92 protein-coding genes and 5 pseudogenes (1 of these 97 running past the window's edge) are annotated in these 115,343 nt (G+C 34.4%); 70 read left to right on the top strand and 27 right to left on the bottom strand.

Going from position 1 to position 115,343, the window contains the following annotated elements:
* The 8 genes from Q5Y73_RS13665 to Q5Y73_RS13630 all read left to right on the top strand — a co-directional run.
* A protein-coding gene (locus tag Q5Y73_RS13665) for a sensor histidine kinase (RefSeq protein WP_305992471.1) crosses the window boundary here: on the top strand, positions 1-704 show its 3' end. 1,123 nt of this gene lie to the left of the window's left edge; only the last 704 of its 1,827 coding nucleotides appear in the window; its start codon lies beyond the left edge, outside the window; its stop codon occupies positions 702-704.
* A gap of 68 nt (positions 705-772) precedes the next feature.
* On the top strand, positions 773-2,113 hold the full coding sequence (locus tag Q5Y73_RS13660) for an ABC transporter substrate-binding protein (protein WP_305992470.1): 1,341 nt from the start codon (positions 773-775) through the stop codon (positions 2,111-2,113).
* Between the two features lie 56 nt (positions 2,114-2,169).
* Positions 2,170-3,366 (top strand): response regulator transcription factor, encoded by a 1,197-nt coding sequence (locus Q5Y73_RS13655; protein ID WP_305992469.1) that lies wholly within the window; start codon positions 2,170-2,172, stop codon positions 3,364-3,366.
* Between the two features lie 90 nt (positions 3,367-3,456).
* Entirely contained in the window at positions 3,457-6,678 is a 3,222-nt protein-coding gene (locus tag Q5Y73_RS13650) for a cellobiose phosphorylase (protein WP_305992468.1), read from the top strand.
* A gap of 131 nt (positions 6,679-6,809) precedes the next feature.
* A complete protein-coding gene (locus Q5Y73_RS13645) occupies positions 6,810-9,386 on the top strand; it encodes a carbohydrate binding domain-containing protein (RefSeq protein WP_305992467.1) in 2,577 nt (858 codons plus the stop codon).
* Between the two features lie 418 nt (positions 9,387-9,804).
* Positions 9,805-12,876: a carbohydrate binding domain-containing protein gene (locus tag Q5Y73_RS13640; protein WP_305992466.1), complete on the top strand. Its 3,072-nt coding sequence runs from the start codon at positions 9,805-9,807 to the stop codon at positions 12,874-12,876.
* Positions 12,877-13,220: 344 nt separating this feature from the next.
* Positions 13,221-21,998 carry a carbohydrate binding domain-containing protein gene (locus Q5Y73_RS13635; protein ID WP_305992465.1) on the top strand — a complete coding sequence of 2,926 codons (8,778 nt, stop codon included), beginning with the start codon at positions 13,221-13,223 and terminating at the stop codon, positions 21,996-21,998.
* 201 nt (positions 21,999-22,199) lie between these two features.
* Positions 22,200-23,066 (top strand): NAD-dependent epimerase/dehydratase family protein, encoded by an 867-nt coding sequence (locus Q5Y73_RS13630; RefSeq protein ID WP_305992464.1) that lies wholly within the window; start codon positions 22,200-22,202, stop codon positions 23,064-23,066.
* Positions 23,067-23,272: 206 nt separating this feature from the next.
* Here Q5Y73_RS13630 and Q5Y73_RS13625 read toward each other — a convergent pair whose 3' ends face one another.
* Positions 23,273-24,169: a hypothetical protein gene (locus tag Q5Y73_RS13625; protein WP_305992463.1), complete on the bottom strand. Its 897-nt coding sequence runs from the start codon at positions 24,167-24,169 to the stop codon at positions 23,273-23,275.
* Between the two features lie 20 nt (positions 24,170-24,189).
* Positions 24,190-26,934 carry a GH36-type glycosyl hydrolase domain-containing protein gene (locus Q5Y73_RS13620; protein WP_305992462.1) on the bottom strand — a complete coding sequence of 915 codons (2,745 nt, stop codon included), beginning with the start codon at positions 26,932-26,934 and terminating at the stop codon, positions 24,190-24,192.
* Positions 26,935-27,314: 380 nt separating this feature from the next.
* On the opposite strand from Q5Y73_RS13620, the gene Q5Y73_RS13615 reads away from it, so the two are divergent.
* The 7 genes from Q5Y73_RS13615 to Q5Y73_RS13585 all read left to right on the top strand — a co-directional run bounded on the left by Q5Y73_RS13615 (position 27,315) and on the right by Q5Y73_RS13585 (position 36,515).
* Positions 27,315-28,643 carry an ABC transporter substrate-binding protein gene (locus Q5Y73_RS13615; protein WP_305992461.1) on the top strand — a complete coding sequence of 443 codons (1,329 nt, stop codon included), beginning with the start codon at positions 27,315-27,317 and terminating at the stop codon, positions 28,641-28,643.
* Positions 28,644-28,769: 126 nt separating this feature from the next.
* Entirely contained in the window at positions 28,770-29,702 is a 933-nt protein-coding gene (locus tag Q5Y73_RS13610; protein ID WP_305992460.1) for a carbohydrate ABC transporter permease, read from the top strand.
* A 22-nt stretch (positions 29,703-29,724) separates the two neighbouring features.
* The gene (locus tag Q5Y73_RS13605) at positions 29,725-30,546 is read left to right on the top strand and encodes a carbohydrate ABC transporter permease (protein WP_305992459.1); all 822 of its coding nucleotides are present in this window, start codon (positions 29,725-29,727) and stop codon (positions 30,544-30,546) included.
* A gap of 408 nt (positions 30,547-30,954) precedes the next feature.
* Positions 30,955-31,875, top strand: coding sequence for a carbohydrate ABC transporter permease (locus tag Q5Y73_RS13600; RefSeq protein ID WP_305992458.1), 921 nt, complete (start codon positions 30,955-30,957; stop codon positions 31,873-31,875).
* 22 nt (positions 31,876-31,897) lie between these two features.
* On the top strand, positions 31,898-32,719 hold the full coding sequence (locus tag Q5Y73_RS13595) for a carbohydrate ABC transporter permease (protein ID WP_305992457.1): 822 nt from the start codon (positions 31,898-31,900) through the stop codon (positions 32,717-32,719).
* Positions 32,720-33,194: 475 nt separating this feature from the next.
* On the top strand, positions 33,195-34,517 hold the full coding sequence (locus Q5Y73_RS13590) for an ABC transporter substrate-binding protein (protein ID WP_305992456.1): 1,323 nt from the start codon (positions 33,195-33,197) through the stop codon (positions 34,515-34,517).
* 264 nt (positions 34,518-34,781) lie between these two features.
* Complete coding sequence (locus tag Q5Y73_RS13585) at positions 34,782-36,515, top strand: methyl-accepting chemotaxis protein (protein WP_305992455.1); 1,734 nt, start codon at positions 34,782-34,784, stop codon at positions 36,513-36,515.
* A gap of 83 nt (positions 36,516-36,598) precedes the next feature.
* Here Q5Y73_RS13585 and Q5Y73_RS13580 read toward each other — a convergent pair whose 3' ends face one another.
* On the bottom strand, positions 36,599-37,675 hold the full coding sequence (locus Q5Y73_RS13580; RefSeq protein ID WP_305992454.1) for a M15 family metallopeptidase: 1,077 nt from the start codon (positions 37,673-37,675) through the stop codon (positions 36,599-36,601).
* A 162-nt stretch (positions 37,676-37,837) separates the two neighbouring features.
* On the opposite strand from Q5Y73_RS13580, the gene Q5Y73_RS13575 reads away from it, so the two are divergent.
* The 6 genes from Q5Y73_RS13575 to Q5Y73_RS13550 all read left to right on the top strand — a co-directional run bounded on the left by Q5Y73_RS13575 (position 37,838) and on the right by Q5Y73_RS13550 (position 42,302).
* Entirely contained in the window at positions 37,838-37,993 is a 156-nt protein-coding gene (locus Q5Y73_RS13575; RefSeq protein ID WP_305992453.1) for a hypothetical protein, read from the top strand.
* Positions 37,990-38,484, top strand: a complete 495-nt coding sequence (locus Q5Y73_RS13570) for an MATE family efflux transporter (RefSeq protein WP_305992452.1) — start codon at positions 37,990-37,992, stop codon at positions 38,482-38,484. The genes Q5Y73_RS13575 and Q5Y73_RS13570 overlap by 4 nt, the downstream gene beginning before the upstream one ends.
* The gene (locus tag Q5Y73_RS13565) at positions 38,432-38,926 is read left to right on the top strand and encodes an MATE family efflux transporter (RefSeq protein ID WP_305992451.1); all 495 of its coding nucleotides are present in this window, start codon (positions 38,432-38,434) and stop codon (positions 38,924-38,926) included. The genes Q5Y73_RS13570 and Q5Y73_RS13565 overlap by 53 nt, the downstream gene beginning before the upstream one ends.
* A gap of 111 nt (positions 38,927-39,037) precedes the next feature.
* On the top strand, positions 39,038-39,427 hold the full coding sequence (locus Q5Y73_RS13560) for a rhodanese-like domain-containing protein (RefSeq protein WP_305992450.1): 390 nt from the start codon (positions 39,038-39,040) through the stop codon (positions 39,425-39,427).
* A 121-nt stretch (positions 39,428-39,548) separates the two neighbouring features.
* On the top strand, positions 39,549-40,001 hold the full coding sequence (locus Q5Y73_RS13555) for a VOC family protein (RefSeq protein ID WP_305992449.1): 453 nt from the start codon (positions 39,549-39,551) through the stop codon (positions 39,999-40,001).
* 213 nt (positions 40,002-40,214) lie between these two features.
* Entirely contained in the window at positions 40,215-42,302 is a 2,088-nt protein-coding gene (locus tag Q5Y73_RS13550) for a glycoside hydrolase family 2 protein (protein ID WP_305992448.1), read from the top strand.
* Positions 42,303-42,404: 102 nt separating this feature from the next.
* On the opposite strand, the gene Q5Y73_RS13545 is transcribed toward Q5Y73_RS13550, so the two are convergent.
* Positions 42,405-43,433 (bottom strand): YeiH family protein, encoded by a 1,029-nt coding sequence (locus Q5Y73_RS13545; protein ID WP_305992447.1) that lies wholly within the window; start codon positions 43,431-43,433, stop codon positions 42,405-42,407.
* A gap of 205 nt (positions 43,434-43,638) precedes the next feature.
* Between Q5Y73_RS13545 and Q5Y73_RS13540 the strand changes: the two genes are divergently transcribed.
* Positions 43,639-44,520, top strand: coding sequence for a LysR family transcriptional regulator (locus tag Q5Y73_RS13540; protein WP_305992446.1), 882 nt, complete (start codon positions 43,639-43,641; stop codon positions 44,518-44,520).
* Positions 44,521-44,647: 127 nt separating this feature from the next.
* Here Q5Y73_RS13540 and Q5Y73_RS13535 read toward each other — a convergent pair whose 3' ends face one another.
* The 5 genes from Q5Y73_RS13535 to Q5Y73_RS13515 all read right to left on the bottom strand — a co-directional run bounded on the left by Q5Y73_RS13535 (position 44,648) and on the right by Q5Y73_RS13515 (position 49,627).
* Entirely contained in the window at positions 44,648-45,859 is a 1,212-nt protein-coding gene (locus tag Q5Y73_RS13535) for a stalk domain-containing protein (protein ID WP_305992445.1), read from the bottom strand.
* 127 nt (positions 45,860-45,986) lie between these two features.
* Positions 45,987-47,303, bottom strand: a complete 1,317-nt coding sequence (locus Q5Y73_RS13530; protein WP_305992444.1) for a cytochrome P450 — start codon at positions 47,301-47,303, stop codon at positions 45,987-45,989.
* 279 nt (positions 47,304-47,582) lie between these two features.
* Positions 47,583-47,708 carry a hypothetical protein gene (locus Q5Y73_RS13525; RefSeq protein WP_305992443.1) on the bottom strand — a complete coding sequence of 42 codons (126 nt, stop codon included), beginning with the start codon at positions 47,706-47,708 and terminating at the stop codon, positions 47,583-47,585.
* Between the two features lie 432 nt (positions 47,709-48,140).
* A complete protein-coding gene (locus Q5Y73_RS13520; protein WP_305992442.1) occupies positions 48,141-48,971 on the bottom strand; it encodes a 1,4-dihydroxy-6-naphtoate synthase in 831 nt (276 codons plus the stop codon).
* Positions 48,968-49,627, bottom strand: coding sequence for a futalosine hydrolase (locus tag Q5Y73_RS13515; protein WP_305992441.1), 660 nt, complete (start codon positions 49,625-49,627; stop codon positions 48,968-48,970). Before Q5Y73_RS13515 ends, Q5Y73_RS13520 begins: the two co-directional genes overlap by 4 nt.
* Positions 49,628-49,921: 294 nt before the next feature.
* Between Q5Y73_RS13515 and Q5Y73_RS13510 the strand changes: the two genes are divergently transcribed.
* From Q5Y73_RS13510 to Q5Y73_RS13490, 5 genes are all read left to right on the top strand, one after another.
* Positions 49,922-50,389, top strand: coding sequence for a hypothetical protein (locus tag Q5Y73_RS13510; RefSeq protein WP_305992440.1), 468 nt, complete (start codon positions 49,922-49,924; stop codon positions 50,387-50,389).
* Positions 50,390-50,911: 522 nt separating this feature from the next.
* On the top strand, positions 50,912-52,705 hold the full coding sequence (locus tag Q5Y73_RS13505; RefSeq protein ID WP_371320213.1) for a Xaa-Pro dipeptidyl-peptidase: 1,794 nt from the start codon (positions 50,912-50,914) through the stop codon (positions 52,703-52,705).
* A gap of 233 nt (positions 52,706-52,938) precedes the next feature.
* Positions 52,939-53,391 carry an SRPBCC family protein gene (locus Q5Y73_RS13500; RefSeq protein ID WP_305992438.1) on the top strand — a complete coding sequence of 151 codons (453 nt, stop codon included), beginning with the start codon at positions 52,939-52,941 and terminating at the stop codon, positions 53,389-53,391.
* Between the two features lie 51 nt (positions 53,392-53,442).
* Complete coding sequence (locus tag Q5Y73_RS13495) at positions 53,443-53,763, top strand: hypothetical protein (RefSeq protein WP_305992437.1); 321 nt, start codon at positions 53,443-53,445, stop codon at positions 53,761-53,763.
* 149 nt (positions 53,764-53,912) lie between these two features.
* Entirely contained in the window at positions 53,913-54,182 is a 270-nt protein-coding gene (locus Q5Y73_RS13490) for a hypothetical protein (RefSeq protein WP_305992436.1), read from the top strand.
* A gap of 206 nt (positions 54,183-54,388) precedes the next feature.
* On the opposite strand, the pseudogene Q5Y73_RS13485 reads toward Q5Y73_RS13490, so the two are convergent.
* A pseudogene (locus Q5Y73_RS13485) lies at positions 54,389-54,967 on the bottom strand (SpoVR family protein); the annotation flags it as partial.
* Positions 54,968-55,778: 811 nt separating this feature from the next.
* Here Q5Y73_RS13485 and Q5Y73_RS13480 point away from each other — a divergent pair.
* The 3 genes from Q5Y73_RS13480 (at position 55,779) to Q5Y73_RS13470 (ending at position 63,441) form a co-directional block, all read left to right on the top strand.
* On the top strand, positions 55,779-62,168 hold the full coding sequence (locus tag Q5Y73_RS13480) for an RHS repeat-associated core domain-containing protein (RefSeq protein ID WP_305992435.1): 6,390 nt from the start codon (positions 55,779-55,781) through the stop codon (positions 62,166-62,168).
* Positions 62,168-62,716, top strand: coding sequence for a hypothetical protein (locus Q5Y73_RS13475; protein WP_305992434.1), 549 nt, complete (start codon positions 62,168-62,170; stop codon positions 62,714-62,716). Before Q5Y73_RS13480 ends, Q5Y73_RS13475 begins: the two co-directional genes overlap by 1 nt.
* Positions 62,717-62,958: 242 nt before the next feature.
* A complete protein-coding gene (locus Q5Y73_RS13470) occupies positions 62,959-63,441 on the top strand; it encodes a hypothetical protein (RefSeq protein ID WP_305992433.1) in 483 nt (160 codons plus the stop codon).
* A gap of 358 nt (positions 63,442-63,799) precedes the next feature.
* Here the strand turns inward: Q5Y73_RS13470 and Q5Y73_RS13465 are convergent, their stop codons facing one another.
* From Q5Y73_RS13465 to Q5Y73_RS13455, 3 genes are all read right to left on the bottom strand, one after another.
* Positions 63,800-65,182: a SpoVR family protein gene (locus Q5Y73_RS13465; protein ID WP_305992432.1), complete on the bottom strand. Its 1,383-nt coding sequence runs from the start codon at positions 65,180-65,182 to the stop codon at positions 63,800-63,802.
* Between the two features lie 4 nt (positions 65,183-65,186).
* Complete coding sequence (yhbH, locus tag Q5Y73_RS13460) at positions 65,187-66,329, bottom strand: sporulation protein YhbH (RefSeq protein WP_305992431.1); 1,143 nt, start codon at positions 66,327-66,329, stop codon at positions 65,187-65,189.
* 158 nt (positions 66,330-66,487) lie between these two features.
* Entirely contained in the window at positions 66,488-66,928 is a 441-nt protein-coding gene (locus Q5Y73_RS13455) for a hypothetical protein (protein WP_305992430.1), read from the bottom strand.
* 288 nt (positions 66,929-67,216) lie between these two features.
* Between Q5Y73_RS13455 and Q5Y73_RS13450 the strand changes: the two genes are divergently transcribed.
* The 3 genes from Q5Y73_RS13450 to Q5Y73_RS13440 all read left to right on the top strand — a co-directional run bounded on the left by Q5Y73_RS13450 (position 67,217) and on the right by Q5Y73_RS13440 (position 73,550).
* On the top strand, positions 67,217-68,746 hold the full coding sequence (locus Q5Y73_RS13450) for a putative bifunctional diguanylate cyclase/phosphodiesterase (RefSeq protein WP_305992429.1): 1,530 nt from the start codon (positions 67,217-67,219) through the stop codon (positions 68,744-68,746).
* Positions 68,747-69,218: 472 nt separating this feature from the next.
* Positions 69,219-69,521 carry a YunC family protein gene (locus Q5Y73_RS13445; RefSeq protein ID WP_305992428.1) on the top strand — a complete coding sequence of 101 codons (303 nt, stop codon included), beginning with the start codon at positions 69,219-69,221 and terminating at the stop codon, positions 69,519-69,521.
* 963 nt (positions 69,522-70,484) lie between these two features.
* Complete coding sequence (locus Q5Y73_RS13440) at positions 70,485-73,550, top strand: collagenase (RefSeq protein ID WP_305992427.1); 3,066 nt, start codon at positions 70,485-70,487, stop codon at positions 73,548-73,550.
* 100 nt (positions 73,551-73,650) lie between these two features.
* Here Q5Y73_RS13440 and Q5Y73_RS13435 read toward each other — a convergent pair whose 3' ends face one another.
* Positions 73,651-73,896, bottom strand: a complete 246-nt coding sequence (locus Q5Y73_RS13435; RefSeq protein WP_305992426.1) for a hypothetical protein — start codon at positions 73,894-73,896, stop codon at positions 73,651-73,653.
* A 215-nt stretch (positions 73,897-74,111) separates the two neighbouring features.
* Between Q5Y73_RS13435 and hcp the strand changes: the two genes are divergently transcribed.
* From hcp to sufB, 8 genes are all read left to right on the top strand, one after another.
* Positions 74,112-75,401, top strand: a complete 1,290-nt coding sequence (hcp, locus tag Q5Y73_RS13430) for a hydroxylamine reductase (protein WP_305992425.1) — start codon at positions 74,112-74,114, stop codon at positions 75,399-75,401.
* A gap of 223 nt (positions 75,402-75,624) precedes the next feature.
* A complete protein-coding gene (locus Q5Y73_RS13425; protein WP_305992424.1) occupies positions 75,625-78,489 on the top strand; it encodes a 2-oxoglutarate dehydrogenase E1 component in 2,865 nt (954 codons plus the stop codon).
* Positions 78,467-79,714 (top strand): 2-oxoglutarate dehydrogenase complex dihydrolipoyllysine-residue succinyltransferase, encoded by a 1,248-nt coding sequence (gene odhB, locus Q5Y73_RS13420; protein WP_305992423.1) that lies wholly within the window; start codon positions 78,467-78,469, stop codon positions 79,712-79,714. Before Q5Y73_RS13425 ends, odhB begins: the two co-directional genes overlap by 23 nt.
* Positions 79,715-79,886: 172 nt before the next feature.
* Positions 79,887-80,720, top strand: a complete 834-nt coding sequence (gene sufC / locus Q5Y73_RS13415; protein WP_305992422.1) for a Fe-S cluster assembly ATPase SufC — start codon at positions 79,887-79,889, stop codon at positions 80,718-80,720.
* Between the two features lie 16 nt (positions 80,721-80,736).
* Positions 80,737-82,038, top strand: coding sequence for a Fe-S cluster assembly protein SufD (sufD, locus tag Q5Y73_RS13410; protein WP_305992421.1), 1,302 nt, complete (start codon positions 80,737-80,739; stop codon positions 82,036-82,038).
* Positions 82,035-83,261, top strand: a complete 1,227-nt coding sequence (locus tag Q5Y73_RS13405) for a cysteine desulfurase (protein ID WP_305992420.1) — start codon at positions 82,035-82,037, stop codon at positions 83,259-83,261. Before sufD ends, Q5Y73_RS13405 begins: the two co-directional genes overlap by 4 nt.
* On the top strand, positions 83,248-83,673 hold the full coding sequence (gene sufU / locus Q5Y73_RS13400; protein WP_305992419.1) for a Fe-S cluster assembly sulfur transfer protein SufU: 426 nt from the start codon (positions 83,248-83,250) through the stop codon (positions 83,671-83,673). Before Q5Y73_RS13405 ends, sufU begins: the two co-directional genes overlap by 14 nt.
* Before the next feature lie 68 nt (positions 83,674-83,741).
* A complete protein-coding gene (gene sufB / locus Q5Y73_RS13395; protein WP_305992418.1) occupies positions 83,742-85,139 on the top strand; it encodes a Fe-S cluster assembly protein SufB in 1,398 nt (465 codons plus the stop codon).
* A 61-nt stretch (positions 85,140-85,200) separates the two neighbouring features.
* On the opposite strand, the gene Q5Y73_RS13390 is transcribed toward sufB, so the two are convergent.
* Complete coding sequence (locus Q5Y73_RS13390; protein WP_305992417.1) at positions 85,201-85,716, bottom strand: site-specific integrase; 516 nt, start codon at positions 85,714-85,716, stop codon at positions 85,201-85,203.
* Positions 85,717-86,033: 317 nt separating this feature from the next.
* Here Q5Y73_RS13390 and Q5Y73_RS13385 point away from each other — a divergent pair, with 317 nt between their 5' ends.
* From Q5Y73_RS13385 to Q5Y73_RS13355, 8 genes and pseudogenes are all read left to right on the top strand, one after another.
* Positions 86,034-86,789: a hypothetical protein gene (locus Q5Y73_RS13385; protein WP_305992416.1), complete on the top strand. Its 756-nt coding sequence runs from the start codon at positions 86,034-86,036 to the stop codon at positions 86,787-86,789.
* 179 nt (positions 86,790-86,968) lie between these two features.
* A complete protein-coding gene (locus Q5Y73_RS13380; protein WP_305992415.1) occupies positions 86,969-87,514 on the top strand; it encodes a stalk domain-containing protein in 546 nt (181 codons plus the stop codon).
* The gene (locus tag Q5Y73_RS24870) at positions 87,441-87,647 is read left to right on the top strand and encodes an NPCBM/NEW2 domain-containing protein (RefSeq protein ID WP_371320210.1); all 207 of its coding nucleotides are present in this window, start codon (positions 87,441-87,443) and stop codon (positions 87,645-87,647) included. Before Q5Y73_RS13380 ends, Q5Y73_RS24870 begins: the two co-directional genes overlap by 74 nt.
* A gap of 92 nt (positions 87,648-87,739) precedes the next feature.
* Positions 87,740-87,886: a hypothetical protein gene (locus Q5Y73_RS13375; protein ID WP_305992414.1), complete on the top strand. Its 147-nt coding sequence runs from the start codon at positions 87,740-87,742 to the stop codon at positions 87,884-87,886.
* Positions 87,887-87,979: 93 nt separating this feature from the next.
* Positions 87,980-88,552 (top strand): annotated as a pseudogene (locus Q5Y73_RS13370) (terminase small subunit); the annotation flags it as partial.
* 328 nt (positions 88,553-88,880) lie between these two features.
* A complete protein-coding gene (locus Q5Y73_RS13365) occupies positions 88,881-89,363 on the top strand; it encodes a hypothetical protein (protein WP_305992413.1) in 483 nt (160 codons plus the stop codon).
* 190 nt (positions 89,364-89,553) lie between these two features.
* The gene (locus Q5Y73_RS13360; RefSeq protein WP_305992412.1) at positions 89,554-89,820 is read left to right on the top strand and encodes a hypothetical protein; all 267 of its coding nucleotides are present in this window, start codon (positions 89,554-89,556) and stop codon (positions 89,818-89,820) included.
* On the top strand, positions 89,817-90,866 hold the full coding sequence (locus tag Q5Y73_RS13355; RefSeq protein ID WP_305992411.1) for a terminase large subunit domain-containing protein: 1,050 nt from the start codon (positions 89,817-89,819) through the stop codon (positions 90,864-90,866). Before Q5Y73_RS13360 ends, Q5Y73_RS13355 begins: the two co-directional genes overlap by 4 nt.
* A gap of 373 nt (positions 90,867-91,239) precedes the next feature.
* Here the strand turns inward: Q5Y73_RS13355 and Q5Y73_RS13350 are convergent, their stop codons facing one another.
* The 3 genes from Q5Y73_RS13350 to Q5Y73_RS13340 form a co-directional block, all read right to left on the bottom strand.
* A complete protein-coding gene (locus tag Q5Y73_RS13350) occupies positions 91,240-91,761 on the bottom strand; it encodes a hypothetical protein (protein WP_305992410.1) in 522 nt (173 codons plus the stop codon).
* Between the two features lie 217 nt (positions 91,762-91,978).
* Entirely contained in the window at positions 91,979-92,137 is a 159-nt protein-coding gene (locus Q5Y73_RS13345; protein ID WP_305992409.1) for a hypothetical protein, read from the bottom strand.
* Between the two features lie 94 nt (positions 92,138-92,231).
* Entirely contained in the window at positions 92,232-92,429 is a 198-nt protein-coding gene (locus Q5Y73_RS13340) for a hypothetical protein (RefSeq protein WP_305992408.1), read from the bottom strand.
* A 148-nt stretch (positions 92,430-92,577) separates the two neighbouring features.
* On the opposite strand from Q5Y73_RS13340, the gene Q5Y73_RS13335 reads away from it, so the two are divergent.
* The 6 genes from Q5Y73_RS13335 to Q5Y73_RS13310 all read left to right on the top strand — a co-directional run bounded on the left by Q5Y73_RS13335 (position 92,578) and on the right by Q5Y73_RS13310 (position 96,030).
* Complete coding sequence (locus Q5Y73_RS13335; protein WP_305992407.1) at positions 92,578-92,832, top strand: YolD-like family protein; 255 nt, start codon at positions 92,578-92,580, stop codon at positions 92,830-92,832.
* Between the two features lie 399 nt (positions 92,833-93,231).
* A complete protein-coding gene (locus Q5Y73_RS13330) occupies positions 93,232-93,705 on the top strand; it encodes a hypothetical protein (protein ID WP_305992406.1) in 474 nt (157 codons plus the stop codon).
* 163 nt (positions 93,706-93,868) lie between these two features.
* Complete coding sequence (locus Q5Y73_RS13325) at positions 93,869-94,336, top strand: hypothetical protein (protein WP_305992405.1); 468 nt, start codon at positions 93,869-93,871, stop codon at positions 94,334-94,336.
* A gap of 362 nt (positions 94,337-94,698) precedes the next feature.
* Positions 94,699-95,025, top strand: a complete 327-nt coding sequence (locus Q5Y73_RS13320; RefSeq protein WP_305992404.1) for a hypothetical protein — start codon at positions 94,699-94,701, stop codon at positions 95,023-95,025.
* Positions 94,994-95,146: a hypothetical protein gene (locus tag Q5Y73_RS13315; protein WP_305992403.1), complete on the top strand. Its 153-nt coding sequence runs from the start codon at positions 94,994-94,996 to the stop codon at positions 95,144-95,146. Before Q5Y73_RS13320 ends, Q5Y73_RS13315 begins: the two co-directional genes overlap by 32 nt.
* Before the next feature lie 398 nt (positions 95,147-95,544).
* On the top strand, positions 95,545-96,030 hold the full coding sequence (locus tag Q5Y73_RS13310; RefSeq protein ID WP_305992402.1) for a hypothetical protein: 486 nt from the start codon (positions 95,545-95,547) through the stop codon (positions 96,028-96,030).
* A gap of 645 nt (positions 96,031-96,675) precedes the next feature.
* On the opposite strand, the gene Q5Y73_RS13305 is transcribed toward Q5Y73_RS13310, so the two are convergent.
* Positions 96,676-96,861: an excalibur calcium-binding domain-containing protein gene (locus tag Q5Y73_RS13305; protein ID WP_305992576.1), complete on the bottom strand. Its 186-nt coding sequence runs from the start codon at positions 96,859-96,861 to the stop codon at positions 96,676-96,678.
* Positions 96,850-97,221 (bottom strand): annotated as a pseudogene (locus tag Q5Y73_RS13300) (hypothetical protein); the annotation flags it as partial. The gene Q5Y73_RS13305 and the pseudogene Q5Y73_RS13300, both read right to left, overlap by 12 nt.
* Before the next feature lie 644 nt (positions 97,222-97,865).
* Between Q5Y73_RS13300 and Q5Y73_RS13295 the strand changes: the two are divergent.
* Positions 97,866-98,099 (top strand): LexA family transcriptional regulator, encoded by a 234-nt coding sequence (locus Q5Y73_RS13295; protein ID WP_305992401.1) that lies wholly within the window; start codon positions 97,866-97,868, stop codon positions 98,097-98,099.
* Positions 98,100-98,111: 12 nt separating this feature from the next.
* Here the strand turns inward: Q5Y73_RS13295 and Q5Y73_RS13290 are convergent, their stop codons facing one another.
* A complete protein-coding gene (locus Q5Y73_RS13290; RefSeq protein ID WP_305992400.1) occupies positions 98,112-98,417 on the bottom strand; it encodes a hypothetical protein in 306 nt (101 codons plus the stop codon).
* 184 nt (positions 98,418-98,601) lie between these two features.
* On the opposite strand from Q5Y73_RS13290, the gene Q5Y73_RS13285 reads away from it, so the two are divergent.
* Entirely contained in the window at positions 98,602-98,799 is a 198-nt protein-coding gene (locus tag Q5Y73_RS13285) for a hypothetical protein (protein WP_305992399.1), read from the top strand.
* A gap of 187 nt (positions 98,800-98,986) precedes the next feature.
* Here Q5Y73_RS13285 and Q5Y73_RS13280 read toward each other — a convergent pair whose 3' ends face one another.
* Positions 98,987-99,394 (bottom strand): hypothetical protein, encoded by a 408-nt coding sequence (locus Q5Y73_RS13280; protein ID WP_305992398.1) that lies wholly within the window; start codon positions 99,392-99,394, stop codon positions 98,987-98,989.
* Positions 99,395-99,846: 452 nt separating this feature from the next.
* Here Q5Y73_RS13280 and Q5Y73_RS13275 point away from each other — a divergent pair, with 452 nt between their 5' ends.
* Both Q5Y73_RS13275 and Q5Y73_RS13270 read left to right on the top strand, forming a co-directional pair.
* On the top strand, positions 99,847-101,919 hold the full coding sequence (locus Q5Y73_RS13275) for a pectinesterase family protein (protein ID WP_305992397.1): 2,073 nt from the start codon (positions 99,847-99,849) through the stop codon (positions 101,917-101,919).
* Positions 101,920-102,175: 256 nt separating this feature from the next.
* Positions 102,176-102,721 carry a hypothetical protein gene (locus tag Q5Y73_RS13270; RefSeq protein WP_305992396.1) on the top strand — a complete coding sequence of 182 codons (546 nt, stop codon included), beginning with the start codon at positions 102,176-102,178 and terminating at the stop codon, positions 102,719-102,721.
* 280 nt (positions 102,722-103,001) lie between these two features.
* Here Q5Y73_RS13270 and Q5Y73_RS13265 read toward each other — a convergent pair whose 3' ends face one another.
* Together Q5Y73_RS13265 and Q5Y73_RS13260 are read right to left on the bottom strand one after the other, a co-directional pair.
* The gene (locus Q5Y73_RS13265; RefSeq protein WP_305992395.1) at positions 103,002-104,387 is read right to left on the bottom strand and encodes a C2 domain-containing protein; all 1,386 of its coding nucleotides are present in this window, start codon (positions 104,385-104,387) and stop codon (positions 103,002-103,004) included.
* 136 nt (positions 104,388-104,523) lie between these two features.
* Positions 104,524-104,964, bottom strand: a pseudogene (locus Q5Y73_RS13260) (molybdenum cofactor biosynthesis protein MoaE); the annotation flags it as partial.
* A 277-nt stretch (positions 104,965-105,241) separates the two neighbouring features.
* Here Q5Y73_RS13260 and Q5Y73_RS13255 point away from each other — a divergent pair.
* Positions 105,242-105,703, top strand: a complete 462-nt coding sequence (locus tag Q5Y73_RS13255; RefSeq protein WP_305992394.1) for a molybdopterin-binding protein — start codon at positions 105,242-105,244, stop codon at positions 105,701-105,703.
* A gap of 43 nt (positions 105,704-105,746) precedes the next feature.
* Positions 105,747-107,171, top strand: coding sequence for a bifunctional metallophosphatase/5'-nucleotidase (locus tag Q5Y73_RS13250; RefSeq protein ID WP_305992393.1), 1,425 nt, complete (start codon positions 105,747-105,749; stop codon positions 107,169-107,171).
* Between the two features lie 128 nt (positions 107,172-107,299).
* Here Q5Y73_RS13250 and Q5Y73_RS13245 read toward each other — a convergent pair whose 3' ends face one another.
* Positions 107,300-108,124, bottom strand: a complete 825-nt coding sequence (locus Q5Y73_RS13245) for an MBL fold metallo-hydrolase (protein WP_305992392.1) — start codon at positions 108,122-108,124, stop codon at positions 107,300-107,302.
* A gap of 159 nt (positions 108,125-108,283) precedes the next feature.
* Between Q5Y73_RS13245 and bacA the strand changes: the two genes are divergently transcribed.
* From bacA to Q5Y73_RS13215, 6 genes and pseudogenes are all read left to right on the top strand, one after another.
* Positions 108,284-109,102, top strand: coding sequence for an undecaprenyl-diphosphate phosphatase (gene bacA, locus Q5Y73_RS13240; protein ID WP_305992391.1), 819 nt, complete (start codon positions 108,284-108,286; stop codon positions 109,100-109,102).
* A 118-nt stretch (positions 109,103-109,220) separates the two neighbouring features.
* Complete coding sequence (gene yfkAB, locus Q5Y73_RS13235; RefSeq protein WP_305992390.1) at positions 109,221-110,354, top strand: radical SAM/CxCxxxxC motif protein YfkAB; 1,134 nt, start codon at positions 109,221-109,223, stop codon at positions 110,352-110,354.
* A 15-nt stretch (positions 110,355-110,369) separates the two neighbouring features.
* On the top strand, positions 110,370-111,416 hold the full coding sequence (ytvI, locus tag Q5Y73_RS13230) for a sporulation integral membrane protein YtvI (RefSeq protein ID WP_305992389.1): 1,047 nt from the start codon (positions 110,370-110,372) through the stop codon (positions 111,414-111,416).
* Between the two features lie 137 nt (positions 111,417-111,553).
* On the top strand, positions 111,554-111,769 hold the full coding sequence (locus tag Q5Y73_RS13225) for a spore coat associated protein CotJA (protein WP_305992388.1): 216 nt from the start codon (positions 111,554-111,556) through the stop codon (positions 111,767-111,769).
* Between the two features lie 44 nt (positions 111,770-111,813).
* Positions 111,814-112,095: a spore coat protein CotJB gene (locus tag Q5Y73_RS13220; protein WP_371320209.1), complete on the top strand. Its 282-nt coding sequence runs from the start codon at positions 111,814-111,816 to the stop codon at positions 112,093-112,095.
* Positions 112,096-112,172: 77 nt separating this feature from the next.
* Positions 112,173-112,373: pseudogene (locus Q5Y73_RS13215) on the top strand (manganese catalase family protein); the annotation flags it as partial.
* Positions 112,374-112,399: 26 nt separating this feature from the next.
* Here Q5Y73_RS13215 and Q5Y73_RS13210 read toward each other — a convergent pair.
* Positions 112,400-113,923 (bottom strand): recombinase family protein, encoded by a 1,524-nt coding sequence (locus tag Q5Y73_RS13210; protein WP_305992386.1) that lies wholly within the window; start codon positions 113,921-113,923, stop codon positions 112,400-112,402.
* Between the two features lie 32 nt (positions 113,924-113,955).
* On the bottom strand, positions 113,956-114,318 hold the full coding sequence (locus tag Q5Y73_RS13205; RefSeq protein WP_305992385.1) for a helix-turn-helix domain-containing protein: 363 nt from the start codon (positions 114,316-114,318) through the stop codon (positions 113,956-113,958).
* Between the two features lie 123 nt (positions 114,319-114,441).
* Here Q5Y73_RS13205 and Q5Y73_RS13200 point away from each other — a divergent pair, with 123 nt between their 5' ends.
* From Q5Y73_RS13200 to Q5Y73_RS13190, 3 genes are all read left to right on the top strand, one after another.
* Positions 114,442-114,657, top strand: coding sequence for a helix-turn-helix transcriptional regulator (locus Q5Y73_RS13200; protein WP_305992384.1), 216 nt, complete (start codon positions 114,442-114,444; stop codon positions 114,655-114,657).
* Positions 114,658-114,793: 136 nt separating this feature from the next.
* Positions 114,794-115,021: a hypothetical protein gene (locus Q5Y73_RS13195; RefSeq protein ID WP_305992383.1), complete on the top strand. Its 228-nt coding sequence runs from the start codon at positions 114,794-114,796 to the stop codon at positions 115,019-115,021.
* Positions 115,022-115,094: 73 nt separating this feature from the next.
* Positions 115,095-115,343: Rha family transcriptional regulator (locus Q5Y73_RS13190; protein ID WP_305992382.1), on the top strand; the 249-nt coding region annotated here is incomplete at its 3' end.

Below are 115,343 nucleotides of genomic sequence, written 5' to 3'. Positions count from 1 at the left end.
AGCAAGATTTAAAGCAAACCATAAAAGATTTATCAGATAAACAAATCAGTGAAAAACATGCACAATTAATTGCACTTAAAGCTCAATTTAAGCCTCATTTTTTATACAATACGTTAAACACGATATATTGGGAATTGATTAATGAAGGACAGTATAAGACGGCCAATATGGTGTTAAGTTTAAGCGATCTTCTTCGTTACAGTATTCAACCTGGATCGGAATTAGTTACGATCGATGAGGATTTGAAGCACTTAAATCACTTTTTAGATATTTTAAAAGCGAGATATGGAGAAAAATTGAAAGTGGAAATTAACGTCAATCCTGAATCCGTACTAACCACTTATATTATGAAGCTGTTATTGCAGCCTCTAGTAGAAAATGCTATATCACATGGTTTGGAACCAAAGAGGATGAAGGAATGGATCATTCATATTCAAATTTATAGAGAAGACAATCATATTCATTTTATTGTAGAGGACAATGGTATAGGTATGACTGAGTCGGAAATGGAGAAAATTGAACATGCTGAAATTCATGCTGAAATGAATGATCATAATATTATGCATTCAGGTATCGGTATTTCCAACTTAAGATATCGAATCCAACTAATTTATGGGAAAGATTACGGGATGAAGCTTTCACAAAGTACATTAGGAGGTTTAAAAGTAAACATTAAACTTCCAATCAAAAAAGATAAGAGTTAGATTGCACCAAATCGAAAAAAAACGTTAGTGCTAATTCGTAAACAAGAATTATCATATGGAGGAACGTTATGATTCATTCACTTAGTAAACGTATTATGATTGTGTTTTCCATTTTCTTGATGCTGCAGCTTTCTGCATGTAATGTATGGAATGATTATGATTATGATTTTGGAAACATAGCTACGAACCGTACAAATACTGATTCAGTGGTTGAATTAACCGTATGGTTATGGGACGGAAGTGGATTAGAGGACCTGATAAGAGAATATGATTTACAGCATGATGATGTTAACGTTAACACGATTGTACTGTCTTATGAAGACACACATTATAATTTACAAACTGCGTTTGCAGCTGGATATGGTGCGCCAGATATAAGTCTAGTTGAGGTAAGTTATTTGGAGCGTTTCAAAGAATTTGATAAAGCTTTTTATGATTTAACACTATATGGAGGGCAGACATTAAAGGATCAATACTTGGATTGGAAATGGCAGCAAGCATCCAATCGAGATGGGTTTTTATTCGGTTTGCCTACGGATATAGGACCAGTAGCTATGCTGTACAATAGAAGCTTGTTTAAAAAAGCTGGCTTACCAACCGATCGTAGATTAGTTTCAATGAGAATTAAGACTTGGGATGATTTATTTGAGGTTGGGGAAATATTAAAGGAACATAATATTTACATGATCGATAATATTTACATTTTATATCGGGTGATTTTAGGCCAAGGAGAACAACAGTATTTTGAGGAAGGTACAAATAAATTAATTGTGGATACAAACCCAAATGTAAAAAAAGCGTGGGATTACGCGGTGATTGCAAAGGAGATGGGCTTTTCCAGAGGGGCTCCACAGCTTTATGAACCTCAATGGGGTGAAATCATAAGAGAAAATGAATTTGCGATTACGTTTGCTACTTCTTGGATGTTGTCAATCATTGAAGATGCACTCATCTCAAATAACACCTCATCAGTTAATGTGAGTAAGTTGAGTGAATGGGATGTAACTTATTTACCTGAAGGAGGAGGAAACTGGGGGGGATCATTTTTAACGATGCCAAAAGAAGGAAAACATCCTAGAGAAGCGTATAAATTAATAGAGCACTTAACTTCATTAGAAAGTCAGCTTAGAGTTTTTACGAAGGATAAGATTTTCCCTTCAGCTTCTATGTTGTATGATGATCCTATCATTTTAGAAACAAAATTGCATTATTTTAATAATGCACCTGTAGGTGAGATATTTACGGAATCAGCCGAGAAGCTGGAACCAGTTTATGAAGGCCCGTATCAACATTTTGTAACTGAAATTATAGATGATGCTCTGCTGCAAGTGGATCAGTATAATGCCTCTCCAGAGGACGCCTGGGACAACGCAATGCAGCAAATTAAAAGTGAATTAATTAAAAAATAACTTTTGTTTCAACTACTAAAAAAAATATGATTTCTATTTAAAAAAAGGAGGTAAGCATGAATATATTAATGGTTGATGATGAACCCATTGTAAGAAATGCTATGGCCAATATGATCCGAACGATTGAAGATGATTACGAGGTGCAAACAGCTGAAGATGGGGAAGATGCAATCTCAAAACTAAAGAATACAAAGTTTGATATCGTGATTACAGATATAAGAATGCCTGGAATGGATGGTTTGCAGTTGGCAAAATATATTTATGAATCTAATTCCAAAACATATGTTGTTATGCTGACAGGTCATGCTGATTTTGAGTATGCCCGTACGGCGTTACAATACAAAGTAGTTGATTATTTATTAAAACCAACTTCGGTGGAAAGTGTTAGAGAAATTATAAGCAAGATTGAAATGATGATCAACAATCGAAAATCCAAAAAAGAGATTGGTCGACTAAGAGAAAAGAATCTATTGGAGAAAAGGGTTCAGGACCTTTTTTATGAAATGCCAGTCCCATATTATGATGAATCATTGTTTCCTGAATTCCAATCTATTTATTTGTTTTCTATCACGATGAAGCCTGAAGAATTGAGAAAAAAAACAATACGATTCTCCTTGAAAAATATTATCACGGATGTATTAAGTGAAATGGGTACATCCATTGTTGTTGTTGAGGAAAGCCATATTACAACACTTTTATTTTCACAAAAGGATCAAACCAAAAAGTACGACGCTGTATTAAAAAACATTACCAATGCGATAGAACAAATTTTAAAAAGAAGTTTTGAAATTGGAATTGGTGGGGTTAGCGGTCAATTGAATGATGTTAGTAAACTTTACAAAAAAAGTCTTAAAGAGCTAGGTTTATACAAAGAAGAGGAGCAAGTGAAGAAAGGGAAATCAAATGAGTCTATTCATCGATTGATACGCTCTGTAATTGAATTTGTAGAAAATGACTATGATAAAGAAATCACCTTAACTTCCTTAGCTGAGCAATTGTTTGTTAACCCTAACTATTTGAGCAGTTTGTTTAAGAGCGAAATGGGAGTGACCTTTAGTCATTATGTGACAAAAACTCGAATTAATAAAGCAAAGGACTTATTAAAAGAGACTAATCATAAAATTTATCAAATATGCAAAATGGTTGGATATACAGATCAAGCTCATTTTAGCAAAGTATTTAAAGCTTTTGAAAATATGAGCCCTTATGATTATAGAGAACAAAGTAAGTCACAGCATAAACAATCGCAATAATTGAACTTTATTTTAATTACTACTAATTTGTCATTGATTTTGTTATATTATAGGGAAAGATATAATATATTAACTCATTTGGAGGCTAAGATGAAACCATACTTTTTTGATGAACAAAAACGATTTGTGATCAGAGATTATAACAATCAAAAACCTTTTTCCAGTTTTTTTCCTGGTATTGCTGGAACGATGGGAATTCCAATTTGGGCTTTTTATGTGAACCGAGGACAAGGCATTGCGAGCTTCGGAGTACAAAATAAAGATAGTTCTATCATGGAGTTTTTTCCAGCTAATAAATCTTATCAGCAAATTCCTACAACAGGTTTTCGTACCTTTATTAAATATAATAAAGGCGAGAAAAAAGGATACTATGAACCTTTTACATATCAGAGTGGTGATTTACAGTTAGATGAAAATATGTACATTTCATCTAATCTTCTTGAAATCGATTCCACCAATAAAGAAACAGGATTGCAAGTATCCGTTAGTTATTACACTTTGCCTAATGAATCATTTGCATCTTTAGTTCGTACAGTGAAAATTAAAAATATTTCTGAAGAAAAAGTAAAATGTGAAGTATTAGATGGAATGCCTTCTATTCTTCCATACGGTATTACAGAAGAGCCTTATAAAAGATTGGGTCATACGTTAAAAAGCTGGATGGACGTATATAACTTGGATCAAGGGATTCCTTTTTATAAGTTAAGAGGGGATACAGCGGATTCTGCAGCAGTAGGAGAAATTAAAGGTGGTTATTTTTATTTAAGTTTTGATGATGACAACTTAATTTCGCCAATTGTAGATGCAAATCTTGTGTTTGGCATGAACACATCCTTTAACAAACCAGATGTATTTTTGAAAAATTCTCTTGGAGACTTACTAAGTCAACAGCAAGTGACAACGAATAAAGTGCCTACAGGTTTTTCAGGACTAGAAAAAGAATTGCAGCCAGGACAATCTGTTGAAATTAATACAATGATAGGTTTTGTTCATGATATCGAACAGATCAATTCACGCAAAGATGAATTAAGCCAAAAATCCTACATTGATACAAAACGAAATGAGGCACAGCAATTAGTTGAAGAATTAACAAATGATATTGCTACAAAGACGTCTTCTAGTTTATTTGACGCTTACTGTAAGCAAAACTATTTGGACAATCTTCTTCGAGGCGGTTATCCCGTTACGTTTGAAGCAGGTGACAAGTCACTTGTGTATCATATTTACTCTAGAAAACATGGTGATTTAGAGAGGGATTATAACTTCTTCTCGTTAGAAGCAGGGTATTATTCACAAGGGAACGGAAACTTTAGAGATGCGAATCAAAATCGAAGAAGTGATGTGCTGTTCCATCCAGAAATTGAAGATTTTAATGTGAACATGTTTTTTAACCTTATGCAGACAGATGGATATAACCCACTTGTAGTAAAAGGCTGCAGTTTTACAGTGAAGCAAGATCAATTGGATATGATATTAAAGTTTGTTCATGACAACGATAAAAATAAAATTACAACCTTCTTTACTAAACCATACACACCGGGTGAGCTATTAACACAGATTGGCAATAGAAATATTAAACTTGAAGTTTCTGAAGAGCAGTTTTTATTAGAAGCTCTTCAAATTAGTGAACAGCATGTTGAAGCAGAATTTGGAGAAGGATATTGGGTAGATCATTGGACATATAATATGGACTTAGTGGATAGTTACTTAGCTATTTATCCTGATCGTCTTCATGAAATGTTGTTTGACAAACAAACCTATACTTACTTTGACAGCCCAGCCATTGTATTGCCAAGAGAGGACAAATATGTATTGGTTGATGGAAAGGTACGTCAATATGATGCAATTGAAGAAGATGCTGAAAAAGAATCCATGCTTCATGCAAGAACTGAATTGCCTAATTGGGTGAGAACGAAGTTTGGAGAAGGTGACATTTATTATACAAATTTATATAGTAAAGCTGTTTCTTTGGCTTTGAATAAATTTGCAACATTAGATCCATATGGACTAGGTGTTGAGATGGAAGCGAACAAACCAGGTTGGAACGATTCAATGAATGGTTTGCCAGGCTTATTCGCCTCTGGGTTTAGTGAAGCAAGTGAATTAAAAAGACTCCTTCAATTTGTGATTTCCTCAAGTGAAGGCATTAGCAAAACAATAAAACTTCCAGTGGAAATGGCTGATTTGCTGAAAGCTATAGAAGGTTATCTTGATACTTATAATGCGTCAGAGCAATTAGATAAGGACTATCAATATTGGGATCAAGTATCTACTGCTAGAGAACAATATCGTGAGAAAACAAAGTATGGAATTGATGGGGCAGAAGCGGAATTCGAAGTCTCAGAGATCGTTCATATATTGAATAAATTTGTAAACAAAATGAATGAAGGAATGAAGCGTGCTTTAGAATTGAATGATGGGAAATATCCAACTTATTTCTATTTTGAAGCAGACAGTTATGAACAGATCACAACTGAAGATGGAAAACAAAAATTAAACAAAAATCATTTGCCAAATGTGAAGGTGACGAAGTTTAAGCTGAACAATCTTCCTCAATTTTTGGAAGGTCCTACTAGAGCACTTAAAGTATTGGATTCGTTTGAAGAAAAACAAAAGCTTTATCAGCAAATTAAAAATAGTGGCGTATATGATAAAAAGTTAAAAATGTATAAGGTGAATGCTTCTTTAGAAGAAGAGTCCTTTGAGTTGGGAAGGGTTAGAGCCTTTACTCCAGGCTGGCTGGAAAATGAATCTGTCTTTATGCATATGGAATATAAGTATATTTTAGAGGTGTTAAAAGCAGGTTTATATGATGAGTTTTTTGAAGATATGCAAAATGTAATGGTCCCATTTTTAGATCCAGAGGTTTATGGAAGAAGTATTCTAGAAAATAGTTCATTTATCGCGAGCAGTGCAAATCCTGATGTGACTCAACACGGTACAGGTTTTGTGGCAAGGTTAAGTGGTTCTACAGCAGAGTTTCTTTCTATTTGGTATTTGATGATGGCGAACAAACAACCATTTCAAATGGAAGATGGCAAGCTTAGCTTGAAATTAAAGCCAATATTACCAGGATGGTTATTTGATGAAAATGGCACGGTTCAATTCAATTTCTTATCTAAATGTGATGTGACTTACATTAATAAATCAGGGAAAAATACATTTGGAGCAGATGGAGTACAAGTGAATAAATTCGTACTTACTACCGAAGATGGGGAGCAAGTTACGATCGAAGATCATTTTGTCCCAGATCCATATGCATCCATGGTGCGTGAAGGTAAGATTATAAAAATAGATGCTTACTTAGCATAATTTTAGGATGAATACCCTATAAGGAGCTCTTCATTTTATTTCTAAAAGATAGCGTGTATTTTAGTTTCATATCTTTTTAGAATAAAGCTTCTTAAGGGTATTCTTATTCAGACAGAAGGTGGAGGATTACATTGAAAAAACTAGGGTTAATTTTAACTTCATTGGCAGTCATCATTATTATAATTGGAATCGTTTTCTACTCGACTCAAAATAGCGATAAAAGCGGATTTCAACCTAAAGCTTCAAAAGGAAAAACACATGGGACAACAGCTGTTTCTGTTGATTTTGATGAAACCATTCATCATTTGGCAGTCCAAGTTTCGAGTGAGCCTTTTGCAGAGCCAACGATAGGGGAAGTAGTTTCCTCTAATAGAACAGTTACGAATTCATACACACCAGGAGAGGATATTTCTGGAGTGGATGGGAAAACGAATAAATATTTAGGTGTATTTTTAGTAGATGACAATAACAAAATTGTAGATTTTAAAGAGATTAAGTTATCTAATGGAAAAGTCCAAACTGAAAAATGGAGCTTAGTATGGGAAGACGACTTCGAGGATGCACAAATAGATGAAAGCAAGTGGAACTTCATTCAAGGTGGCGGTGGATACGGCAACCATGAATTACAGAACTATACAAACCGTTCAGAAAATGCTCGTATAGAAGATGGTTCTCTTGTTATTGAAGCACATGAGGAAAATTTCGGTGCTGAAGAATACACGTCAGCGAAATTAACCACAGAGGGTAAGGGAGATTGGAAATACGGCAGATTTGAAATTAGAGCTAAATCCCCTGAAGGACAAGGAATTTGGCCTGCAATATGGATGATGCCTACAGATTATCAGGTATATAATGTGTGGCCTTCATCTGGTGAAATAGATATTTTTGAGCTTGTAGGACACGATCCTTATACAGTTCACGGAACTTTACACTATGGTTCTCCGCATACTTATACAGGTGAATCCTATCAATTGCCAAATGGAGAGAAATTTAGTGATGATTATCATACGTATACGATAGAATGGGAACCTGGAGAAATCAGATGGTATGTAGACGATGTTTTATTTTCTAAACAAAATGATTGGTTCTCAAAGGACCCCAATAATCCAGAAAATTATACTTACCCTGCACCTTATGATCGTGAATTTTATTTACAATTAAATCTAGCAGTAGGTGGAGACTGGCCAGGTTATCCTGATGAAACGACGGTATTCCCGCAGCAATTTTTAATTGATTATGTACGTGTATATGAATTAGATGGGGAGTATAGAGAAGCAGGAGCTCGTCCAGAACCGTCCCCTTACGCAACTGAAACAACAGGTGATGCTAGAGAGCCTTTAGAAGATGGTAACTTTGTCTATAATGGTGGATTTGATGAAGAGTTGACGAACTGGGATTTTCAGCCTTACGAGCCAAAAACACAATTTGGCGGTGAGGGTGAAGTCATGGCTGAAGAAGGTGAATTACACACTGATATTCAAAAAAGAGGTGAGGCACCTTGGGCTATCCAATTAGTACAAACACAAATCCCTATGGTGAAAAATGAACGTTATACGATCTCTTTTGATGCTAGATCTACTGGAAATCGTGAAATGATGGTGAATGTTTCAGGACCGGATCGCAACTTTTCTCGTTATTTCCAAGATACAAATGTTGCCTTAAATGAAAACATGCAGCATTTTGAATTTACTTTTGACATGATACAAGATTCAGACATGAATGCACGTGTCGAGTTTAATATGGGTCAATTTTCAGACCTGCCAGTATGGGTAGATAATGTGAAATTAGTTAAGAAGGAAAAAGACCCTAATGAAACCAAAGTCATTCTTCCTACTGGAAATTACGTGTACAATGGAACTTTTGATCAAGGTGATCAGCGCTTGGCATTCTGGGAGTTGATAAATGAAGATGGAGCAGATGCAGCTGCTGCTGTAGGGGTTAACCTTGAGGAGAGAGAATTTGAGATTTCAATCAGCGAGGTAGGAGCTTCACCTGAATCTGTTCGATTTGTTCAGACTGCATTAAACATGGAAAAAGGGAAAACCTACTTACTTTCCTTTGATTCCCGTGCAGCAGAGGAGCGATCCATTGATGTTAGAATGACAAATGAAACAGAAAATACAATACATGCATCAAAATCATTCAATTTATCTACTGAATCTCAAACCTACAATTTTGTATTTAAGATGGAAAATGATACAGATACGCATGCACAACTTCAGTTCTTGTTTGGAAATCAAAGCAGTGCAGCTTATTTAGATAATGTAATATTAAAAGAACTTCTTGCACCAACTGTGTTGGAAGATCGAGTAGTCATCCGTGCTAAGGAATATTATGATATGTCAGGTGTTGTCATTGAAGGTGAAACGGTTGGATTTATAGAAGAAGGCGATTGGATGCAATATGTTGTTGATGTAAAAGATGCAGGAGATTATAAAGTAACTTATTACGCTGCGTCTGAGCTGGACAATGGTCAATTAAGTATGTTAGTTAAACCTGGTAGTGTATTTACAGAAAATTTAGCTGCTGGAGAAGTCTTAGAAAATGACGCTAGTTATAAGACTACGATGCAAGTCAAGGGAACAGGGGGCTGGCAATCTTATAAGTTAATGAATGATTCCATTACTTTGGATGCTGGGGTTCAAACGATACAAATCTATGCGCCAAATGTTAATTTGCATTGGTTCAGTATAGCAAAAGTAGAGTGAATATAAAAATTAGATATATTACAATATTTTGTCATGAGGAAAAGCTATTGACAATGTTTTGTTAAGAGCTTTATTATTAGAATAAGAAGAGCAAAGCCTAGCTCTTCTTTCCTCAAAACTTGAAATCTTCTTTACTTTTTATAAATATCCGAGTCTACAGCTAATTAGTTTAATATATATTACAACAGTATAAAAATACCTTTTTCAATTCTATTAATGAAAACGATTCCAGTTTATTTTCAAAATATTTAATTTATTATTACTTATTAATTTGAAAGGGGTGATACATACCTGTCTTTTATTTATGTCTTTTATGTTCAGCACCATAGTTCTATTTGGGAATGTAACAGATTAGTATGATATTTATTGTTTCATTTTAATTTTATTAATGAACTTACTTTAAAAGGAGAGAATTCAATTGAAGAAATTATTGTCCATTTTACTTGTTCTAATGATGATTATGGGAAGTTTCCAAATCGTATTCGCAGGCGAAAACAAAAATGACGCACCTGCATCAAACAATTTTAATCCGAGAGCTTCAAAAGGTCAATTACACGGTTCAACAGAAGTAGACGTTAAATTTGATGAAAGCGTTTATCATCTAGCAGTAAAGGTTTCAAGTGTACCCATTGAGACTCCTAGTGCTGGAGATGATGTAGCAACTGATTTTTCAATTATTAATCCATACACTCCTTTAGATGATATTTCTGGAGTGGATGCAGAGATTAACAAATATCTTGGTGTTTACTTAGCTGATGAAAATAATAAAGTAGTAGATTTTAAATTGCTAGAGCTTACAAAAGGTAAAGTTCAAAAGGAAAAATGGAATCTAGTGTGGGAAGATAACTTTGACGGTTCAGTAATTGATGAGAGCAAATGGAACTTCATTCAAGGTGGCGGTGGTTATGGAAATAACGAACTGCAAAACTACACCAATCGTGAAAAGAATGCAAGGGTAGAAGATGGCTCTCTAATTCTTGAAGCACATGAAGAGCAATTTGAAGGAAATGAATATACTTCTGCAAAATTAACTACAGAAGGTAAGGGAGATTGGACTTACGGGAAGTATGAATTTAGAGCAAAAATGCCAGAAGGTCAAGGAATTTGGCCTGCGATTTGGATGATGCCTACGGATTATGATGTGTATGATGCATGGCCTTCTTCAGGTGAGATTGATATTATGGAATATTTAGGACATGATCCATACACTGTATATGGAACTTTACATTATGGTGTACCATGGACACATACTGGCCAGCATTTTCAACTTCCAAGTGGTGAAAACTTTGTAGATGATTATCATACGTTTACGTTGGAATGGGAACCAGGTGAAATGAGATGGTATGTGGATGGAATTTTATTCTCTACACAAAATGATTGGTTCTCTAAAGATCCTCAAGGAGCAGAAAACTTCACTTATCCTGCACCATATGATAGAGATTTTTATATCCAATTAAACTTAGCTGTTGGTGGAAACTGGCCAGGATACCCTGATGAAACGACTGTATTCCCTCAGCAATTATTAATCGACTATGTTCGTGTGTATGAATTAGATGGGGAGTATAGAGAAGCTGGTGAAAGACCAGGTCCATCTCCTTTTAGCAGTAATGACTCAGAAGGCAGAGAGCCTTTAGAAGATGGAAACTATGTTTATAATGGAAGTTTTGATGAAGATTTAGCTTATTGGGATTTCCAACCTTTTGAGCCAAGTGATTTATTTGGTGGTGTAGGTGAAGCTACGGTTGTGGATGGTGTATTAAATACTACAATCACGAATGCAGGGGATGCACCTTGGGCCATTCAATTCTCACATCCAAATCTACCAATTGAAAATGGTGAAAGATATAAATTATCTTTTGATGCTTGGTCAACAGCTGATCGATCCATGTCTGTTAGTGTAGTTGGACCAGATAATAATTTCGCTCGATATTTGCAAGATCAAACAGTGGGTATTACAGATACACAACAACAATTTGAGTATGTGTTTGATGTAGTTCAACCTACTGATAACAATGCACGTATTGATTTTAATATGGGTCAAGGCTCAACGCTTCCTGTTTATTTAGACAACGTACGTCTAGAAAAAATTGAAAAAGATCCAAACGCACCTAAAACAGTGCTGCCTGACGGGAACTATATTTATAATGGAACATTTGATCAAGGTTCAGATCGATTAGCATTCTGGGATTTATCTGTTAATGAAGATGCTGCGGCTTCTACTGTTGTTAATAGTGACATCTATGATCGTGAGCTTTTCGTATCTGTTGAAAAAGCAGGAACTTCTGCAGATTCCATTGCTGTAAGTCAAAATAATTTAAATATTACAGAAGGTCAAAGTTATTTGGTTTCTTTTGATGCTAGAGCGGAAACTGAAAGAACATTTGAAATTGAACTATCTAATGCAGAACAAACTGAAACGTATATGAATCAGTCCTTTGATTTATCTGCGACAACTCAAAGTTACACTACTGTATTTACAATGAGTAGTGCCACTGATGAACATTCATTGCTGCAATTTTTATTCGGAAATGATGCTGCAGGAGTTTATTTGGACAATGTGACGATGAAAGTGATTTCACCACCTATGAGTGTGGAAGGAAGCACTCAAATTCAAGCTGAAAACTATGTGAGCATGTCTGGAATCATCGCTGAAAATGATGGCAGTACCATTGGATTTATTGATGAAGGGGACTGGCTGCAATATGCGATTGATGTAAAAGAAGCAGGAGAATATGTTATTTCTTATTCCGTAGCTTCTAACGTAGATACAGGAAGTTTAACGTTATTAACAGAAGCAGGTAGTGCGTACACAGGCGAATTAGCATTTAATGAAGAAATTACTGAAACAGAAGCTGATCAAGTGTATAAGATGGACGTAGCAAGTACAGGTGGTTGGAATAACTGGAGCATCGTTAGTCAAACGATTGAATTAGAAGAAGGTATTCAAACACTGCAAATTGCATCACCAGGAGTAAATTTAGACTGGTTCGCTCTTTCAGCTAATAATCAAAATCAAGGGCAAGATCTAATTACAAATGGAACTTTTGATTCAGAGGTAGCACCATGGTTTGTTTGGTGGGGAGATGAATGGAACGGACTTGCAGAAGGTGATGCATTAGTTGAAAATGGTTTGTTTAAAGTGCAGCTTGAAAGCATAGGCGGCTTGCCATTTATTCCTCAAGTAGTTCAAGAAGGATTGCCATTTGTTAGTGGTGAGACCTATACGGTAAGTTTTGATGCAAAATCTACATCTCCAAAGAAAATAAATGTGAATGTTGGTAAAGGTCTAGACACTGCTCCATGGTTTATCCCATATGTTGAAACTCAGCAAATTGAGTTAAGTACTGAAATGCAAACCTATACTTTTACATTTACTATGAATGAAGCTAGTTATGATAACGGTAAAATTGTATTTGAGTTAGGAGCAATTGACGGAGAAGCTGTAACAGGAGATGTATTCTTTGATAATATTAGTATAATTAAAGAATAAAAATGAAAATAATTTCTATTATTGCAGAAAAATGAAAGAAAAGTCTATAAGAATATTAGCTTTTATTGCAGATTTGTGAAAGATTAGTATGAAGCTGTTGACATTCAAATGTTAACAGCTTTATACTGTTTTTAACATATATTTCTTACTCAATTTATATATAAAACATCGTACTGGAGGTGTATTATGAAGACGTAAATTTTTTCTTCATATTGAAAACGATTTCAGAAATACTGTATTTTTATAAGAAATTATTTAAATTTATAAGTCTATTGAAAACGATTTCAAAAAAAGAAAAATTCATAAGTACACAGTAAAACTACTTATACATGGGAGGAAAAAATTTGAATAACAAACGCGCTAGAAAACTATTAGTTGTCTTATTAACATTTAGCATGATTTTTTCTATGATAAGTCCAGTTTTTGCGGCAGGATCATCAGATATTGATGGACATTGGGCGGAAAAACAATTGAAACAATGGATTGAAAACGGTTTATTAAACGGTTATGGGGAAGGCGTATATAAACCAAATCAAACGATAACAAGAGCTGAAGCAGCTGCTTTAGTTAATCGATCATTTGAACATGAGGAAACAGCTGAGGTTGCTTTTTCAGATGTAGAAGTAGCCGATTGGTTCTATAATGATGTATCTAAAGCATTAGCAGCCGGTTTTATGACAGGTTATGAGAATGGAACGTTTAAACCTGATCAGAATATTACACGTCAAGAATTAGCAGTGATGGTTTTCAGATTGCTAGATTTAGAGGTAAATGCAAATGCAGTTGCTTCATATGATGATGTAGATAGTATTGCAGATTGGGCTAAAGGTGAAATCGGTGCCCTGGTTGATTTAGGGATCGTAACCGGTTACAACGATAATACAATTCAACCAGAAGGCTTAACAAAACGTGCGGAAGCGATTGTGATGATCGAACGTGCTTTTGAATATTTGTTTACATACAATGAAGCTGGAACCTATGGACCTGAAGAAGGTATAGAAACCATTACGCACAACGTGACAGTCACAGCTTCTGATGTTACATTGCAGAACCTAGTGATCGAAGGAGATCTTCTTCTAGCTGAAGGTATTGGTGAAGGAGACGTATTCTTAAATAATGTGACTGTGAATGGGACTACTACGATTCTTGGTGGTGGAGAAAACAGTGTTCATTTAACGGATACAGTTCTAGTCACAGTGATTGTTGATAAGAAAGACGGAAACATCCGTATCGTAGTTAAAGGTGAATCAGAAGTAAAAGAAGTAACATTAAACTCTGGTGCTAAATTGGAAGAATCTGAACTTGATGGAGCAGGTTTCACTGATGTTATTCTTTCTACTGAAGTTGCCAAAGATTCAAATGTTGAATTAGTAGGGGAATTTAATTCAGTAGAAGTAAAAGCAGTAAGCGTTGAAGTAGAGCTTCCTCAAGGTTCTTCAATAGAATCCTTAGTATTAGAAGTAGCTGCAAAAATTACTGGTGATGGAGATGTAACATCTCTTGGAGGTGATGGCGTAGAAGATTCTACAGTAGAAGTGGATGTTGAGGGAGAGAGCCAACCAAAAGTTACTAAAGATGATGACGATGACGATCCAATTGATAGAACATCTCCTTCTATTAAATCAGCATCTGTAGTAATTGGTGATCAAACCCTTTCAGCTGTAAAAGATGCTAGAAATGAATTCCACTTTGTATTACCACTAGTTCTAGCTGATGGTGATATGATCACTCAATTTAGTATAGAATCCTCTAGTGATACTAAACGTCTAAGTGGTAAAAGTACGGATTTCAATGTAGATATTCAGGATTTCGAAGCTTCCTTTAAAAATGGAAAAGCATCCTTTACTGTTTCTGATCTATTAGGTGATCTTGATCTATTAGGGGATGGTGTATCGGTAGGTACTATAAGGTCATTACTTGGTGATAATTTAGCATTAACTATTACTGGTTCAATTGAAGATGATGATGGAAATGATTCAGATGTAATATTAACAATTAACTTTGAAGCTCCCGTTTTTGAAGGGGTTGAAGTGCAAGAAGGCAGCATACATGCCAGTACAAATCTTATAGCTCCAGTTTCAGATGGAAATTACTTAGCTGTAAAAGTAACTAATGCTTTAACTCCAATTGAGAGACCTCTACTTGGGGAAATGGCTCCAAATGATTACTCAGTTAATTATCCAGAGTCTGGTGATGATATTTCTGGGGTAGATGAAGATATAAATAATATTTTAGCTGTATATGAAATAAATGAAAACAATGAAATTATAAAATTCACACTAGTTGAGTTATCAAGTGAAGATATTTCTAACGAAAAATGGGATCTAGTCTGGGAAGATAACTTCGATGGTTCATCAATCGATGGAAGTAAATGGAACTTCATCCAAGGTGGTGGAGGTTACGGAAATAATGAGTGGCAAAACTATACGAATCGTGAGGAAAATGCACGTGTTGAAGATGGCTCATTAATTCTAGAAGCTCATGAAGAGAGTTTTGGTGGCAATGATTATACTTCTGCTAAGTTAACTACAGAAGGAAAAGGAGATTGGACTTACGGGAAGTATGAATTCAGAGCAAAAATGCCAGAAGGACAAGGGATTTGGCCTGCAATTTGGATGATGCCTACGGATTATGAATTATATGGAGAATGGCCTTCATCAGGTGAGATTGATATTATGGAGTATTTAGGGCATGATCCGTATTCAGTTTATGGAACACTTCATTATGGTAATCCTTGGACACACACAGGACAACAGTTCCAATTGCCTGATGGAGGTAGTTTCGCTGATGAATACCACACATTCTCATTAGAATGGGAACCAGGTGAAATGAGATGGTATGTAGATGGCATCTTGTTCTCAAAACAAAACGATTGGTTTACTAAGCATTCAAACGAAGGTGCAGAATTCACATATCCAGCACCTTATGATAGAGATTTTTATATTCAATTAAATTTAGCTGTAGGTGGGAACTGGCCAGGTTACCCTGATGAAACGACAGTATTTCCTCAGCAAATGTTGATTGACTATGTTCGTGTGTATGAATTAGATGGGGAGTATAGAGAAGCAGGTGAAAGACCTGGACCATCACCGTATAGAAATATTGATAATTCTGAAGCAAGAGAGCCATTGGAAGATGGTAATCATGTTTATAATGGTAGCTTTGAGGATGGTTTAGAATATTGGGATTTCCAACCGTTTGAAACACCAGATCAATTTGGTGGTATTGCAGAAATAAGTACAGAGAATGGAGTTGCAGAAATAACAATTGAGCAAGCTGGAGATGCCACTCATGCAGTACAGTTTGTTCACCCAGATATACCATTAGTTCAGGGTGAAAAATATAGATTATCTTTTGATGCTAAGACAGAGGGTAATCGAGATATGATAGTAGCTGTTTCAGGACCAAATCGTAACTATGAAAGGTATACGCCAGATAGAACAATTCAATTGACGAGTGATTTTGATACGATTTCATATGATTTCAAAATGGAGTTAGGTACTAACTACAGTGCTCGAATTGAGTTTAATATGGGGCAGGCTTCAGATTTACCAGTGTGGATAGATAATGTACGATTGGAGAAACTAGAAGTTGATCCAAATGCGGCAAGAGATGTATTACCTAACGGAAATCATATTTATAATGGAAGATTTGACCAAGGTTCGGATCGTATGATTTATTGGGACTTTGAAACAAACGGATCTGCTGATGCTACAACTTCTGTAGGAAGCGAAATAGCTGATCGTGAATTAGATATAACTATAGATAATGGTGGAGAAACTTTACAATCTATCATTCTTAAACAAAATAAATTAAATATCCAAGATCAAACATCGTATATTCTTTCGTTTGATGCAAGTTCATCAAGTGACCGAACTATTGATGTGCAGTTAAAGAATGAACAATCAGATTTAGTTTATGAAAAAGAAAATGAACAGATTCAATTGACTAACACGATGGAAGCATATTCTGTTGTGTTTGATGTTAACGATGAAAATGCAGAAAAAGGTGAGTTGCAATTCTGGTTAGGTGGAGAAGATGATAGCGATGTTACCATTGACAACGTAACATTGAAAGTTGTAACTCCTCCGACAGTTGTAGATTATAAAACTGTCATTGAAGCAGAAAATTACAGTGATATGTTTGGAGTACAGGCAGAAAACGAAGGCCAAACTATTGGATTTATTGATCAAGGTGATTGGTTGCAGTATATGATCGATGTAGAGGAAGCTGGAGAATATGTAATATCTTATTTAGTTGCAACTGCTAATTCAGGAAGCATGACTTTACTAGTTGAAGAAGGTAGTGCTTATACTGGTCAATTACCATTTGGTCAAGAAATATTAGAAGAAGATGCAGATGGAATATACAGTATGGACGTTGCTTCTACAGGTGGATGGAATGAATGGAACTTTGTAAGACAGACGGTTGAATTAAATGAAGGCGTACAAACACTTCAGTTATATTCTCCAGGAGTGAATCACGATGTGTTTATTATTTCTTCTGCTAGTGATACAGAAGGAGAAATTCTTGTTAATGGTAACCTTGAACTTGGAGAAGCAGAATGGCTTAATTATGTACACAATCCTGATTTAGGAAGTATTGATATACAGGATGGACAAATTGATGTAAGTATTGTTGAAGAAAGTGATCAATTCTGGCATATTCATCTTAAACAAGCGGACTTAGCTCTGAAGCAAGGTGAAAAATACTTGCTAAGTTTTGATGCAAATACTTCATTAGAAAGAGATATTCTTGTGAAGGTTGAAGCAGCTAATTTTGCCCCTGTAGGTGAAGGTGCGGAGCAAATAATTAAGATATCACCAGACAATACTTCATATGAAATGTCATTTACAGCAACCGATGATATGCTTGGTTCATTGGTAGTTGGATTAGGTGGTAACATTGGAGACAATGGTGATAATCTTGATTCACATACTATCACTTTTGATAATTTTAGTATTATTGAAGAATGGACACTAGTATGGAATGATGAGTTTGATGGAACTGAAGTAGATCCTAACAAATGGACCTTTGACATAGGAAATGGAGAAGGCGGTTGGGGTAATAATGAATTAGAATATTATACTGACCGACCTGAAAATGCAAAAGTAGAAAATGGAAATTTAGTGATTACAGCTAAGTATGAAGAAGATGGTTATAACGGTTTTGATTACACTTCGGCTAAGTTGAAGACGGATGAACTCGAAAGTTGGAAATATGGAAAATTCGAAGCTAGAATCAAATTGCCAACAGGACAAGGTTTATGGCCAGCATTTTGGATGATGCCTCAAAATAGTGAATATGGTGATTGGGCATCATCTGGTGAAATTGATATTATGGAAAACTGGGGAAGTCGACCGACTGAAATTGGTGGAGCTATTCATATGGGAGAAGATTGGCCAAACAACAGTAGTAAACATAAAAATATCTTTTTACCAGACGGTGGAGTTGTTACGGACTGGCATACTTATGGTATTGAATGGGAGCCTGGAGAAATTCGTTGGTATGTAGATGGAGAACTTTATTCTACAATTAATAATTGGTATAGCAAAAGCTTAAATCAACCACTAAAGAATTCATTTCCAGCACCATTTGATAAAGAATTTTATATGATCATGAATTTGGCTGTCGGAGGACATTTTGACGGAAATCCTGCAGATAATTCTATCTTTGATGCAGAGATGTTAGTCGATTACGTGAGAGTATATGAATTAACCGGTCGTCCTTATATGGAAGTGACTTCTGAACCTGAAGTAGACATGGAGCCTATTCCAGATGAGGCAAGAAAACCATTAGATGATGGAAACTATGTTTACAATAATAACTTTGATCAAAACGTTGACGGAGAAGATTCTATAGAGGGTGTTGACGGTACAAGTTACTGGCAGTTCCTGCACGTAGATCAATTCCAAGGTGATGGAGATGTAAGCATCGTAGAGATTGATAATAGAAATTATGCAAAAGTAGACATTACTCAGTCAGGAAATCAACCTTTCTCCATCCAATTAATTCAGCATTTACCTGTAGTAAAAGGACATTGGTATAAGTTAAGTTTTGATGCTAAAACAGAGGATACACGAAACATAAGTGTAAAAGTAGGTGCTGGAGAAGACTTAGAATATATAGTGTATTCACCGAATGAGACTTTTTCTCTAACTGATGAATTTAACACATATGAGCTATTATTCCAGATGCCAGAAAATACCGATATTAATGCAAGAATAGAATTTAATTTAGGATTAAATGATCAAGATGTGTGGATTGGAAATGTTCGATTTGATGAAGTTGAAGAGCCTTTATTAGACTTTGATGCACCTCATCCTCCAGCTGGAGATGGGAACCTTGTATACAATGGAACGTTTGATCAAGGGTATTACGATCGTTTAACATATTGGCAGTTTGCTACTTCCAATAGAGCAGATTTAAACTTAAGTGTTGGCGAAGAAACACGTGAACTAAAAGTGGATGTTACAGATGATGGTTCAAATGCTCGAGATGCGTCTGTTTACCAAAATGGAATTGAATTGCTTGAAGGCGAAACTTATGAGTTGAGTTTTGATGCTAGAGCCAAACAAGGACATGATGTAAATGTAGAATTGAGAAATCTAGATGGTTCGGATATTTATTTTGCAGAAACTGTAAGCTTAACTACGGATATGGAAGCATATATATTTGATTTTGAAATGATAGAAGAATCTAATGATTTATCTCAGTTAGCCTTTTATATTGGTGGACAAAATACAGAAGTTTATTTTGATAATGTGAAGTTAATACGTACAAGTATTTATGATGGTGTTGATCTTTTCCCATTGAAAAATGGTGATTTTGAAAATGGAATGGATCCATGGAATCCTCTAATCATTGATGGTGGAGATGGTAGTTTTGATATCAATGGAAATGGAGAATTCCAAGGCAATGTTAATGTGGCTGGAGATCAGCCTTACAGTTTCCTTTTAATTCAAAGTGGTTTAGAGCTTAAGAATGGAATTGATTATATTGTCTCCTTTAATGCACGAGCTACGAAGAATCGTGATATGTTAGTCACGATAGAAGATTCTGATTATACTAGGTACTTTGAAGATACGGTTCAATTAACTAGCGAAATGCAAACTTTCTCCTATGAATTTACAATGGAAGGGAATACCATTGGGGATCTTAAATTTTCTTACGGAAACCTTCCAGGTTCTGATTCAGCACATGAAGTGATTATTGATGATGTAGTATTGGAAGTGAAAAATGCACGACAAGTTGCTTCTATATTGGAAAATGGAACGTTTGATCAGGGCTTAACTGATTGGGGAAATTACTTTCATAATGATGCAGGAGCGATTGGGGGCGTTAGTGTAAATGATGAGCAATTAGTAGTTGATATTACGAATGAAGGAACAGATTTCTGGCACGCTCATGTATTACAAGCTGATTTGGAATTTGAAGAGGGCCAAAGCTACTTATTAAGCTTTGATGCAGCTTCAACAGTGGATAGAAAAATACAAGTTAAGGTTGAAAATTCAGGTAATCAACCAGTTGGTGCAAATGCAGAACAAATTATTGACATTAGTTCAGATATGAAGACTTATGAATTTCCGTTTGTTTCAAATGAAGAGAATGGAGCCTTGGTGTTAGGTTTTGGTGGTGGAATTGATGGGCAAAGTACAATCGGTGCTCATGAAATTACATTAGATAACATCAGCATTATAGAATGGGGTGAATATACTCCAGAGCCTGAACCTGAACCGCATGAATTATTAAATGGTTCATTTGATGATGGGACATCTGATTGGGAATTTGGGGAAAGACCTGAATTTCAAGTTATTGATGGAGTAATGGAAATAAATATTGGGAATTTGAGCGGTGGGCCAGCATTATGGGATTTAACCTTGAAACAAAACAATTTAGCACTAGAGCAAGGTAAGGTTTATGAGCTATCATATGATGCTTATTCAACAATAGAAAGAGACATTTTAGTAAAAATTGAAGATAGTGATTATAATCCAGTAGGAGTAGGAGCAGATAGAATTGAAAAAATCACAACAGAGAATAATAAGACTTATTCCTTCCAGTTTAGTATGGACTATGATTTACCATCTGGTAATTTAGTATTTGGTGTTGGAACTGAATTAGAAGCACATACAGTATATATTGACAATATTACTCTTAGTGAAGTTGAGATTCAAAATCAAAGTATAGGTGATGAATTGATTCAAGATGGATCTTTTGAGTCCAATTTTGAAGAATCATGGGGGTCTTGGACAGAGGTAGAAGGCCTTGCTGGATATACAGTAGAAAATACTGAAGAATTGAAAGTAGTAATAAATTCTTTAGGAAACTTTCCACATAGTATACAATTGTTACAAGAAGGATTAGTGTTTATTGAAGGAAATTCATACAGAGTTAATTTTAGAGCAAAAGCAGATAAGGAAAGGCCGATTAATGTAAATGTGGGAAAACCATTAGCAATGAATCCATGGTTTAATAAATATACTGATACGGTAAATGAAACACTAAGTACAGAATATAGAGATTATAGTTTTGAATTCACGATGGATCAATACTCGTATAATAATGGTAGAATCGTAATTGAATTAGGGAAGATAAATGATGAATTGGATTTTTCAGGAAATGTATATTTCGATGATATTAGTATAACTGTAGTAGAGAATCCAGAGCTAAATGAAGATGTTCAACCTTTAGAAATACAAGCAGTTGAAGAAGGTCAAGAAGAAGTCGATCAACCAGTAGATGATCCAACAGGTGATGATCCAGCAGGTGATGATCCAACAGGTGATGATCCAGCAGGTGATGATCCAACAGGTGATGATCCAGCAGGTGATGATCCAACAGGTGATGATCCAGCAGGTGATGATCCAGCAGGTGATGATCCAGCAGGTGATGATCCAGCAGGTGATGATCCAGCAGGTGATGATCCAGCAGGTGATGATCCAACAGGTGATGATCCAGCAGGTGATGATCCAGCAGGTGATGATCCAACAGGTGATGATCCAGCAGGTGATGATCCAACAGGCGATGATCCAGCAGGTGATGATCCAGCAGGCGATGATCCAGCAGGTGATGATCCATCTGAAGAACCACAGCCGGCTGAAGAACCTTCCGGCGAATAATCTTTCCAAGTGTGAAGATTTAATTTAATGTGAAAAACCCTAATCTATTCAGTATTATTCTGTAATAGGTTAGGGTTTTAGCATTTTATATTCAGTTTCTAAGTAGCTATTTAACTAATAATTCGATAAAATAAAACAGAAGTTTTGTAAAAGAATATATACTCAGCTTATTTTAATTCATATATTAGGAGGCTTTGAACAATGACTAAAGAAAGAATCATTGTAACAGGTGGCAGCGGCAAGGCAGGCAAGTGGGTGATAAAGGACCTTATAGAACATGGATATGATGTTGTTAATTTAGACTGGAAAAGACCTAAAGAGGAGCTTTGTCAAACGATTATCGTTGATTTAAACAACTTAGGTGAAGTTCAAAGTACGCTTGCACAGTACAATACGAGAGAGAGAATTCCTGTGAAGGGGATTGTTCATTTTGCAGCTATACCGCAAGCGTTTATTTATTCCAATGATGTAACTTTCAAAAATAATGTTATGAATACATATAATATCTTGGAAGCTGCTGCTAATTTAGGCATTGATAAAGTAGTGCTTGCCTCTAGTGAATCTTCTTATGGAATGGTATTTGCAAGTGAATTTTTTGATCCTAAGTACTTACCAGTTGATGAAGAACATCCACAGCTTCCAGAAGATAGTTACGGCCTCTCTAAAGTTATAAATGAAGTCACTGCTCAAACTTTTAATAGACGTACAGGTATGCAGGTCATATCGCTTCGTTTAGGAAATATTTTAGAACCAGCTGATTATATTTGGCTTAGAGAAAGATTTGATAAACCTGAAGAGCGTTTGGTGATCCTATGGTCTTATATCGATGCACGTGACGTTGCAACTGCATGTAGATTATCCATTGAAAAGGATGGTTTAGGCGCGCAGGAGCTGATTATTGCAGCTGATGATACTTCATCAAACCTACCATCAAAAGAATTGATTGAGAAATTTTTACCTAATGTGAAGGATATACGAGAAGATTTTAAGGATCGTGAAAGTTTACTGTCCAACAAAAAATTGAAGGAAGTATTGGGTTGGGAGCAAAAGTACAGCTGGAAAGAGTAGTAGCTGAAAATAATAAACAGTTTAGAGGATTTACGGAAATAAGCGAAATTTAATATACAATTTGAAAAATAGAAGGGTTTTTCTTCTGTAAGAATAAAGGGAATTGGTGATCTATCATTATCGATAAGAGTACAAATTCCCTTCTTCATTTATCTTTTATTGATCTACTGAGCGTGCCTCATTCACTGAAAGTAAGATTTCTTATATTATTCTTCAAAAAATTCAAAAGTACGAGACCAAGTTTGAGTTTCTCCAGGTTTAACATCAATATCTATGAAAATTTCAGGTGAAACAACATGTCTTGTACCCCAAATTGCAAACATAGCTGGTGGAAAAATGTTAATTTCCCTCATCCCAACACCACTTGGTTCATGAGTTAACTCCCATATGTGACTAGAATCACTATACCCTTCTGGACGACAATAAAAAGGTTCGTTCGGAGTGTTCTTCCAACTTAATTCTCGATGATTTATAGTCATAATATCTGGTAATGATTCTATAATCGGAGTATACGGTAGCCTTAATTTGTAGTCGGAACTGATTGGATGCTCATTAATAGCTACAAAATTATGCACGTACTCTTCTGTTTTGATCGTTTTTACACCGACATTTTGTAAACGATAATCTATCGTTAAACTTTGATCCTGTATTATAATTGTTTTTTCTATTTCAGTTGCATACCCTCTACAGTTATCAGGTGAAACCTTAAATTGTATTTTATTTTCTTCCTGAGTGACCTCTATTTCAAAGGGGAATATCGGATAGGGTGAATGAAATTGATATTCTTCCTCATCCGTTCTTGTTAAATTTCCGATACCGAGTTTAGGAAATTGTTCTCCAACGGATGCTTCTTCATAACCAATTGGCGTAAAAATCCCAAATTCATTACACAACCCTTGTCCTTCAGTTCCTCTTTCAGGTTCGTATGTTTCAGGTACACAAAAAGTATGCTTGTCATTTAAAGTAACTTGAGTGATATAACCCGTCCAATCAAAGCGAGAGCCTTTTTGAAAGGCTCCCGGTTTTGCAATGTTAACTTTTAATTTATCATTTTGCAAAATGAATGAAGGAGGGTTAAGGAATTCATGTTTAGATGGATTCATATGAATACCCCTTTTCATTTTTATCCTAACACTACCTCTAAAGTATGATTTTCATTTTCAGTAAGCTGACTAATAACCTCACGGCTAACGATTACTGCTTTTTGTTTTGATTCAAATGCAACTTCCTGACCATCTAATGAGATAGATTGAATTTGATATGCTCCGTAATCCAATCCTTTTTTATTTTTGTAAACAATATTCAGATGGCGGTTTGCAAAATAAGAGAATACGGATGCTTCGTTTTGCTCGTTAAACTGATTTTGAAGCAGTTTTGGTTCTAATGCTAAATCCCCAAGATGACCTTTAACACCAAACATTTCTGTAAGAACCGTTAATAGTAACCAGCTTGCAGATCCTGTTAAATAATGATACATACCTCTGCCTTTTTCACTGATATATTCAGGTACACCAGGATAGATACGACTAAGTTCAAAGTTTTTACTTAGCTCATAAATGGAATTAATAACATCAAAACCTTCATGTCCGAATTGGCGTTGGTACATTGCATTACTGTACATAACAGCCATATGACTGAACATTGCTCCGTTTTCTTTGTGGCCAAAAGCAAAGCCGAAACCACGTCCAATGTTTTGTTGGATCTCTCCGAATTGAGAGTTTAATCGATAGCCAATTTTCTCATCCTTTAAGTAGTTCGTTACGGAATCAGCTATTTTTTTCACTTGATCTTCAGTAGCTACTCCACCCATAACAGGAAAGACTTGACCCGTTAATGTCATACGAACACCATTTTCATGATCTCCCTCAACAGGTTCTGCATCATTATTGTAATAACCGTTGAACCATTCAAAACCTTCTTCATTTTTAATCCATTCATTTTGTCTCAAATGGTTGATCATCCAATCTGCTTTGCTGTTTAAGTCTGCAGCTAACTCTTTAATGCTAATTGAAGTTTTTTCACCACTGATTTTATGGCTGCAAGTTTCAAAATATTGATCTAATAAATTTAACTTTTCTTCAACAACATCATAATCAATTGGTTTGGAGATTGTATCTAGTAAAATTGTTATTTCTTTAGCTAGTTGAAGCTCGTCTACACCAGCTTTTTCTTGAAGAGAAAGCAATAGTTCACTCATTTCTTTTAAATTGCTTGCATAAAGAGCAGTGAAAGCAACACTTTCTCCTAATTCAGGTGCAAGGTCAAATGCGTCATTCCAATCCGCACCTTCTAGCTTAATGTTATTGTGTTTTCCAACATTGAAAAATTGGACAATGTTCTGCAACAACATATGCTCTAGGATTGTCCCTTGATATGTGTCGCTATTTTCTGTTTGTAATTGATTTCCATGTTCAGGATTCCATTCTAAATCAAGATCCTTCGAACGTTTGATTTGAGTATCCTTAAAATAGGTTTGATTTTCCAATAAAAATTCGATGTCTCCACTTTGGTTAATATATAACTGAGTTGTTAGGAACGGCCATGCTCCATGATCCATCCAAACGCGAGCAATGTTATTGCGGTCTGCAACGAATTCTCCTGGTTCAGAACCAATAATTGTTGCATTACTGCCATCAATTCGCACACCAGCAAAGTTGTTATACAATAAATCCTTTACTTTTTTTGGATCATCCATGATTAATAACGCAAGACAATCCTGCCATAAATCTCTCCATCCGCGTCCACCTTTACCATAATCATGATGTGGGAGGAAGGAGCACCCATAAATTCTTCTTAAAATGGGTTGTAATGTGACCCATTTCATCCATTGATTGAAATCGTTGTCACTCGTTTGAAAACTTAAATTGTTAAGTTTGTTCTTCCAATCTGCTTTATTTTGCTCTAGTAACACATCGAATTGTTCTTCTGAACAATATTTTTTAGCAATTTCATTAACGCTGCTAGGGCGATCATCAGTAATCATTAGAGCAACAATATATGATTTGGATTGATTAGGCTCTAGTGTTGCTGTGTTAAATTTAAGTGCGCCAACAGATTCATAACCTTCAAATGTTTCACCTGGTTTTGCATGTGGTTCCGCATTTTTCACAATGACTTCAGGCCAATCTAAGTTTCCGCCTTCACCAATGAAATCTTCAACAATCGGGAAGAAACCAGTAGGTGATTCTCCGTTTTGATCAGCACCAAGCACACTATAAGTTACATGGTTGATCTTATGACCTCTTTCATCAAAAGACAGAGTAGGTTGTACTTCAATACCATAAGAAGAAGTAAAAATTCTGTGAAGTAAAGAAGTAACATGTCTGTGATCTCGAATATCATCTGCAGACCTTGCATAAAGAGGAATGGCTGCAGTAGGTGAGATCGTAATATTCTGATCTCCTGTGTTTGTTAAAGTAACTTTTAAAAGCTCTACTTGATCATCGTTAGCTGGAACAAAACTCGTTAACTCTGCTTGAATTCCGATTCTTTTATTTGAACGAGTTACTTTATGCCATAAAAATCCAGCCTCGAGGTTTACCTCTTCATCCTCTTCATCATTGAAATTATAACTTAACTGTTTTGAAGAATTCCCTGTTGCTGACCAGGCTCCCTCACCTTCTATATGTACCCAGAAGTTTCTTGCAGCACGGGAATTATGTAAATCCTCTGATGAAACAGGTGCCATTAAAAACGTATTTTGGCTAGTTTTAATATCACCATGCAATGTAGGTGTAATAGCTGACATCATTCCTGCTTCGTTTACTAGTGGGAAATACAAATAGCTTGATTTTTGAGGGTTGTTTAGGACGAAAGTACTATCATTGTCAATGAATTTCCATCCTAATGAATTGTTTTTATTTGTCAAACTTATCAGTCCTTTCTTTCAGATGGGTTGAATGTTTCAATTTTCTATCATTCAATTTACTATACTAAGATTAGAAAGTCCATATACACTACATAATAATCATATCAATTGATTTTTGGGCTATAGATCCTTGAAAATGTAAACATTCATAGTGAAAGACACGATGCAGTGTATATATAAAATTATGAATAAATTTCTTTCGATTAACAATACTATGAATCGAAGGTATGTTATAACTTTTTGAACAATTTTCTGACAGAGGTGAGAAATATACAAGAAATATGAGAATCACCACATAGTATTGTGAAATCGAATCCACTATAATTTTAGTAGGACGTATTTCACGTTCAAAAATTAAAAAAATAGGGGGATTTACTAAAATGAAAAGATTTGGTCTTATTTTAATGAGTCTAATGCTTTTATTCTCATTTGCATTAGCAGCATGTTCTTCTTCTGAAGAAGGAGGAGAAGCTGGTGAAGGAACTCCAGAAGCTCCAGCAGATGGTGGAGAAGAAGCAACTCCAGAAACTCCAGAAGGAGTAATTGAACTTACTTTTGCAAGTATTGCGAACACAGGTTTCGGCCCATTAATTGAAAAATATAATGCTGAAAATGAAAATGTACAAATCAACTTCCAAGAGCAATCTTTTGATGATCACCACAATGCATTTGCTACTGCTTTAGCAGCTGGTTCTGGTGTACCTGATATTGCTTTTGTTGAGATCGGAAGATTAGAAGGTTTTAAAGCTAGCCAAGATAGCTTTACTAACTTATATGACTTCGGTGCTAAAGACGTTACAGGCATCTACTTAGATTGGAAAATCGCTCAAGCAGAAAATGCTGACGGTTCTTTCTTATTCGGATTACCAACAGATATCGGTCCTATGGCAATGGCATACCGTACAGATATCTTTGAAGAAGCTGGTCTTCCAACAGATCCAAACGAAGTTTCTGCTTTAATTACTGATTGGGATAAATACATCGAAGTTGGTAAAACAGTTCTAGAGAAAACTGGAAAGCCTATGTCTGATTCTGCTGGTACAATGTTTGATACTTTTACTGGTCAATTAACTGAACTTTACTTCACTGCAGATGATGAATTAATTCTTGAATCAAATGCTGCAGTTAAAGAAGCTTATGACAGATCAATTGAAATTGCTCAAAGTGGTCTTTCCGCTAAATTAGGACAATGGTCTGGTGAGTGGAGCACAGGTATGAACGAAGGTACTTTTGCTACATTAATGGCTCCAGCTTGGATGATGAACTACATGACTGGTTCAGCTCCAGATGCTTCTGGTAAATGGAATATCGCTCAAATGCCTGTTGCTTCTGGTAACTGGGGAGGATCTTTCTTAACAGTACCTGCATCAACTGAATATCCTCAAGAAGCATATGACTTCATTGAGTGGTTAGTAAATGAAGAGAACTCTTATGAAGTATTTAAAGAAACTGGTAACTTCCCATCAATCCCTGGAATTTATGAAAAACCAGAAATTCAAGATTGGACTTCTGAATACTTCTCAGGCGCTTATGTTGGTAAGATCTATGCAGAAGCTGCTTTAAGAATCCAACCTGTATGGTTAGGTACTGATTATGCTACTGTTCATAACGCACTTAAAGATGCGATCAACAATGTTGACTTGAATGGTGCTGATCCTGAAGCTGCTTGGAATGAAGCAATGGATACAATTAAGCGTGAATTAAGATAATTTATAATTTCACAATGAATAACAAATAAATAAACAATAATATTCGCGCTGATCATCATAATGGTATTGATCAGCGTGAGTATTTTAAAAGAACAATTTCCATATATTGTGGAAGGAGGAGGTCTTATGTCAATGGGAAACAAGTCAGAGAATAAAAAACCTCGTTTTAAATATGGATCACAAGCAAGCAAAGATGCTTTATCAGGGTATTTATACGTGTCACCCTTTTTCCTATTATTCACCGTATTTGGTTTATTTCCAATTTTGTTTAATATGTACGTTTCATTATTTAGTTGGAGACTCTTTAAGGGTGAACCGGAGTTTATTGGATTTCAAAACTATGTTTGGTTATTGACGGACGATCCAACTTTTATAAAGTCGATCGTGAATACATTTTCAATGTGGTTTATGGCAACATTGCCGCAGTTATTTTTAGCATTAGTAATCGCTTTTGTGTTAAATCAAGCTTTTGTAAAGTTTAAGGACATGTTCAGAATGGCCATATTCATGCCATTTGTTACTTCCCTTGTAGCAGTTACTATTATTTTTGGTAATTTATTTTCTAGAGATTATGGTTTAATCAATTTCATTTTGGGAACACAAGGTCTTGATTGGTTAAATGATAATCGCTGGCTCTCTCATTTTGCAATAACGCTTATGGTGAACTGGAGATGGATCGGTTATAATACCATTATTTATATGGCGGGTCTTCAAACCATTTCAAAAGAATTGTATGAAGCGGCCACGATTGATGGAGCTTCGAAAGTACAACAATTTTTCTACATTACGATTCCACAGCTTCGTCCAATTATATTGTTCACGCTTATAATGTCCGTATCTGGCGGTATGCAATTATTCGTTGAGCCATTAGTATGGGCAGGAGCAGGTGGTGGAGCAGATAACCAAGTTCTTACGATGTTCTTATACATGTATAACACTGCATTTGGTGTTCAATATAACATCGGTTATGGTGCAGCCATTGGTTGGGTAATGTTTATCATTATCATCTTGTTTGCAATATTAAATTGGATCATTTCTACAAAACTCATTAAAGATTAAAATGGGAAGGATGTGAGAATAAATGAAATCTCCTATAGGACGATTTATTTCTTATCTCTTTTTAGTAATTGTCTCTTTTATTTCTGTGTTTCCTTTTTATTGGATGTTTGTGTTAAGTACAAGGAGTAATGCGGATGCATTTAAATTTCCACCGATATTAACACCTGGTAATCAGTTTTTTACCAACCTACAAACAGCATGGGAAAGATCAGATTTTTTAACCGCTACAGTTAACACATTGATTATCACAGGAACAGTTACTGTTTCTCAGTTATTCTTTTGTTCATTAGCTGCGTTTGCATTAGCAAGACTTACATTTAAGGGAAGAAAGTTTTTACTATTGTTTATAATAATTACTTTAACGTTGCCTGGTATAGGACAAATTCCTTTATATATGATCATCAGTAAGTTGAATTGGATTAATGATTTAAGAGCTGTTATCGTACCTGCTCTTGTAAGTGCCTTTGGTGTGTTTTTAATCAAGCAGTATATTGATGCTTCAGTTCATCCAGAATTAATAGAATCTGCTAAGGTGGATGGAGCGAGAAACTTCCAGACGTATTATAAAATTGTATTGCCGATCATTAAACCAGGTTTAGCAACATTGGCAATCATTACGTTCATGGGTACTTGGAATGCCTTTATATGGGAATCCATCGTTTTAAGGGACGAATCCGTTCGAACCATACAGCTTGCCATAAGAAACCTACAAGGTACTTATACTAGGGAAACTGCTATCGTTGTAACAGGTGCTTTTGTAGCAACATTACCGCTGTTAGCAATCTTTATCCCTTTTAGCCGACAATTTATTGCAGGGTTAGCTGAAGGTTCAGTTAAAGGTTAAGCGTAGTTTGTGATCATATTTAAATTTTATTGAGGTATAAATACTTATTGACCTTAGTTGCATTATTGCAACTAAGGTTTTTTTATTACTTCCCCCCAGATACCCAAAAAAGTGACGATAAGCTTTTATATTTATTCCGATTCCTTTTTCGGGGGTTCTAATTCATATGAAGAATTTTATGACACCTTCGAAAAACTCCGAATAGTAATCAAAGGTAAAAACAAGTAAATATATACAAAAAATATAAGAGTAGCCTTATAGTTTTGAAAAATGGATTCCCTTATAATTTGAAGTAGAACGCGTTCAATAAACATTAGGGGGAGTTATCTTAATAAAAAGAAGGTAAAGTTTCGCTAAGATACATAAATTACTTCATTAAAGATGTCACTACAGGGAGGTCTTATATCTATGGGGAAAAAGTCAAAAAATAATTTCAAATATGGATCACAAGCAAGAAAAGATGCTTTATCAGGATATTTATATGTATCACCCTTTTTCATTTTATTTATCGTATTTGGTTTATTTCCTATTTTGTTTAATATTTATGTTTCATTATTTAGTTGGAGACTCTTTAAGGGTGAACCGGAGTTTATTGGATTTCAAAACTATGTTTGGTTACTAACTGATGATTCAGCTTTTATAACATCAATCGTGAATACTTTTTCAATGTGGTTTATGGCTATCTTGCCGCAGTTATTTATAGCATTAGTGATCGCTTTTGTGTTGAATCAGGCTTTTATAAAGTTTAAGGATATGTTTAAAATGGCCATATTTATGCCATTTGTTACCTCTCTTGTAGCAGTTACTATTATTTTTGGTAATTTATTTTCTAGAGATTATGGTTTAGTCAATTTCATTTTGGGGACACAAGGTTTTGATTGGTTAAATGATAATCGCTGGCTCTCTCATTTCGCAGTAACGCTAATGGTGAATTGGAGATGGATCGGTTATAATACCATTATTTATATGGCGGGTCTTCAAACCATTTCAAAAGAGTTGTATGAAGCTGCCACGATTGATGGTGCTACGAAAATTCAACAATTCTTCTACATTACGATTCCACAGCTTCGTCCAATTATATTGTTTACTCTAATACTATCCGTATCTGGAGGTATGCAGTTATTTGTTGAACCATTTATTTGGGCAAATGGTTTTAATGGTGGAGCAGATAATCAAATTCTTACGATGTTCTTATATATGTATGGTACAGCATTTGGACCTCAATATAATATAGGATATGGTGCAGCCATTGGTTGGTTGATGTTCATCATTATCATTTTATTTGCAATATTAAATTGGGTCGTTTCTACAAAACTCATTAAAGATTAGAATGGAAAGGGTGTGAGAATCAATGAAATCTCCTACAGGACGTTTTATTTCTTATTTCTTTTTAGTCATTGTATCTTTTATCTCCGTGTTCCCTTTTTATTGGATGTTTGTGTTAAGTACAAGGAGCAATGCAGATGCATTTAAGTTTCCACCAATATTAACACCTGGTGATCAGTTTTTCATTAACCTACAAACAGCTTGGGAAAGATCAGATTTTTTAACCGCTACAGTTAACACATTGATTATCACAGGAACAGTTACTGTTTCTCAGTTATTCTTTTGTTCATTAGCTGCTTTTGCATTATCAAGACTTACATTTAAGGGAAGAAAGTTTTTACTATTGTTTATCATAATTACTTTAACGTTGCCTAATATCGGACAGATTCCTTTATATATGATTATCAGTAAGTTGAATTGGATTAATGATTTAAGAGCTGTTATCGTACCTGCTCTTGTGAGTGCCTTTGGTGTATTTTTAATTAAGCAGTATATTGATGCATCTGTTCATCCGGAATTAATTGAATCAGCTAAGGTGGATGGAGCAAGGAACTTCCAGACATATTATCGTATTGTATTGCCGATCATTAAACCAGGTTTGGCGACATTGGCGATCATTACATTCATGGGTACTTGGAATGCCTTTATATGGGAATCCATCGTTTTAAGGGACGAATCCGTTCGAACCATACAGCTTGCCATAAGAAACCTACAAGGTACTTATACTAGGGAAACTGCTATTGTTGTAACAGGTGCTTTCATAGCAACATTACCGCTGTTAGCGATTTTTATCCCTTTTAGTCGTCAATTTATTGCAGGGTTAGCTGAGGGCTCAGTTAAAGGTTAAATGTGTTTGTAATCATATTTAAAATTGATATTCAGGAATAAATTCTTATTCTTAATGACCTTAGTTGCATATACTGCAGCTAAGGTTTTTTTATAACCTAAGTATTTATCCCGTATCAACACTCCGTATATCCTCCTCTTCTCAAGAGGGAGATTATAAGTTTTACAAATTCTATGTTTCAACAATGAAAATTTGAGAAGATAAATCATATTACTTAACTACACTTAAAAAGTGATGATAAATCCAAGGAATAACAACTTCTTTTCGGGATCCCATGTTAAGATTTTACAACCCTTTTCAAGGGCTCAGTTCGTTTTATAACAATAGCTTGTACATTTTGTTTTAGTTTGTAATTAGATCCAAATAGGAGAAATATATACAAAAAATATAAGAGTGACCTCGTAGTTTTGACAAAATGATTCCCTTATAATTTAAAGTAGAACGCGTTCAATAAAAAATTAGGGGGATTTTTGAAATGAAAAAACTCGGCATAGTATTAATGAGTTTTATGTTATTGTTCTCCATTGTATTGACAGCATGTTCAGGTTCTAACGAAGGAAGTGGAGATGGTTCATCTGAAGGAACTCCAGAGGAAACGCCCGTTACAACATCAGATTCTAATGAAGAAATAATAGAACTTACATTTTCAAGCATTCCAAATACTGGGTTTGCTCCATTGATCGATAAATATAATGCAGAAAATGAAAATATTCATATTGATTTTCAAGAAATGCCATTTGCAGAACATCATGATGGTTTGGTAACAGCTTTAGCAGCTGGATCTGGTGCACCTGATATTGCATTTGTTGAGGTCGGAAGACTAGAAGCACTTAAGGGTGATGAAGATAAATTCTACAATTTATATGAACTTGGAGCAAAAGATGTTACAGGTATCTACTTAGATTGGAAAATAACTCAGGCTGAAAATGCTGATGGATCTTTCTTGTTTGGATTACCAACAGATATCGGCCCAATGGCGATGGCATATCGTACAGACATTTTTGAAGAAGCAGGACTTCCGACTGATCCAAATGAAGTTTCAGCTTTAATTACGACCTGGGAAGAATATCATGAAGTAGGTAAAACGATTTTAGAAAAAACAGGAAAGCCGATGACGGATTCGGCTGGTACGATGTTTGATGCATTCATTGGACAATTAAGTGAAATATATTTTACAGCAGATGAGGAGCTTATCGTAGAGTCAAATGCTGCGGTGAAAGAAGCATATGATAGATCAGTTGCCATTGCACTTGATGATCTTTCGGGAAGATTCGCACAATGGTCTGGTGAATGGAGTTCAGCGATTAATGATGGAGGATTTGCTACTTTAATGGCACCAGCTTGGATGATGGCTTGGATGAAAGGTTCAGCACCTGATGCCTCTGGGAATTGGAATATAGCTCAAATGCCTATCGCTTCTGGTACTTGGGGTGGATCATTTGTTGCTATTCCTAAACAAACAGAGCATCCACAAGAAGCGTATGACTTCTTAGAATGGCTATTAAATGAAGAAAACGCATATGAAGTATTTAAAGAAACAGGTAACTTTCCATCTACTCCTAGTATTTATGAAAAACCAGAAATTCAAGAATGGACAGATGAATATTTTGCGGGAGCATATGTAGGTCAAATTTATGCCGAAGCTGCATTAAGAATTGAGCCTGTATATTTAGGATCAAGTTATGCAACGGTTCATAATGCCATTAAAGATGCCATTACAAATGTAGAAAGCAACGGCGCGGATCCAGAAACAGCATGGACGGAAGCTATGGATACCATTAAACGTGAGTTAAGATAAATGATGTCAAGTTCTACTTTATTTAAGACTCCTTCTTCTAGTAATAGGAGATGACAATTGGTAAAATATTAATATGGGTTAAATTAGCAACCTTTATACTAATTTAAGTATTATTAGGATACAAATGTTTGAGACCTAAGTTGTATTTACAATTTAGGTCTTTTTCAATTTAGTAAAGCAGTCTCAAATCCCTATAATTCATAGACATATTTTCCAATCCAATGTTATAATATTGTAAGCTTTAATAAAGGAGTTAATATATATATGCTAACAGATAAGATAGGTAAGTTAACCAGCGTTATGAACTTAAAAGTGAAATTGATTGTATTGTTTGTGTTTATGTTTATGACATTGTTATTGTTGGGCTTTGTGCTTAATAATTCCTTGTCTAAAGTAGAAAACACAGTTCAAGATGCATATGAGATTAAAATCCACTCTATGAACGAATTACAGAATCTTACAACCTACATACTTGAGTTAAATCAATTACTTATGTCTAATTCTAATACTGCAATGATCCCATATCAATTTGAGGAAAATGTCAACAAGAACATAGAAAACATCAATCAAGCTATTTTAAAGCAAAAAGATTACGCCAACACGGATGAGGAAAGAGTGATTGTGGATTATTTAGAAACAAATTGGATAGGATTTTTAAAATATAAAGAGAATATTATGAATGCGATCTTTGCAGGTGATTTAAGTCAATTTAATACGGCTTATAAGTCATCAATCGGCGATCTTAATGGAATTGTAATTAATGCTGCTACGTTAAATGAACTTAAGTATGCTGGAGTTTTAGAGTCACAGGAATCGATTAAAAATGAGCATAAGAGTACTCTTCTAAGCAACCTAGTCATTATCATTGGAGCTATGATTATTTGTTTGTTACTAGGTTGGTGGATTTATGGCAGTGTTGTAAAACGACTGCATAAGTTAGTTTCATACAACTATCAGTTGTCTAAAGGAGATTTATCTACAGAGAAGTTGAGTGTATCAAATGATGAACTTGGATTGTTAGCCAGAAGTACCAATGAAATCGTTGACAATTTAAAGATGATGATCTCAGATGTGAGACATTCTATTTCTTCCATGAATGGAAATGTAAAAAATGTGAATCTAGCCATATCCGATAACTTTAGCTCTACTGAAATTATAGCAAAGAATGTAGATGAGATTTCGAAAGGGATATCTGAACAGGCAAGTTATTCAGAAAACTCGTTAGTGAATATATCAGATCTAGATCAATCTGTAACAGATATTGTAGATATCATAGAAAAATTTAAAATGGCACTAGAACATACATATGAAAGAATAAACACAGGAACCGATGAATTAAATAATACGATGGGACAAATACAATTAGTAGAAAACTCCAACAACGAATTGATCTCTTCCTTTGAAAATTTAAATCAGGAGCTTGTGCAAATTCGCAAATTTTCAGAGCAGATTGTAAAAATATCACGTACTACAAATATACTATCTTTGAATGCATCGATTGAAGCTGCAAGAGCAGGTGAATTTGGTAAAGGATTTGCTGTCATTGCAGATGAAATTCGTGAGCTGTCTACTGAAACAACAAAGGTTGCTAATGGTGTGATGGCAGTCGTATCAGAAAATGAAGAAAAAACAAAACAGTTTCAACAATCTTTATTGAGTTCAAATGAAAAAACAGCGGATGGTAGAGATACATTTAAGTCTGCATTTGATAATTTTATGGAAATAAACGAGTTGTTTAAAGAAATGAGTTATCAAATGAAGGAAGTTTTGCAAAGTGCCAATGATATAAAAAATCAAAGTGTAGAAGTAAACAACAATATGTCTGATATCACAGCGATTGCTGAAGAAACTACAGCTGCTATTCAAGAAATTGCTGCATCTACGAATCAGCAAGTAACACAATATAAAGATATCGTTGAAACAATAGATCAGCAGAGTGAACTATCAAATAAAATGGAACAGAATATAAGTCGTTTTAAATTGGATAAGGGACAATAATGAGTCAACTAGTAAAAAATCCACTTCTACGAGTGGATTTTTTTTCTTTTTATGATATTCATTTTAGGAAATAGAGAGGAGAACTAAGGATTGTTTACTGGTATGGCATCATTAAAATATTCTTCTAGTGTAATTCCCTGTTCCATGATATCAGCAGCAATTTCCTTGCCTACGTATCTTAAATGCCATGGTTCATACGCATAACCAGTTATATGCTCTTTATCCTGAGGATATCGGATAATAAAGCCAAATTCAGCAGCATGTTCAGCTAACCATTGACCCTCTTTCGTATCTCCTAAGCTCTCATGAAGTGCATTATTAACACTTGGGCTAGAAACATCCATAGCTAACCCAGTTTGATGCTCACTAGTCCCTGGATATGCACTATATCTTCTTGCTTGTTCTTCACCTTGCTCTTGTACATTCCAATTAAAGATGGATTGTTGGGTAAGATAAGAACGATAACCAGATACAGCATTTAGCTCAATTTGATTTTGTTCTGCTTTTGCAAATAATTGTTCAAGTGCTGTTGCTGCTTCTTGTCGTAACCATTTTTTTTCACTTTCTCCAGCAAAAGAAAAGGGAATGTTAGGTTGAACAAGATCATTAGGGACATAGTTTTCCTGTAAGCTACGTTGTTTATTTACTAGCACTGCTGTACTTTCTTGATTTGTAACCTGCGGGATTCCATCATTTGAAGCGACAATAGTGTCCTCTATACTGTACTTCACTGTTATCGTTAAATGAGCAGTAAAACCCTCATAAACCGCAGAAACATCAATTTGATTTCCGATATTAGCTTCATTGGAAATAGAGAGTAAACCATTATCATCAATAAAAGCAAGATTTGCTGGCTGAATATCAAAGTCAATATCCATTGAGTTAATTTCTATTTCTGTTTCATCTGTTGTTAAGGAGTAAAGATCAAGCGAATATGAGGAACCAGGTGATAAAATCATCTCTTGATCGTTGAAAAATATACTTCCAACTTGCATGGTCTTTTTGTCATTGTTGTTTTGAGATGGTTGGTCCACCTCTTCTTGGGCTTGTGAATCGGGTATGTAATCGTTAGAAGGTATAGTATTTGCACAGCCGGTGAGTAATATAGAACAACTAACTACTGCGTTCATACTATATGTAAGTAAACGAGAATTAATCATGAGTGTTCCTCCGATGTTTTAATATGAATGAAATGTTAAAAAACCATTTTATTATACCATGAAAAAAGCATTGACAGAAACTAAGATAAATTGCACAATACTAATGATTGAATTGAACACATTATCAAATAAGAAAAAATAACAACGGCAGAGGAAAACAACATGTTTAAAAATTGGAGACTGATTTTAGGACTAGCTTTACCCTCGCTCATTTCATTTGCTTCCTTTACTGTAACTGGAACCATTTCATTAATTATGTTTGATCAATTAGGTTTTACTGTGACAGCTATTGTTGGAGTGACGAATTTAGTCATGTGAAATGCATTCGCCATTTTTTCAGGACTGGGTCATACAATCAATTATTTAGTGGACCAATTTTAAGCTTTATTGGTGGAAAGGAATCTGCAGAGATTGCAATTGGGAAAGATTATTTGCAGCTTCGTTTTTATGCGATGTCTTTTGGGATCGTTAATTTTGTTTTAGCAGGTTTTTTCAGAGGGATAGGGGATACAAGAACACCAATGGTATTGGCTTTGATCAATAGCTCGCTCATCATCTTATTCACCTATACATTGGCTTATGGAAAGTGGGGGTTCCCAGAGCTGCAGCTAGAAGGAGCAGGCTGGGCGTTTTTAATCGGAGAATGCGTTGCCTTTATCGGTGGGTGGACGCACCAAAAAGTCAACTTTAATAAATCTGAAGCAAAATTGATCGAAAAAAAAAGCTCGAAATTAGGAATACAAGAATTTTCAATTAGTGTTTCCATGCTCATATTTACTTTTTTTTGTATCTTGGAAACTAGGTACTGAAGCACTTGCAGCGAATGAAATTGCTTTAAACGTGATGTCATTTGGATTTATGCCTGCTTTTGCTTTTGGGGCGACAGCTACAATTTTAGTAGGTCAGGAAATAGAAAAATCAAATCCGCTGAAAGCGAAACAATTAGGAACAGAAACTGCAAGGATAGGAACCATCTTTATCTTATGTGTGGCTATACTTGAGTTTTTATTTGCTAAACAGATTACTGGAATGTATACGAATGATGATACAGTTTATGAATTAGCTGCTTTATTAATCATGGTATCTGCCTTTTTACAGTTGTTTGATGCATGGTTAAACTTTTATGCAGGTGGTTTACGAGGGATTGGGGATACATTCTTCTTGTTAATTACTTCATTAATTTTAGTTTTTGGGGTCTTTACCTATCTCAATATTTATGTATTTGAGTGGGGGGTATTGGTGCATGGCTAGCTCTTTAATACGTATCTCATTATTTATAGTGTTGCAATTGTCACAAGATATTATAAAATAAATTGGTTAAAGGTGAGCTTAGTAAAGGCAAACCCTTAGAAAGGATAACATATGGATACTTCAATTATATTTTCTGGAATCGTATTTGGCTTGTTATTTTGGTTTATATATCAGCAACTGCCAGTAAAAGGACTAAAGACATTCAATACAACGGATTTTTCTGAGGCATTGAAAAACAAATCAGATAAAGTTCTTATTGATGTACGGGAACCACACGAATTAAAAACAGGTTATATTAAGGATGCAGTAAATATTCCTTTGTCGCAAATTAGAAACAGATATGATGAAATACCAGAAGGTAAAACAGTCTTGTTATACTGTAGAAGTGGGTTTCGAAGTAAAAAAGCGGCACGTGTATTAAAAAAGAAAAAATTTAAAAACATGGTCCATTTAAGAGGTGGAATCATGTCTTGGCATGGTGAGGTAAAACATTCTAAGTAAATTTAGGGTGCTTTTCTCTTCTATAATAGGGAGCATCAGTACATCCTGTACAAGTCTGAAAGTAAGTTTCTCTTTATGGTAAAATATTAAATGAAATGGTTTTCAAAAAAGGAGAGTGCTTATGGACAAAAATATTTTAAATACAAATGTGATTACACAGATTGGAATTATGGTAAAGGATATTGAAAAAACCTCTCAGGTATTTGCAGACTTTTTTGGTGTGGATAAACCAGAGGCGTTTTGGACAGATGCGGTGGATAAAACACAAACAGAATATAAGGGAAGCTCTACAGAAGCAAGGGCAAGATTAGCCTTTTTCGATATGGGATCACTACAATTAGAATTAATTCAACCTGATGAGAATCCTAGTACATGGCGAGAGTTTTTAGACGAAAAAGGTGAGGGTGTGCACCACATAGCATTTGAGGTCAAGGGACTAACTGAAAAAATAAAAATATTGGAAGGCAATCAAATGCCACTTGTTCAAAAGGGTGAATTTGAAGGTGGTAGATATGCTTATATGGATACAAGTAAAGATTTAAAGATCATACTTGAATTATTAGAAATAGATTAATACATATTTTATTAATACATATTTTCGAGCTTAGTCCACTTTATTTAAATAGAGTGGTCTTTTTTTTATTTTTTTTATTTATTGAAATTATTGAAATCGATACCATTCTATAATAGAATTAGTTTATATCATATTTGGATAGAATTACATATGTGTTGAAATGTTGGGGATAGTATAACTTGATGACAAATGGATGAAAGAAGGGAGAACCTTATGAAATTAACTAAAGGATTATGGATTAGTGTTATTATCATTATTATTGTGGGTATTGGTTTTGTATTTATGAAATTTCTAAACAAGGAAGAACCATTAACAAATTTAAATCCAATTTTAGAGCAATCAGAAGGGGAGTATCTACAAACTACTTTTTCTTTTGAAGAGATTGATGGAATGTCTATTCCCTTTCAAAATGGAATTCCTGTTCCTTCATTTGACCCTCAAGAAAGATTGACTTATTCATTGGAAGGGGAATGGAAAAAGGAACGTTTTGAAGCAGATGGTCAATTTACGATGTCACCTAGAGATCAAAATTGGTTGACAGCTGCTGAACAACAAGCAGCTGGACGTACTGAATCAGTGTATGAGGATGGTGGCTGGGAAACTATCAATCTCCCTTTTCCTGAAAATGAGCTAATTGGTATTGAGACTGCATATTCATCTGAAACCTATGAAAGTGGTGTTTGGTATCGTCGCACTTTTACAATGGATAATGAGTGGAATGGTCAGGCTATGACTTTAAAAAGCTTAGGACTGAATTATGTAGGTGACTTTTGGGTGAATGGTCAGTGGGTTGGTTATCATGAAGGTGGTTATACCCCTTTTGCCTTTGATATCACACCATTTGTTGAAGTTGGTAAAAAAAATTCTATTGTAATTCGAGTAGATAATCCACCTTGGGGATCTCGAGAGGATATTATTCCAGTATTAGAGGGTACAGATTTTTTTAACTATACTGGGGTTTTACAAGATCTATATATAGAGGGTAGTGATCCTGTTCATGTAGTAAGAGCAGACATTATTCCTGAGAATATAGATGGAACTGTTCAAGTAAAGGTTGTATTGGAAAATAGATCAACAAAAAACAGTGAGGTCGGTTTAAACGGAAAAATATTTTTAGCAGATAAAGAAAGTGAATCATTTTTGGATTCTCCATTAGCAGCAAGTATTAAAGGAGAAGAAGTTGCCTTTGATGGGAATTTAAATGAGCTTATAGAAATTGAAGCGGGTAAAACAAGAGCTGTTTCTTTTTCTATTGTGATCCAAGATCCACAATTATGGTCTATTTTTGACCCTAACTTATATGTAGCAGAAATTTCGATTGAAAATAAGAAAGAGAAAGAGTTGGATCGTTTTGCAACACAATTTGGCATTCGAACGTTAGGTACTGAATCTACGAAAATTTTGATGAATGAAGAACCTATATTTTTAGCTGGAATTGCAAGACATGAGGAGTGGCCGGATTCTGGTCGTACTGCAACATGGGATAAAATCAAAGCTGATTTAGTGCAAATTATGGATCATAATGCCAATATGGTACGTACAGGGCATTATCCAAATCATGTTTATACGTATATACTATTGGACCGTTTAGGTTTAACTACGATGAGTGAAATCCCGTTATGGCAATTTGAACAGAATCATTTTGAAATTCAAGCTGAACGGAAATTTGCAGACCAAATGTGGAGAGAAATGATTTTCTCTGAATATAATCGACCTTCTGTCATTATGTGGAGTACACAAAATGAATCTAAGGCTCCAGAGATAAGAAAAGAATTTAATGAAAGATTAGTAAACGATCTACATGAGCATTATGATGATGGGCGTTTAATTACTCAAAGCGCAGCTGCGGATCAACCAGGTGCAAATGATGTTTCAATGGAACCTCTGGATGTAGCAGGATGGACGATGTACTTTGGTGTATTTCATGGAGGTACACCATATGAAGGTACAGCTCAATTTTTACAAGAAGCAAACCAAAATTGGCCAGACAAACCAATTATAAATACAGAGTTTGGACGATGGTCAGGTGCAGATGACAAAGATAAATATAAACAGCTAAAGGTTTATGAAGATACGATGAAAGCTATGTTAGAACACACAGCTGTAACGAAGGAAGGCGCATATAATCCTAACGGTTATCTTGCGGGAATTGATTTTTGGATTATGTATAATTGGTATGTTAATCATAATATGTGGATCGATACGTTTGGGATGTATCATATGGATCGAACACAAGCAAAACCGGTTGCAGAATTAATTCAGAAGGATTTTGAAAAGTTAACTCAACCTTATCGAGAATAAACAAAAAACATGAGCTGACCAGCGAAATAGATCGTTTTGTGTCGGCTCATGTTTCTACTAATATTAATCAAAAATCAGTTATTCTAAAAAATTCTGAACTTGTTAAATAATAAAAAGAGTTAAAATGGATAAAAGCACTGAAGTAATGGACATGGCGATAAAAGGACGCATAGCCTTTGATCGTAAAGCTTTTAAATTTACATTTAAACCTAAACCTGCCATCGCCATCGTTAATAAAAAGGTTGTAAAAATAGAAACGTCACTCATCATTTCTTCTGGAATAAAAATGATATTCCCTATTACATAACTTCCAACTATACTCATTGCGATAAATCCAACAAGAAACCATGGAAAATGAATTTTCGTTTCTGATTCTGTATCCGTTTGTTTTTTCTTTTTCCAGTAAATAAGTACAAAGCATAAAGGAACAAGCAAAAATACTCGACCAAGTTTAGCCAATAATGCAATAGCTAGAACCTCTTCTCCAGCGGGTGCAGCAGCGGTAGCAACGTTGGCCAGTTCATGCAGGCTGAGACCTGCCCAAATTCCAAATTCATCTGGTGCGAGTGGAATGACTGGAATTAATAAGGCATATAGGATAGAAAAAGCTGTACCGACCAAAGCAATAATCCCAATACTAATTGCAGTATCCTCTTCCTTAGATTTAAGTATGGGGGAGACGGCAGCGATGGCGGCAGCACCACAAACCCCAGTTCCAACCCCAACTAATAAGGATAAGTTGAAATCTGCATTTAACCATTTTGCAATGAGTAGTGTTAGTATGATTGAAAAAGCGATGGAGATGATTCCTAAACCAACTAAACCCAGACCTTGTTTAAATATAATATCAATGTTTAATTTTAAACCGTATAAAATAATAGCAGCACGTAGTAGTTTTTTTGCCGAAAAAACTGCTCCTGTTTTAATTTTCTCCGGGTAACCAAAAATTTGCCTATAGATGATTGAAACAATAATTGCAGTTGCTAAAGGACCAATGTAATTAAATCCAGGAACTTTTGCTATTTGAAAGCTTAGCAGTGCTATAATGAAAGTGAACAAAACTCCACCAGTCCAGTAGATAAATGGTTTGAAGTTAATAGAGACTGATTTTTTTAAAACGTTTTCATTCATGAATGATTCCTCACTTTAAAAAACATTTTTGTTGATAAAACACTTTAAGAATCTTGATTTCTCTAAAAAGAAACATGAAATAAATGTTTGTTAACTTCAGCATAAATCATTCTGTTAAATAAGAAAAATAAATCATAATTATATTTATAATAACGATTTACTTATGATACAATAGAAGTAACAATGAGAGAGGTAGTGACTATATATGGATCATCAGTTACTTGTTTTTACAACAGTCGTAGAAAAAAAGAATTTTTCACGTGCAGCGGAAGAGCTACATATGACTCAACCTGCTGTGAGTCAATATATTCAATCACTTGAACAACAGATTGGGACAAGGCTGTTAGAAAGAAGCAATAAATTTGTTAGATTAAACATGGCTGGAGAAATTGTATATCATCATGCAAAAGAAATATTGAGTCATTATACTCGCATGCAGTACTTAGTAGATGATCTAATGAATAAAGCAAGCGGAGATTTATTCATAGGGGCAAGCTATTCTTTTGGTGAATATGTATTACCTGGAATGATTTCTGATTTGCTTGAGAATTACCCTCTTATTAAACCTTCTATCACGATTAGAAATTCAAAGAGAATCGTAGATTTAGTCGTAAATAACGAATTGGAAATTGGGATTGTTGAAGGTGAATTTAATCAACAAAGTTTAAATATTGAACCCTTTGCAGATGATCTTATGTATGTCACAATGTCTGCTAATCACCGATTTGCAAATCAAAGTATAGTGACGAAGGAAGAACTGGAAGCGGAAACATGGATTGTGAGGGAAGAGGGCTCAGGAACAAGAGAAGCGACAGATAAAATGTTCGACAGGCTACAATTAAATCCACAGCATAAAATGGAGTTTGGGAGCACACAGGTCATTAAGGAATCAGTAGAATCGGGCATAGGTATATCATTACTATCAAAATGGGCCATTCAACGAGAGTTGTCTTCTGGTACTTTACGATTAGTAGAGTATGAAGGTTTACCCGTTCGTAGGAAGTTTTCAATTGTAACTAGAACCGTTCCTTTTCAAACTAAAGCGATGGAACTATTTTTGAAAATGTTGAGAGACAGATATAGATAGATGATTTGTATAAAAACAAAAAAGAAACTCCTATTAAAGGAATTTCCATGGCGAAAATAAGATCTTACACCGAATAAAATATAGTTCTTTATGAAATCGATTTTATCTTTCGCTTTTGACATTCATACTATATTTTTTCCTTTTGATAAATCTTCCACTGATCGTTTTCAGATTTTTCCAAGGTATAAATAAAGGCTCTTTCACTTAATGTGTTATAAAATGGTGATTCAACCATATTTTGAAGTGCAAACACTTTAGCTTCATTCTCTTTAAAATCTACAATAGAAACAAGTAAATTTTCATACGAAAGGTACCCAAATTCTGACCAAACATTTATTAAAAACTGGACGTTTTCTTCTGTTATTTCAGGAGATTCATCATGATAAACAGAAGTGTATTTCTCTATATTCCCTTCATTTGCATATTTGATCTCATCTTCTAAGACTTTTAAAATTTCTTCTTCGTAATCTTTAGGGACATCTACTTCATAATTTAATATGCTCTCTGGAGTTATATATTCTTTATCCCATAATCTACTTACGTCTATTTGCCACGATCCTTCTTTTGTTTTCCAAACTGTATATGAAAGATCTTGTATTTGATCCAAATAAAATGCTTCATTCGTATTCACTACTTTTTCAATAGTCTCTATATTTGCTACATAATGCTGATTCATAAATTGAATATCAATTTCCATCAATTCAATTTCCAAATCGTATGTTTCAAAATATTCTAATGATTCTACATTGCTATTAATTTGATGAAAACCATCGGATAATAATGATTCTATTCCAGTCAAATTTTCATCATTTCTATATTCTATATATCGATCAAACATTTCTGAGATTTCCTTTTTATATTCTTCCTGTTTTTTAATTTCTTCCTGTCTTTCAATTTCGTTCTGTTTTTCCAGTTCTCTTGGGCTTGTGACTGAAATTATTCTTAATTGATCATCCCATTCTACTTTTGCTCCAATAGACTCAACGACAAATTTGATAGAAACAAATGTCCGATTATTAACGATTTTAGGCTCTACTTCCATTGTTTCTCCATTCACTATTGTTTGTTTGCTATACAATGGTAAATGAATAGAGAAATTATCATTGGTACCTAATACGGTTTGCGTTTCTTGATCCCAGTTCACAATTAATCCTAACTCATTAAACAAAAGTCTAAAAGGCACAAATAGTTTATTATCTTCTATAAATGGAGTCTCTTCGAACTGTAGTTTTTTATCATCTATCCAAACTTCAATTTCTTTCTCATCTGTACCAAATACAACTGCAGAAGATACAATGGATACTATTAATATTACTAATAAAATGATTCCCTTTTTCAAAAACCTCTCCCCCTGCTACTATATGTAATTGATATAAACCACAACATAAACAAAATAACATAATTAGATAAAAGAACACTATATGTAAATGATGGGAGTAACAAGCATAGGGAGAAAGGGAATGATGTTAACGTTTTTTCAAAGTCATCTCTAATCCATTTTTAGGATTGAGTGTAATTAAAGGCTCTATTCCAACATTGTCAGGGTTTGAAAGCTGCAATTGATATTGCTGAGCAATGGTCGCTAGTATAAGAGCAGCTTCCTGTAAAGCAAAGTGGTTTCCAATACATACTCTTGCACCGCCTCCAAATGGAAAATATGAAAACTTTGGATTGTTTTTGATATTTTCCTGTGCAAATCTTTCAGGAATAAACTCATTTGCATGATCATAATATAGTGGATTTCTATGTATTGCATATTGACTTAATAAGACCTCGTCTCCTTTTTGGAAAGTGTGTTCTCCAATTTGTACTTCTTCTATTACTAGTCTTCGCATTTGGTATACTACGGGGTAAAATCGCAGAGCTTCTTGGATGATTAGATCGGTATATTGAAGGTTTTTGAGGTCATGAATGGTTGGTGGTTCTCCTGCAAGAACCGAATCGATTTCTTGATAGAATTTTTGTTCAACTTCTGGGTGTTGAGAGATTAAATACCAAATCCATGACAGCATATTTGCAGTTGTGCCGTGACCCGCAACAAAAATGGTCATGACCTGATCTTTAATTTCCTCATTCGTGAGTTGGTTATTATCTTCATCTTTAGCTTTTAATAAGAGGGATAATAAATCATGATAGTCATCAATATTTTCAAGTTTACGTTTCTCTATTATAGACATTACGATTTGATTGATTAGTTGTATATTCTGTCGAAAGTTGAAAATTTCTTTTTCATCCACTTGCTTATTCTTCGAACTTTTCATAATAAAACGCCCAAAATTCTTTAAAGAGGAACGTAACCCACTTAATAGTTCTTTATCCACTTTAGTTCCGAACATGGTGTCAGTAATAATGTTCAAGGTGATTTCATTCATTTCACTTGAGATATCCCTGATTTGTCCATCTTCCCAATTTTCTGTTAATGAGTAAGTTTGTTTTACCATATGAGGCGCAAAGTTTTCTATGGACTGAAATTGAAACATGGGCTGCATTAATTTGCGATCTTTTCGATGTTTATGATTTTTACTTGTGACTAACCCATCTCCTAGTAGGCTTTTTAATAGATTAGCGGTTGACCCTTTTTCAAAGGATGTTTGCTTTTTAACGAGTACTTCCCCAATATCGTCTGCATTGAATAAAATATAAAGTCCTTGGTTTGGTTCTGGAATATACACGACACGATCTTTTGTATATTTTTGCTGGAGTGTTAGAATGCCGTTTAAATCATTATGAAATAGTTTTGTTTCTTCAGGGCTGGCAACTGGTATTCCTGTCCTTACTTCCATTTATTATCCTCCTCACAAATGGTTAATTTAAGTAAAATCATAGTTGTTAACCCTAATTCTACCATATTGATTTCTGAAAAAGACACATCAAAGTCTATCAAATTTAATGATGGCACTTTCAAATGACTCTTACAGTGATGGACCCTTATGGATTATCAGACTCATATAATAGATCTATTAGAGCTGAGAAATGGAAATAAAAGTACCCTTTGCAGATTTTGATTGGTCACCGATTCCGTTTGGAAAGGTGATATTGTTACTTTAAATAATTTATCTTCACTAAACAGATGACTGTTTTAATTTCAACTGTAGTTCCAATACTCTATTTATTAATTCATCTACTTTACGTGTTAAAATCAAACAATCAACATAATGATCTTTGTAATTATTTTGTAGCTTATTCATTACTAATCGTGACTCTTCTAACTTTTGTAATTCTATTTTTATTCTCAACTTTATTTCAATTTGTTAGACCAACAGACCTTCTTGAATACATTTCATTTCTGCTGAAATGACCTCATATTTTCAAAACATTTCAAAATATTCTACTTATTGTTTTAGTGGACCATCTTCCCAAAAAATACGACGACAGAAAGCATGAAAAAGTTGCATTATATAACAAATTTATTTTTGATTTTTATTTTTTTTGAAAAAAATGTGAAATGAAGATGAATCGAGGGACAGGTCATGGAAATGATTTAGATTGATTTTCAATCCATTTTGTTTGATCAAAATGGATTAGCCAGGTAGAAGGTTTGCGTCAGTGGGACTGGATTCGGATTCCTTATAAAATGGTGTGCGTGTTTTTTGGGAAGGAGACCCTGCTGAAAGGAAGGTTTACTTTATAGCAGGGACTAAATTTTGTTCAGCGGCTCTGTTAAGTAACGTATGAATAGCTTCATATCCTTGTTCTCCAAGATTGGCACTGAAGTCATTAACATATAAATCTATATGTGCTTTAGCTACTTCTAGAGACATTTCTTGGGCATGATTCATTACATAATCTTTTGAAGCTTCTGGATGTTTCCATGCATATTGAACAGATGCACGAATCCATGATGTGATGGCTTCAAGATCTAGAGATTTACGAGCGATGATAGCTCCTAGTGGAATAGGTAAATTTGTATCAGTCTCCCACCAGTTTCCTAAGTCCACCATCATGGTTAAATCATAAGTTTGATAAGTAAATCTTGCTTCATGGATCACTAAACCTGCATCCACTTTTCCATCACGAACCGCAGGCATAATTTCATGAAATGGCATAACGATAATTTCTCCTACACCACTCGCTACATTTTGAGCAGCCCATAATCGAAATAATAAATACGCTGTTGATTTTTCACTTGGAACAGCAACTCTTTTTCCAGATAATGAGTCTGGATCTTGAGTAATTATCCCCTTGTTGTTAGTAAGCAATAGTGGTCCGCACCCTTTACCAAGTGCTCCTCCGCATGGTAAAAGTTCATATTCTGAAAGTGCCCATGGTAAAGCTGCGTAGGATATTTTTAATATATCAGGTTTACTATCATTTGAAGAAGTTACAATATTGTTGGTGATATCAATATCTGCATAAGTGACATCCAGTTTTGGAGCATTTGGTATCAGTCCATGTACCCAAGCATGGAAAATAAATGTGTCATTAGGACAAGGTGAAAAGTATATTTTCATGAGAAAACCTCCTGTAGTACTGTACTTGTTTTAGTAAGTCCTTCAAACGCCTCTTTCATACGCCATGCTTCTCGTTCTCTGGGTCCTACGGGGTTTGAAATCGTACGAATCTCTAAAACAGGTATATCAAATTTAACGGCTGCTGTCGCTACTCCAAAACCTTCCATAGCCTCAACTGTTGCCCCTTTTATTCTATTGGTCAGTTTTGCTGCGGTTTCAGCTGTGCCAGTAACGGTCGATAGTGTTAATATTGGACCAAGGTGAACATTTGGTATGGTTTTATGAAGTGATTCAAATATCTTTGTTGCAAGGTCCTGATTCACTTTCAACTGTGCTGAACCAAAACCGAGTTCATCTAAGCTGCTAAAACCCTCAGCAGTTTCAGCACCTAAATCAGCAGCAATAATTTTGTTTGCAACTACAATTGAACCTACCTCAGCACGACCAACAAATCCTCCACCGATTCCCATACTAATCACTATATCGTATTTTGAGGTGCATAAAGCTTTTGTTGTATTCACAGCTGCAGATACAGGTCCAACACCACCAGCGATGACATGAATGTTTTCAGTTCTGTACAGTCCTTTCATAATGGCGTCTCTTTCTGCTTCCACAGCAGTCACAATCAATATTTGTTTTTTATTTTTATCCATCATTGAATATCTTCCTTAGAGTCTATTTGCTAATCATTTTCAAAAAACTTTCTAAATATAAGCATACTTATTATTGAGCAAAAAATCTACTTATGATCATTCTGTAAGTAAAGATAAGATATAGAGAAATACACTATCATAATTTTAACGATATCAAGTAGAGGATGCGCTATCAACATTAACTAAAAACGAACGAAATAAGCGCTCTTTTTTACATTCCAGCCCATAGATAAGAGTCCAAGCAACTACATTAGATTGTTCATAAGATAAGGTGAAGGGTAATTTAATGAGTTGGGAGTGGGAATAAAAGAAGAACCTTTTGTTGTAGCTCAAAGTGTTTCAGTAGATAATCCATTTAATGACCCAGATGTGATTTTTCTTCAAGGAAACACGCCTACAACTGTTGCTACCGTCGATGTGTGTGTTAAACAACCACAGAGGACACAAGTATGTATTGATTCAATGGTTCAGGTGGGTGTGGGAGCTTCTACTGCGGGTAACCCTACGACTTTTGTAATGACATATGAACTTTTTCGTAATAACACTCCCATTGCAACAATAAATGATGAAATGGATTATTCGTCACCTCCAAATGAAACTTTCAATTATACAAACTTTCCAAACTTTCCTGTAGTGGATAAGGATCCAATTGCAGGAAACAATTCGTATGATCTTGTATGTACTCGGGTCACTGCAAATGAAAGTGAAGTAGCTTTTATTGGAATTGGATCCCGAAGTCTTAAAGCCACTGTAATTACATCATAGTTAAAATAAATATTGTTAAAAGGATAGCAGAAAGGGCGTAGAAATACGTTCTTTTTATGTTAGGAAAGTAACTCGCATATGTTAGGGGAGGGAAGCAGGATGAAAAGCAAGAAAACAACTCATTATTGTATAGATACTCTGTCCCTGCCAAAGTAAGCAACAGTTTTCTCCTCTCTGTCTTAATCCCAGAGATTAAGGAACAGATATGGAGTGTTAGCGTGAAGTCATACGGTGGATTGAGAAGGGAGGAGAACCTGAGATATTTGGAGGGATAGATAGAAAGTCTATGTAACCCCCTTGGGGCTGTAATCTTTTTCTTTACCAGAATCATGTGGAAGTTTTACTTACAATTATGATATTATTATCATAATTTGGATATTAATGTTTAAATATTTGTAGAGAAAATTACATCTTGGATATACTAGACTTTCTAATTTTCATATATTAGGAAATGAGGGGGGAATTTTAATGGTAAGTAAAAAAAATGTTTTGATTTCTGGATTCGTGTTAGTGTTATTGCTCATGATGTTTTTGTTTTTTCAGAGCCTAAGTATCGATGGAGATGAGTTAGTGGAGGGAGAAGAAATCTTAACAAAGGAAAATACTCAAATATCTCACAAGGGAAATGAAAAGGATGAGAATATAAAAGAAATACTTGTCGTTGATCAGGTGACTCAGCCAATCTTCAATCTGGATGAAGCTATCATTGAATCCGTTTTTGTTGAGACCTCTGTGGATTCCGACAATGATGGAAATTTAGACCGGATTCATGCCAGTGTTATTCGTCCAAAAGAAACAGAGGATGGAATAAAAGTGCCGGTTATTTATGAAATTACTCCCTATAGGTATGGATTGAATTCACTAAGCTTTTATGATGTTGACGTAGCGTTAAATCCTGTTGATCGAAATGGGAAAGTGAATGGAAAGCCTTATAGTGCTTTGGCAGAGGTTGATTTTCCTGGTCCTTATGAAAATTATTTCGTCCCTCGTGGTTATGCTATAGTAGTGGCTGAAAGTATTGGTACAGCCTTATCAAATGGTTGTCCTACTGTTGGTGATGAAAATGAAGTTCTTGCTGCTAGCTCTGTCATTGATTGGTTGAATGGACGCACAAAAGCTTATTCTGAAGATGGGCTGCTAATATCAGCTGATTGGTCAACAGGGAATGTAGGGATGATTGGGGTCTCTTATAATGGTACCCTTGATATCGGAGTTGCTTCAACTGGTGTGAAAGGTTTAAAAACCATTGTACCAATTGCAGCAATTAGCAACTGGTACGATTACTATCGTGCTAACGGTGCTGTGGTTGCACCTGGAGGGTATCAGGGAGAAGACACAGACATATTAGCAGATGCTGTACTTACAAGGGAAAACCCGGAAGTATGTCATGAGGTTGTTGATGAATTGAAGCAAGCTCAAGATAGAGAAACGGGAGATTACAATGGATTTTGGGATCAAAGAAACTATATGAATGATATAGATAAAATAAACGCAAGTGTATTTATTGTTCATGGACTTAATGATTGGAATGTAAAAACAAAGCAGTTTTCTCAATTGTGGGATGCGTTAGGAGAAAATAAGGTTTCTCGAAAACTATGGTTGCATCAACAGGGTCATACTAGTCCAAGTAGAGTGCGTGAGGTGGAGTGGGAAGATACATTGCACAAATGGTTTGACTATTGGCTTTATGACATAGATAACGGGATTATGAATGAACCATTGGTGGACATTCAGCGTGAAGATTTATCATGGAGCTTGGAAGACAAATGGCCTGCAGAAGGAACCGTTTCTACTGCACTGTATTTAGATCAACTTTCTACTGATCAAGCGGGTGTGGCATCGTTAATTGATGATCCAATGATAAATGCAGTCGATTTAGTAGCTCATCCTCAAGAGAGTAAACCTTATCGGATATTATATACGACAAATGAACTTGCCGACTCAGTTAGAATAAGCGGTACACCTGAAGTAAGTATACAAGCGAGTATTGATCAGCCAGTTTCAAACTTAACAGTTCTATTAGTTGATTATAGTGCTTCCTCTGCAAAGATAGTGACAAGAGGCTGGATGGACCCGCAAAACATAAATAATATTAACAAGTCAAAACCAATAGAACCAAATGAAGAGTATACTTTTACATGGGATATGCAACCAGATGATTATGTATTCGAACAAGGTCATCGAATAGGCATTGTATTTATAGCAAGTGATTATGACTATACGCTTCGTCCTCCATCTGGTACAAAAGTAACTATATATCCTGAAGAGAGTAAAGTGGTTTTACCAATTGTGGGCGGTGAAGGTGCTATAAAATAAAAGATAAATAAAGAGAAACTTCATATAGAAACTCACGATAGATTCATGATCAATCGTGAGTTTTTATTGTTGATCTTTTAAAGAACCAGCGTATTTTTTGTTTGACATGCAAGGGACTGAGTTGTTTCTTCTCAGTTTAAAAGTAATGGAGCCGTTTTGCCTCTGTATACTATATAATAAAGTATACTTCCACTTTAATTTGTTATTATTTAACTGGTTAGGAGCGGTTGAAAATGCCCATCATTAAGATTTCAATGTTTATTGACGCACCTCCAAAAATATGTTTTGATTTGGCTCGAAGTATTGAAGTACATATGGAAACTACAACTCAGACTAAAGAAAAGGTTGTTGCAGGTAGAACAAGTGGATTGGTAGAGCTTCATGAATCAGTGACATGGGAAGCCGTTCATTTTGGTATACGTCAAAGACTAACAGCAAAGATTACAGAGTTAGAGGGTCCAAACATGTTTGTGGATGAACAAGTAAGTGGAGCATTTAAACATTTTAAGCACACTCATGAGTTTATACCTCATCGAGGGGGAACTTTGATGATAGATACGTTTGATTATACTTCTCCCTTTGGTGTGATTGGAAAGCTTGCTGACGTTCTTTTTTTAGAAAAGTATATGCGTACATTTTTAACAAAACGAAATAAGCGATTGAAAAAAATCGCAGAGAATAATTGAAAAATGATAAATACTAAAAAATTTATCTTACTAGTAGGAATATTCATTATTATGATTAGCATTTTTGTGAATAAAATGAAACCGACTTCGTATGATTATTCTGAATGGATGGAAGAAAGATATAATGTGAAATGTTGGAAGCATTATAATGATAAATGTTCTGTCTTTGACTTTGAACTAGAAGAAAATGGAGAAACAAAATCAATTACTTTCCAAACCGCTAAGAGTAGTTATAAATCAGGTATATTTGTACTAGAAATGAGTAGCAAATATCGTAGTTACGATGATCGGAAATACAAATTAGATATTTCAGTGAAAGGGTTTCTAGGTAAAATATATATTATGGAGGAAGATAATGGGTTGCAAAAATAAAATGGATACTTCTTGGAATTGCTAAATGATATATTAGTTCATCTCTTTAGGGAATCAACAATAGAGTAGGTGGCTTTTGATAATTTGGAGGGGGCTTTTGAATAAAGCCATGTTGTATAAAAATGAGTTTTAAATAGGAGAGACAAGTAGTGGTTGGACAAGTGTTCTTAATGATTGTTTTGGGTGGGGGAGAAGTTGAAATAGTAGGGAAAGCATTATCCAATTTTGTTTCTCATCCTATTATAACGATTTCATATTTTGATGATGATGTTTTTGATATGAATATTTACTTCAATGGTGAATATTTAACGGGTCAACTTTGGTGTAATCATAAAGATATGTATGAACTTGATGATAAACATGCAGATATCCATCTTTTATCTGGAATATTAGGTAATCAACATTATGAGAAAATATGAAAAATTCTTAAAATGGAAGACCTTGAGAAAGCTGTTAATGAATTAGAAAGTTTATTAGAATTTCCTTTGTGGATACATTCGATTGGCTTGATGAGATTCAAGATAGTGAATATTTAAAAAGATATACAAGGTATGATTTAAATGAATATTGAAACAAAAAATTAACATATTTAAAAAACAGAAATGCCCCGAAAGGAGCATCTCTGTCACAAAAACCTCCTCTGCATCTTCTGATCCTTAAAAGAAAATACAACCGGTTTATCTTCAATTTTAGTTTCTAGATGAACATTTTTCCCCCATAATTGTTGTAAATAAGGTAGTGTTCGTTCAGTATATTTTAAATCCAATTCAAGCCCTTCATATTCATGTTTAATATATAACTCACCATTGTTTTTGTAATTGCCATCCTCAACAACCAGATAAGGGAAACCACCATTTGTTCGAGAGGACACCAGCTGGTCACGTATATTCTTCCATGTTTTATCCGTAATTTTCCACTCACGACCTTGTTTTTCGAAAATATAAAGATCTAAATCTTCAACTAAATCTTTTGTTAAATAGTTGCGAATAAAAGAAGTATCAGAATCCATCTCACGCACCTCAAATATTTTATCTCTATCATAACGCTTTTCAATGTCTTCAAATATTTTAAGTCCTAGATAATACGGATTCAAGGTGTGTTGTGATGGCTGAACTACTGAAGAGTTTAGTTTGGCGAATTCAATGGTTTCTTCAGAGGTTAGATCCATTTCTCTTAGGATGCGTACGTGCCAATATGACGCCCAAACGTGTTTCTTCTAAGGATTTTAATTTATTTTAAATAAGTGAAGTAATTGTACAGATGTATTTATTTCAAGTCCCATAATAAAATTTGATATCTCTATAAAAACAAATTGTAAATGTTTGCGTTCACCATCATCCAGAGTTCCTCCAAAACAATATTTAAAAACAAACCTTAATGTATAAAACTATTCATACTCTTTGGTGCATATTTACAATTTTTTCACCTTTAATACTCCTCTTATATGTTTAGTCCAATCTTCATCACATCTTTCTTTACACCTCTTTAATCTTCTCTGCTTTTTAATTATTTACTTCGTGTAACATTTCATTTGCAAGATCTCACTCTCAGCATTTGCCAAAAAAAGTTTCATCCCTTTTTTGAAAGATATGGAGATTACACAGAGAATCAAAGAAATCAATTAATGAAACTCTTCTTGTTATAGAGATTTTAAGGAAAATTAAATTTGATAAAGATTATTTTTGCTATCTTATTTATCTAAATTAAAGTCATGTTTTGTTGAAGTTTATATAAATGAGTCGAATGTTCTAAGGAAAATAACCTTTTGATGCTTTCGTAATATAAACTTAGTTATAAAAGTATATTACAAGAAATTACAAATAGTCCTATATGACTGGTAGACAATCCCATATTGATGCCATAGTATTAATTTACCGTCGTGTCTCTTAGTCGTCTATCATCAGAACCATCTTCAGTTATTTTACAAGGTTCAAAGTTTTGTCTTCAGGTATGTAAGTTAAGAAATATTTCAGAGGTTAGTTAAAATTTCAATAAAAGAAAAGAGGATAATTATATTGAAAAAAACTTTGCATAAAAGTTTACTTTTAGTTTTTATTTTAATTTTTTTAAGTAGCACTATTATTCCCACTTATGCAAGTCAAATTACAAATAGCTTTATTTCATTTGAAAGTGAAACACCAACGATGGAAGAAGAGCCAGTGACAGAAGAACCACTGCCTGAAGAAACACCGGTAGCAGAACCAGTGACAGAAGGACCACTGCCTGAAGAAACACCGGTAGCAGAGCCAGTGACAGAAGAACCACTGCCTGAAGAAACACCGGTCACAGAAGAGCCAGTGATAGAAGAACCACTGCCTGAAGAAACACCGGTCACAGAAGAGCCAGTAACAGAAGAACCACTGCCTGAAGAAACACCGGTCACAGAAGAGCCAGTAATAGAAGAAACAATATCTGAGGGAACTGTAAATTCCTTAGAAGCATTATCAGCAAAAGAACAACTGATCATTGGAACATTAGCAGTTGCATCAGGATTAGAGTTTACAGACCAAGAGGTATTGGGAGCAGTGACCCAAGATATGTATAACAAAAGGAAAGAATTACTCGATGAAGCGATAGCAACATCGACGGATACATCTGTAACCGTGACAAGAGAATTGTGGAATTGGTTAACAGAGTATGCTCAAAATGATGCAGTATCGTTAGAAGGTTCATCACTGCAATATGTGTCATATGAACATGTTTTAAATGGTGATTGGAATAGTCCATATGCATATTTAAGCGCAAGTACAGTGCTTGAAGTTGAACATAGTAGAATGCGTGTCTTGTACAATAATGTAATAGAAACGAAGACTTTAGATGGACATTATAATCCAGGTGGATGGTTTTTTTCTATGAAAATTCAACCTGTATTAGTTCATGGATTTCAAGGATCAGGACTTAGCTGGGATATATTTGATTATAATCATCATCCAATTATTTCATTGTTATATCAAGGAAATCTTGTTGCAACTTATGATATGGGTGTAAAGGGAAATGATGTAAAAATTAGTAGTGGATATATTCCATTAACAACACCTGCAATGGTAGATACAATTTTACTTACTGCAAAAGGAACAGGTAACGAATTATGGTATTGGAATGAATTAGAACTTTATACACAATCATTAACGGAATCTGTATTAAAAGAAGTTCTAATATCATCAGATGATATGGTTTTGAATTGGAGTTGGACACAAGGAGCAAATCTTGAAGATGTTTCCATCATTTTGCCAGTCTCTGCAACCACAATTTCTACTACAACTGATGCAACTTCTAATTTGATAAATATGACTGCTGGTAATTTTATTTATACAGATGTTAGATCTACCCCCATTTCAGGTTCAGATGCAGCTACAAAAATACAAAGTATAGACTATTATTCTTTTGCAGATACAAGATCTTTTCATGCGGATCCTGTAGATACTTCCTCTGGGGCGATGGTGATCCATCGTAATTTGTTACAGTTGCACGGACCACAGAAACTGGCATTTAAAACTGCATATAATTCGCTCTTATTGAATGATAATTCATTAGGAATAGGTTGGAGCCATAACTTTGATACTTATTTAGAACAAGAATCAGAAAATTCTGTCGTGATTCACTGGTCTAATCATCAAAAGAATCGTTTTATTCTAAATGTAGATGGTACGTATGACTCTATTGACCGAGCAACAAGGTGGGATCAACTCACCCAAAATGAAGATGGAAGCTATACCATCAAAAGAAAGGATCAAAAAATCTATCAATTTGATTCTACTGGAAAATTAATGGAATTAATCAATAGACACGGGAAAAGTACCTTTTTTGAGTATGATGCAAGTACAAATCAGCTAATTAAAGTCATAGAAGAAGACACAGGCTTTTATTTTGAATTTGCATATTCACTGAACAATCAACTTACTCAATTAACGGATAACTTAAATCGAGTGGTTTTATTTCAATATGATGCAAACAATCATCTCACCCAGATTACAAACGCTAGAGGTGAAATCATAACGTATACGTATGATGAACAAGGAAGAGTGATATCTTCTACAGAACAAGGTGTACAAATCTTTCTAAACACGTATGATGAGTTAGGTCGTGTGATTGCTCAAGATGATGGTGTAGAAGGGAACGGGATCACTACGTTTCAGTATGATGAAGAAAGTGAGCCTGGATTTTTGATCACATTGGTGACAAAAAGAGATGGTCAAATCAAGAAGCTTATTCATGATTATCAATATCGATTAGTGCGTATCGAGGATGAGTTAGGTCACGTAACGACCATGGAATATGACGGTCTAGGTAATCTGATCAAAGAAACCAAGTCATTGAATCAAACAGAACAATATGTGTACGATGAACGTGGAAACAAAATAGAGATCATTGATCCGCTAGGAAATTCAACAACGATGACCTATGATGATCGAAACAATTTAATCAGATTTACCGATGCAATCCATCAGACAACAGAAAATAGATATGACGAGTATAATCGTCTTGTTCAAGTAACGAACCCAGAAGGCAATACCCTAACGAACACCTATAATGACCTTGGGTATGTTCATAGTATGGTGAACTTTAATGGGGATGAAACATTATTCACTAGTGTCAATGGGATGTTACAAGAGAAAACGGATCCGAATGGGAATATCGTAAAGTATGAATATGACGAGATTGGTAGATTAATGAAAGAGACTTTTTCTGAAACGGAAGTCGTTACTTATACCTACGATGCGTTGGACAATGTGACTCAAAAAACTGATCAGCTTGGTTATTCTACGCAATTTGCATATGATATGCAGGGGAATCTCTTACAAGAAACGAACGTCTTAGGAGAATCAACAAATTATAGCTACAATGCAAATGGAAAGCTGATTTCAGTGCAAGATCGAGCAGGGAATTCTATTTTCTATGAATACGATGCAGAAGACCGTTTGCAAAAAATCATAGATCCCCTTGGCAATGAAACGATCCAAACGTATGATGCCAAAGGAAGAGTCATTCAGATTACGGATCCAGCGGGCAATGTGACAACAAAAGAATATAGTGCTATCGATCAATTGTTGATAGAGACAGATCCACTAGGATATAGTAAGTTCTTCACGTATGATCCGTTAGGATACGTAAGCAGTACAACAGATCGGGATGGAAATACAACATTTACAACATATAATGCCACTGGACAACTGACTCAAGTAACGGATGCACTATCAGGCACTACTCAATATGTATATGATTCTAAAGGAAATATTATCAAAGAAGTGGATGCGTTAGGAAACGAAACGCATTATACCTATGATGGGACGGGAAACTTATTAAGCAAAACAGATGCGTTGGGCAATTCAACAAGTTATGTATATGATTCCAATGGAAATCTTGTGATTGAAACCGATGCAGCAAATCAATCCACTCGTTATGCATATAATCACGTCAATCAATTAATCACAACAACGGATGCAAAAGAGAACACACTGGAACGGGTTTATGATGCTAAAGGTCGAATGATTAGCACCATTGATCCGCTCGGTAATACGGTTTCCATGAATTATGATGAGTTAGATCGTCTTGTTTCTTCAACGGATGAAGTAGGGAATATCGAAACATATACTTATGATTCTATGGATCGTTTATTAAGTACCACGGACTCGGAAGGAAATAAAAGTACATTTACTTACGATGTTTTAGGAAATCTTTTAAGTGAAACCAATGCTTTGAATCTAGCAACGCAATATACCTATGATAAAAATAGGAATCGTTTAACGGAGACCGATGCTAAAGGAAATACGACTTCGTACACTTATAATCAAAGAGATGAGCTTATTCAAAAAGAAGATGCATTAGGCAATGTTATTTTATATGTATATAACAAAGAAGGGCGCCTAACGCATATTACCGATGCACTAGAAAATACAACCACTTACACCTACGATGCGAATGGGCGTCAAACCGGTGTGACAGATGCATTAGGAAATACATTAACAACGCAATATGATGCTGTCGGAAATGTCATTTCTGAATTGGATGCGAAAGGAACGGACATCACTTCTGTCCTTTATAACGATGGATACCTGCCGATTCAAACAATAGATGCACTGGGGAATTCAACATCACAAGCTTATGATGCTATCGGACGTTTAACAACATTGACAGATCCATCAGGCAATATTCAAACGTATCAATATGATGCAGTGAATCAGCTCATTCAATCTATCAATGCCATGGGCGGTGTAAGCCAGCAATCATTTGATAGTAAAGGACAAGTTGTTTCATTCACGGATGCGAATGGCGTTCAAACTTCTTTTCAATATGATGTAGCAGGGAGATTAATCCAAGAGACATTGGATAGTGGTGGAATACTCTCTTACCAATATGATGGACGTGATTTGTTAACCCAAAAGAAAAATGCGAGAGATCAAGTAACCACCTTTGAATATGATGCTATCGGACGTTTAATTAAAACAGTCTCACCTGAATCACCAATAGATATAACTTACGATGAGAATAACAATCGACTTACGGTAACAGATCAAGATGGAAAAGCCATCACTAGAGTCTATGATGTATTGGATCGCATTGTATCGTACACGGATGAGTATGGCAATAAAATTGAATATCAATATGATGAGATCGGGAACATATCTCAGCTGACGTATCCTGATGGTAAGATTGTTTCTTATACGTATGATGAAGCTGGAAACATGAAAAGTGTGACAGACTGGACAGGAAGAGTTACCAGCTATACCTATGATGAAAATAACAAACTCATTTCTACTCTTCGTTCTGATGCTTCAATTGAAACTAGAACGTATGATGTAGCAGGTCAATTGATCGAACTAAAGGATGAGACGGCAAACGGGGATATCATTCATTATGAAACCTTTACGTATGATGCATCGAATAATGTCGTTTCAGAAGGGGAGAAAAACTATGTTTATGATGATCTAGACCGTTTAACCAATGCTGAAAATATTCTACAACCGTTAGATCAATCGATTATAAATTATCAATATGCGTATGACATAGGTGGAAACATTCAATCCATTCAGAAAAGTACAGACTTATCTACACAAGAAACAAACATGACTTACACATCGGACAATCGTCTGGAAACCTATAATGGAGAGGCTGTGCTCTATGATGCAGACGGCAATATGACTTATGGTCCAGTCAATGGTGTCATGGAGCAAATGAAATATGATGCACAAAACCGATTGATCCGAGCTGGTGATTTTACTTATACGTATAATGCAGAAGATATTCGAACTTCTGTCACAAATACAATAACAAATGAGAAAACTTATCAAGTAGTGAACCCTCATGCGTACTATAGTCAATTGTTGATGGAAGTGGACGCAGAGGGGAATCCAATCACTTATTATGTGTATGGATTAGGACTGATCGCTCAAGAAACAGCAAATGGTGATTATAGTGCATATCATTACGATCGTAGAGGAAGCACCGTTGCTTTAACCAATGAAAACGGAGAAATTACGGATCAATATACGTATTCTCCTTATGGTGAACTTCTTTACTCAGAAGGCGCTGCAGATCATCCATTCCTGTATAATGGAAAATATGGAGTCGTCACCGATGATAATGGATTGTATTATATGCGAGCACGTTACTACAATCCAGATATTAAACGATTTATCAATCGAGATGTCGTTCAAGGCAGTATCAGCAGCAGTTTATCACTGAATAAGTATGCTTATGTCAATGGGAATCCAGTTAGTTATATTGATCCTTTTGGTTTAAGTCGAGATAGTGATGATGTTGGATTTCTTGGAAAAACATGGGGTTTTACGAAATCAGCAGCAAATTTCCTTGTATTTGATGATGCTAGAACCGTATTAGATTCTGATGCTTCTTTCACTGAAAGGGTAGTAGCAGGAGCAAGTCTCTTACCTGCAGGTAAAGTATTTAAATTAGGAAAGTTAGTTGGAAATGCTAAAACTGGTGTAAAAGCATCGAAAGAGTCTAAAGATTTTTCGAAATTATCAATGATTGATAATAATGGAGCAGGTAAAACTGGGGCATACAATCCATCTTTTAATGGCATCTCAGGTCAAGGACTCGGAAGACTAGAAGGAAAAGAACTTAATGTTTCTCAAAAAGGATTGGATATTGTCAAAAGTCATCTGTCACAGTTTGGAGACTTTCCAGAAAATACAGCCATGATTAGAAGACTTGAAGATGCAACGGCTAATAAGAAAAAAATATCAGGTGCAGATGCAAGTTTTTATATGCATGAAGTTTCAGAATCTACAAAGATGAAGAAAGGTATTGATTATGATACTGCACATAAGGAGGCTCTTCAAAAGTATGAAGTTTCCCCATTTAGCGTATATCATCCAGATGTGATAAAATCAATGCCAGAAAACTTTGGTGGGGCTTGGAAGAAATTTTGGGGGATAGATTAATGATTAATTTAAAAAACTTAGGGCATTACCGAAAGGGAAAACTATGGATAAATGACTTACCAAGAATGGATTACGATAATATTGATAGAATTGAACTTTTATTAACAATAAATAAAGGATTGAAAATAAAGCCGTGTAGTTTAGCTTTGGAACTTCTACTTTCCCCACGACAAGTAAGTAATTACGCATTTTTGGGGGTTGATTTTATTCCAAATAATGAAAACAAATTAGTAATTACCGTATGTGTCAGTCATGATGAAGGGGAAAAATTAGATAATAATATTGCTTCAAGCTCTGATGAAGTTCACATTGGATTGCCTAAGGAATATGGTGAAGCTATTTTAAGTAGTGTACAAAAAACTCTAAGTGAAATTCCTAATTTTTCAGGAGGTATTTTGAACTTTAACATTGGTGCTCATGGACTCGTAGGTTCAAGCCAACTCTCGTTTTCCAAAGTGACCGAGATTATCGTTAAATTGTTGGCTATTGATCCTAACATATCTGATGATTACCAATTGGAAGACGTAATACTTAAAAGTCTAAATTGAATTTAAAAATAGTCAGGAATTTCTGAAATTTGAGGCTACCCAGTGCAGAATAAACATTAGAGTCAATAAACTATCTTTGATCAATTTGGAAGAAGAATAGGCAATAATGATTATACAGATCATGGCAGACCTGATGTACCAACTCATACGAATCCACACCACCATGCAAATCCATGGTATAATCCAACACAGCATGGACCTGGTACACCTGGATTACATCCAAATACGCCGAGGAGGTAAATATGATTCCTATAGCACATTACTTATTTGCGATTGCATTTAGCGGTTTATATAATAAATCTGAATGGCAAAAGTGGGCGGATGAACGTATTTTACGGGAACAAAAACCAAAATTATGGTTGATCAATGTTTCCTTATCAAGAAATATTGATGATTTAAGTAAAGCTTTAAGTGATTTAATGATTATCGAAAAAAGTTCCATGGAAAATGAACCTCCTTTTAGTGATGCAGTAATTGGTTATTACTATCTTAAATATATGTCAAAAGACATTTCAATTAATGAATTACTGCAGATGTCTGGAGAAGAGGCAGATGGAGGTGAGGGGGCTACAAAAGCGTGTGAAGAATTTTATGAGATTCTTAATAAGCTAGAGGGGAATAAAGATCTTGAATTCAACCCTAATTTCATGAAAATGATAGAAGAATCATTTGAACCATTTAAAAACATTGCCATGAAACAAAAAGAAGTATTAGAAAATTTTTGATTAAAAAAACTTTGTTTTACATCTTTACTCAAATCTTAATAGTTTGGAAAAAATCAGGGACGAGATTTGAGGCTGCCCAGTGCAGAATTTACAATATAGTCAATTCAAAACATTAAGTTGTTTTCGTTAACTTTTTGGTTAATAATTCTTTTAGTATCCACTTAAGTTGGATTATGTGATTGCGAAGCTACAAGAAGGAATCTTTATAATTAATATATAAAAATTTCACTTTGAAACAAAGTCTAAATCATTTTTAGATTTGAATGAAACCTTGAACAGCCTTTATATACTTAACACCTTTTAAGTTTATTTAAATAAAAATATAAAAAACAGAGATGCCCCGAAAGGAGCATCTCTGTTACAAAAACCTTCTCTGCATCTTCTGATCTTTAAAAGAAAACACAACAGGTTTATCTTCAATTTTAGTTTCTAAATGGACATTTTTTCCCCAAAGTTGTTGTAAATAAGGAAGTGTACGTTCAGTATATTTTAAATCCAGTTCAAGTCCTTCATATTCATGTTTGATATACAATTCACCATTATTTTTGTAATTGCCATCCTTAACAACCAGATAAGGGAAACCACCATTTGTTCGAGAGGATACCAGTTGATCACGTATATTTTCCCACGTTTTATCTGTGATTTTCCACTCACGACCTTGTTTTTCAAAAATATAAAGGTCTAAATCCTCAACTAAATCCTTTGTTAAATAGTTGCGAATAAAAGAAGTGTCAGAATCAATCTCACGAACCTCAAATATTTTTTCTCTATCAAATCGTTTTTCAATGTCTTCAAATATTTTAAGCCCTAAATAATACGGGTTCAAGGTGTGTTGTGATGGCTGAACCACTGAGGAATTCAATTTGGCAAATTCAATGGTTTCTGCAGAGGTTAGATCCATTTCTCTTAGGATGCGTACGTGCCAGTAGGATGCCCACCCCTCATTCATGATTTTAGTCTGGATCTGCGGCCAAAAGTACAACATCTCCTCACGCAGCATAGACAGAATATCGCGCTGCCAATCTTCTAATATCGGAGAGTGTTCTTCAATGAACCACATGATATCTTTTTCTGGTTTAGTCGGGAATTTTTTTTCTGTTTTTTCAGGTGTTTTTGTTTTTTTTGATTCCTCTGATGGTTGATTTTGTTCTAGATCCCATAAATCCTCGAATCCTGTTTTTCCCTTACTCTGTTTTTCTATATTCGCAGGTTCATTTTTTTGATGATGATTATATTTTCTAAAAAGGCTTGGATCTACATGCTCTTGAATTGCTAAAACTGCATCTATAAATTTCTCTACATTTTCTGTCCCGTGCTCATATTCATAATTGTGTATTCTTTCAGAGGTAGAGGACATGCTGTTAATCATATCTCGGTTTGTATTTGAAAAGTGTGCATTGTTTTTAAAAAAGTCACAATGCGCAAGGACGTGAGCCACAATTAATTTATTTTGAATAAGTGAATTTCCATCTAATAAAAATGCGTAACAAGGATTGGAGTTAATGACTAATTCATAGATTTTACTTAATCCTAAATCATATTGCGTTTTCATTTTGTGAAAAGTTTTTCCAAAGCTCCAGTGCGAAAATCTCGTTGGCATACCGTAAGCTCCGAAAGTATAAATGATATCTGCTGGGCAAATTTCATACCTCATAGGATAAAAATCAAGCTGAAATTTTTTGGCGATTTCGACGATTTCCTCAATTGCATTTTCAAGTTGGTTCATTTCTTCAACATTCATATTTTCACCCCACTTCTGGTTTAGAAAAGAAGTTCTTTAATGCTTTATATACTTCGCCTTTTTCACGGATAATACAGTGGCGGAAAGTAGGATGCTGTATGTTGCGATAAGCTGACATTAATGTGCTGCTCCGATTGTATTGATTCACTTCACCATAACCAAACATGTTGCAATTTTCTAATAACTGATTTATTAATTTAGTGCATCTTTCGTTATCTGAAGTTAAATTGTCTCCGTCAGAAAAATGAATAGGATAAATGTTGTAATTTTCTGGAGAATACCGAGATTCAATGATCTCTAAAGCTTTTTTATATGCTGAAGAGCAGATGGTACCTCCGCTTTCGCCTTTTGTAAAAAACTCTTCTTCAGTGACTTCTTTTGCTTCTGTATGATGTGCAATAAAGATGATTTCAACATGTTCATACTTTTTTCTTAAAAAACGAGTCATCCAAAAGAAGAAACTGCGTGCGATATATTTTTCAAAGCTTCCCATAGATCCAGAAGTATCCATGATGGCTAAGATTAAAGCATTGGACTGCGGTTTCGTGATATCATCCCATGTTTTAAATCGTAGATCATCAGGGGAAATACCATGAATACCAGGCTGTCCTGTAGCTGCATTTCGTTTTAAATTTTGTAAAATGGTTCTTTTTTTATCTATATTCGACATAATGCCTTTTTTGCGAATATCATTGAATTCAATATCAGTAACTTTTAACAAGTCTTTTTCTTTTGGTTTTAAATAAGGTAATTCAAGTTGACTAAAGAGCATCGTTTCTAATTCTTCCATATCAATCTCAACTTCAAAATAATCTTCTCCTGGCTGATCGCCAGCGCCTTCTCCTTTACCAGCACCGGATGGAGCTGGCTCCTGACCTAAGACATCTCCTACTTTGCTTTCTCCATCTCCTTGACCAACATGTTTATTTTTGTTGTAGTTAAAACGGAATTTATACTCATCTAAGCTGCGGATTGGTACTTTTATTATTTTTTTGCCATTCGATAAAATAATGCTTTCATCTGTAATAAGATCAGGTAAATTTTGTTTAATAGCTTCTTTTACTTTTTCCTGGTGCCTAGTTTGATCCTGATACCCTTTGCGATGCAGTGACCAATCTTCTCTGGAAACGATAAACGATGAACTCAACGTCGACCCCTCCTTCCTTTTTATAACAATATATTCAACATACATGGTGTTATGTGAACAAGAATGTAAAAAAACAAACTCTTTCCACGGTTATAGGAAAGAGTTTTATTTGGAGTACTGCGGTTATATTGGAAAATACAAGTTTAAAAATAGGCTGATCAAGAAAAACTGGTTGCTCCAGCACTTATACCTACAGCAAATGAAAATACTATAAATCCAATTGCTGCTAACAAGGGGAGTAAATTAAATATAGTGCCAAGGATAGGGAATAGCTTTTTCCGATTTTTTTGAAATAAAGAGATGATCCCGATGATTCCACCAATAACCTGACTAAAGAATAGAATGACCAGAACGATACCCGAGACTAAAAATAGAGATTGACTGGATGCGAACTCCATAATTTCTTCTTCTGTTGGTTCAGGTGAACCTTCCATAAATAAATCAGCTACGGATACGGACAGTAATATAATCATAACTACAGCTAATATGATACTGGTGATCCCGATAACAAAAGAAGCTATTCCAAGACCTGAATGTTTTAGAACTGTGTTAGGGTTTTCAGAAACCGAGTATTCATTAAGATTGTTTTCAGAATTCATATTTCACCTCTCAAAATATTAAAGATTTTTAATATTTAATAAATACCATCTAATGGTAGAAAAATCAACATCAAAAATAATGTAGTTTATATGAAATTCTTCCATCTAATAACTGGAAATATTCGTTTTAATTCGATATTATTATATTTGTGGTGTCGTTTTCAAGGTAATATATGGTATTTATTTAGCAGGAATTTGTAGAATTTTGAAGAATATAATAATAAGCAGACCTGTAAAAATTGATTCGTTATTAAATTAATCAATAGTAGAGGAGTGTCAAGTGTAATCATGAAAAAAGAACTTGAATCAGGTATAAAAACACAGAGATTTCTTACTATTCTTATATATATAGTACTCGTGAATATCTGGACATTTATGGATGGTGGATTTTGGGTACTGTTTTCGTTTTCGATGATTACATTACTTGTATTGCTGTCTTTTTATATAAGGGATACTAAAAAAATAAATCATATGCTGGAATTAGTCATTAAGTCAGAACGGAAAAAAACAGAGGATAATATTAAACAGCTTTTATATTATGATGATTTAACAGGACTTCCAAATCGTAGATTATTTCAAAAGCATTTAGATGAGGTGATTCCTCATATTAAAGTAAAAAATACCAATCTAGCAGTAATGACGATTGATATTGATCGATTTAAACTAGTGAATGATTCTTTGGGACATGATTTTGGGAATATTCTATTAATGCAGATTGCAGAAAGATTAAATCGTTCTGTTACTGAAAATGATTTTGTCGCACGTATTGAAGGGGATAAGTTTTCTATTTATCTCATTGGTTTAACTACAACAGAAGAGATCGAAGCAAAAGCGTTTAGCTTAATTGAGGCAATGGAGGAAGTATACAACATTCAGAATCATAAAATTCATATTTCTGCGTGTGCAGGTATTTCTATTTATGACGACAATGCTAATGCTGATTTGTTAATAAAACAAGCAGACATTGCGTTATATAATGTGAAGGAAAAAGGGAAGAATACTTTTCAAATCTATACCTCCTTAATGTGCAATACATCTTTGGAAAGATTTAATTTGGAAAGTGATATAAGACGAGCCATTGAAAATGAAGAGTTTGTATTATACTATCAACCACAAATCAATACAGATACCAGAGAAATTGTAGGGGTTGAAGCGTTGATTCGTTGGAATGATCCGATCAAAGGGCTAACACCGCCTAATCACTTTATTCCTATTGCAGAAGAGAGCGGAATGATCATAGATATCGAAAATTGGGTGATTAGAAAAGCTTGTGAACAAAACAAAGTATGGCAAAACGCAGGTTTACCCAAAATTCCAATTTCAGTGAATCTATCAACTAGACATTTCCTACAGCCAGATATTGTTGAGATGGTAGCTCAAGTATTAAAGGAAGTAGATTTAGAACCTAAGTATTTAGATATTGAAATTACAGAAAGTATGACGATAGATATAGATAGAGCGATTATAACCTTGCAAAAATTAAAAGAATTAGGTGTTCAAATCAGTATTGATGATTTTGGAACAGGATATAGTTCTCTTAATTATCTCAAAAGCTTCCCGATACATAAACTTAAAATTGACCGTACATTTGTAAGGGATATTATTAAGAAGGATTCAAATGATGCAGCAATTGTATCAACTATCATTTCGATGGCACATCATTTGAACCTACAAGTAATAGCTGAGGGTGTTGAGTCTGCAGAACAATTATCTTATTTAAACAATAAACATTGCAAGGTAGTACAGGGATTTTTCTTTAGTCCGCCAGTTACAGCACAGCAATTACACGAAAAGTTGTTGAAAAATAATTTTGGATAAAATCAAAGTGTATTTTTATAATCAAAAAAAAACTCCTTATAAGGTACTGCACCCCAAAAGTTAGAGTAAAAATCTAACTTTTGGGGTGTTTTTGGGTGCAAAAACCATATCTATACGTTGAACTGGGACTTAAAGAACTACTCTTACTCTTCACGTAATTTGTCAATGTTTTAACTGGGACCCGCAAAAGTAATAGGTCGATTGTAAACTTCCACTTCCTATGGAAACTCCGACACCAGATCATCCTTGATCCAGCAATTCCAACACTAGACCATCCATGAACTGAGAATTCACAACAGCACATTCTCTTCACTTTTGTGGGTTTAGAAGTGTGGGGTCCCCGAAAAGTACTCTGACATCACCTCGTGGAGTTCTCTTCACTTTTTGGGGTACATATAGGTGTTTATCCTCGCACTGTCTTATCGGTTTGCACATATATTAGCATCAAGAAAGTGTAAGGAGTTGCATGCTAATGTTTCGAGTGGAACCGATTCATATTGATGATCTGGTTGCAACTGCCATAGAAGTAAAACTGCCGAAAACAACATTATTAGTGGTTACAACTGATAAAGGGTATATTATGTGTGGCGCATTGGACGTTGCATTGTTAAATGAGAAGTTAAAAGATAGGAACATAATAGCAGGTAGGGCAACAGGGGTTCGAACTATAGAGGAGTTATTGGACGCACCAATGGAGTCTGTAACTTATGCGGCAGAGAAACTTGGAATTTATGCAGGAACATCAGGTCGTGAAGCTATTCGTAAAATGATGTAATAATTTGGGTATAGATTATAAACATCAACTCTCACTTTAGAAAGTTAAACTTTTTTAAGTGGGAGTTTTTCGCTGTAAAATTTGGATCAATTTTCTCAAAAAGAATGGAATTACATACTTTTTGTTATATTCACCCGCTTGTTTAATCAAATTGATTTGTTTTATTAAAAATTCATTCTATCAAGATCAAACTATTTTTAAGTAAATCTTCCTGATGAGTTTATATTTTTGCTGAGATAGATAGCACCGGTGTTTATAGTCAAAACCAAAATTACATAATGTTAGTAATTATGACATATATAGATAGTTATATTATCATTCAAAGTAATAAAAACTTATATTCATTCATAAAAAAGTATAAAATACTATTTACATAACATAAAACTAACTTTATAATAAGGTCATACCATTAGATGTTTAGACATAAATAAAAAATAAGGGAGGTGGCTATAGATCTTAGTTTTGTCCTGAATTTTGATTATGTTATATATGTAATACTAATTGTTGTTTATATCCTCTTAACAATTTTAACCTATATGAATTAAAATACATCCTAGTAATAACGAGTTCTCTATCCTTTTTATTTTACTATTTCCTTCATCTTACTCTAATTTTCACACTCACATTATTAAATAGTTTAATCTATTATTTGAACCATTTTTTTTAATATTAATTAATGCACAATTCTCAAGTCAAAGGAAGTAAGGTTTTATTCCCTGAAAAACCATTTAGAAACTAAAAAGGTTGAAAGCGCTATCATTTATAAGTATACATAATCAAAAAACAAAATCAGAACTTAGAGTGGGAGACGTTTCTCGTAAAAATAAGTTGATCTTATGAAGTTGTTAATAAACTCTATTATTCAATACTAAAATTACTGCCGCTATACTTTGCTATTGTTCAAATGAATTTTTACTTAATTAATATTAAAAAGCAGAAAAGTGAATGGGAGGATTCTTTCTAATGAAACTTAAATATACATTTTCATTTATCTTAACTCTTATTTTAGTGACTGTATTATCTTCTGGTTTCAGCACTGTAGCTGCTGAAGCTAAAAAAGAAGTTTCTATATCTGGACTTTATAGTTTTGAAGAATTATCTGAATTAAGTTATTCAGAATTAATAGATGTATTGGATACGATATATCCAAGCAGTATTGATTATTTTTACGATGGTTATACATCTGGAGCAGAGGTGTTTTATAGTGATAGAAACCGTTTGTTAGCTATAAGAGATGAAATTGTTGAAAGAGGTGCAACTTATACTTCTAATGATACTCAGAATTTAACTACTTTGATTGAAGTGTTGAACATGGGTTTCTATAAGCATGACGATGCCTCTTCTTTGAATTATCTAGGAGATCTATCATTTAGAGAAGAAATGAATTCAGCGATTGTTGCTGTAATGAATAACCCTAGCTTTGGTGAGGATCAACCTGTAATTGATGAGTTGGCTCTGCAAGTATCCTATTTTCTTAATCATACAGATGCAAATTCTACGGTTCTAAATGCAACACTGCCAATCTTTGAAAGTTTCAATGAAAATATCGATTGGTGGATAAATGATCTTGATAAAACAGATGTCATTTTCAATATGATTGGTGCTGTTAAATATAGTACGCGTTATGTTTATGATCAAAACAATTATAATTCAGCTAATGATGTGGAGTGGAATGGACAAATAGATCCCCTCATTGAAGAAGTAAAGTCTATATTAGATCGAGATGATTTTGAAAATGATAGTGACAGATGGATCTTATACAACGCAGTTACATTTCTAAGTGATGTAGGGCAATACCATAGTACACCGAATTATGATATCAATACTCTTCATAATGCTTTGAATATATACGAATTGAAAGGATTTAATCCAACGCATTTATTAATTGCTAAAGAGTTGGATTATCTTGATAGAAATTATAGTAATGATCAAGTCATAAGAGACTATGAAAATCGTTATTATGGGAATGAATATTCATTTGATGATGGGGCTATAGTGTTTAAAGTAGGGGACGATGTCACAGAAGAAAAAGTACAGAGAATGTATTGGGCAGCAAGGGAAGTGCAGTCCCAATTTTTCAGACTGTATGGAGATACACCTGTATTAAATGATACAAATGATAGTGTGACTGCTAAAATTTATAATAATCGGGATGAATATAAATATATAGCAGGTGTATTAGATTCAGTAGATTCTTCTGGTACGGGGGTTTTCGTAGATTGGAAAGCCACTTTGTTTACATGGGATAGAGTAGCGGATCGTAACACTCCAGAATTAGAAGAATTATTCCGTCATGAGTATGCTCACTACTTGCAAAGTAGATATATTTTCTACGGTGAATGGGGACGAGAAAATATTTTTGAAAATAGTAGAAACATTTGGCTGGAAGAAGGGGGAGCGGAGTTCTTAGCGGGTGGAAGTAGAACAGGAATCATATCTAGATCAACGATGGTAGATAGTATAGATACCTATTCTTCTAAAAGATATACGATAGAAGAAGTCGTTTACGAAAATGCATATATTAATGAGGTTTATGATTATGGATATGCAGTATATGACTTTTTATATCATACAGATCGTTGGGACTTGATGGAAGAAATCGTGGATGAGATTCAAGATAATACGAATATTAATTTAAATGTATATGATGCTATGATAGCTAATTTGGCCACTGATCAAAACTTAGAAGATGATTATCAAGCGTATTTAAATGTATTAATCTATGAAGATCTAGGACGTGTATTAGCTTCAGATGATTATTTAGCTGTGCACTCCAGCAGATCATTACAAACGATAGAAAATGATATTACGAATGAAATGAGTTTGGATTTTGTTTCAACAAGTACGCAAACCTCAGACTTATTTGAGACATTTGAAGTTAAAGGGGAATATACAAGCAGTGTCTCTAGCAGAGGAGAGTTATTAGACAGGGCAGAGATGGATGATCTGATTAATAATGCATTAATCAAATTAGAATCAGCAGGATGGTCAGGTTATAAAACGGTGACAGCCTATTTTACGAATCATCGTCTGGACGGGAATCGATTTGTTTATGATGTAGTTTTTCATGGAATATATCCAGATGGTTTTGTGAATAGTGATCCAGTGGCTTCGATTACGGGACCTATCAGTGCGATGGTGAATGAGACGATCAATTTTTCAAGTGATAATTCCTATGATCCTGATGGCACAATATATGATTATGATTGGGATTTTGGAGATGGTAATGGAAGTGTTAGTGCCAACCCATCCCACTTTTACACAAATGCAGGGACATATAGAGTGGAGTTAACAGTTACGGACGATCAAGGTGCAACCGATATTTCTGTTGCAACAATTACAGTAACAGATACTGATGGGGGAGACACAGGATCTGGCACAGGAACTATTCTTCAGGAATCTGGCACATTAAGCAGTACGAACAGTGGAGATCGATATACTTTTACAGCTGCTGGAAGCGGAACAACTACGATCACAGTGACAGCTTCAAGTGTAAATGATGCCATCACATGGAAATTGTTTGATGTAGCTACTGGTGAATTAGTGGATTGGGCTTCTCAAGATGGTAATATTCACGAGCGAATTATGAATCTTACCCCTGGAAAAAATTATGAGGTTTCTGTATACACTTGGGAAGATTTATCCATTAACTACGAATTAGTTGTATCTGGTGATGGTGGAACGGATACAAGTGGTGGAGATACTGGAGGAGGAACTGACACTGGTGGTGGTACTGGAACAGGCATATTGAATGAATCAGGTACTTTTGACAGCCAAAACACAGGTGTTGCGTACTATTTTACAGCTGAAGGAGATGGTGTAACTACGATAACTCTAACAGCTTCGAGTGCAAATGATGCGATTACATGGGTTTTATATGATGCAGTAACAGGCGATAGAATAGATTGGGCCTCTCAGGAAGGAAATATTCATTCAAAAACGATGAATCTTGTACCAGGAACTGAGTATGAAATCTCTGTATATACTTGGGATACGTTAACAATTGATTACGAAATCGTTGTACAATAATTAGGGGAATTGCACCTTTAATACAAAAAAAGCAGGGGACCGATTCTCCTGCTTTTTCCCTCATTATTATAACTTTCAGCGGGAGATAATAGAGAACTATTTATTTGCTAGTAAATCCTTTTCCAACTACTGTTTGTCTATCTAAACCAAAAAATATAGTAAGATTTCCTGAAGAATCGATCTCATTATTATTAAATGTAACAGAATAAACTTGTTGTTTGTCATAGTCTATATGAATTAGAGATTTGTTTTTATTAGCAATATTTATTTTCTCTACGGTTGAATCTTTTGGAGATACTGGAATTAACATTTTTTCTTCATCTGTAAGACTATTGAATGCCACCATCTCAATAGGCAAATCTCCTTTAAAGTCAATTAAAACAATGAAAGTTAAATTTTCTTTATATTAGACGTTTAGTATTGAATAGAAGTTTCGATGCATTGCAAACAAATGTTACATAAAAAATCCATTTTTTGTTTATTGATTGTGATTTTTGTCACATACATAGCTTAGAAATTCTAGTACATTGTTAACAGAATATAGGATTGGGGAGATGTAATATGTTCTGTCATCAATGTGAACAAACACCATCAGGTGGATGTAATGTGATTGGCGTATGCGGGAAGGACGAAACGATTGCTAGTTTACAAGATACGATTGTATTTGCTTTAAAAGGAATTGCTGCATACCGGACACATGCAAACCAACTGGGGTATACTGATTCTTTTGTAGATGAAACAACACATGAAGCTTTATATATGACTTTGACAAATTCAAATTTTAATACACAAGAACATATTGATATGGCAATGAAGGTAGGTAAAGCAGCCATTAGAGTGATGGAATTGTTAGATCAAGCACATACGGATCGGCTTGGAATACCGGAGCCAGCAACCGTTACTCAAAATAAAATTGAAGGTAAATGTATCGTTGTTACGGGACATAATTTACTTGCATTAGAACAATTATTAAAACAAACAGAGGGTAAAGGAATAAATATATATACTCACTCAGAGATGCTTCCTGCACATGGATATCCTCATTTGAAAAAATATGGTCATTTAAAAGGTAACATAGGAAAGGCTTGGTTTGATCAACGACGATTGTTTGAAAAGTTTCCCGGAGCCATTCTAGCAACTACTAATTGTGTAATGCCTATTAAGGGTTCTTACGCAGATCGATTTTTCTCTTATGATATAGCAGGATTAGAAGGTGTAGTCAAAATAGAAAACGATGATTTTACACCACTTATCGAAAAAGCACTATCTTTACCAGAAGCAAACATACAATCAGATGAAAAACTAACAACAGGTTTTCATCATGAAACTGTAATTGGTCTTGCGCCAGAAGTCATTGAAGCAGTAAAAGCAGGAAAAATCAGTCGATTTTTTGTTATTGCAGGATGTGACGCACCTGGAACAGGTGGAGAATATTATCGAGAGCTGGCTTTATCCTTGCCAAGTGATACAGTGATTTTAACAACTTCATGTGGAAAGTTTCGCTTTAACGATGTTGATTATGGAACAGTGCCTGGAACAGACATACCAAGATACTTAGACTTGGGACAATGCAATAATTCGGTTTCAACTGTGAAAATAGCGTTGGCTCTTGCGGATGCCTTCGACTGTGAAGTAAATGATCTACCTGTAAGTATCGTTTTATCTTGGTTCGAGCAAAAAGCAGTCGCTATATTATTAGGGTTGTTTAGTTTAGGTATTCAAGATGTTCGAATTGGTCCTAAACCTCCTGAATTTATTTCAGAAGGGGTTATGAATGTGCTGCAAAATACATTTAATTTAAAACTTACTGGTGATGCTCAGGAAGATATGAAAATGATGTTGATGAATTAAAGAAATAAAGGCTTACCTATAAAATATACTGAAACTCTCATTAAATAATGGGAGTTTTTTTTATTTGTTATTAATAATTTATCAATCAAAGAAATAAAGAATAGTACAATTCAAAAAATGGAAACATGAAAAAACAGAATCATTTGTTCTTGTGTAAAAACATGGTAAGATATGGATTATATAGTTGCTGTTAACTAACATTTATATTTTGGAGGTATAATGCATGAAAAGGCCATTCATAAATAATAAAACACCATGGCATGGGTTGTCTGGTCCAAACTTAGGTTATGTTATGGATTTATATGATCAGTATTTAGTTGATCCAGATAAGATTGATCCAGATACACGAGCATATTTTGATAGGTGGGGAGCTCCTAAAGTTAGAGAAAAAGAAGCTTATACTAAATCAGCACCAAAGCAACTTGAATCTGATCATGAGCTTCAGCATGTTTTATCAGCAATTCGTTTCCTTTATAACATACGCTCTTATGGACATTTGGCTGCTGACATTTATCCGCTTTATGACCCTGAGGCTGACGAGCAACTATTGGATATAAACTACTATGGCTTATCTAAACAAATATTAGAAAAAATACCTGCCTCATTGATTTTACCAAATGCACCAACATGGATAATGAATGCATATGAAGCCATCCAACACATAAAGAAAGTTTATACAGGTACCATCGCGTTTGAGTTTCATCATGTTCAAGATTTAGATGAGAGGAATTGGCTGCTGCAAAAGGTTGAAAGTGGGGGTCTACAACAACATTTAAGTGATGAAACGAAAATAGATATATTTAGAAGGTTGGCAGAGGTTGAAGGCTTTGAACATTTTCTGCATAAAATATTTGTGGGTCAGAAACGATTCTCAGTTGAAGGCTTAGATTCGATGATTATTTTATTGGATGAAATGATTTCAGGTTCTGTACAGAATGGTGCAGAGACGATTAATATTGGCATGGCACATAGAGGTAGATTGAATGTTCTTGCACATGTGTTAGGTAAACCATATGAGATGATTTTTGCAGAATTTCAACATTCCCCAAATAGAGAGTTTGTTCCATCTGAAGGGTCTATCGGGATTAATTATGGATGGATGGGTGATGTGAAATATCATCTTGGTTTATACCGTAAAATTAACGATGAAAATACGAGACAGGTTAGATTGACATTAGCCAATAATCCTAGCCACTTGGAGTTTGTTGGTGCAGTTGTGGAGGGATTTACTCGTGCAGCACAGGATAAAAGAAAATTAGTAGGATCTCCCAAGAGTGATTTCAATTCTGCATTAGCCATTCTAATCCATGGAGATGCAGCATTTCCAGGTCAAGGTGTGGTTGCAGAAACGTTGAATTTAAGTCAATTAGAAGGGTACCATACAGGTGGAACCATTCATATTATTGCTAACAATGCCATTGGTTTTACAACGGAAGCTTATGATTCACGTTCTACAAAATATTCTAGTGATCTAGCCAAGGGATATGAAATTCCTATTCTTCATGTAAATGCTGATGATCCAGAAGCATGTTTTGCAGCAGCTAAGCTAGCTTGTGAATATCGAGCAAAATTCCATAAAGATATATTAATTGATCTCATTGGGTATCGACGTTTTGGTCATAACGAAATGGATGAACCTATGACTACGAATCCACTTATGTATAATATCATCCACAATCATCCAACAGTGAAAGAATTATATCAAAAAAACCTTCAAGCAGAAGGGAAAGTTTCTAAAGAGGAACTAGATCATATAGCAGAAAAAGTTTTAGACAGGTTGAAAGAAGCATATGAAAAAGTTTCTAGTAATGATGAAGAGGTAAACAACGAAGCGGTTTTGCCAGAAGTCATTGAAAAAGGTCTTCCAGAAATGGATACAGCGGTACCGTTTGTACATTTACAACAAATGAACGAACAATTATTATCGTGGCCTTCTCAATTTAATATATTCAGAAAACTCAAAAAAATCTTAGACAGACGTAGAGAAGCATTTGATGATCAAGGTAAAGTGGATTGGGGATTAGCTGAAGCGTTAGCTTTTGCTTCTATTATCTCAGATGGAACTCCTATTAGAATGACAGGTCAAGATTCTGAAAGAGGTACTTTTGCTCAAAGAAATATTGTACTTCATGACTACATGACAGGGAAATCATTCTGTCCTTTCCACCAACTTGGTAATGCGTCATTTGCTGTACATAATAGTCCACTTTCTGAAATAGCAGTACTTGGTTTTGAGTATGGTTATAATGTTTTTGCACCTGAAACTTTAGTCCTTTGGGAAGCACAGTATGGTGATTTTGCCAATGCAGCGCAAGTAATGTTTGACCAGTTCATTTCAGCTGGTAGAGCCAAATGGGGTCAAAAGTCTGGTCTTGTCATTCTGTTGCCTCATGGATATGAAGGGCAAGGACCTGAGCATTCAAGTGGCAGAATAGAGCGCTTTTTAACATTAGCAGCTGAGAATAATTGGACAGTTGCTAATCTGACATCTGCAGCTCAATATTTTCATATCCTTCGAAGACAAGCAGCGATTTTGAAAAGAGAAGAAGTAAGACCGTTAGTCATAATGACACCAAAAAGTTTGCTGCGCAACAAATTAGTCGCTTCTACTGGCAAGGAATTAAGTGAGGGACAGTTTAATCTCATTATTGAACAAAAAAAATTTGGAACTCAAATAGAAAAAGCAGAAAGAATTGTGATAGGTTCTGGGAAGATCATGATTGATTTATTAGAAAAGTCAATAGAAAAGGCAGACGAGTTAGAATGGCTTCATATAATAAGAGTAGAACAGATTTATCCATTTCCGATTCAAGAAATTCAAAATGTAGTTGAGCAATATTCGAATGTAAAGGAAATCATTTGGGTACAAGAAGAGCCTAAAAATATGGGAGCTTGGAACTTTACAGAGCCTAGGTTAAACGAGATTGCACCGACAGGGGTGGAAGTATTCTATATTGGAAGACGTAGACGTTCGAGTCCTGCAGAAGGTGATCCAAATGTTCATAAAAAAGAACAAGCTAGAATTATACAATCCGTATTTACACGAGTAGAAAGGGGTAATGAAGATGGCGAATATTATCATTCCTGAATTAGCAGAAACGATAACTGAAGGTACAATAATGAAATGGATGAAGAAACAAGGGGATAAAGTTGAAATCAATGATGTGGTTTTAGAATTAGAAACGGACAAAGTAAATGTGGAAATTATTTCTGAGCATAGTGGCATATTGAAACAAATTTTATTTAAAGAAGGAGATACAGTAAATGTAGGTGATGCTGTAGCAGTTGTTGAAGAAGGAGCTGAGGGAGTTGATTCTTCAGCTGATTCTAAACAAACTCAAATGCAAGGGGAGCAAAAGGAAATTCAATCGGCAGAACACTTCAATGTGTCTGCAGAGCAAGATAAGATAAAAACCAATGCTTCTCCTGCGGCAAGAAAAATGGCACGTGAAAAGGGTATTAATTTAAATGAAGTAACAAGTGTTAGTCCCATGGGAACTGTTAATGCACAGGATGTTTCCACTCATATTACCTTGACAAAGTTAGATGAAGCTTCTATTACTGACTCAATACATACTTCACCTTCTTTACACGTCAAAGAAGAAGATGGGAAACCTGTTGAGAGGATTCGGATGTCAAGAAGGCGACAAACAATCGCAAACCGTTTAGTAGAAGTACAACAAACTACGGCAATGCTGACTACCTTTAATGAAGTAGACATGACAAATGTGTTAAGTTTACGTAAACGTAGAAAAGAACAATTTTTTGAGGAAAATGATGTGAAGCTCGGCTTTATGTCTTTTTTTACAAAAGCAGTTGTAGCTGCCTTAAAGAAATATCCCTACCTTAACGCTGAAATTCAAGATGAAGAGATCCTTATAAAAAAATATTATGATATCGGTATCGCCGTTTCAGCTCCAGATGGATTAGTTGTTCCAATTGTACGTGATGCTGATCGTAAAAATTTTAGTGAAATTGAGAAGAATATTTTGAATTTAGCTAATAAAGCACGTTCTAACAAACTTGGTCTTAGTGATTTGCAGGGGGGGACATTTACAATTACCAATGGCGGTATTTTTGGTTCTTTAATGTCTACACCGATTTTAAACGGACCTCAAGTTGGCATATTGGGAATGCATTCTATTCAGCTTCGCCCTGTATCTATTGATGAAACGAAAATGGAAAATCGCCCTATGATGTATATTGCACTTTCGTATGATCATCGTATAGTGGATGGAAAAGAAGCAGTTTCTTTCTTAGTTAAAGTGAAACAATTAATTGAAGATCCAGAATTTCTTCTACTTGAAGCATAAGTCCAAGCACTTTCTAAACAAAAATGTATAAAAAATATAAAAAAAGACTTTATTGCAAAGTAGGGTTAAGTTATAATAAAATTAATCATTGAGAATCATTGAGAATCATTTGATAACTATTATAAAATAGTTTTCATTTTAAAAATAAAAGATGTTGGAGGGAACATAAGTAATGAGTAATTCACCTAAGTTTGTCATCGACGGTTTAAAAGCTTCTGTCGAAAACAAAGAAATTTTGAAAGGAATCAATCTTGAAATCAACGGTGGCGAAGTTCATGCCATAATGGGACCAAACGGTACAGGTAAAAGTACATTGGCATCTGCAATCATGGGCCATCCAAAATATGAGGTAACGGAAGGAAAAGCTATTCTAAACGGTGATGATCTGCTTGAAATGGAAGTAGATGAGCGCGCTCGTGCTGGTGTATTTTTAGCGATGCAATACCCAAGTGAAATCACAGGGGTTACGAATGCAGATTTCTTACGTAGTGCAATGAATGCTAAACGTGAAGAGGGAGACGAAATTTCATTAATTAAGTTCATTCGTAAAATGGAAGGAAAAATGGGTGAGCTTGAAATTAATCCTGAATTCATGCACCGTTATTTAAATGAAGGTTTCTCTGGCGGTGAGAAAAAGAGAAACGAAATTTTACAAATGGCAATGTTAGATCCTAGTATTGTGATTCTAGATGAGATCGATTCAGGTCTTGATATTGATGCATTAAAAATTGTTGCAGACGGTGTAAACAACATGCGTAATGAAGAAAGAGGATTTTTAATCATTACTCACTACCAGCGTTTACTTAACTATATTACTCCAGATTTCGTACATGTTATGATGCAAGGTAAAATTGTTAAATCAGGTGGACCTGAATTAGCAGAACGTTTAGAAAATGAAGGTTACGATTGGATAAAAGAAGAATTAGGCATTGAAGATGAAACAGTAGGTCAAGAAGAAGAAGATTTCAAAATGCCAATGAATACAGTGGCACCTGAGTTTAAATAATTAGGAGGAATATTGTATGACAACTCAAATCGTTCTTCCAATTGACCAGAATGAAGTTCGTGAGAACTCACAAAGCAAAAATGAACCAGAATGGTTATCTAATCTTCGTTTAGAAGCTTTAACATTAGCAGGACAATTGGAGTACCCGAAATTAGAAAAAACAAATTTAAACCGTTGGAGCATTGAATCCTACGGAAAATATAAATCAACAGCACCAATTACATCTATTGCAGATTTACCTGAAGCTTATCAAGAGGCTTTGCAGGATCAAAAAGATAATTTGTTAATTCAACGCAATTCAAACGTTGTATTTAAATCTTTATCTGATGATTTAGCTAAAAAAGGAGTTATCTTTACAGATTTGGAAACAGCAGCGAAGGAGCATCCAGAGCTGGTACAGCCTTACTTTATGCAAGCTGTTAAAAAAGAGGAAAATAAACTTACAGCAATCCACACTGCACTTTGGTCTGGCGGCGTATTTTTATATGTGCCTAAAAATGTAGAGGTAGAAATTCCTTTGCAGGTTTTATTTTTAAGTGAAGATGATTCATCCATTTTCTCTCCACATGTACTCATTGTTGCTGACACGAATAGTTCAGTTACTTATGTGGATCATGTAACATCTGAAGGATCTTCTAACGAGCTAGTTCATAATAGCATTGTTGAAGTCTTTGTAAAATCTGGTGCAAAAGTTCAATTTTCAACCCTTCACAATTTAAATGATTCCATTACTGATCTTAGCTATAGAAGAGCAGTGGTAGAAAATGACGGTAGAATCGAATGGATTATTGGAGAAATGAATGATGGGAATTGCATGTCTGATACAAGTACTGTTTTAAAAGGGAACGGTTCTACTTCAGATGCGAAAATCGTTTGCATTGGTTTAAATGAACAAAAATTAAACATTACAACAAATGCCACTCATTTTGGTAAGAACTCTGACAGTGACATGATTACAAGAGCGGTTATGAATGATAATGCGACTGCGATCATAAATGGTGTGACTAAAATTGAACATGGTGCAAAAAATGCAAATGGTGAGCAAACAGAAAAAGTATTGATGTTAAGTCCAACAGCTCGCGGTGATGCAAATCCTATGTTGTTAATTGATGAAGATGAGGTAACAGCGGGTCATGCAGCAAGTGTTGGTCAAGTTGATCAAAATCAAATCTACTACTTAATGTCTCGTGGGATATCAAAAGAAACAGCAGAGCGATTAATAATTTATGGATTTTTAGCACCTGTTGTCTCTGAAATTCCTATAAAGCAGGTTTCAGATCAGCTGCAAGCATTAATTGAAGGAAAACTAGAACGATGAACGCCTTAGAGATTAAAAAGTTATTTCCGATTCTAAATCAAGAAGTGAATGGGCATCCATTAGTATACTTAGACAGTGCTGCAACTTCTCAAAAACCAATCTCGGTTTTAGAAACCTTGCAAAAGTATTATGAGATGGATAACTCTAATGTACACCGAGGTGTGCATACGCTTGGAACTAGAGCTACGGATGCTTATGAAGGTGCGAGAGAAAAGGTTGCACGATTCATAAATGCAAAATCAACACAAGAAATTATTTTTACAAGAGGAACAACAACAGCCATTAATTTAGTTGCTGGGAGCTATGCAAGACAGGTTTGTAAACCTGGGGATGAAATTGTAATTACTCAAATGGAGCATCACAGCAATTTAATACCTTGGCAGCAAGCTGCAAAAGCAACTGGAGCAACTTTAAAATATATCCCTTTACAGCCAGATGGCTCTATTCTTTTAGAAGATGCTGAAGCAACCATCACAGAAAATACAAAAGTAGTCGCAATGACTTATGTATCCAATGTACTAGGTGTGGTGAATCCGATTAAAGAAATTGCAGAAATTGCTCATCGCAAAGGGGCTAAAATCTCTATAGATGGAGCACAAAGCACACCACATAAAAAAGTAGATGTCCAAGATTTGGATTGTGACTTTTATGCTTTATCTGCTCATAAAATGTGTGGTCCTACAGGAATCGGGGCACTCTATGGGAAAAAAGAATTGTTAGACAACATGGATCCAATTGAATTTGGTGGGGAAATGATTGATTTTGTTGATTTATATGAATCAACATGGAAAGAGCTTCCTTGGAAATTCGAAGGAGGAACTCCAATTATAGCAGGTGCAGTAGGTCTTGGAGCTGCAATTGATTTCTTGCAAGAAATAGGTTTGGATGAAATCGAAGTACATGAAAAGAAATTAACTGCATATGCATTGGATAAAATGAAGCAAATTGATGATATTGAAATCTATGGACCTTTGGAAAACAGAGCAGGATTAATCACTTTTAATTTAGGTGATGTGCATCCACATGATGTTGCAACTGTATTAGATTCTGAAGGGGTTGCTGTAAGAGCAGGTCATCATTGCTGTCAGCCATTAATGAGATGGTTGAATGCTTCTGCTACTGCAAGAGCAAGCTTTTATTTATACAATACTGAAGAAGATGCGGATCGTTTGGTTGAAGCTTTAGTAAAAACAAAGGAGTATTTTGGTCATGAAATTGGATGATTTATATAGAAGAGTGATCATGGACCATTATAAAAATCCTCGTAATCGCGGTGAGTTAAACGATGGATCAGTGACAGTTCACCTAAACAATCCGACATGTGGGGATCGTATTTCTCTACAAATGGAGATTGGCAACGGGATTGTTAATGATGCTAAATTTACTGGAGAAGGCTGTTCCATCAGTCTTGCTTCTGCATCCATGATGACAGCCGCAATTAAAGGCAAAAAATTTGATGAAGCTTTAAAAATGGCAGATGATTTCTCCAATTTAATGAAGGGTGAAACACCTGAATTTGAATATGAAGATATTGAAGCTTTATCAGGTGTAAATAAGTTCCCAGCACGTATAAAATGTGCTACACTCGCTTGGAATGCAATGCGAAAAGGTATTGAAGAAGGGCAAGAAAAGTAATCAATAATGAGATGAATATCTCTAATCATAGATATTGCAGGATTTAAAAATTTGAAGGAGGTACAACAATGGCTAAAAAAATGCCGGAAATGGAAGAGTATAAATACGGTTTTAGAGATGAACATAAAGCCATTTTCCAAACAGGAAAAGGGTTAACAAAAGAAATTGTTACTGAAATTTCTCGTCAGAAAAATGAACCTCAATGGATGTTGGATTTTCGTTTGAAATCATTAGCACAATTCGAAAAAATGCCCAATCCAAAATGGGGTGGGGATTTAGATGAGTTGGATTATAATGAAATTCAATACTATGTAAAGCCATCTGAAGCTCAAGGTAAAACATGGGAAGAGGTTCCATCAGAAATTAAAGAAACGTTTGATAAATTAGGTATTCCTGAAGCAGAGCAAAAATTCCTAGCTGGGGTTTCAGCTCAATATGAGTCAGAAGTAGTGTATCATAGTATGCAAAAGGAATTGGAAGATCAAGGTGTTATCTTCATGGATACAGACTCTGCTTTACGTGAGCATCCTGAAATTTTCAAAGAGCATTTTGGAACAGTGATACCAGCTGCAGATAATAAGTTTTCAGCTTTAAACAGTGCAGTTTGGTCTGGAGGAAGTTTCATTTATGTACCAAAAGGTGTTAAATGTGAAGTTCCATTACAGGCATATTTCAGAATTAACTCTGAAAACATGGGACAATTTGAACGTACATTAATTATTGCAGATGAAGGCAGCTTTGTGCATTATGTTGAGGGTTGTACAGCTCCTGTATACAGCACAAATTCACTTCATAGTGCGGTAGTTGAAATTATTTGTAAAAAAGACTCACGTGTTCGTTATACAACGATTCAAAACTGGGCACCAAACATTTATAACCTAGTTACAAAACGTGCGGTGGCAGAAGAAAATGCAACGATGGAATGGGTAGATGGGAACATCGGTTCAAAATTAACGATGAAATATCCAGCTGTTGTATTAAAAGGTGAAGGTGCAAAAGGTAACGTATTATCCATTGCTGTTGCAGGTAAAGGTCAGCATCAGGATGCAGGTGCAAAAATGACTCACCTAGCGCCAAACACAACTTCAACGATTGTTTCAAAGTCCATCAGTAAACATGGTGGTAAAGTAACTTATCGTGGATTAACTTCATTTGGTAGAAATTCGGAAGGCTCTAAAGCAAATGTGCAGTGTGATACATTAATTTTAGATAATGAATCTACTTCAGATACAATTCCTTATAATGAAGTGAAAAACGATAATATTACACTTGAGCATGAAGCAACTGTATCTAAGGTTTCAGAGGATCAATTGTTCTACTTAATGAGTAGAGGGTTGTCTGAATCTGAGGCTACTCAAATGATCGTTATGGGATTCATCGAACCATTTACTAAAGAACTTCCAATGGAGTATGCGGTTGAGATGAATCGTTTAATCAAGTTCGAAATGGAAGGAAGTATCGGTTAACCCTTATTTATCAAGGGTTTTCTGATATGGAAGTGGGTTTTGTCCATATTTTGTCCATAGTTTAATTTTGAACGTACTTTTCATACAGTGCTATAGCATCATCTTCAATTTTTTTAGTAACATGTAAATACGTGTCTGCTGTGACTTTTACACTTGCGTGTCCTAGTCTTTCAGACACGTATTTTATATTTGCCCCAGATTCCAACAAATGCACTGCGTGAGTATGCCTCAATGCGTGTGGAGAGAGGATAGGTACATCTGCTCTTTTACATACTTCCTTAAAATATTCTCTAACAACATTAGTGCGTAGCCATCTGCCATCTTGTTGGTGGAAGATGATGTTATCTGTTGTTTTTTTATAATTTTCATACTTTAAGTACACTTCTTTTTGATTGATTTTATGTCGTTTAATTAACTTTATCATATAGTTATCCAATTTAATTTCACGTTGACTTGCTTTTGATTTTGGTGGTGAAAAAAACTTCCTGTTTTGTGAAGTCTTTACCCTCACTAATTTCACTTTTTGTTTAGGTTTTTCTTCCGTTTTTTTAGGTTGTTTTTGTTTTGAAATATTCAAATGTATAAGTTCATGGAAACGATCACTGTCCCAAGATGTAACAGGACTTACTTGCCAAAGTTCATAGTTTTTGTTGATTTCATATTCAGACTTTTCTTGATCCCAAATCAGAACCTTATGGGTCAGATAGTGAATGAATTAGCAGTGACAAAGAGGACGGTACAAGAATATTTAGATCGTGCTGATAAAAAAAATTAAAGAATCAAAATGCAACAGTCTATTCCTTGTGGGATAGGCTGTTTTTACTAATATCTTATGTCATTATTTGAATTTATTAGATACAATATATTTATATGTAATTGTCAGGAGATGAAAAGATGATAGGGAAAATAGAGTTAGAATTCACTACTCAAGATCATGATTTTATTAAGTTCGAATATTGCGGAAGAATACCAAGGACGTTTAAAACAACAATAAAGGGACATCGTGATTCAGATTGTGTTATCAAGGATAAATACATAATTACTAAGAATTATGAAAACGGAGAGAAAACTAAAGTTGAATTTTCAATTAAACAAGAATCTAGATTTATCGAAGCTTTTTTAAGTTTGGTAAACAAAGAATTAATTGATAAACATGGGAATAGTGAAGAAACTAAAGAAGATATTGAGAAAAGAGAGCATGAATTTATATCTATCTTAGAACATAACATTAAAAATATTGAGGACATTGCAAAAGAAGACAAAGCTATTCCCCAATATAGATATAAACATGGAATAAATGATAGATACTCTGTAGGAGAAATAATGGAGATAAGGGAAGTGCTAAAAAGTGGTTCTAATGGGGATATTCAATTTCTTCTTAAAGGATTTACAGAAGATAGAAACGAATTTCAATTCAAGACATTTCCTTACAAGTATTTTATTAAATATGATCATCATAAGAATAAGTTGGAAATGAACTATTTTATGTTCAAATCAAATGAAAAAAAAGAACGGTTTGATTTTGACCCACAAATATTCAAGGCGGATCGTTATGTAAACATTAATAAAGAAAATTTGAAAGATTTATTTCATTTGAATTTACAAGAGTACGATGTAATAAAACAAAAACTAACTGAGATATATTTATAAAAGTATAGAATGTGGCTTTTTTTGTCGTACGTTTGCCACTATATAGTGAAGGGTAAATATAGAAGGGGGCTGATAAATTATATAAAACTTTGGAATATTTTGACGAAAAATAAGGAAAAAACTCTCTTTTTATAGAAATATCTAGATGTCATTAATACTTTAAAGGAGAGATACATTACATGAAACAAATTAAAGCATTTTTATTAGGGGTTTTAGTAACAGTTCTATTATCTAGCACAGTAGTATTCGCAGCAGGAACTCAAATTGAGGTAGTATTTAGTGATTTAAAGTATATGTTTGATGGAGTTGAAAAGAAACCATCAACTGGTGAAGGCTTTATTTATGAAGGAACTACATATGTGCCTTTAAGATTTGTAAGTGAAGCATTAGGTAAAGATGTTAGTTGGGATGGAAAGAATAGCACGATTTGGGTTGGGGGAATGCCAGGTTCATTTATTTATCTAACTGATTTGGAATATGCAAGAAAAGATCAAGCTCCTGGTGATGGATTCTATTTTAATGAAAAAAATGCAATACCTGGTGAAAAAGCACATAAAAGTATCGGTGTCAAAATTACTGATGGTAATCTTAACAGTATAGATTACAATTTAAATGGAGAATTTAAAGAATTGACAGGAAAGATTGGGATTAGTGATTATTTTAAAAATTCTAAAAAGGAAAATTATAGTATATGGCGATGGGGTAGAGTTATTCAGAAGTTCTGATTTAGTTGGTGGTGATCTAGCAGAAGAAATTAGTATAGATATTGAAGGGGTACTAAAATTACAAATTCAATTTGATACAGAGAATTATTATGATATTGGAATACTTCTTGCAGATGCAAAACTAATTAAATAATACAAAAAATATGAAAGCACTCTATAAGGGTGCTTTTTATTATGTCTACAAAATAACTCAAACCAATATTTGGAGGTGGGGTGATGAAATAAATGAACTGGGAAGAGATAAGGAAAGAATATGAAACAACTGATATCACCTTAAAGGGATTAGCAGAAAAGCATGAACTTAAACTAGGAACATTAAAGAGTAGGAAGAGCAGGGAAAAGTGGAAAAAGGATGCAACCTTAAAGAAATAGGATGCAAAAAAGGTTGCAAAGGATGCATCAAAAAAAACTAAATCAAATGAAGTAGTAGAAAGTCTTGTTGAGTCGGAAGGATTAACCGATAAACAAAGGCTTTTTTGTTTGCACTACATTAAAACATTCAATGCTACTCAGTCTGCAATCAAGGCAGGATATTCTAAAGAAACTGCTCATGTCATAGGTCACGAAAACCTAAGGAAACCTAAAATAGCAATTGAGTTGAAAAGGTTGAAGGGGAAAATGGCTCATGACATATATTTAGATGCTTTAGACGTAGTAAACAAGTACATTAAAATTGCTTTTGCTGATATAACTGACTTTGTGGAATTTGGAACCAAACAAGTTATAAAGGTGATAAACGGAGAAGGTGAAGAAGTGTCTGCATCTGTATTAGATGAAGGGTATGTTGATATCAACCCAAGCCATTTAGTGGATGGCACATTGACCCAAGAAGTAAAAAAAGGTAAAGAAGGCATATCAATTAAACTCCACGACAAAATGAAGGCATTAGAGAAACTAGAGAAATACTTCGACCTCCTTCCGGATCAACATAAACGAATGATTGAAACTGCTAAATCACAACTGGACCAAAAGAAATATGAACTGGATAAACGTAGAGTAGAACTTAGTGAACGAGAGCACCAAAGCAAGGAGTGGTAGTAATGGCGAAGCATGAAGTGTTAAGAAGATTCTATAACTCAGATAAATGGATCACCTTCAGATTAGGACTTATCAATGAGAGAGGTAATAAGTGTTCAAGGTGCAAACAAACAATTGCTATATCAAAAAACATCATAGGCCATCAGGTTAATATGAGTAGTTGGATAAAGATGTATAGGATATTTTGTGTATTATGATGGTTTAAGAGTGAAGTAGGATTAAGGAGTGCCATTAGCGGAGTTTTTGCGAAATATTACAGAAGTCCAATCAATAGATAATTGCAACTCATATTATAACTAAAAATTACTAATGAAGGATGGATTATAATATGAGCATTTTTGATGATTCGATATGTGAATGTTGTGTATGTCCAATGAAATGTGTATTAGATCAATTAAAAGATGAAACAGTGAGTATAATCACAACAACAGATGAAATTGAAAATTCAGAAATAATAGAAGTGAAAAATTTTATTTTAACTATTTTTAATAATGATGAGCAAGAGAATGAATATTTGCCAGTTTGCAATGTATCTGCTGTTACATTTTCATCTTCTAAGCAAGTTAATTTAAAACCAAGTAGGAAAAGTAAAAAGGGTGAATGCAGTTGTTGTGAAGATCCAACAAATGATTTTTTAAATTCTCGAAGCAAAACTGAGTTATTACGAATTAGATATTTAGATGGTGTGAATACCGGTTCTATTGCGGATTTAGGAGAGGGTATTGTCATTTTACAAGATCCAAGTGAACCTCTTTTACATGCTATATCTATTTGTAATATAAATAATATATCACCTGGCTCACCTGACTGAAAGCCAGTCAAGCTAAAGTACTTAAGCCCCCCCATCAAATTTTGAGACTGCAAACCTAGAAGAACCGTACTGTGCACACAATTTTTACACAGACCTAAAATTTTGAAATTGACTGGAGGTTTTTTGAATTGATTCGAAAAGTGAAATTTATAAGAGAGAACATGAGAAATTAACCGAGATATTCAAAGAAGTGGAAGAGTCAAAGAGGAAGCTGGTTGAAGGTTTGATTGATGATGCAGCTTACCTTAAGGCTGAAAATGTGATATTAAAAGAGGTGCTATTAAAAACTGGAATGGTCAAGGTTCATCCAGAACGTCCAGAACTTCAAAAGCCTGTAGAAGCTGCTAAACAATACAGACAAAATATTAATAGTTATGCTGTGGCCATCAAAACTTTAAATGGAGTTCTTTTAAAGAACATTATAGATGAGGATGATGATATGGATGAATTTGAATGAGTGATTATCCTTATAACGTTATTCAGACTGAGTATGATGGTACTCATTCTTATTTGTTGGAGTATATCAATAAGTGTAAATCAGGTGAAATTCTAATCGGCCATGAACTCATGTTGATGTTGGATATTCTATTAACACATTTTGATGATCCTGAAATTAAAGTTGATTTCGAGGATGGACATAAGCGAATTAAATTCATTGAAACAAAATGTAAACACTTTGAAGCACCATTTGCAGGAAGACCCTTTTTGTTAGAGCTATTTCAAAAAGCGTTTGTTGAAGCTATTTATATTTTTAAAATTTTCGATGATGAAATTAACCGATGGGTAAGACTCTATCAAGATATTCTATTTCTTGTAGCAAGAAAAAATGGTAAGACTCCTTTAATCTCAGCGCTCTGTCTAGCTGAGTTTTTTTGTGGTGAATTAGGTACAAGAATCTTATGCTCAAGCAATGACTATGAACAAGCGGATCTTATGTTTCAAGCCATTGACTCCATGAGGGAAGAGAGTAGATCCCTTGAAAAAGTAACAAGAAGCAATATTAAAAGGATTTTCTTTGGCAATCCTAAGAAACAGAAAAAGACAGGTAAGTTTAGTTATAAAAACAAAGGTCAGATCAAGAAAATTTCAGCAAAAACAGGGGCCAAAGAAGGGAAAAACATTAAGGTTGGTGCAGTTGATGAAGTGCATGAATTGAAAGACAATACTTCTACAATGCCGATTAGACAGGCTGTATCTACTCAAGACGAACCTCTTTACATTGAGCTTACAACTGAAGGTGTTATCAATGATGGATACTTAGACGAAAGATTGATTGAAGTTGATACAGAATTACCAACCTCAGTTAAATATAATGAAGCAGAAGATTATTATAACGGAATTGTAAATTCAAATACGGGTGAGGTAATAAAGTATGCAGATGGTCCAGGTGGATTGGCCGCACTATTCAGCTACAACTATATTCTAGATGGAGGAGAAAATAGCAAAACAGGATATGTTCGAGCAACTGGAAAAATAGATTATGATGTAAGGATTTTAGGTTAGTATGAGTTAGAAGTCAAAACAGGCAAGGACGAGAAAACAGTCCGATCAACTCTGAACGGACTTGTTAAAGGTGGATTTATAGAATGTAATAGTGGAGATACACAAGATATAAAGATTATTATGACTAGGGATTATGATTCACCGTTTAGATGAAACAACAAAATAAATCCGCTAATACCAGTGTAAACGTGTAAATGGACTTAATATAATAAAAGTGAGGTCACTTCTAAATGCTTATTTTCATACACCTACGGAAAAGCTTCTCCATATAAGGAGGAGCTTTATTTTGTTTATTTCTCAGGGATTGGCTATTAGTGGATTATGGAGTGGTGCTAAGAATATAGTACAGAAGTGATTTTAATCCCCACTAGCTTTAGGTAGTTGGTGGGGTAGTATCTTTTTTTAATTGTCTGAAACCTGAAAAACTTGATTGATCGTTAATTTGACGTGGTCTAAATGGAATGACCCTTGTTATTGCACATGTAGAAATTGCAGTATTATTTTCCAGTATAACAATACCTTCTCCGATTTCAGTTACAATCCCTCCACTAATACCATCTATAAACTCAATTTGTACAGATTGTCCTTTCAGGGAAATTAATAAATTCGTCATAGGATCTTCGCAACAAGCACATTTTCCCTTACTTTTCTTTATTTGTTTCTTTATATTTACTGTTATTGTGGGATCAACAGGAACGACACCAGTGAATTGACATATTGGTATATTTCCATTTGAGGTAAAAGCAATAAAATTATCCACATCAATTATAGTTATAGAGAAATTAGGAGGGCCTGTTGTAGTTGCAAAATTAACATCTTGCCCTTCTAATTCCTCCAAAACACACTGCATCGGACAAACGCAACAATCACACTTTGACTCATCAAATACACCCATGAAATCACGTCCTTTTAGTTTTTTATTAGTGTATTCAAGTTGGTATTGGATTGACTGGACGTGTGTACTGTATAAGGGAATATCCGCTAATGCTAGTGGATTATGGAGTGGTGCTAAGAATATAGTACAGAAGTAAGTTTCTTCCCCACTGGCTTTAGGTAGTTGGTGGGGGAGTGGTTCTCACAAAGTTTAAAAATCTTGATTGTTCGTTGATTTGTTATTGAGTTAAAATTCTTGTTACTGCACAACTTGAGATGAAATCTGTTTCATTTGGTAATTGCCTTACCTTAATAATCCCTTCTCCGACATCTTCAATTAAAACCTCATCAGGAGAAGTAAAGCCGATAGCTTCAATTTCAACAATTTCGCCAATCAATGAATTCGCTAAATTTGTAATAGGATCTTCACAGCAAGCACATTCTCCCTTGCTTTTTCTAATTGGCTTTTTTATATCGACTGGAATTGTTGGATCAAAGGTTGCAGCTAAAATAATTTGACAAATCGGAATTTGTAAAAGCTATAAAATCTTTTACCTGGTTTATAATAACTTCCTCTTCTGCAAATGTCTGAGTTAAAATTCCTACTTCCCCTATATTAACCATTTGCTCCAAAACACACTGCATCGGGCAAACACAACAATCACAAATTGACTCATCAAAAACGCCCATGAAATCACGTCCTTTTCATTTTTTTACATTGTATGAATTAAATAATTGATTTGACTGGACGTGTAACTATTCTTAAAAATTGTGCTATTGCATATTTTCTTGTATCTCTTATATAATAAGAACAAGTGTTCTAAAAGAGGTGAAACATATGAAAGAAAATAAACTAACTGAAGGGTCAAATATGATGAGAGAGGCAAGCAGGATGATGCTACCCGAACATAAAGAATTGATGAATCATTTCCAAAAGGAAAGACATAGAAAAACTAAACCTGAGTTAGCAGAGGAAGAAATAAATATTATATCAGAGCAATTGTCACAATCCATGATGGAACCAACGGAAATCACAATTGAATTGTTTACAGCCTTTGGAGAGAATACCTTAAAAACAGGTAATATGCCATAGAAAAAACAGGTAATGTTGGTCCATTCCTAAATAGAACAGATTATATCATTCATGATAATATACTAACGTTTGAAGTGAATGAATATGAAGTAACTCAATAATATATGTTTGCTTAGGGGAGCCTCGAAAGGGGCTCTTTTTGTCATACGGTTGCCACTATATAGTAAGAGGGTAAAACACCTATTTATTTGACCTATCCGCATTCGTACAATCATAACAAGATAAGAATCATTGAATGAATTAATCCCAACTTAAATTATCTGTGAAAACCAAGGAGTTACTTGTTTTAATTCCCTTGGTTTTATTGTACCAATGTCTAGGGGTACCAGTCCAAGCGAATTGATCAGAATGTTCATAAGATAAGATAAATGATAATTTATTGAGTTGGGAGGTTTGTTTATGGGACTAAATAAAGGACCTTTTGTTGTTGTTGATACGGTTTCAGTATTGGATCCATACGGGTGGGAAGGATCAATTACATTACTACTAGATAATGTGATAATTACTCCAATACCTGTTACCCTGCTGTCTGTTGATGTGTGTGTCAGACAACCTGAGAGAACACAGGTATTACTTGATTCTTTCTTTCAAAACGCTATCACAATAAGTGGTGGCGACGGGGTAATCGGAGTTCGTTATCAACTCCAGCGAAATGACACACCTATTGCAGAAATAAATGATGAAATGGATTATGCTGACGTTAATGATGGAAGACATACAAACTTTCCGGATTTTCCTTTAGTTGATAAGACACCAAATCGTGGAATAAATAAGTATCAACTGAAAGTTGTACAGCTGGCAATTAGTGTACCGGCACTCAATAGTATTTACATTGGTTCCAGAAGCCTAAAAGCCACTGTAATACCGTTATAGAACTAGAGTTTAAAAATATAATTATATGATTAAACGGTTAACAGAAAGGACGTAGAGATACGTCTTATTTACATTCCAGCCCATAGATAAGAGTCCAAGCAATTTCATTAGATTGATCATAAGATAAGATGAAGGATAATTTAATGAGTGGGGAGGTGAGTTTATGGGACTAAATAAAGGACCTTTTGTTGTGGCTCAAAGTGTTTCAGTAGATAATCCATTCAATGACCCAGATGTAATTTTTCTTCAAGGAAACATGCCTACAACTGTTGCTACCGTCGATGTGTGTGTTAAACATCCACAAAGGACACAAGTATGTATTGATTCAATGGTTCAGGTGGGTGTGGGAGCTTCTACTGCGGGTATGCCTACTACTTTTGCAATGACATATGAACTTTTTCGCAATAGCACTCCGATTGCAACAATAAATGATGAAATGGATTACTCGTCACCTCCAAATGAAAATTTCAATTATACAAACTTTCCAAATTTTCCTGTAGTCGATAAAGATCCAGTTGCAGGAAACAATACGTATGATCTTGTATGTACTCGGGTCACTGCAAATGAAAGTCAAGTAGCTTTTATTGGAGTTGGATCCCGAAGCCTAAAAGCCACTGTAATAACATTATAAAGTTTAAAAATATAATTATATGATTAAACGGTAAACAGAAAGGGGCGTAGAAATACGTCTTTTTTTGTTGGGAAAATATCATCCACTTATGCTAGGGGAGGGAAGCAGGATGATAAACAATTAAACAACTCATTATTGATATATACTCTGTTCCTGCTAAACAAACAACAGTTTTCTCCTCCTGTTGTCGTGATCCCAACGATTAAGGAACAGATCGGGAACGCTAGCGGTGAGCGTTAATAATCACCGTAAAGCAGAAAGTCCTTATCAAGAACAAGCTCAATAAGGACTAATACAAACAACTTGCTATTATATTATTCCAATTAGCAAATTAAATATAAATATTCAATGAGGTGAAGTTAATGGATGAACTGTTGAAAGACAAAACACAGGATGCTTTTAAGAACATGCACATGATGATGTTAAAGGATGTAGAGTTCATGAAGGTGGAATTAGCATTTAGGCTCAACTTAGACGAAAAGGAAATAACAAGAGAATGGTTTTCTGGTGATGAAAGACGACGTTACAAAGCTTTTGTAAAGGTCATGGATGCAATCAATAAAGAAGAAAATGAATTAGTAAGAGAACGTATTGGATTAACTTTAATGGGTGGTGTATTTGAGGATATATCTGAATCAGAAAGGAGAATGATAATAGATGCTCAAGAAGATATTAAACAGACTCATTAGAGGAACAGCACATATGGCACAGCCAGTAGCAAGGAACAGGAAAGAACGTAGGGATGGTAGACAGCTAATACAAATGCTTCATTCGATTTCTAAATTATTACTATTTAATATATCATTATAAATTCAAGATCAGAAAAACCACTGACCTATTAATCAGTGGTTTTTCCGTTTCATCTCCATGCAACCATTTACAATAAACAAGCATACTAGTTTTGTAGGCGGTATGTAGTTCTATTCTGTTAGTCATGCGCCTATTATTTAAAAAATCCCAAAAATGATGAGATTCTAAAGAAGGTTCAACCTCTTAAGGGTTTTATTTTTTAAACTGACTAGTTAAAGGTGGATATATTGAATATCCAGATGGAGATACAAAGAATATAAAAATAATGAGATACTTTTTGCAATTCACTTCTTATTTAGAATATTATTGACCATGGAGTGTGAGATAAAATGAATAAATAATAGTCGTTAATTCTATGAAAGCGATAATAAACCTTATGAATAAGGAGAGGTAAAATAATGAATAGAAAAGTAATGCTTATATTATTGTTTCTGGTTTTAAATACTGCATGTAATGAGGGAGATATAGATATTCAAGATGTGGAGCAATATATTGAGGGAAACAATATTTCTAGTCCCGTAGTAAAAAAATTAAATGATGAAATGTATTATATTTTTTCTGATAAGAGAATTGATGTGTATAAAGGTGGTTCTAAGGCTAATACATCAACTGGTTCGCTTGGTCCAGATGGAATTATGACAGGAGGTTATGAAAAGGGATCATTTGGAATGATAATAAATAATAAAGAAGTTTTAGAAAAAGCAAGATATTATACTCTAACTTATAATAATGAAGTTAGAATTTATGAATTGGATTTTGAAAAGGATAATACATACCTAATTGTACAAGATGAAAGGATATTTAATCCAATAAATCCTGATAGCATTTTAAGATTTCTAGATAAAGATTACAATTTATTGCTTAATACAAACTATAAAGAGTAAATATAAGTTTGTTCATTATTATATATTGCCAGATCAACATAAGAGAATGTTAGAAACGAAAAATCAGAACTGGATCAGAAGAAATACGAACTGGATAAACGGATAGCAGAACTTAGAGAGAAACAACATGAAAGTGATGTGTGGTAATAATGGCAAAACATGAAGTATTAAAGCGATTCTATAACTCAGATAAGTGGGTTACATTTAGATTAGGTTTAATCAACGAAAGGGGCAATAAATGCTGAAGGTGTAAACAGACCACTGTCATATCAAAAGAAATTATAGGTCACCACAAAATAGAACTCACACCTGAGAATGTACATGACCATAACATAAGCTTAAACCCGGAACTAGTAGATTTGGTTTGCTTTGATTGCCATAACAAAGAACACCATCGTTTTGGATATAAAGTAGAAAAGAATGTTTACCTGGTATATGGTCCACCAATAGCAGGAAAGCAGACATTTGTTAAACAACATGTACAACGAGGGGATATCGTCATTGATATGGATAGGTTATACGCTGCTGTATAAATGCAACCTGAGTATGATAAGCCGGATAATCTACTAATGAATGTGATAGTGGAGATACACAAGATATAAAGATTGTATATACTAGGGATTATGAATCACCGTATAGATAAATTCACTCACAAGCTACTCCATCATCATCTCGATCTAATTTCGTGCTATATCCTGGTTCATCTGCATGCAATGGTGAAGCACCTGCTTCTCTTACTTGTGTGCAGTTTTCATAAATTATTTCTACAGTTGTTTCTTTCCACTTAGTATTGCTATCTATCTCGCTTTCTTCAAATACAAACAATACCATAGTACCCTCTGCATAATCTTCTAATTCCTTACCTACCCATGATCCAGCTCCTCGATTATCTGATGGGTCAGTATAAGCTACACTAGCACCTTCTCCTCCTTCAGCACACATTGCCATTGGCCATTCATCACGATCATATCCATCTTTAGTTGGGATTCCTGCAAGGGATTCATCTCTATTTTCATCTGCCCCATCACGATCTATGGTACATACAGAAGACTGACCGTTTAATATGGCAGATTCAATATGTGCTGCTGTTTCAGGGTATCTATCAGCAGGAAAAACTAAAATTTCATCATATGTAGAAATTTTAGTATCAGATGTAACTACTTCACTAGATTGCGAACAACCTAATAACATCAATAAAAGTATAAGCGAATAAATAATTCTCATGATAAATCCTCCCAGAAGTTAGTAAAACTATCGTATTGATTATAACAAAAAACCACTAAACATAAGTCATAAGTCAGTGGGGTGTTAGATAAAACCGTCCATTTTAGAAATTACCTTACTACTTTTAAAAAAGTAACGTTATTTTTTCTTTCTTCTATACTTTTTCTTCTATACTTTTTCTTAAATAAAAAATAGCTATAATTTGAAAAGTCAGAGGGTATTATAGATAAATATATCCAAAATATGAAGATTACAGGTGATAATATTATACTCCACATTTAAAAATTTTTGGTTGTTGTAATAATTGATTTTATCAGCTGCTAATGGATTATGGAGTGGTGCAAAGAATATAGTTCAGAAGTAAATTTATTTCCCCACTGGCTTAGGTTGGTGGGGAAATTTTTATGTAGAGCCATATACTACATCTTGAATATTCACAATTCCTTGACCTACTTCGAAAACAGTACCAGCACTATTCGCGTCTGGTATGAATTGAATATCTACTTGGTATTGGATTGACTGGATGTGTAACTATTTTCAAAAATTGTGCTATTGCATATCTCCATGTACCTCTTATACAACAAGAACAAATGTTCTCAGTGGGTGATTTCATGCTCACAGACCTACAAAGAAAAATATTACGAATCCTATACAATTACTCGGCTACAAGACGTAGAATGCCAACTATTCCAGAGTTAGAAATCAAAACAGGCAAAGATGAAAAAACAGTCCGTTCAGTATTAAACGGACTTGTTAAAGGTGGATATATTAAATGTGATAGTGGAGATACACAAGATATAAAGATTATTATGACTAGGGATTATGATTCACCGTTTGGAAGATAAAGAACGAGATGATCAGCCTTTACCTCCCAGTTGACCTTGATCGCTATCTCCATCTTCATTAGGAGCAACAAGGTTGTTAAAGTCTATAGGTAAATTAGCAATATCGTCATTTACTTTAATCGTTGGAGCTACTAAGTTTTCTAAGAATTCAATTATAGCAAGACCTTCCGGGTCAACTTCAATCTCAGGAGCAATAAGATTCTCCAAAAATTCAATATTCGCTAAATCAACCTCTAAGTCTGACTCATTTGCGTTCACAGGAATTGCTAATGTAAAACATAAAATAAGTACTGCTAATGAAGTAAAACGTTTTTTCATTAAATCACATCACCTTTCTAATTTAATGGTAAATTATTACTTTATTATTATAACATAAAAAAAACGACCAACCTATGTCTCAGTGGTTCTACTAAAATTATGCTCTTGTCCTAGATAACCTGTCCTATACCAAATGGAGTCTATAAACATAGTAAATAGTATAAAAGTAATGGAGGTGAAAGATATGAGTGCATTTATAGCAGTGGTATTAGTGTTGTTTATTTTGTTAGTGATCATTTTACTTGGAAATAGGAAAAATAGAAGCTACAGCACAGAAGATAATACAGCTTCCAATCTGGATTTACTCAGGCGTTTCAACAAAATATATCGAATGTCACAATTTGATTTAAATGCCCAAATTGGTGGTTCAACATTATTTTAAATAACTAAAAAACCACACATCCCTAGTGAAACCATTTTCCATAAACAACAGCATACAAGTTTTGTCGGTGGTATGCAGTACTATCTTATTATAAAGCTGTTAGCGGTTTATGGAGTGGTGCTAAGAATATAGTACAGAAGTGAGTTTGTTTTCCCACTGGTTTAGGTAACTGGTGTGGAGATTAAAATTATTGAATTACTCTAGTTATATTACAGAGCGAATATGCACCCCATATTGTCGGAGATTCATCCAATAGGAGAATTCCTTCTCCAACTCCAGTAATCGTACCACCAGTTAATGGAGTGGATTGAATATATTCTAAGGAAATGAACTGTCCAATTTTAGTCTTTAGGAAATTAGCTAAAGGATCTTCGCAGCAAGCACATTCTCCTGAACTTTTTCGTAAATCTTTCAATTTTATATCAATAGATGGATTAAAGTATTCAACTCCAGGTACATTACATATAGGAATTACACCGTTTGTAGTAAAAAGTAGAAAGTCTCTAACATCAATAATTGTAGTATCAAGTGGAAGACCAAGAAGACTTCTTACAAGTACCTGCTCCCCTACTAATTTTTCTAAAACACACTGCATTGGACACACACAACAATCACACTTAGATTCATCAAAAACGCCTATGAGATCACGACCTTTTCATTTTTTTAATATTGTATGAGATAATGTTTTCTTTTGACTGGACGTGTGTACTGTTTAAAGGAATATCCGCAAATGACAGTGCCAATTTGCAAGCGATTTTAATATAATGAGAATAAGGTTACGGTCACTTTTAAGCACTTATTTGCAGACACTCATGACAAAGCTTCTCCCCATAAAAGGAGAAGCTTTGTTTTTGTTCTGGCTTAAGTAGCTGGTGTGGGAGTGTACGCTTCAATCTCGTCATAGGCTTTGAAAAAGAATGTTTTAAAGTAATAAGGAATAAAAATAATGGTGAATAAAAAGTATATTAGAATCCGCACCCGTCCAAACCATGACAACATCTTTGAATAATATAAAATATAAGTTCAATGTAAATGGAGGGGAACTGCATGGCTGTTTTCAACCTAACACCAGCCAGTGACATTCAGGATGTCATAAATAATTTTGTGAATTCAGGAGATACAATTAATTTAGGTGAAGGGACATACAACCAGTCCATAGATATTAGTATGAATAAAAACTGTATTCGAATTGTAGGAGCAGGTATTGGAAAAACGATTCTTGATGGATCTAACTTAGGTACAGTGAATGGCATAGAGATAAATTCATTTATGGTAACAGTTGAAAAATTAACAGTTCAAAACTTTGATGATCGAGGGATTTTCATTCAAACAAGTGAAAACATTATAAATCAAATTAAATCCCAAAACAATCAAAATAATGGAGTAGAAATAAACTTAAATGCTGAAAGAAATCTAGTTATTGAATCAGAAGCTAGTTTTAATGCAAATAGTGTAAACCCTGATGATGGAAATGGAATTCAAGTGGAAGGAAATCAAAATTATATTATAAAATGTAAATTTATTAAAAATTCAAATAATGGCATAAATTTGAACAGTATTAATAATTTAGTCCTTTTAAATCTTGCAAAAGAGAATGGACTACATGGGTTCGATAACGATAACCAATTTAGTTTATTTATGTGTAATCAGTCCATTAGAAACGAGGAAGATGGATTTTTAACAGGCGTCAGTGATTTATTTTTATGGAATAAAGCATTCTTGAACGGTGATGATGGAATTGAAACGAGTGGTAGTAATAATTTGTTTTGGGGGAATGAAATAAGGTGTAATCAAGAGGATGGAATTGATGATGATGATAATAATAATCGAATAGTGAGAAATAAAATTGAGAGAAATATAGAATTTGGAATTGTAGCTTCTAGTTCAAACATAATAGATCGTAATGATGTGAAGAACAATGGTATTGCAGGAATATGTATTGAGGATAGTGCTGTAAATAATTCAGTCCGTTCTAATCAATTGAATGGAAATAACCCAGATATTGAAGATGGCGGGATCAACACAGTATTCGATAATAACCAATGTAGTACTAGTGAACCACCTGGATTATGTAACATCAATACCTCTGTAAGTGTCCCAGGAGATTTCCTAACCATTCAAGAAGCTATTGATGATCCAACAACAACTGAAGGGTTTACGATTAGAATAGGTGCAGGGAGGTTTTATGAATCAATTACCATCCCCGCAAATAAAGATCGTATCCGTCTTATCGGAGCAGGAAAAGGAGAAACAATTATCGATGGAACGAATGTCGTTGGTGCTACCGGAATCCATATACAAAGTTCATCATTTATTACGATCGAAAAGATGACTGTACAAAATTTTGATAACTTTGGCATATGTATCAATACGAGTGATAATATACTTTCCTGTGTGAATGTTAACAATAATCTAAATAATGGAATTGATATTACCTCGTCTTGTGAACGAAATATAGTCATTGATTGTGAATCAAGTGATCATAGAGAGAATTTTGCTCAGGGAATTCAAATCAGGGGAAATCATAACTATATCATAAGATGTAATTGCAGTAGAAATATTGATGATGGAATAGAGGTGCGTGGTGAGTTCAATTTAGTTTTAAATAGTATATGTAAACAAAATGATGTGGGAATTGATGCAAATAGTAGTAATCATTACTTTGTTAGTAATGTTACTGCTGAGAATATATGTAGTGGGTTGGAAGTTGATGGTGCTCAAGTCCTATTATTATGGAATCAATCTTGTGAAAACGTTGAGGCTGGAATTGAAGTGTTTGCAGGAAATAATGAACTATTGTGGGGGAATAATTGCAAGAATAATGGCGGGAATGGAATCAATCTTTCAAATGAAGGAAATAACAGAATTGTTAAAAATATTTTGAAAGGAAATACAGAAGGTATTGAAGTGAGTATTAATGAAGAACTGAATATCATTGACAACAATACCATTGCAAACAATATAGAAGCAGGAATTATGTTACTAGGAGATGAAAATAAAGTCCGTTCCAATTGTTTAACAAAGAATACGCCAGATATCGTCGATCAAGGTACAGATAATGCCTTGGATGAAAATAAATGTACAACAAGTATTCCTGATGGGTTTTGTGAAGATTGTTAATTGAAGTTGAATGATAAAATATTGGAGAAGGAATGGAGATTACAATTTATATAGAAGATATTATGAGAATAAGTATAGGTGAACTGGAAGAGCGCTGATATGTGCTCTTTTTTTAGTGCAGAATTTGTCATCAACATGATGTGTAAAGACATTTTTGAGGAGAGTGTGTATAATTATTTAAAAAAACCGGAATACCATCGTGTTAATCATTGGTGTTATGTTTGTAAGATTTTGTGAATCTGAGGAGGAAGGTTGTGTGAAACTTAAAATAGTACTAATGTTAATTCTATTCCTACTAATTTTATCTGGGTGTAGTGAATTTGAAGTCGATAAATTCTCTGAAGATGACATGTGTATCATCAATACAGATGTATCAGGTGAGGTTTGTTATGGAATGAGTAGAAGCGATGCTGAAAAGGTATTAGGTTTTGGTACAAAAAATGATTTAGGATGGTTTGATTATGACAATGGAGTAATAGTGCAGTATAGGGACAATTTAGTTGCATCTGTGTCTCTAACAAATAAATCAAAAGATGTATATACTACTTCGCGTGGTACTGGAATAAAAATGCTAAAAGAAGAAGTTAAAGAGTTATATGGAGATAAGTATGATATAGAAGAAGGTGAACAAAGTCTTGATTATGTTTATGATTTAAATGATGAAAAGTTCTTAGACAAATTATCAAGAGATACATCTGAAGTTATGAAAATGAGGTTTAGAATACATGTTGGCTTCGATATAAACGGATATAGTATCAGTATTTCTCTAGGCGATGCTTTAATGTTAGATTCTCTTTATTAAAGCGGATGAATTCTAACTATTATACTTGTCCAGTCAAAATAACAAAAACAATAATTAAACAAATGAAAAAAGCTCTACACAATGAAGCAGCTTTTTTCATTTGCTAAGACTATCTATTCAAAGTGGGATTCAACAATTTCCACTATCTGAAAAAAAGCGCGAGATTCATGAAACCACTCACATATAACATTTATTACCATAATTATACCATGTGTGAATTAATAAATCTCACTATGGACCAGAAAAGGATACCCAAAGTTTGGATATCCTTTTTTCAATACTATCTTGTTTCTACTATAGCATCTAAATAAGCACCACCATTACTAGTTTTCAAATTTGTCAATTCAAACGCTTCACCTGCATTTGGTGTGATCTCAATATAACCTAAACTATCGTCAGCACTTGTGCCGTCTGAATCGAATACTTCAAGTTTCACCTTTGAACCAGGTTCTCTAGCGATGTATATCGTGTTTGATTTACTGCTAAAATCAATAGTGCTGACAGCATTGTCATTTGAACCCCAAGTAGGGTAATATTTAGTTCCATCAGCTTTTGCATTGTTTTTCTTCCACATTCTCTCACCAATATATTTTTTACCGTCAACCCAGATATCTACATATAAGTCATTTTCATTGCTATAATCCTCTGCTTTAATAGGCTGCACCCAGTTTAAGGTGATTTTATGGGTCCAATAAGAATTAGAAATGTATTGATGGGAGAAATCACTCCCTAATTTATTAAAATGAACATCAAACATGTAAGCAGGATCACTTACAAAAACGCCATAACCTACAGTCCCATTATCTTGATGATCTGTGTCAGACCAATTCCAAGGTGCATTGGCATTTCCATCCCCTACACTTGAGCCAAAAGCACCGAAGGATTGAAATGGTGTGTTTTGATAGGTTGTTTTTAAATCCCATAACTCATCTAGAGGTAGCATGTCATAGCCATAAACATGCTCCCACGGCGGAGATACTTCTGAAGGGATGTCAGCTTGTCCAGTATATTCATAAATAATAGCGTCATTACCTACATCTACATCGCCTGTGTAAGCTTGAATATCATGTCCATGAGGGTTTGTGTTTAAGACATATTGTCCATTAGAGGAGATAAAGATTTCAGGGTGGCTACCATCATAAAATGAAACTGAGTTATCAATGGTTTCATAACCCTCACTTATAGAACCATTCGCATATTGGTAAAAATCACTATGTCTAATTGTATTCATTGCTACAAATTCGCCAAAGTTCCCATTCTTTTTTATCCCTAACATGATGCCTTCCAGATCATTTTCATGGGCTTCATCACCAAATGCCCCCCAGTCTGGACCATCATCACGTGGGTGATAGAAGTAATATCCAACGAAATAATGAGATTCTGTTTCAGAAACAGATGTATATACGTACGCTTCAAGAGGTTCCGTATCTACAGTTTCCCATTGATTGGTTGAAAGCCAGTCCCCGTCTAAATTAATCCTTGTAATAAAATCAGCTCTTACATCATAATCAGGATGAACATCTTGGTAAACTCTTGGTGACCAATGCTCTAGAAGTTGTTGATATGATATTTCCTCAACACTTACCAGGCTTAAGAAAGCGCTTACTTTTTGAGGGATAAAAAGTAAGCAAGACAGCATGATACATAATAAAACTTTCTTTTTCAACATTTCTCTCACCTTTCTGAATGATTTTTGAATTTCTACTATATTATAACATTTATTTAAAAAAAGGTCGTAAAGGATACGACCTTTTTTTATAACTTAAAAATTCTCCGAGAGACTCCGATAGGCGTTATTGACCCTAAGAATCAAGTGGTGTAGTAGGATTCCATGGTCCCAGTTGATGACCCTTCCACTCTGAACCGTCTTCCCAAATTTCTTTTTTCCAAATGGGAACAATTTGCTTTAATCTTTCAATGGCATAACGACTAGCTTCATAACAATCATTCCGATGCGGTGATGACACTGCAATTACCACACTGATTTCACCAATATCTACTTTACCTAAACGATGAGTAATAGCCGTTAACACTCCAGGCCATTTTTCATTCATTTCATTTCCAATTTGCTCAAGCGTTTTAAGCGCCATGGGAACATAAGCTTCATATTCTAGAAGTACTGTTTTTTGTCCATGTGTAAATTCTCTGGTTGTTCCAATAAATGAGATTGAAGCACCGTGATTAGCGTGAATAATTTTATTAGTTACTTCTTCCACACTAATTTTTTCGTATGTAATATGATATCGTTCCATGAATAGTCTCCTTTTAAACTAAAGATATGTCTTAATATATTTCTTACCTAATAGTACAATTTTATTGAATTACAAGAGAAAAATCCATTTTATTTTATTATTTTTTATCAGAATAAATGAAATAGCGTACTCTAAGACTATGGTATAATAATGCAATAAAGTGAAAGTTACTTTAGGTGGAAGTTCATCATCCTTCCTTGTTCGTTGTCTCATATTAACAAGAGACTTAACAAGTGTTATTTCAATAAAAGTGATAGGAGAAGAAAGAATGAACATACATATTTTTGAAAATGAAACAGAAGTCCTTGTTCTATCTGTAGAACAACTACAAAAGATGGCACCTCATCATTTTACTATAAATGAAAGAGTCCCAGGTATTGAGGGAAGAGCGTTTGATTTAGCGACATGGTATGAGTCATGGTCGAAAAAATCAACAAATCCCACACATATAAAGGTAGAAGCAGTTGATGAGTTTCAAGCAATGATTCCATGGGATGAACTGGATTCAGCAGCTATACTATATGAGCAAAATGAAAAACCCTTAAAAAAAGGATTTCCCATAAGATTGTATGTACCCGATGGAAGCAGTGACTGTTTGAATGTGAAAAGTATTGTAAAAATCTTTTTTATAAGAGATCAAAGCTTGGGAAATGAATCATCCTTTGGTTTTAAAAATACACTTGATGTAAGCGATTTAGGAAAGCAATATTTAAAAAAGAAATCTGAATAATTAAGCGGACTAATCCAATAGGATTAAAAAGGGGAGACGTATGATGAATTCTGAAATTCAAAAGCTGACGATTTTGCATACGAATGATATTCATAGTTTATTTGAAAACATGCCCAAGATTGCAACCATATTTCGCGATTTTGAGCAAAAACTCCCTAACGAAAAACTATTAAAGATAGATTGTGGAGATCATATGGATCGCATGCGTGTTGAAACTGAAGGAAGTTATGGATTAGCAAATATTGAAATCCTTAATCGTACAGGTTACGAAGCGGTCACATTAGGTAATAATGAAGGTTTAACATTTGAACCTAGTTTATTGTCAGAGCTGTATAAAAAACATGCTGATTTTCAAGTAATAGGTAGCAACATATACGATTTGAAATCTAATAAAATTCCATCCTGGATGAAGCCTTATCTCATTATCAAAAAAGGAAAATTAAAAGTAGGGATCGTTGGTGTAACCATTAATTTCTCTCTTTTTTATGAACTGTTAGGGTTAGATGTAAAAGAACCGTTGGAAGTCATTCGAACCCTAGTTGAAGAGTTAAGACCACAAGTAGATATGATTATCATTATATCCCATTTAGGGTTACCTACAGATCAGAGGATGGCAAAAGAAATTAAAGGAATTGATTGCATTCTTGGCGCTCATACCCATCATTTATTGGAAGAGCCGCTTTTTATTGGTGATGCGATGATTTGCGCTGCTGGAAAACTAGGACAATATGTAGGCGTTGCGGAACTTGAGTTTGATTTTGAAAATCATCGTATGCTAAGTGCTAATGCGAGATGTATTAATGTATCTAGTTATTCAAATGATGCTGAAATTGAAGATACGATTAGAAAATATAAAGAGATTGGTATTAAGAAATTAAGTGAACCCATTGCTGAATTAGAACAAACGCTACAGATTTCATGGAATAAAGAATCTCCATTAGGGAATTTGTTAGCACAGGGGCTTAAAAATTGGACAGGAGCTCAGATTGGCATTGTAAATTCAGGTCAAATATTAAAGCCTTTATATCAAGGGAGGATTACCCGGGAAATATTACTCGAAATTTGTCCTTCACCAATTAACCCTTGTCGAATGTGGTTAAAAGGGAAACAAATTAGAGAAGCATGTGAGCAAGCTCTTTTGCCTGAATTTCAGCAAAAATCGATCCGTGGTTTTGGATTTAGAGGAGAAGTATTGGGTATTCTTAACTTTGATGGTATGAAGGTTGAATACTTGAATGGAAAAGTTATGGATATTTGGGTGGAAAACGAACGCCTAGTGGAAGAACAAGAATATTTAGTAGGTACCATCGACATGTTTACGTTTGGCATTGGTTATCATTCATTAAAAGAAGGAAGAGATATCAAGTTTTACTTACCAGAATTTTTAAGAGATGTTTTATTGGATCAAATACAAAATCCTGAAGAAATATTAAGAAGCAGCAACTTGAGATGGATTGAACGAGGGTAAATCATAGATTTAAAAGAAACCACTTTTTGGATTATTCAAAAAGTGGTTTCTTTTGTTCAAGTTACTTATTATATTTATTTATCAATTAAATGAAGCATTGTGATGTCTTCTGTTTTAAAAATTAAATATTATGTGTTAAAAAGTGTACCATTCAATGCTTGAATGTATCTTTCTGCTGATTTTTGTACAGCCATGTTCGCATTCTCTTTAACAATGCGGTGAAAAGCATTATATATTCGATTAAACTTTAATCCTTTTACAATATTTGCAATGTCTTGTACTTTTGATGCAGGTAAAGGGATGAGGTTAGGATAACTATACATGAAGCTTACCCAATTTTGATCAGCGACAACTTGTATAACATCGCCGGTAAGTAAAATACCTTTATGGTCATTCCCATTTTGCCATTCTAAAACAGCTCCTCCTTTAAAGTGACCTCCTAATCGATGTAAAACAGCACCCTCATGCAATGTTAACGATTCTCCAGACCAAAAAACGATATGATCACTTGGTCTCATCACCCATTGTTTATCGTCTTCATGGATATAAATAGGAACATTAAAGGTTTCAGCCCACTCTACCTGAGTAGAATAGTAATGTGGATGAGATAATGCTATAGCGTTTAACCCACCTAGATTATTGATTTCACTTATTGTATCTTCATCAATATACGAAATACAATCCCACAATATATTAAAACCATCATTTTGTATAAGGTAAGCTGTTTGACCTATTCCAAATCTTGGTTTCGTGTTTATACTGTATAAATTTTTTTCTTCTAACGTGAATGAGTTGCTCATACTGCCTTGGTCATTCATCTCTTTTAATGTTGTCCAAGTTTGACCGTTTGGATTTATATACTGTCTTTCTTCAGAACAAACTAAACAATCTGTTGGTGTATCGATTGATTGGTTATATTGCACTCCACAAGTTTCACATATGTAATGATTCATAATTTCTCCTCCGTTTATCATTCTAAACTGCATATCACTTTATTTTTCAGAATACATTAGTGGTACAAGGTATAACCATTTTGTACTTAGCTATGGTATTACAATTTGACTGTACAAATAAATTGTGTTCAGTATCGCGAGTTATTGGGGGAATAAAGAATGGCGGATATTTGGATAGCAGTGGTTCAAGGGATAGTTGAAGGTTTAACAGAGTTTTTACCGATCTCATCAACAGGACATCTTATATTGTCAGGTCATTTGCTTGGATTTACAGGGGACAAAGCAGAAACTTTTGAAATTGTAATTCAGTTAGGGGCTATATTAGCAGTTGCACTTCTATATTGGAGACGTTTGCTTCGATTGATAGGATGGGAAGATCCAAGTTATGAAAAGCAATCTAATAAATCTTTAACACTTATTCATATATTTTTAGCTATAGTACCTGCAATGCTTCTAGGGTTATTAATGCATGGATTGATTAAAGATTATTTATTTACACCTCAAACAGTGTTGATAGGTTTAGTCGTAGGTGGGTTTTTTATGATATTTGCAGAACGAAAACACACGATAGTAATAGCTAAAACGATGGATGAATTAAGCTATCGGCAAGCTTTTCAGATTGGAATAGCACAATGTTTGGCCCTTTGGCCTGGTTTTTCAAGATCGGGTGCTACGATCGCTGGAGGTTTATTATCAGGTGCAAACCTTCGTACTTCAGCTGATTTCTCATTTTTGATTGCCGTCCCTATGATGGTCGCTGCAACTTCTTATGATTTAATGAAAAATATGGGTCATTTGAGCATGGATGACTTATCCTTTTTTCTTGTTGGTTTTATCGTCTCATTTATAGTTGCTTTATTAGCGGTAGTTTCCTTCTTGAAATTATTGGAGAAAGTAAAGTTATCCTCTTTTGCTTATTACAGGTTTATATTAGCCGGCGTTTTTTGGTTATATATGGTTGGAATAGGTTTAGACTAATCTTTAGACTTCAAATTAACAGCACTTATGGGGTATAGATCACGGTTATATGATATAATTAAATTTAATCTTAAATAGATAAATATATAAATATAAAGTAAGTTAGGTGCTTAAAAAGATGATAATCACATCCAAAAATGATCAAACTGAAAATAGTATGATAGCTCAAGATCCTTGGGATCCATTCCATTCCTTGAAAAAGCATGGTAAACACGTTTTAACTAGTATAGAATTGACGATTTCTAATTTATGCAATATGCGCTGTGAACATTGTGCAGTTGGAGATTCACTTTCCTTTACAGAAGAAGAGAAAATCCCATTGGATTTAATTATAAATAAATTAGATGAGGTAGAGCATTTACAAACAATTAGCATTACGGGCGGAGAACCCTTTTATAAACTTCAAACCGTAAAGGATCATATTTTACCGATATTAAAATATGCGAGAGAGCGGGGCATAAAAACTCAAATTAACTCAAATCTAACTTTGGATTATGCGCGATATGAGCTGATTGCTCCTTATTTAGATGTTATGCACATATCATTTAACTATGAAAACGCAGAGGATTTTTATGAAATTGGTTTTGCCCGATCAGATAGACGAAGTAGTATTTTGATGGCTGAGAAGTTGTATGAACAGATGATCAGTAATACTGTGAAATTAAGTAAAGGTGGACTTTTTATTTCTGCTGAATCGATGCTTAATGCAAGGACCCATGATAAAATTGTAGCAATACATAAAATCATTAGTGAAATGGGCTGCAAGCGACATGAGGTTCATCCGATGTATCCAACTTCATTTGCAGAAAATTTACCTCTATTATCCTTAAGTCAAATCAGGGATACGATTCAGAGATTGCTTGATGGAAGGGATAAGGGGATATGGATGTTATTTGGAACATTGCCTTTTTATTATTGCAGCTATGATGTGTATGACCGTCAACTTCTAACCAGACTACAGAATGAACCGAATGTTACGGTAAGAAATGATCCAGATGGTCGAAACCGTTTAAATATTGATTTATTCAATGGGAATATGCATGTCACGGATTTTTCAGATTTATCAGCAGTTGGCAGCATAAAAGATCAGAAATTGGACGAAGTGTTTGAAAAATGGTTGCAGCATCCAATCAATCAGACAGTGAATTGTTTTTGTGCAGAAGCAAATTGCTGTGGACCAAATTTATTAGTAAAAGATGCTTATTATAATCAGGTGAATTTTAAAGAAAGAAAAGCGATTCTAAACAGATAGAAGAAGGTGCAATTTATGTCGTTGAGAACAATTCTTATTATACTTACAGGACTTGCATTTTTATATGCACTTTTTACGATTGGCTTTCCATTTTTATTGGCTGTTATCATTGCTATTTTTCTCGAGCCATTAAATCAGATGCTAATGAAATATGCTCGTTTTAATCGGTTAACATCCGCTGTTATTACCTCTACATTGTTCACTTTATCTTTGATCAGTGTTACTTATTTGCTTGGGATGAAAGTTTATAGTGAATTTATGCAGTTCATTAATAAAGCATCGAATTTCTTTAAAGATGGAACTTTTTATAATGACCTTAAGTATTATTTTGAAACAGAAATCATTACATTAATTCCTCCAGGTTTTGAAAGTCAGTATACGATTTGGATTAATAGAGGGATCGATGCATTAACGAGTACACTTGAAAAAGTCATTGGTCAAGTTTCTACGATAGCAAGTAAGTTTCCAAATGTATTTTTTGATTTCTTTATTGATTACATTGTTTTTTCAGTTGCGGTATATTTATTTAGCTTTAGTTTGCCCATTATGAAAAGCTCATTTTTATCTATTTTTGAAGAAAAGTCTAGAGGAAATATAGATAATATTTTAATGAACTTAAGGGGATCCATATTTGGGTTTATGCGTGCACAGATTATTTTAAGCAGTTTAACTTATATAGTTGCTCTGACTGGCTTATTGATTTTAGGCGTGGATTACGCTCTAGTCATTGCTTTATTAATCATCATTGTGGATTTATTACCGATCCTAGGTACAGGTTCATTTATTATGCCATGGGCGATTTATAATTTCATTGCAGGTAATATATTTGTAGGTGTTGGATTAGTGATTCTATTCCTTGTTATTACCATATTCCGTCGTATTGTTGAACCTAAAATCTTAGGTAAGTCCATTGGTATTGGTGCACTGTCAGCACTAATTAGTTTATATGTAGGTTTTCAATTAATGGGGCTTGTAGGATTGTTCCTAGGTCCATTAGTTGTGATTTTATATCAAGCCATGCGAGATGAAGGATTAATTAAAATTAATATTAAGTTTGATTAATTGCCTATTAAATAATACAGCAAACACCCTTGATGAAATTCAAGGGTGTTTTTTTGTATTTTTGGGGGAATGCCCATACCATTCATAGGCGAATATCATATGATGAATGGTAAACAAATGCAGAGGAGGCAAAAAAATTGTATTCACAAGTAAAAAAATACTATCCATACATTAATCCTCATGACCCTTGTCCACCAATTAGAGTGAAGACATATTCAACACCACCTGAGTTATATGTGGGATTTCAACGTATGAACCTGCCGCAATATAATCCAAGGGAAGCGCTGAATCGAGGAACATTGTGGCCTGTTTTTTATAGTCCTTATGGTAAATATGAAAATAGTAAGCCTTAGAGCTTAGATTCATAAATTTTTCAATTTTAAAGGGAAGGGGAGTGATGAGTTTGAATGAAAATAAAAAATTAAAGATGGATGATAATTATTATAAGTGTCTTAGACACTTACAAGAAATAGACTTCGTTCTTTTGGAATTATCACTATACTTGGATACACACCCAAATGATCAGAATGCACTTGCACAACTAAATCAATACCATCAAATTAGGCAAAGAGTGTATAGAGAATATGAAAGCTGTTACGGACCTCTGTATCAATTTGGACGCAGCTCTTCAAAATATCCTTGGGAATGGATAGAAACGCCTTGGCCTTGGCAAGTGTAGAAGATGCGTTTTCTCATATACAAAGATATAAGGTTTGATTATTTACGTAGGCATATTATGAAGTAGGAGGATTTTTCATGTGGGTTTATGAGAAGAAACTGCAATATCCAGTTCGGGTAAGTAAGTGTGATCCAAGAATGGCTAAGTATTTATTAGAAGCATATGGTGGTGCTGACGGTGAATTGGCAGCTGCATTACGTTATTTAAATCAAAGATATTCAATCCCTGATAAAGTGATTGGTTTATTGACCGATATAGGAACTGAAGAGTTTGCGCATTCTTTTTATCAGTGTTGTTATGTTTATTATTTTTCTGTAATTCTTGGAAAAAACTGTAATGTAAAATCATCAAGTTGCTGATGTTTTTCCTTGGTATAGACAACTTTATTTAAGATTTTTTTTAGAGTTTTATTTTTTCTCTGAACTTCATCTATTTTGTGATAAACGGATAATGCATTTTCAACTTTAGGAATTAAATTTTCTTGAGCTTTTTTGTTATCTGATATTTCTTTTAATTCTCTATTTGTTTTGTCGATGACTTTTTTTGTTTTATCCATTCGATCATTAATGACTTTGGAACGCTCTAAATATTCATCAACCGTATAAATGTTTCGTTCCAGAAAATCATGAAGATTGTTTTTTTGTTTCTCTAATTCCGTTAATTCTTTATTTAAAACTTTTAGTATGTTCTTATCAATCTTTTGTTCATCTTTTTGTTGTTCATATCCATACAATTCCCACTTTTTTTTGTAATCATTTAACCATTGCTCTAACCCTTTTATTATTTTGTCCTCAACGTAAGTGAATTTTGCGCTCTTATTTTCACACATTTGATTACTGCACATAATATGAGCAGGTTGCCTTGTATAAGGTCTTCTAATCATTGCTCTACCGCATTTTCCGCATTCTACAATCCCGGCTAATGGATTCGTTAACTCTCCAGTAGGTTTTGGCGAATGACCTTTTGAACTCATAATTTCTTGAGCTTTATTGTATGTATGTTCGTCAATGACAGCTCTGTGTTTTCCGTTTACCAATATCCAATCCTCTTTATTAAATCGAGGTCTGCTTTTTCCATCTTTGGTTTTTACAACTGGACGAGAATTCCATTTAATTTTACCTATGTAAACAGGATTTCTTATAATTCCGTTTATGGTTGAAACAGTCCACAAAGAGTCCCTTTGAGTACGGATTTTCATTTCATTTAACCTTCTAGCTATTAAGCCAGTACCCATTCCTTTTTTTGTGTACATATCAAATATCATTTCAACAATTTTTGATTGTTCAGAATGAGGTTCTAAAGAAAAATCACCATCTAATTTTGTTTTTACATACCCATAGGGAGGTTTACTGCCAACATAATTTCCTTCCTTAACAGATTGCAACCTACCTCGTTGTAAACGGCGATTTATCATTTTATACTCTTTACGAGCCATGAACATATTAAATTCTGTATATTCTTCATCAAACTCATTTTCTAAATCATAAACTTTGTTTGGCGTGATTATTTTTGTTTTTGAAAATTTAAATGCTTGAAATACAATACCTTGGTCTATTGTGTCACCTCTACCAAGACGATCAATGTCCATTACTAACACGCCTGTCCATATCCCATTCTCAATCTCTTCAAGTAACTGGATAACTTGTGGTCTATCAGCGATTCTTTCACCAGAAACTACTTCTTGAAAAATTTTTGTAATGTTTATTTTCGACTTTTTAGCAACTTCAAAAAGTATTTTTTTGTGACGTTCTAAAGTTTCTCCTTCTCCACGATCTTCTGCTTCGATGTCTGCTCTAGATTTTCTAAGATACATGCACACTTTTTCCATTTTTGTACCCCACCTCCTTTTATTTATTAATTTTATCCCTTCATCTGCCTGTTAGTTCTGAGAACAGCCACTGCGATTCTAGCTTCTTCCTTCGTTAATTCTTTTCCATCTAATTCGAGAGAAAACTTTTTTAGTATTTCTTCATCTGATAATTCTAAAGTTTTAAGAAACTTACTTTCTGGTGTTTCTGGATCATCTGACTTACCTAGTAAGTAATCGGCTGAAACATTCATAATATCTGCAATACGCATAAGAATATCGCTTGGTAAAGCCTTGTTTATATCCCGTTCGTAATTGGATATGTTCGCTCTTGTCATACCCAATCTCTCTGCTAAATCATCTTGAGACCAACCTCTCCGTTGTCTCAATTCTTTTATTTTCTTACCAATTGACATTTTTATATTACTCCTTTTATAAAAAAGTAGTAGAAAAAAAGAATTTTAACTTGCGCAATTTTAAATTACGTGGTAAATTATACTTATCAAGGCAAGGGGGTGAATAATATGGAAGCTACTAAGATGAATAAACCGCGTCATCGGTTTATTGAACTTAGAAAAAAATCAGGCAAGACTCAAAAAATTGTTGCTTTAGAAATGGGTGTTACTGAAACGACTATTCGTGCATATGAACGCGGAAGATCGAGACCTAACTTAGATCATCTATTTGCCTTCGCCAGGTATTTCGATACAAATGTTTATGAGCTATGGCCTGATATTGCATACCCAGAAGAATAATTGATTAATTTTATTCTTTTTTTCTCTATGCCCATTATACAATAGCAAGTGGCACTTACGCAAGCATTATTTTTTTGATTATTTAGCAATTTAAACTTTCGTAATAAATCTTTACTTTAAGAGGGAGTTATAAAGTATGGTTGTCCTACAAAAGTCACAGCATACACATGATATAAGAGGTGATGACACTGTGAAAATTAAGGGTAACGTAGTGAAAGATTACATGTTAGGGAACACCAGAATGATTTTCTGTGATGACTATGTAGTTAGAACAAAAGAAGAAGAAGAAAAGATTTTAAAAGAATTTTACCAAGAAGCTTGGGAATGTATTCATATCCTTATTGAAAGAGGGGAGGAAGTATAGCATAGAAAGCGATAATAACATTATTTTTTTACTCTCAAATCTATCAATCTATCAAACAAAGGAAGGTGAAAGAATGAATCAATTAGTATACATCGAAAACAACAGAGTAGTAACAGACAGTTTAACAGTAGCAGAAGTGTTTGGAAAAAGACATGATCATGTAATTAGAGATATTAAAAGTCAAATCGAAAAACTGAATGAGGTTGGAGAAAGTGAATTTTCACTCACCAATTTTGGGGAGTCAGATTACATTAATGAAAGAGGCAAAAAATACTCTAAATACCTCTTGACAGAAGATGCTTTTACATTAATCGCTATGTCT

It is taken from the genome of Chengkuizengella axinellae (assembly GCF_030730905.1).
Taxonomy (GTDB): Bacteria; Bacillota; Bacilli; order Paenibacillales; family KCTC-33759; genus Chengkuizengella; species Chengkuizengella axinellae.
This window is presented reverse-complemented; position numbering and strand designations above follow the sequence as displayed.

What these genes read in the sequence shown, in the direction of transcription:
- Q5Y73_RS13290 (WP_305992400.1), bottom strand. Translation starts at nt 98,417, where the DNA reads ATGAAAAAACGTTTTACTTCATTAGCAGTACTTATTTTATGTTTTACA.
- Q5Y73_RS13325 (WP_305992405.1), top strand. Translation starts at nt 93,869, where the DNA reads ATGGGACTAAATAAAGGACCTTTTGTTGTGGCTCAAAGTGTTTCAGTA.
- Q5Y73_RS13455 (WP_305992430.1), bottom strand. Translation starts at nt 66,928, where the DNA reads ATGAATTCTGAAAACAATCTTAATGAATACTCGGTTTCTGAAAACCCT.
- Q5Y73_RS13350 (WP_305992410.1), bottom strand. Translation starts at nt 91,761, where the DNA reads ATGGGTGTATTTGATGAGTCAAAGTGTGATTGTTGCGTTTGTCCGATG.
- Q5Y73_RS13630 (WP_305992464.1), top strand. Translation starts at nt 22,200, where the DNA reads ATGACTAAAGAAAGAATCATTGTAACAGGTGGCAGCGGCAAGGCAGGC.
- Q5Y73_RS13560 (WP_305992450.1), top strand. Translation starts at nt 39,038, where the DNA reads ATGGATACTTCAATTATATTTTCTGGAATCGTATTTGGCTTGTTATTT.
- Q5Y73_RS13375 (WP_305992414.1), top strand. Translation starts at nt 87,740, where the DNA reads ATGAACTGGGAAGAGATAAGGAAAGAATATGAAACAACTGATATCACC.
- Q5Y73_RS13505 (WP_371320213.1), top strand. Translation starts at nt 50,912, where the DNA reads ATGATGTTTTTGTTTTTTCAGAGCCTAAGTATCGATGGAGATGAGTTA.
- ytvI (WP_305992389.1), top strand. Translation starts at nt 110,370, where the DNA reads ATGTCGTTGAGAACAATTCTTATTATACTTACAGGACTTGCATTTTTA.
- Q5Y73_RS13385 (WP_305992416.1), top strand. Translation starts at nt 86,034, where the DNA reads ATGATAGGGAAAATAGAGTTAGAATTCACTACTCAAGATCATGATTTT.
- hcp (WP_305992425.1), top strand. Translation starts at nt 74,112, where the DNA reads ATGTTCTGTCATCAATGTGAACAAACACCATCAGGTGGATGTAATGTG.
- Q5Y73_RS13245 (WP_305992392.1), bottom strand. Translation starts at nt 108,124, where the DNA reads ATGAATCATTACATATGTGAAACTTGTGGAGTGCAATATAACCAATCA.
- Q5Y73_RS13255 (WP_305992394.1), top strand. Translation starts at nt 105,242, where the DNA reads ATGAACATACATATTTTTGAAAATGAAACAGAAGTCCTTGTTCTATCT.
- Q5Y73_RS13515 (WP_305992441.1), bottom strand. Translation starts at nt 49,627, where the DNA reads ATGATGGATAAAAATAAAAAACAAATATTGATTGTGACTGCTGTGGAA.
- Q5Y73_RS13660 (WP_305992470.1), top strand. Translation starts at nt 773, where the DNA reads ATGATTCATTCACTTAGTAAACGTATTATGATTGTGTTTTCCATTTTC.
- Q5Y73_RS13580 (WP_305992454.1), bottom strand. Translation starts at nt 37,675, where the DNA reads ATGATTAATTCTCGTTTACTTACATATAGTATGAACGCAGTAGTTAGT.
- Q5Y73_RS13590 (WP_305992456.1), top strand. Translation starts at nt 33,195, where the DNA reads ATGAAAAAACTCGGCATAGTATTAATGAGTTTTATGTTATTGTTCTCC.
- Q5Y73_RS13470 (WP_305992433.1), top strand. Translation starts at nt 62,959, where the DNA reads ATGATTCCTATAGCACATTACTTATTTGCGATTGCATTTAGCGGTTTA.
- Q5Y73_RS13605 (WP_305992459.1), top strand. Translation starts at nt 29,725, where the DNA reads ATGAAATCTCCTATAGGACGATTTATTTCTTATCTCTTTTTAGTAATT.
- Q5Y73_RS13195 (WP_305992383.1), top strand. Translation starts at nt 114,794, where the DNA reads ATGGTTGTCCTACAAAAGTCACAGCATACACATGATATAAGAGGTGAT.
- Q5Y73_RS13365 (WP_305992413.1), top strand. Translation starts at nt 88,881, where the DNA reads ATGAGCATTTTTGATGATTCGATATGTGAATGTTGTGTATGTCCAATG.
- Q5Y73_RS13585 (WP_305992455.1), top strand. Translation starts at nt 34,782, where the DNA reads ATGCTAACAGATAAGATAGGTAAGTTAACCAGCGTTATGAACTTAAAA.
- Q5Y73_RS13475 (WP_305992434.1), top strand. Translation starts at nt 62,168, where the DNA reads ATGATTAATTTAAAAAACTTAGGGCATTACCGAAAGGGAAAACTATGG.
- Q5Y73_RS13340 (WP_305992408.1), bottom strand. Translation starts at nt 92,429, where the DNA reads ATGGGCGTTTTTGATGAGTCAATTTGTGATTGTTGTGTTTGCCCGATG.
- Q5Y73_RS13445 (WP_305992428.1), top strand. Translation starts at nt 69,219, where the DNA reads ATGTTTCGAGTGGAACCGATTCATATTGATGATCTGGTTGCAACTGCC.
- Q5Y73_RS13250 (WP_305992393.1), top strand. Translation starts at nt 105,747, where the DNA reads ATGAATTCTGAAATTCAAAAGCTGACGATTTTGCATACGAATGATATT.
- Q5Y73_RS13465 (WP_305992432.1), bottom strand. Translation starts at nt 65,182, where the DNA reads ATGAATGTTGAAGAAATGAACCAACTTGAAAATGCAATTGAGGAAATC.
- sufU (WP_305992419.1), top strand. Translation starts at nt 83,248, where the DNA reads ATGAAATTGGATGATTTATATAGAAGAGTGATCATGGACCATTATAAA.
- Q5Y73_RS13305 (WP_305992576.1), bottom strand. Translation starts at nt 96,861, where the DNA reads ATGGTATTGTTTGTATTTGAAGAAAGCGAGATAGATAGCAATACTAAG.
- Q5Y73_RS13310 (WP_305992402.1), top strand. Translation starts at nt 95,545, where the DNA reads ATGAATAGAAAAGTAATGCTTATATTATTGTTTCTGGTTTTAAATACT.
- Q5Y73_RS13600 (WP_305992458.1), top strand. Translation starts at nt 30,955, where the DNA reads ATGGGGAAAAAGTCAAAAAATAATTTCAAATATGGATCACAAGCAAGA.
- Q5Y73_RS13280 (WP_305992398.1), bottom strand. Translation starts at nt 99,394, where the DNA reads ATGCAGTGTGTTTTAGAAAAATTAGTAGGGGAGCAGGTACTTGTAAGA.
- Q5Y73_RS13615 (WP_305992461.1), top strand. Translation starts at nt 27,315, where the DNA reads ATGAAAAGATTTGGTCTTATTTTAATGAGTCTAATGCTTTTATTCTCA.
- Q5Y73_RS13275 (WP_305992397.1), top strand. Translation starts at nt 99,847, where the DNA reads ATGGCTGTTTTCAACCTAACACCAGCCAGTGACATTCAGGATGTCATA.
- Q5Y73_RS13575 (WP_305992453.1), top strand. Translation starts at nt 37,838, where the DNA reads ATGTTTAAAAATTGGAGACTGATTTTAGGACTAGCTTTACCCTCGCTC.
- Q5Y73_RS13210 (WP_305992386.1), bottom strand. Translation starts at nt 113,923, where the DNA reads ATGGAAAAAGTGTGCATGTATCTTAGAAAATCTAGAGCAGACATCGAA.
- Q5Y73_RS13550 (WP_305992448.1), top strand. Translation starts at nt 40,215, where the DNA reads ATGAAATTAACTAAAGGATTATGGATTAGTGTTATTATCATTATTATT.
- Q5Y73_RS13285 (WP_305992399.1), top strand. Translation starts at nt 98,602, where the DNA reads ATGAGTGCATTTATAGCAGTGGTATTAGTGTTGTTTATTTTGTTAGTG.
- Q5Y73_RS13435 (WP_305992426.1), bottom strand. Translation starts at nt 73,896, where the DNA reads ATGGTGGCATTCAATAGTCTTACAGATGAAGAAAAAATGTTAATTCCA.
- Q5Y73_RS13530 (WP_305992444.1), bottom strand. Translation starts at nt 47,303, where the DNA reads ATGGAAGTAAGGACAGGAATACCAGTTGCCAGCCCTGAAGAAACAAAA.
- Q5Y73_RS13440 (WP_305992427.1), top strand. Translation starts at nt 70,485, where the DNA reads ATGAAACTTAAATATACATTTTCATTTATCTTAACTCTTATTTTAGTG.
- Q5Y73_RS13450 (WP_305992429.1), top strand. Translation starts at nt 67,217, where the DNA reads ATGAAAAAAGAACTTGAATCAGGTATAAAAACACAGAGATTTCTTACT.
- bacA (WP_305992391.1), top strand. Translation starts at nt 108,284, where the DNA reads ATGGCGGATATTTGGATAGCAGTGGTTCAAGGGATAGTTGAAGGTTTA.
- Q5Y73_RS13335 (WP_305992407.1), top strand. Translation starts at nt 92,578, where the DNA reads ATGAAAGAAAATAAACTAACTGAAGGGTCAAATATGATGAGAGAGGCA.
- Q5Y73_RS13525 (WP_305992443.1), bottom strand. Translation starts at nt 47,708, where the DNA reads ATGAATAAGCTACAAAATAATTACAAAGATCATTATGTTGATTGTTTG.
- Q5Y73_RS13315 (WP_305992403.1), top strand. Translation starts at nt 94,994, where the DNA reads ATGCTCAAGAAGATATTAAACAGACTCATTAGAGGAACAGCACATATG.
- Q5Y73_RS13425 (WP_305992424.1), top strand. Translation starts at nt 75,625, where the DNA reads ATGAAAAGGCCATTCATAAATAATAAAACACCATGGCATGGGTTGTCT.
- Q5Y73_RS13405 (WP_305992420.1), top strand. Translation starts at nt 82,035, where the DNA reads ATGAACGCCTTAGAGATTAAAAAGTTATTTCCGATTCTAAATCAAGAA.
- sufB (WP_305992418.1), top strand. Translation starts at nt 83,742, where the DNA reads ATGGCTAAAAAAATGCCGGAAATGGAAGAGTATAAATACGGTTTTAGA.
- Q5Y73_RS13520 (WP_305992442.1), bottom strand. Translation starts at nt 48,971, where the DNA reads ATGAAAATATACTTTTCACCTTGTCCTAATGACACATTTATTTTCCAT.
- Q5Y73_RS13220 (WP_371320209.1), top strand. Translation starts at nt 111,814, where the DNA reads ATGAGTTTGAATGAAAATAAAAAATTAAAGATGGATGATAATTATTAT.
- Q5Y73_RS13200 (WP_305992384.1), top strand. Translation starts at nt 114,442, where the DNA reads ATGAATAAACCGCGTCATCGGTTTATTGAACTTAGAAAAAAATCAGGC.
- Q5Y73_RS13545 (WP_305992447.1), bottom strand. Translation starts at nt 43,433, where the DNA reads ATGAATGAAAACGTTTTAAAAAAATCAGTCTCTATTAACTTCAAACCA.
- Q5Y73_RS13655 (WP_305992469.1), top strand. Translation starts at nt 2,170, where the DNA reads ATGAATATATTAATGGTTGATGATGAACCCATTGTAAGAAATGCTATG.
- Q5Y73_RS13380 (WP_305992415.1), top strand. Translation starts at nt 86,969, where the DNA reads ATGAAACAAATTAAAGCATTTTTATTAGGGGTTTTAGTAACAGTTCTA.
- Q5Y73_RS13295 (WP_305992401.1), top strand. Translation starts at nt 97,866, where the DNA reads ATGCTCACAGACCTACAAAGAAAAATATTACGAATCCTATACAATTAC.
- Q5Y73_RS13320 (WP_305992404.1), top strand. Translation starts at nt 94,699, where the DNA reads ATGGATGAACTGTTGAAAGACAAAACACAGGATGCTTTTAAGAACATG.
- Q5Y73_RS13355 (WP_305992411.1), top strand. Translation starts at nt 89,817, where the DNA reads ATGAGTGATTATCCTTATAACGTTATTCAGACTGAGTATGATGGTACT.
- Q5Y73_RS13330 (WP_305992406.1), top strand. Translation starts at nt 93,232, where the DNA reads ATGGGACTAAATAAAGGACCTTTTGTTGTTGTTGATACGGTTTCAGTA.
- Q5Y73_RS13625 (WP_305992463.1), bottom strand. Translation starts at nt 24,169, where the DNA reads ATGAATCCATCTAAACATGAATTCCTTAACCCTCCTTCATTCATTTTG.
- Q5Y73_RS13495 (WP_305992437.1), top strand. Translation starts at nt 53,443, where the DNA reads ATGATTAGCATTTTTGTGAATAAAATGAAACCGACTTCGTATGATTAT.
- Q5Y73_RS13205 (WP_305992385.1), bottom strand. Translation starts at nt 114,318, where the DNA reads ATGTCAATTGGTAAGAAAATAAAAGAATTGAGACAACGGAGAGGTTGG.
- yfkAB (WP_305992390.1), top strand. Translation starts at nt 109,221, where the DNA reads ATGATAATCACATCCAAAAATGATCAAACTGAAAATAGTATGATAGCT.
- Q5Y73_RS13650 (WP_305992468.1), top strand. Translation starts at nt 3,457, where the DNA reads ATGAAACCATACTTTTTTGATGAACAAAAACGATTTGTGATCAGAGAT.
- Q5Y73_RS13500 (WP_305992438.1), top strand. Translation starts at nt 52,939, where the DNA reads ATGCCCATCATTAAGATTTCAATGTTTATTGACGCACCTCCAAAAATA.
- Q5Y73_RS13610 (WP_305992460.1), top strand. Translation starts at nt 28,770, where the DNA reads ATGTCAATGGGAAACAAGTCAGAGAATAAAAAACCTCGTTTTAAATAT.
- sufD (WP_305992421.1), top strand. Translation starts at nt 80,737, where the DNA reads ATGACAACTCAAATCGTTCTTCCAATTGACCAGAATGAAGTTCGTGAG.
- sufC (WP_305992422.1), top strand. Translation starts at nt 79,887, where the DNA reads ATGAGTAATTCACCTAAGTTTGTCATCGACGGTTTAAAAGCTTCTGTC.
- Q5Y73_RS13555 (WP_305992449.1), top strand. Translation starts at nt 39,549, where the DNA reads ATGGACAAAAATATTTTAAATACAAATGTGATTACACAGATTGGAATT.
- Q5Y73_RS13595 (WP_305992457.1), top strand. Translation starts at nt 31,898, where the DNA reads ATGAAATCTCCTACAGGACGTTTTATTTCTTATTTCTTTTTAGTCATT.
- odhB (WP_305992423.1), top strand. Translation starts at nt 78,467, where the DNA reads ATGGCGAATATTATCATTCCTGAATTAGCAGAAACGATAACTGAAGGT.
- Q5Y73_RS13540 (WP_305992446.1), top strand. Translation starts at nt 43,639, where the DNA reads ATGGATCATCAGTTACTTGTTTTTACAACAGTCGTAGAAAAAAAGAAT.